Annotated in this window: 102 protein-coding genes and 1 riboswitch (1 of these 103 running past the window's edge); of the genes, 57 read left to right on the plus strand and 45 right to left on the minus strand. The window is 60.8% G+C overall.

Annotated features, from left to right (window positions below):
* Window positions 1–375: 375 nt before the first annotated feature.
* The gene (locus tag QQJ86_RS03350) at window positions 376–546 is read right to left on the minus strand and encodes a hypothetical protein (protein ID WP_284319496.1); all 171 of its coding nucleotides are present in this window, start codon (window positions 544–546) and stop codon (window positions 376–378) included.
* 101 nt (window positions 547–647) lie between these two features.
* Window positions 648–842 (minus strand): rubredoxin, encoded by a 195-nt coding sequence (locus tag QQJ86_RS03355; RefSeq protein WP_284319497.1) that lies wholly within the window; start codon window positions 840–842, stop codon window positions 648–650.
* 226 nt (window positions 843–1,068) lie between these two features.
* Here QQJ86_RS03355 and hemL point away from each other — a divergent pair, with 226 nt between their 5' ends.
* Together hemL and QQJ86_RS03365 are read left to right on the plus strand one after the other, a co-directional pair.
* Complete coding sequence (hemL, locus tag QQJ86_RS03360; protein WP_284319498.1) at window positions 1,069–2,352, plus strand: glutamate-1-semialdehyde 2,1-aminomutase; 1,284 nt, start codon at window positions 1,069–1,071, stop codon at window positions 2,350–2,352.
* Between the two features lie 5 nt (window positions 2,353–2,357).
* On the plus strand, window positions 2,358–3,224 hold the full coding sequence (locus QQJ86_RS03365; protein ID WP_284319499.1) for an ion transporter: 867 nt from the start codon (window positions 2,358–2,360) through the stop codon (window positions 3,222–3,224).
* 49 nt (window positions 3,225–3,273) lie between these two features.
* On the opposite strand, the gene QQJ86_RS03370 is transcribed toward QQJ86_RS03365, so the two are convergent.
* Together QQJ86_RS03370 and QQJ86_RS03375 are read right to left on the minus strand one after the other, a co-directional pair.
* On the minus strand, window positions 3,274–3,693 hold the full coding sequence (locus tag QQJ86_RS03370) for a VOC family protein (protein ID WP_284319500.1): 420 nt from the start codon (window positions 3,691–3,693) through the stop codon (window positions 3,274–3,276).
* Window positions 3,694–3,718: 25 nt separating this feature from the next.
* Window positions 3,719–4,936, minus strand: a complete 1,218-nt coding sequence (locus QQJ86_RS03375) for an acetylornithine transaminase (RefSeq protein ID WP_284319501.1) — start codon at window positions 4,934–4,936, stop codon at window positions 3,719–3,721.
* Between the two features lie 356 nt (window positions 4,937–5,292).
* Here QQJ86_RS03375 and QQJ86_RS03380 point away from each other — a divergent pair, with 356 nt between their 5' ends.
* The 6 genes from QQJ86_RS03380 (at window position 5,293) to QQJ86_RS03405 (ending at window position 10,606) form a co-directional block, all read left to right on the plus strand.
* On the plus strand, window positions 5,293–5,832 hold the full coding sequence (locus QQJ86_RS03380) for a hypothetical protein (RefSeq protein WP_284319502.1): 540 nt from the start codon (window positions 5,293–5,295) through the stop codon (window positions 5,830–5,832).
* 10 nt (window positions 5,833–5,842) lie between these two features.
* On the plus strand, window positions 5,843–6,502 hold the full coding sequence (locus tag QQJ86_RS03385) for a hypothetical protein (RefSeq protein ID WP_284319503.1): 660 nt from the start codon (window positions 5,843–5,845) through the stop codon (window positions 6,500–6,502).
* Between the two features lie 34 nt (window positions 6,503–6,536).
* Window positions 6,537–7,403 carry a hypothetical protein gene (locus tag QQJ86_RS03390; RefSeq protein WP_284319504.1) on the plus strand — a complete coding sequence of 289 codons (867 nt, stop codon included), beginning with the start codon at window positions 6,537–6,539 and terminating at the stop codon, window positions 7,401–7,403.
* 193 nt (window positions 7,404–7,596) lie between these two features.
* On the plus strand, window positions 7,597–8,253 hold the full coding sequence (locus QQJ86_RS03395; protein ID WP_284319684.1) for a C39 family peptidase: 657 nt from the start codon (window positions 7,597–7,599) through the stop codon (window positions 8,251–8,253).
* 10 nt (window positions 8,254–8,263) lie between these two features.
* Window positions 8,264–9,211 carry a hypothetical protein gene (locus tag QQJ86_RS03400; RefSeq protein WP_284319505.1) on the plus strand — a complete coding sequence of 316 codons (948 nt, stop codon included), beginning with the start codon at window positions 8,264–8,266 and terminating at the stop codon, window positions 9,209–9,211.
* A 48-nt stretch (window positions 9,212–9,259) separates the two neighbouring features.
* On the plus strand, window positions 9,260–10,606 hold the full coding sequence (locus QQJ86_RS03405) for a hypothetical protein (protein WP_284319506.1): 1,347 nt from the start codon (window positions 9,260–9,262) through the stop codon (window positions 10,604–10,606).
* Window positions 10,607–10,707: 101 nt separating this feature from the next.
* Here QQJ86_RS03405 and QQJ86_RS03410 read toward each other — a convergent pair whose 3' ends face one another.
* From QQJ86_RS03410 to QQJ86_RS03420, 3 genes are all read right to left on the minus strand, one after another.
* Entirely contained in the window at window positions 10,708–12,051 is a 1,344-nt protein-coding gene (locus QQJ86_RS03410; RefSeq protein WP_284319507.1) for a sigma-54 dependent transcriptional regulator, read from the minus strand.
* A gap of 258 nt (window positions 12,052–12,309) precedes the next feature.
* Window positions 12,310–13,128, minus strand: a complete 819-nt coding sequence (locus QQJ86_RS03415; protein WP_284319508.1) for an SDR family oxidoreductase — start codon at window positions 13,126–13,128, stop codon at window positions 12,310–12,312.
* Window positions 13,129–13,299: 171 nt separating this feature from the next.
* Window positions 13,300–13,902: an LON peptidase substrate-binding domain-containing protein gene (locus tag QQJ86_RS03420; protein ID WP_284319509.1), complete on the minus strand. Its 603-nt coding sequence runs from the start codon at window positions 13,900–13,902 to the stop codon at window positions 13,300–13,302.
* 77 nt (window positions 13,903–13,979) lie between these two features.
* Here QQJ86_RS03420 and QQJ86_RS03425 point away from each other — a divergent pair, with 77 nt between their 5' ends.
* Both QQJ86_RS03425 and QQJ86_RS03430 read left to right on the plus strand, forming a co-directional pair.
* The gene (locus QQJ86_RS03425) at window positions 13,980–14,915 is read left to right on the plus strand and encodes an ABC transporter ATP-binding protein (RefSeq protein WP_284319510.1); all 936 of its coding nucleotides are present in this window, start codon (window positions 13,980–13,982) and stop codon (window positions 14,913–14,915) included.
* Window positions 14,912–16,327 carry a hypothetical protein gene (locus QQJ86_RS03430; RefSeq protein ID WP_284319511.1) on the plus strand — a complete coding sequence of 472 codons (1,416 nt, stop codon included), beginning with the start codon at window positions 14,912–14,914 and terminating at the stop codon, window positions 16,325–16,327. The genes QQJ86_RS03425 and QQJ86_RS03430 overlap by 4 nt, the downstream gene beginning before the upstream one ends.
* Window positions 16,328–16,409: 82 nt before the next feature.
* Here QQJ86_RS03430 and mpl read toward each other — a convergent pair whose 3' ends face one another.
* Both mpl and QQJ86_RS03440 read right to left on the minus strand, forming a co-directional pair.
* Window positions 16,410–17,765, minus strand: coding sequence for a UDP-N-acetylmuramate:L-alanyl-gamma-D-glutamyl-meso-diaminopimelate ligase (gene mpl / locus QQJ86_RS03435; protein ID WP_284319512.1), 1,356 nt, complete (start codon window positions 17,763–17,765; stop codon window positions 16,410–16,412).
* Window positions 17,766–17,977: 212 nt separating this feature from the next.
* The gene (locus tag QQJ86_RS03440) at window positions 17,978–18,562 is read right to left on the minus strand and encodes an adenylate kinase (RefSeq protein WP_284319513.1); all 585 of its coding nucleotides are present in this window, start codon (window positions 18,560–18,562) and stop codon (window positions 17,978–17,980) included.
* Between the two features lie 195 nt (window positions 18,563–18,757).
* Here QQJ86_RS03440 and QQJ86_RS03445 point away from each other — a divergent pair, with 195 nt between their 5' ends.
* Both QQJ86_RS03445 and QQJ86_RS03450 read left to right on the plus strand, forming a co-directional pair.
* Window positions 18,758–20,029: a 6-phosphofructokinase gene (locus QQJ86_RS03445; RefSeq protein ID WP_284319514.1), complete on the plus strand. Its 1,272-nt coding sequence runs from the start codon at window positions 18,758–18,760 to the stop codon at window positions 20,027–20,029.
* Between the two features lie 244 nt (window positions 20,030–20,273).
* Window positions 20,274–22,301, plus strand: a complete 2,028-nt coding sequence (locus QQJ86_RS03450; protein WP_284319515.1) for a sodium-translocating pyrophosphatase — start codon at window positions 20,274–20,276, stop codon at window positions 22,299–22,301.
* 51 nt (window positions 22,302–22,352) lie between these two features.
* Here the strand turns inward: QQJ86_RS03450 and QQJ86_RS03455 are convergent, their stop codons facing one another.
* Window positions 22,353–23,522, minus strand: a complete 1,170-nt coding sequence (locus QQJ86_RS03455; RefSeq protein WP_284319516.1) for a hypothetical protein — start codon at window positions 23,520–23,522, stop codon at window positions 22,353–22,355.
* A 137-nt stretch (window positions 23,523–23,659) separates the two neighbouring features.
* Between QQJ86_RS03455 and pdxR (QQJ86_RS03460) the strand changes: the two genes are divergently transcribed.
* From pdxR (QQJ86_RS03460) to QQJ86_RS03470, 3 genes are all read left to right on the plus strand, one after another.
* Complete coding sequence (gene pdxR, locus QQJ86_RS03460; protein ID WP_284319517.1) at window positions 23,660–25,189, plus strand: MocR-like pyridoxine biosynthesis transcription factor PdxR; 1,530 nt, start codon at window positions 23,660–23,662, stop codon at window positions 25,187–25,189.
* 88 nt (window positions 25,190–25,277) lie between these two features.
* A complete protein-coding gene (locus QQJ86_RS03465) occupies window positions 25,278–27,404 on the plus strand; it encodes a prolyl oligopeptidase family serine peptidase (protein WP_423372879.1) in 2,127 nt (708 codons plus the stop codon).
* Between the two features lie 221 nt (window positions 27,405–27,625).
* Window positions 27,626–28,477, plus strand: coding sequence for a 2OG-Fe(II) oxygenase (locus QQJ86_RS03470; RefSeq protein ID WP_284319518.1), 852 nt, complete (start codon window positions 27,626–27,628; stop codon window positions 28,475–28,477).
* 54 nt (window positions 28,478–28,531) lie between these two features.
* Here QQJ86_RS03470 and QQJ86_RS03475 read toward each other — a convergent pair whose 3' ends face one another.
* Window positions 28,532–29,020, minus strand: a complete 489-nt coding sequence (locus tag QQJ86_RS03475) for a hypothetical protein (RefSeq protein WP_284319519.1) — start codon at window positions 29,018–29,020, stop codon at window positions 28,532–28,534.
* Window positions 29,021–29,413: 393 nt separating this feature from the next.
* Between QQJ86_RS03475 and pdxR (QQJ86_RS03480) the strand changes: the two genes are divergently transcribed.
* Together pdxR (QQJ86_RS03480) and ppa are read left to right on the plus strand one after the other, a co-directional pair.
* Complete coding sequence (pdxR, locus tag QQJ86_RS03480) at window positions 29,414–30,847, plus strand: MocR-like pyridoxine biosynthesis transcription factor PdxR (protein ID WP_284319520.1); 1,434 nt, start codon at window positions 29,414–29,416, stop codon at window positions 30,845–30,847.
* 235 nt (window positions 30,848–31,082) lie between these two features.
* On the plus strand, window positions 31,083–31,616 hold the full coding sequence (gene ppa / locus QQJ86_RS03485; RefSeq protein WP_284319521.1) for an inorganic diphosphatase: 534 nt from the start codon (window positions 31,083–31,085) through the stop codon (window positions 31,614–31,616).
* 57 nt (window positions 31,617–31,673) lie between these two features.
* Here the strand turns inward: ppa and QQJ86_RS03490 are convergent, their stop codons facing one another.
* Together QQJ86_RS03490 and QQJ86_RS03495 are read right to left on the minus strand one after the other, a co-directional pair.
* Entirely contained in the window at window positions 31,674–34,952 is a 3,279-nt protein-coding gene (locus QQJ86_RS03490; RefSeq protein WP_284319522.1) for a YadA-like family protein, read from the minus strand.
* Window positions 34,953–35,411: 459 nt separating this feature from the next.
* On the minus strand, window positions 35,412–36,341 hold the full coding sequence (locus QQJ86_RS03495) for a LysR family transcriptional regulator (protein WP_284319523.1): 930 nt from the start codon (window positions 36,339–36,341) through the stop codon (window positions 35,412–35,414).
* Between the two features lie 100 nt (window positions 36,342–36,441).
* On the opposite strand from QQJ86_RS03495, the gene QQJ86_RS03500 reads away from it, so the two are divergent.
* Genes QQJ86_RS03500 through QQJ86_RS03510 form a run of 3 tightly spaced genes read left to right on the plus strand, consistent with a single transcriptional unit; the run spans window position 36,442 to window position 39,777 of the window.
* Window positions 36,442–37,653 (plus strand): MFS transporter, encoded by a 1,212-nt coding sequence (locus QQJ86_RS03500; protein ID WP_284319524.1) that lies wholly within the window; start codon window positions 36,442–36,444, stop codon window positions 37,651–37,653.
* A gap of 44 nt (window positions 37,654–37,697) precedes the next feature.
* Window positions 37,698–38,738: an aldo/keto reductase gene (locus QQJ86_RS03505; RefSeq protein WP_284319525.1), complete on the plus strand. Its 1,041-nt coding sequence runs from the start codon at window positions 37,698–37,700 to the stop codon at window positions 38,736–38,738.
* A 22-nt stretch (window positions 38,739–38,760) separates the two neighbouring features.
* Window positions 38,761–39,777, plus strand: a complete 1,017-nt coding sequence (locus tag QQJ86_RS03510; protein ID WP_284319526.1) for a zinc-binding alcohol dehydrogenase family protein — start codon at window positions 38,761–38,763, stop codon at window positions 39,775–39,777.
* 13 nt (window positions 39,778–39,790) lie between these two features.
* On the opposite strand, the gene QQJ86_RS03515 is transcribed toward QQJ86_RS03510, so the two are convergent.
* Window positions 39,791–40,180, minus strand: a complete 390-nt coding sequence (locus QQJ86_RS03515; protein ID WP_284319527.1) for a DUF3224 domain-containing protein — start codon at window positions 40,178–40,180, stop codon at window positions 39,791–39,793.
* Window positions 40,181–40,273: 93 nt separating this feature from the next.
* On the opposite strand from QQJ86_RS03515, the gene QQJ86_RS03520 reads away from it, so the two are divergent.
* The 3 genes from QQJ86_RS03520 (at window position 40,274) to QQJ86_RS03530 (ending at window position 41,927) form a co-directional block, all read left to right on the plus strand.
* Window positions 40,274–41,095 (plus strand): helix-turn-helix domain-containing protein, encoded by an 822-nt coding sequence (locus QQJ86_RS03520; protein ID WP_284319528.1) that lies wholly within the window; start codon window positions 40,274–40,276, stop codon window positions 41,093–41,095.
* A gap of 5 nt (window positions 41,096–41,100) precedes the next feature.
* Window positions 41,101–41,628 carry an SRPBCC family protein gene (locus QQJ86_RS03525; protein ID WP_284319529.1) on the plus strand — a complete coding sequence of 176 codons (528 nt, stop codon included), beginning with the start codon at window positions 41,101–41,103 and terminating at the stop codon, window positions 41,626–41,628.
* Between the two features lie 80 nt (window positions 41,629–41,708).
* Window positions 41,709–41,927, plus strand: coding sequence for a hypothetical protein (locus tag QQJ86_RS03530; protein ID WP_284319530.1), 219 nt, complete (start codon window positions 41,709–41,711; stop codon window positions 41,925–41,927).
* Between the two features lie 81 nt (window positions 41,928–42,008).
* On the opposite strand, the gene thiC is transcribed toward QQJ86_RS03530, so the two are convergent.
* The gene (gene thiC, locus QQJ86_RS03535) at window positions 42,009–43,886 is read right to left on the minus strand and encodes a phosphomethylpyrimidine synthase ThiC (RefSeq protein ID WP_284319531.1); all 1,878 of its coding nucleotides are present in this window, start codon (window positions 43,884–43,886) and stop codon (window positions 42,009–42,011) included.
* Between the two features lie 133 nt (window positions 43,887–44,019).
* Window positions 44,020–44,114, minus strand: a riboswitch (TPP riboswitch).
* 55 nt (window positions 44,115–44,169) lie between these two features.
* A complete protein-coding gene (locus QQJ86_RS03540; protein ID WP_284319532.1) occupies window positions 44,170–44,826 on the minus strand; it encodes a TetR/AcrR family transcriptional regulator in 657 nt (218 codons plus the stop codon).
* Between the two features lie 106 nt (window positions 44,827–44,932).
* Between QQJ86_RS03540 and QQJ86_RS03545 the strand changes: the two genes are divergently transcribed.
* The 3 genes from QQJ86_RS03545 (at window position 44,933) to QQJ86_RS03555 (ending at window position 47,427) form a co-directional block, all read left to right on the plus strand.
* Window positions 44,933–45,241: a hypothetical protein gene (locus QQJ86_RS03545; RefSeq protein ID WP_284319533.1), complete on the plus strand. Its 309-nt coding sequence runs from the start codon at window positions 44,933–44,935 to the stop codon at window positions 45,239–45,241.
* A 162-nt stretch (window positions 45,242–45,403) separates the two neighbouring features.
* Entirely contained in the window at window positions 45,404–46,063 is a 660-nt protein-coding gene (locus tag QQJ86_RS03550) for a protein-L-isoaspartate O-methyltransferase family protein (RefSeq protein WP_284319534.1), read from the plus strand.
* A 29-nt stretch (window positions 46,064–46,092) separates the two neighbouring features.
* Complete coding sequence (locus tag QQJ86_RS03555; RefSeq protein ID WP_284319535.1) at window positions 46,093–47,427, plus strand: TolC family outer membrane protein; 1,335 nt, start codon at window positions 46,093–46,095, stop codon at window positions 47,425–47,427.
* 113 nt (window positions 47,428–47,540) lie between these two features.
* Here QQJ86_RS03555 and waaA read toward each other — a convergent pair whose 3' ends face one another.
* Window positions 47,541–48,782 (minus strand): lipid IV(A) 3-deoxy-D-manno-octulosonic acid transferase, encoded by a 1,242-nt coding sequence (waaA, locus tag QQJ86_RS03560; protein WP_284319686.1) that lies wholly within the window; start codon window positions 48,780–48,782, stop codon window positions 47,541–47,543.
* Between the two features lie 111 nt (window positions 48,783–48,893).
* On the opposite strand from waaA, the gene lpxL reads away from it, so the two are divergent.
* From lpxL to QQJ86_RS03575, 3 genes are all read left to right on the plus strand, one after another.
* Window positions 48,894–49,829: an LpxL/LpxP family Kdo(2)-lipid IV(A) lauroyl/palmitoleoyl acyltransferase gene (gene lpxL / locus QQJ86_RS03565; protein ID WP_284319536.1), complete on the plus strand. Its 936-nt coding sequence runs from the start codon at window positions 48,894–48,896 to the stop codon at window positions 49,827–49,829.
* A gap of 68 nt (window positions 49,830–49,897) precedes the next feature.
* Window positions 49,898–50,647, plus strand: a complete 750-nt coding sequence (locus QQJ86_RS03570; protein ID WP_284319537.1) for a polysaccharide deacetylase family protein — start codon at window positions 49,898–49,900, stop codon at window positions 50,645–50,647.
* Window positions 50,644–51,720: a glycosyltransferase family 4 protein gene (locus tag QQJ86_RS03575; protein WP_284319538.1), complete on the plus strand. Its 1,077-nt coding sequence runs from the start codon at window positions 50,644–50,646 to the stop codon at window positions 51,718–51,720. The genes QQJ86_RS03570 and QQJ86_RS03575 overlap by 4 nt, the downstream gene beginning before the upstream one ends.
* A 117-nt stretch (window positions 51,721–51,837) precedes the next feature.
* Here QQJ86_RS03575 and QQJ86_RS03580 read toward each other — a convergent pair whose 3' ends face one another.
* The 6 genes from QQJ86_RS03580 to QQJ86_RS03605 all read right to left on the minus strand — a co-directional run bounded on the left by QQJ86_RS03580 (window position 51,838) and on the right by QQJ86_RS03605 (window position 56,833).
* Complete coding sequence (locus QQJ86_RS03580; protein WP_284319539.1) at window positions 51,838–52,623, minus strand: glycosyltransferase family 2 protein; 786 nt, start codon at window positions 52,621–52,623, stop codon at window positions 51,838–51,840.
* Complete coding sequence (locus QQJ86_RS03585) at window positions 52,613–53,872, minus strand: O-antigen ligase family protein (protein WP_284319540.1); 1,260 nt, start codon at window positions 53,870–53,872, stop codon at window positions 52,613–52,615. The genes QQJ86_RS03580 and QQJ86_RS03585 overlap by 11 nt, the downstream gene beginning before the upstream one ends.
* Before the next feature lie 37 nt (window positions 53,873–53,909).
* Complete coding sequence (locus tag QQJ86_RS03590; RefSeq protein ID WP_284319541.1) at window positions 53,910–55,034, minus strand: glycosyltransferase; 1,125 nt, start codon at window positions 55,032–55,034, stop codon at window positions 53,910–53,912.
* A gap of 87 nt (window positions 55,035–55,121) precedes the next feature.
* The gene (locus QQJ86_RS03595; protein ID WP_284319542.1) at window positions 55,122–55,328 is read right to left on the minus strand and encodes a zinc-finger domain-containing protein; all 207 of its coding nucleotides are present in this window, start codon (window positions 55,326–55,328) and stop codon (window positions 55,122–55,124) included.
* A 216-nt stretch (window positions 55,329–55,544) separates the two neighbouring features.
* Window positions 55,545–56,132, minus strand: a complete 588-nt coding sequence (locus tag QQJ86_RS03600) for a YceI family protein (protein WP_284319543.1) — start codon at window positions 56,130–56,132, stop codon at window positions 55,545–55,547.
* A 107-nt stretch (window positions 56,133–56,239) separates the two neighbouring features.
* Entirely contained in the window at window positions 56,240–56,833 is a 594-nt protein-coding gene (locus tag QQJ86_RS03605) for a malonic semialdehyde reductase (protein WP_284319544.1), read from the minus strand.
* An 80-nt stretch (window positions 56,834–56,913) separates the two neighbouring features.
* On the opposite strand from QQJ86_RS03605, the gene QQJ86_RS03610 reads away from it, so the two are divergent.
* Window positions 56,914–57,921 carry a mitochondrial fission ELM1 family protein gene (locus QQJ86_RS03610; protein WP_284319545.1) on the plus strand — a complete coding sequence of 336 codons (1,008 nt, stop codon included), beginning with the start codon at window positions 56,914–56,916 and terminating at the stop codon, window positions 57,919–57,921.
* Window positions 57,922–58,036: 115 nt separating this feature from the next.
* Here QQJ86_RS03610 and glnE read toward each other — a convergent pair whose 3' ends face one another.
* Entirely contained in the window at window positions 58,037–60,889 is a 2,853-nt protein-coding gene (glnE, locus tag QQJ86_RS03615; RefSeq protein ID WP_284319546.1) for a bifunctional [glutamate--ammonia ligase]-adenylyl-L-tyrosine phosphorylase/[glutamate--ammonia-ligase] adenylyltransferase, read from the minus strand.
* Window positions 60,890–61,033: 144 nt separating this feature from the next.
* Between glnE and QQJ86_RS03620 the strand changes: the two genes are divergently transcribed.
* Window positions 61,034–61,324, plus strand: a complete 291-nt coding sequence (locus QQJ86_RS03620) for a peptidoglycan-binding domain-containing protein (protein ID WP_284319547.1) — start codon at window positions 61,034–61,036, stop codon at window positions 61,322–61,324.
* A 60-nt stretch (window positions 61,325–61,384) separates the two neighbouring features.
* Here QQJ86_RS03620 and QQJ86_RS03625 read toward each other — a convergent pair whose 3' ends face one another.
* From QQJ86_RS03625 to QQJ86_RS03645, 5 genes are all read right to left on the minus strand, one after another.
* Window positions 61,385–62,530, minus strand: a complete 1,146-nt coding sequence (locus QQJ86_RS03625; protein WP_284319548.1) for a sulfate/molybdate ABC transporter ATP-binding protein — start codon at window positions 62,528–62,530, stop codon at window positions 61,385–61,387.
* Between the two features lie 14 nt (window positions 62,531–62,544).
* On the minus strand, window positions 62,545–63,402 hold the full coding sequence (gene cysW / locus QQJ86_RS03630; RefSeq protein WP_284319549.1) for a sulfate ABC transporter permease subunit CysW: 858 nt from the start codon (window positions 63,400–63,402) through the stop codon (window positions 62,545–62,547).
* The gene (cysT, locus tag QQJ86_RS03635; RefSeq protein WP_284319550.1) at window positions 63,402–64,226 is read right to left on the minus strand and encodes a sulfate ABC transporter permease subunit CysT; all 825 of its coding nucleotides are present in this window, start codon (window positions 64,224–64,226) and stop codon (window positions 63,402–63,404) included. The genes cysW and cysT overlap by 1 nt, the downstream gene beginning before the upstream one ends.
* A gap of 5 nt (window positions 64,227–64,231) precedes the next feature.
* A complete protein-coding gene (locus QQJ86_RS03640) occupies window positions 64,232–65,233 on the minus strand; it encodes a sulfate ABC transporter substrate-binding protein (RefSeq protein WP_284319551.1) in 1,002 nt (333 codons plus the stop codon).
* Window positions 65,234–65,483: 250 nt separating this feature from the next.
* Window positions 65,484–66,686, minus strand: coding sequence for an OprO/OprP family phosphate-selective porin (locus QQJ86_RS03645; RefSeq protein ID WP_284319552.1), 1,203 nt, complete (start codon window positions 66,684–66,686; stop codon window positions 65,484–65,486).
* 223 nt (window positions 66,687–66,909) lie between these two features.
* On the opposite strand from QQJ86_RS03645, the gene QQJ86_RS03650 reads away from it, so the two are divergent.
* The 4 genes from QQJ86_RS03650 to QQJ86_RS03665 are packed head-to-tail and all read left to right on the plus strand — an operon-like array spanning window position 66,910 to window position 72,930.
* The gene (locus QQJ86_RS03650; RefSeq protein WP_284319553.1) at window positions 66,910–68,706 is read left to right on the plus strand and encodes an assimilatory sulfite reductase (NADPH) flavoprotein subunit; all 1,797 of its coding nucleotides are present in this window, start codon (window positions 66,910–66,912) and stop codon (window positions 68,704–68,706) included.
* Between the two features lie 8 nt (window positions 68,707–68,714).
* Window positions 68,715–70,412, plus strand: a complete 1,698-nt coding sequence (gene cysI, locus QQJ86_RS03655; RefSeq protein ID WP_284319554.1) for an assimilatory sulfite reductase (NADPH) hemoprotein subunit — start codon at window positions 68,715–68,717, stop codon at window positions 70,410–70,412.
* Window positions 70,409–71,131 carry a phosphoadenylyl-sulfate reductase gene (locus QQJ86_RS03660; RefSeq protein WP_284319555.1) on the plus strand — a complete coding sequence of 241 codons (723 nt, stop codon included), beginning with the start codon at window positions 70,409–70,411 and terminating at the stop codon, window positions 71,129–71,131. The genes cysI and QQJ86_RS03660 overlap by 4 nt, the downstream gene beginning before the upstream one ends.
* A 53-nt stretch (window positions 71,132–71,184) precedes the next feature.
* Window positions 71,185–72,930, plus strand: a complete 1,746-nt coding sequence (locus QQJ86_RS03665) for a bifunctional sulfate adenylyltransferase/adenylylsulfate kinase (protein WP_284319556.1) — start codon at window positions 71,185–71,187, stop codon at window positions 72,928–72,930.
* Window positions 72,931–73,000: 70 nt separating this feature from the next.
* Here QQJ86_RS03665 and QQJ86_RS03670 read toward each other — a convergent pair whose 3' ends face one another.
* From QQJ86_RS03670 to QQJ86_RS03680, 3 genes are all read right to left on the minus strand, one after another.
* Window positions 73,001–73,522: a DUF4019 domain-containing protein gene (locus QQJ86_RS03670; RefSeq protein ID WP_284319557.1), complete on the minus strand. Its 522-nt coding sequence runs from the start codon at window positions 73,520–73,522 to the stop codon at window positions 73,001–73,003.
* A gap of 173 nt (window positions 73,523–73,695) precedes the next feature.
* Window positions 73,696–74,205, minus strand: coding sequence for a DUF4019 domain-containing protein (locus tag QQJ86_RS03675; protein WP_284319558.1), 510 nt, complete (start codon window positions 74,203–74,205; stop codon window positions 73,696–73,698).
* 180 nt (window positions 74,206–74,385) lie between these two features.
* Window positions 74,386–75,393, minus strand: a complete 1,008-nt coding sequence (locus tag QQJ86_RS03680) for a LysR substrate-binding domain-containing protein (protein ID WP_284319559.1) — start codon at window positions 75,391–75,393, stop codon at window positions 74,386–74,388.
* A 303-nt stretch (window positions 75,394–75,696) separates the two neighbouring features.
* Here QQJ86_RS03680 and cysG point away from each other — a divergent pair, with 303 nt between their 5' ends.
* Complete coding sequence (gene cysG / locus QQJ86_RS03685; protein ID WP_284319560.1) at window positions 75,697–77,133, plus strand: siroheme synthase CysG; 1,437 nt, start codon at window positions 75,697–75,699, stop codon at window positions 77,131–77,133.
* 226 nt (window positions 77,134–77,359) lie between these two features.
* On the plus strand, window positions 77,360–79,264 hold the full coding sequence (locus QQJ86_RS03690; protein ID WP_284319561.1) for an LTA synthase family protein: 1,905 nt from the start codon (window positions 77,360–77,362) through the stop codon (window positions 79,262–79,264).
* 132 nt (window positions 79,265–79,396) lie between these two features.
* Here QQJ86_RS03690 and QQJ86_RS03695 read toward each other — a convergent pair whose 3' ends face one another.
* The 4 genes from QQJ86_RS03695 to QQJ86_RS03710 form a co-directional block, all read right to left on the minus strand.
* On the minus strand, window positions 79,397–80,140 hold the full coding sequence (locus QQJ86_RS03695) for an MHYT domain-containing protein (RefSeq protein WP_284319562.1): 744 nt from the start codon (window positions 80,138–80,140) through the stop codon (window positions 79,397–79,399).
* A gap of 260 nt (window positions 80,141–80,400) precedes the next feature.
* A complete protein-coding gene (locus QQJ86_RS03700; RefSeq protein ID WP_284319563.1) occupies window positions 80,401–81,180 on the minus strand; it encodes a hypothetical protein in 780 nt (259 codons plus the stop codon).
* A gap of 252 nt (window positions 81,181–81,432) precedes the next feature.
* Window positions 81,433–83,076 carry a chaperonin GroEL gene (gene groL, locus QQJ86_RS03705; RefSeq protein ID WP_284319564.1) on the minus strand — a complete coding sequence of 548 codons (1,644 nt, stop codon included), beginning with the start codon at window positions 83,074–83,076 and terminating at the stop codon, window positions 81,433–81,435.
* A gap of 112 nt (window positions 83,077–83,188) precedes the next feature.
* Complete coding sequence (locus QQJ86_RS03710) at window positions 83,189–83,482, minus strand: co-chaperone GroES (RefSeq protein WP_284319565.1); 294 nt, start codon at window positions 83,480–83,482, stop codon at window positions 83,189–83,191.
* A 290-nt stretch (window positions 83,483–83,772) separates the two neighbouring features.
* On the opposite strand from QQJ86_RS03710, the gene QQJ86_RS03715 reads away from it, so the two are divergent.
* Together QQJ86_RS03715 and cutA are read left to right on the plus strand one after the other, a co-directional pair.
* Complete coding sequence (locus QQJ86_RS03715) at window positions 83,773–84,432, plus strand: class II aldolase/adducin family protein (RefSeq protein ID WP_284319566.1); 660 nt, start codon at window positions 83,773–83,775, stop codon at window positions 84,430–84,432.
* A gap of 181 nt (window positions 84,433–84,613) precedes the next feature.
* Complete coding sequence (gene cutA, locus QQJ86_RS03720) at window positions 84,614–84,943, plus strand: divalent-cation tolerance protein CutA (RefSeq protein ID WP_284319567.1); 330 nt, start codon at window positions 84,614–84,616, stop codon at window positions 84,941–84,943.
* Here cutA and QQJ86_RS03725 read toward each other — a convergent pair.
* The 3 genes from QQJ86_RS03725 to pdxR (QQJ86_RS03735) all read right to left on the minus strand — a co-directional run bounded on the left by QQJ86_RS03725 (window position 84,907) and on the right by pdxR (QQJ86_RS03735) (window position 87,997).
* Window positions 84,907–85,335 (minus strand): cupin domain-containing protein, encoded by a 429-nt coding sequence (locus tag QQJ86_RS03725; protein WP_284319568.1) that lies wholly within the window; start codon window positions 85,333–85,335, stop codon window positions 84,907–84,909. The two genes, cutA and QQJ86_RS03725, sit on opposite strands and share 37 nt — an antisense overlap.
* A gap of 41 nt (window positions 85,336–85,376) precedes the next feature.
* Complete coding sequence (locus tag QQJ86_RS03730; protein WP_284319687.1) at window positions 85,377–86,366, minus strand: TlpA family protein disulfide reductase; 990 nt, start codon at window positions 86,364–86,366, stop codon at window positions 85,377–85,379.
* Between the two features lie 179 nt (window positions 86,367–86,545).
* Window positions 86,546–87,997 (minus strand): MocR-like pyridoxine biosynthesis transcription factor PdxR, encoded by a 1,452-nt coding sequence (gene pdxR, locus QQJ86_RS03735; RefSeq protein WP_284319569.1) that lies wholly within the window; start codon window positions 87,995–87,997, stop codon window positions 86,546–86,548.
* A 106-nt stretch (window positions 87,998–88,103) separates the two neighbouring features.
* Between pdxR (QQJ86_RS03735) and QQJ86_RS03740 the strand changes: the two genes are divergently transcribed.
* From QQJ86_RS03740 to purH, 11 genes are all read left to right on the plus strand, one after another.
* Window positions 88,104–88,802, plus strand: a complete 699-nt coding sequence (locus tag QQJ86_RS03740) for a glutathione binding-like protein (protein ID WP_284319570.1) — start codon at window positions 88,104–88,106, stop codon at window positions 88,800–88,802.
* Between the two features lie 92 nt (window positions 88,803–88,894).
* Complete coding sequence (locus QQJ86_RS03745) at window positions 88,895–89,806, plus strand: DMT family transporter (protein ID WP_284319571.1); 912 nt, start codon at window positions 88,895–88,897, stop codon at window positions 89,804–89,806.
* A 74-nt stretch (window positions 89,807–89,880) separates the two neighbouring features.
* Entirely contained in the window at window positions 89,881–92,049 is a 2,169-nt protein-coding gene (locus QQJ86_RS03750; protein ID WP_284319572.1) for a protein-disulfide reductase DsbD family protein, read from the plus strand.
* A gap of 13 nt (window positions 92,050–92,062) precedes the next feature.
* Window positions 92,063–92,605: a TlpA disulfide reductase family protein gene (locus QQJ86_RS03755; protein ID WP_284319573.1), complete on the plus strand. Its 543-nt coding sequence runs from the start codon at window positions 92,063–92,065 to the stop codon at window positions 92,603–92,605.
* A gap of 142 nt (window positions 92,606–92,747) precedes the next feature.
* The gene (gene aroQ / locus QQJ86_RS03760) at window positions 92,748–93,200 is read left to right on the plus strand and encodes a type II 3-dehydroquinate dehydratase (protein ID WP_284319574.1); all 453 of its coding nucleotides are present in this window, start codon (window positions 92,748–92,750) and stop codon (window positions 93,198–93,200) included.
* 84 nt (window positions 93,201–93,284) lie between these two features.
* On the plus strand, window positions 93,285–93,749 hold the full coding sequence (gene accB, locus QQJ86_RS03765) for an acetyl-CoA carboxylase biotin carboxyl carrier protein (protein ID WP_284319575.1): 465 nt from the start codon (window positions 93,285–93,287) through the stop codon (window positions 93,747–93,749).
* A gap of 15 nt (window positions 93,750–93,764) precedes the next feature.
* Window positions 93,765–95,138, plus strand: a complete 1,374-nt coding sequence (gene accC, locus QQJ86_RS03770) for an acetyl-CoA carboxylase biotin carboxylase subunit (RefSeq protein ID WP_284319576.1) — start codon at window positions 93,765–93,767, stop codon at window positions 95,136–95,138.
* Between the two features lie 222 nt (window positions 95,139–95,360).
* Window positions 95,361–96,263 (plus strand): 50S ribosomal protein L11 methyltransferase, encoded by a 903-nt coding sequence (gene prmA / locus QQJ86_RS03775; RefSeq protein ID WP_284319577.1) that lies wholly within the window; start codon window positions 95,361–95,363, stop codon window positions 96,261–96,263.
* A gap of 160 nt (window positions 96,264–96,423) precedes the next feature.
* The gene (locus QQJ86_RS03780) at window positions 96,424–97,212 is read left to right on the plus strand and encodes a zinc-ribbon and DUF3426 domain-containing protein (protein ID WP_284319578.1); all 789 of its coding nucleotides are present in this window, start codon (window positions 96,424–96,426) and stop codon (window positions 97,210–97,212) included.
* A gap of 512 nt (window positions 97,213–97,724) precedes the next feature.
* Window positions 97,725–98,012, plus strand: coding sequence for a helix-turn-helix domain-containing protein (locus QQJ86_RS03785; RefSeq protein ID WP_284319579.1), 288 nt, complete (start codon window positions 97,725–97,727; stop codon window positions 98,010–98,012).
* Between the two features lie 113 nt (window positions 98,013–98,125).
* Window positions 98,126–99,730, plus strand: a complete 1,605-nt coding sequence (gene purH, locus QQJ86_RS03790; RefSeq protein WP_284319580.1) for a bifunctional phosphoribosylaminoimidazolecarboxamide formyltransferase/IMP cyclohydrolase — start codon at window positions 98,126–98,128, stop codon at window positions 99,728–99,730.
* 90 nt (window positions 99,731–99,820) lie between these two features.
* Here purH and QQJ86_RS03795 read toward each other — a convergent pair whose 3' ends face one another.
* Window positions 99,821–100,831 carry a bile acid:sodium symporter family protein gene (locus tag QQJ86_RS03795; protein WP_284319581.1) on the minus strand — a complete coding sequence of 337 codons (1,011 nt, stop codon included), beginning with the start codon at window positions 100,829–100,831 and terminating at the stop codon, window positions 99,821–99,823.
* A 94-nt stretch (window positions 100,832–100,925) separates the two neighbouring features.
* Between QQJ86_RS03795 and QQJ86_RS03800 the strand changes: the two genes are divergently transcribed.
* Entirely contained in the window at window positions 100,926–101,846 is a 921-nt protein-coding gene (locus tag QQJ86_RS03800) for a LysR family transcriptional regulator (RefSeq protein ID WP_284319582.1), read from the plus strand.
* A 110-nt stretch (window positions 101,847–101,956) separates the two neighbouring features.
* Window positions 101,957–102,664, plus strand: coding sequence for a glutathione S-transferase (locus QQJ86_RS03805; protein WP_284319583.1), 708 nt, complete (start codon window positions 101,957–101,959; stop codon window positions 102,662–102,664).
* A gap of 16 nt (window positions 102,665–102,680) precedes the next feature.
* Here QQJ86_RS03805 and QQJ86_RS03810 read toward each other — a convergent pair whose 3' ends face one another.
* Complete coding sequence (locus QQJ86_RS03810) at window positions 102,681–103,112, minus strand: EamA family transporter (RefSeq protein WP_284319584.1); 432 nt, start codon at window positions 103,110–103,112, stop codon at window positions 102,681–102,683.
* A 295-nt stretch (window positions 103,113–103,407) separates the two neighbouring features.
* On the minus strand, window positions 103,408–103,953 hold the full coding sequence (locus tag QQJ86_RS03815) for a DUF2782 domain-containing protein (RefSeq protein ID WP_284319585.1): 546 nt from the start codon (window positions 103,951–103,953) through the stop codon (window positions 103,408–103,410).
* A 136-nt stretch (window positions 103,954–104,089) separates the two neighbouring features.
* Between QQJ86_RS03815 and polA the strand changes: the two genes are divergently transcribed.
* The 5 genes from polA (at window position 104,090) to QQJ86_RS03840 (ending at window position 110,562) form a co-directional block, all read left to right on the plus strand.
* The gene (gene polA, locus QQJ86_RS03820; RefSeq protein WP_284319586.1) at window positions 104,090–106,837 is read left to right on the plus strand and encodes a DNA polymerase I; all 2,748 of its coding nucleotides are present in this window, start codon (window positions 104,090–104,092) and stop codon (window positions 106,835–106,837) included.
* A 376-nt stretch (window positions 106,838–107,213) separates the two neighbouring features.
* Window positions 107,214–108,248, plus strand: a complete 1,035-nt coding sequence (locus QQJ86_RS03825; protein WP_284319688.1) for a LacI family DNA-binding transcriptional regulator — start codon at window positions 107,214–107,216, stop codon at window positions 108,246–108,248.
* A gap of 142 nt (window positions 108,249–108,390) precedes the next feature.
* Window positions 108,391–108,804, plus strand: a complete 414-nt coding sequence (locus QQJ86_RS03830; protein ID WP_284319587.1) for a VOC family protein — start codon at window positions 108,391–108,393, stop codon at window positions 108,802–108,804.
* An 11-nt stretch (window positions 108,805–108,815) separates the two neighbouring features.
* Window positions 108,816–109,232, plus strand: coding sequence for a YciI family protein (locus QQJ86_RS03835; protein WP_284319588.1), 417 nt, complete (start codon window positions 108,816–108,818; stop codon window positions 109,230–109,232).
* A 49-nt stretch (window positions 109,233–109,281) separates the two neighbouring features.
* Complete coding sequence (locus tag QQJ86_RS03840) at window positions 109,282–110,562, plus strand: RNA polymerase sigma factor (protein WP_284319589.1); 1,281 nt, start codon at window positions 109,282–109,284, stop codon at window positions 110,560–110,562.
* Between the two features lie 48 nt (window positions 110,563–110,610).
* Here QQJ86_RS03840 and QQJ86_RS03845 read toward each other — a convergent pair whose 3' ends face one another.
* The 3 genes from QQJ86_RS03845 to QQJ86_RS03855 all read right to left on the minus strand — a co-directional run.
* Window positions 110,611–112,101 (minus strand): MFS transporter, encoded by a 1,491-nt coding sequence (locus QQJ86_RS03845; protein WP_284319590.1) that lies wholly within the window; start codon window positions 112,099–112,101, stop codon window positions 110,611–110,613.
* The gene (locus QQJ86_RS03850) at window positions 112,098–114,278 is read right to left on the minus strand and encodes an alpha-L-rhamnosidase-related protein (RefSeq protein WP_284319591.1); all 2,181 of its coding nucleotides are present in this window, start codon (window positions 114,276–114,278) and stop codon (window positions 112,098–112,100) included. Before QQJ86_RS03850 ends, QQJ86_RS03845 begins: the two co-directional genes overlap by 4 nt.
* A 312-nt stretch (window positions 114,279–114,590) precedes the next feature.
* Window positions 114,591–115,343: the end of a GH39 family glycosyl hydrolase gene (locus tag QQJ86_RS03855; protein WP_284319592.1), read on the minus strand. The gene runs 807 nt beyond the window's last position; 753 of the gene's 1,560 nt are visible here — the last part of the coding sequence; the start codon falls outside the window, past its right edge — the gene reads right to left on this strand; the stop codon is at window positions 114,591–114,593.

The following is a 115,343-nucleotide window of genomic DNA, read 5'->3' on the forward strand; positions in this document are numbered from 1 at the left end:
CCGCAAGGCGCCCACACAAGTCACCTGCGCACACTGTCAAAGATCAATCACTTGCAACCTTCTCTTGAAGATCGCCCCGAAGCATTTCGTCCCGGGTGAGCCGCCCATTCTACATCTCTTCACACTTCCGTCAACACCTAATTTCGAAAACGTTGACTGGAGTTTTTCAGGGAACCTCCGGGAAGGGCTATCTCGTCGGAGGGGGTGAAATCATAGCGCCGGCTAACGATCCTGGGAAGGGGCACAAGCGCGCTCTGTGAAACTTTTTTGCAAACAACGGATGCCGACAGTAAAAACAGCCTATGGCGGCGCCGGTCGCTGCGGGCCGGCGCCGCCATATTAAGGTGATTTAGGCAATCAACGCCCGGATGAAGATCAGTTCGGCATCACCGGCGCACAGCCAGGCGCCTCATTACTAGAAGGATTCGGGCGGAGTTGCCCGCCTTCGTGCGCTGGCACAAGGCCAACGCGGTAGGGAATCAGTGCCTCGGGGCGCATCTTTTCCAGCGCGTCCCAGTCGTCTTCGAAGGGAATGAATTGCTGCATGGCCGTTCCTCGGGGAGGGGTTTCGCACGAGGAACATTCCAACAGGGGAAAAAGCCGGCGCGCTGGCGAAATCGGGCGATTTGCAGGCAGCGTGCGGCGAATCAGTCGATTTCGACCATTTCGAAGTCGCTCTTGGTCGCGCCGCAATCCGGACACGTCCAGGTATCGGGCACGTCTTCCCAGCGCGTACCGGGCTCCAGGCCCTCTTCCGGCAGCCCCGCAGCCTCGTCATAGATGAAGCCGCAGACCACGCACATCCATTTGCGCAGGGTGGTGTCGGTGGAAACTTGGTTCATAAGGACTCGCTGGATCGAAGTGAATAGCACATTCTCGCAACTCCTTTGTCGATGCGAAAGCGGCCACATCGGCCGTTGCGCCGATGTGATGACAGAAAGTCACAGTCGATCGTCATGGCTGGCAGATGCCGGCTATCGCCCGGACAATGGCGCATCCCCCTCAGGCAAGCCGCAACGATGTTGCCGCGAGCCCTCTCATCTTGAATCAAGCATCGAGCCATTGCCCATGACCAACCATGAATTATTCGAACGCGCATTGAAGCTGCTGCCTGGCGGCGTGAATTCTCCGGTGCGCGCCTTCAAGTCCGTCGGCGGCGAACCCTTTTTCACCGCACGGGCCGACGGGGCTTATCTGTGGGATGTGGAAGGCAAGCGCTATATCGACTACGTCGGCTCCTGGGGGCCGATGATCGTGGGGCACAACCACCCCAAAGTGCGTGAAGCAGTGGAGCACGCGGTACGCGACGGCTTGTCCTTCGGCACGCCCTGCCCTGCTGAAGTGGTGATGGCGGAAACCATCACGCGCCTAGTGCCATCGGTAGAAATGGTGCGCATGGTCAATTCCGGTACTGAAGCCACGATGTCGGCCATCCGTCTTGCGCGCGGCGCTACCGGCCGCAGCAAGATCGTGAAATTCGAAGGCTGCTATCACGGTCATGGCGACAGCTTCCTGGTGAAGGCTGGCTCCGGTGCACTGACCTTTGGTGTACCGACTTCGCCCGGCGTACCCGCGGCAAACGCCGATCTCACGCTCACCCTGCCCTACAACGATCTGGCAGCCGCGCAAACATTGTTTGCCAAACACGGTGACGAGATCGCTGGGCTGATCATCGAACCGGTCGCCGGCAACATGAATTGCATTCCGCCGCAGGAAGGCTATCTGCAGGCCTTGCGCGAACTATGCACGCAACACGGCGTACTGCTGATCTTCGACGAAGTCATGACTGGCTTCCGCGTCGCACTCGGCGGCGCGCAGGCACACTACGGTATAAAGCCCGATCTCAGCACCTTCGGCAAAATCATCGGCGGCGGCATGCCGGTGGGCGCCTACGGTGGACGCAGCGAACTGATGGAACAGATTGCACCGGCTGGCCCGATCTACCAAGCTGGCACCTTGAGCGGAAACCCGGTCGCCATGGCTGCAGGCCTGGCCATGCTGGAGTTGATCCAGGCACCCGGTTTCTACGAAACACTGGCTGCACGCACGCGTCTGCTTACCGATGGACTGCAGGCCGTGGCCGATGGTGAAGGCGTCCCTTTCAGCACGAACCGGGTGGGCGGCATGTTCGGTCTGTTCTTCACGCATGAAAGAGTAAGCAGCTACGCGCAGGCCACGGCAGCGGATACGGCCATGTTCAACCGCTTCTTCCGTGGCATGCTCGAACGCGGCGTATTCCTTGCACCCAGCGCTTTCGAAGCAGGCTTTCTCTCTTCCGCGCACACCGACGAAGACATCGCTGCAACACTGGATGCCGCACGCGCTGCGATGCGCGAGGCTCGAGCAGGCTGACCGTCATGCGCACGCGCTCGCCCTTCACCGATCAGTTCGGTCCCGCGCCGGGCAGCGCATGGCGGACGCGCTGGTTCCACATCATCTTCGGGCACGAAGATGCAGCGGGACGTCGCTTCGACGTACTGCTGATCATCGCCATCCTCGGCAGCATCACTGTGGCGGTGATGGATACCGTCGCATCGGCACACGCACGATACGGCGCGATCTTCTATGTATTCGAGTGGGCGTTCACGGTGGCTTTTACACTCGAATACATCATGCGCATCGTGGTGGTCGATCGCCCGTGGCGTTACGTGCGCAGCTTCTTCGGCATGGTCGACCTGCTTGCCGTGCTGCCCACGTGGATCAGCCTGATCGCGGTTGGCAGCCAATATCTGCTGGTGGTGCGTGCACTGCGTATTCTGCGCATCTTCCGCATTCTCAAGCTCACGCGTTACGTAGGCGAAGCAGATCTGCTGTGGCTCACACTGGTGCGCGCACGCCGCAAGGTACTGGTGTTCTTCTGCACCATTCTTACTCTGGTATTGATCTTTGGTGCATTGATGTACTTGATCGAAGGGCCAGAAGACGGCTTCACTTCGATCCCCACGTCGATGTATTGGGCCATCGTCACCATGACCACCGTCGGCTTCGGCGACATCACGCCGAAGACTGCGCTAGGCAAGATGGTTACATCACTGATCATCCTGATCGGTTACAGCATCATCGCCGTGCCCACCGGCATCTTTACCGCAGAGCTTGCCGCCAGCATGCGTGCAAGGCGCAAGTATCTGCCCTGCGCGCGGTGTGGTCAGGCAGAACACGAAAACGACGCCAGCTATTGCCGGGTGTGCGGGACCGAGCTACCCGCAAAAGAAGATCAGCACTGACGGCTCAATGCCGCCCTCCCCCGCATGCAGGGGAGGGGAAATTTCGCGATTACCAGCCACCCTCGTTCGGCATCGACGCCCACGGTTCGCGCGGCGGCAGATGACCATCCTGCAGCAGTTCGATGGAAATCAGATCCGGCGAGCGCACAAATGCCATGTGACCGTCACGCGGCGGGCGACTGATGGTGTAGCCCAACGATTGCAGATGCTCGCAAACGGCATAAATGTCCTTCACCTCGAAGGCCAGATGGCCGAAGTTGCGTGCGGAGCCATAGTCCTCTTCCGAGCCCCAGTTGTAGGTCAGCTCGACTTCCGCTTCGGGATTTTCCGGCGCGGCGAGATACACCAGCGTGTACTTGCCTTGCGGCACGTCCATGCGGCGCGTTTCTTTCAAACCAAGCCCTTCGCGGTAGAAACGAAGCGACGTATCGAGATCACGCACGCGAACCATGCTGTGCAGATATTTCATTGTGATGACTCCTGAGTGGTAGACGTCATGCCTTCCCAACGAACGCGCGCAACGCGGCGAGCAGGCGAACCAGACCTTCCGACAAATCATCGTCGGAGATGTTCAAAGGTGGTACGAAGCGCAACACATCCGGCCCCGCCTGTAGCACTAGCAGGCCATGTGTCGCCGCCACGTCAAGCACCTCGCCCGCCTTGCCTCGATAGCCCTCAGCGAGCACTGCGCCAAGCATCAATCCGCGCCCGCGCACTTCGGAAAACATGCCAAGCTCCGCGCCAATCGATCCAAGCGTTTCGCGCAAGGCGGCAGATTGACGATGCACATTGGCCAGCAGTTCTGGCGACGATAATTTGCGCAAAGCAACGCGCGCGACGGCTGCCGCCATGGGATTGCCACCAAAGGTAGTGCCATGCGCACCAAACTGCATGATCTGCGCGACTTTCGGACCGGCAAGCATCGCACCGATCGGGAAACCGCAACCCAGCGCCTTGGCGAGCGTCACGATGTCCGGTGTCACACCATCCTGCACGTGTGCGAACAATGTGCCAGTGCGGCCCATGCCGCATTGAATTTCATCCAATACCAACAGTGCCTCGTGCGCGTCGCACAACTCGCGCACGCGCTTGAGAAAATCGGGCGCTGCCGGCAATACGCCACCTTCGCCTTGCACGGGCTCCAGCATGACAGCAGCGACATCGCCGGCAGCGAAGGCAGCCTCCAACGCGGCGACGTCGTTGAAATCGAGATAACGGAAACCACCGGGCAACGGCTCGTAGCCTTCCTGGTATTTCGGCTGCGCGGTAGCCGTGACTGTGGCCAAAGTACGGCCATGGAACGAACCGCGGAACGTGATGATCACGCGCCGCTCCGGCGGCCTATCTTGCGCCGCCGCCCATTTGCGCACCAGCTTGATCGCCGCCTCATTCGCTTCCGCGCCGGAATTGCACAGGAATACACGCTCGGCGAAACCAGAGGCTTCCACCAGTTCTTGCGCCAAATGCAGCGGCGGCTCGGTATAGAACACGTTGCTGCTGTGCCAAAGCTTGTGCGCCTGCGCGGTCAACGCGGCAATCAGATCCGGATCCTGATGACCCAGCGCATTCACAGCAATGCCAGCGCCGAAATCGATGTAGTCGCGTTGCTCGGTATCCCACACGCGCGCGCCTTTGCCTCGATCGAGCACTAGCTCGCGCGGCTTGTAAACAGGTAACCAATAACGCTTGCCGAGATCGACGAGGGACGACACCGAAGACTCCTATGGTGAACATGCGTGACCCCACGCGTGGCCGCGGCCACGCCACGTGGAAGAAACGCAAAAAAAGGGGAACCCGCATCCTAGCCAGCAAGCGGCGCCCTGCCAACATACTCCGGCGTTGTTTACCGTGATGCGATGTGTATCAGAGGTGTTACACCTGCTGAAAAAGCGCTTGGCTACGCCATTCGCCGCAATACGGACCGCGAACGCGCTGTAACACTGCTGCACCGGCTAGCAAACCTCCAAACTACCGCCTCCGTTCGCCAAGCCTTCATTTTTCAAGGCTTTTTGCTGATGGCACGGGACTTGCCCTTAGTCCAGCGAAGGGGACATTGGAGGAGGAGCCCATGGACGCCATGCGTCAGCACCAGTTGAATCGTCATGCACACATCGTTGTTGCCATCACCGGCGGCTGGTTGATGGCGCTGATGCCCATGCTGGCCTCCGCCGATGGCGCTCGTGTCGCACAGAAAGCCAAACCGGGCGAAATAGTGGTGACTCGCAACGTGGCCACGCGCCCGGCTGATCGATCGCCCACCGCACCGGGCATGGCGCTGATGGTCAGCGCGTCACCCAATCCCCAACTCGTCAATGGACTCACCGGTGCTAGTGGCCCCGGCGAAATCAGCGATGCGGAAATCGCCAGCCTCAATGCTGGCCGCATCACCGCAAGCATGCCCGGACAAAACAGCATGCAGCACGCACTCAATACGGCGCTTGGCACGAACATCGGCGGCAACAGCGCCGGCGCTGCAAGCAGCAATGGGGTAAGCAATACCTTGAGCGCTCCCGCCGGCGGCGGCGCTGTGGTGGATGGCACACGCAACATCAGCGACCAGGTGAGCAATGCCCTCTCGCAGATTCCTGTATTGGGCGCGGGTCACTAAGGGGCGCGTCATGAAACGGATGTCTTATCACTTGATGTTGTGCGCAGTGGGTGTCTCGCTTGTTGCACCCCTATCAACGTCCACCTTCGCACAAACAGCGAGCGGCGACGCCTACGCCGCGATGCTCAGCTATCTGGATTCCAACACCATCAACGGACACGTCGCGCAAGGTGCGCAAGGCATCAGCGCGGTGAACACCGCCGCAGGCGATGCCAATCTGCAGGCAAACATGCACGCGTTCGCGCTGGGTAGCCATACGCAGGCTCTGCTCCTGGCGCGGCAACACACCTACAGCGATGCAGCAGTGGATGCATCGCTCCATGCCAGCGCCACCATCGGCGGTAATGCCTATGACAACGGGCGCGGCATTGCATCGATCAATCAGGCCAGCGGCAACGGCAACACCCAGCTCAACGGGGTTGTCGCGCAGCTGGCCAGCCAAGGCATACGCGAGGCGACGGACGGCACCCTGTCGGCCACTGTCTCTGCGTCGGCAGGGGGGCAACCATCGTCGAACTCACATGCACAGGCTGGCGGCACACGGAACGTGGCAGTCGATCCGTCGGCAATGGAAGGGTTCAACGGTGTGATGCAACTCAACCAGGTCGCGGGATCCGGCAACGCATCGGACAACGTGCTGTTGATGTCCGTACCGGCTTCCTCGCATTGATAACTCGCAACACCCGTCATTTAGAGAGGACATCATGAAAGCAAATCTGAGAAGGACTTTGATCGCACTGACCGTGTTGAGCGTGTTCGGCGTAGCACAGGCCTCCGCGCAAACCGTGTCGATCAGCAAGGATGTGTCGCTCGACTCGAGTATCGACGTCAGCGGCTATATTGACCTTGACGGCGCCATCAAGATCGACGCCGCGGCCCTCGCCTTGTCGAGCGCCGCGCAAGCATCGCTCACCAATATCGTGATCAACAATGGTCAAGTGGCTAACAGCTCCACCATCACCGATAACGTCGGTGCCGGCGCATCGGGCAACGTGGGCGTGAACCAGGCCTCCGGCGACTACAACGCGCAAGGCAACCAGGCCGCAGTGGCCTCCGCAGGATCCTCGGGCACTGCGGATGCTGGGTTCACCTTCAACTGCGAACACAGCGGTGGTTGCGGCGGCGGCGATCCTCAGTCGCAAGCCGGCAGCATGGCCGACGCCGAAACCTTCGCCGTGCAATCGGGCATGGGTAATCTCACGTACAACTACGGCACCACCAACAGCGCCACCATCAGCGGTAGTGCCTTCAGCAATGTGTCTGGCAACCTGGGCGTGAACCAAGCCTCCGGCGACAACAACGAGCAGCTCAACCAGCTCGCCGCCGCCAGTGCCCAGAACGTCAGCTACGCCGTGGCCACCTCGACGCTGGAGCAGGAATGGTCCGGCAATGGCGTCGACAACGAACCGGGCGCGCTGAACTGCGCTTATTACCTGCAGCCGACCACCAACACGACCACGCTGTCGGGCTCGGTGATTTCCAACGCCAGCGGCAACGTCGGCATCAACCAGGCTGCCGGTACCGGCAACATGCAGAGCAACAGCCTCGCCATGGGTGTCTCCAACCCGTAATGGCGTAGTGGAAGGAACGCGCCGTCGCAAGACGGCAATGAGGGCGGTAACCCGGCGACATGCCGCCGGGCACCATGTGGAAGCCCCCGGCCCGTCCCCTGCGGGTCGGGGGTCTTCCCTTCGCAAGGACATGGAGAGCTAAGAAGTGCGATCTCTATTTTTGACGCTGCTGATTTCGCTGGCGTTGACCACCATGTGCGCACGCGCGCATGCCGGTGACGTGAGCTTCGCCGGTGTGCTGCCCAATGGCGCGCAGTACAACGCGCACGTGGCCAGCATGCAGGAGCTGCGTTTTGCGAACATCGTTCGGCAGCACACCGATTACAGCTGCGGCGCCGCAGCGCTCGCGACGATTCTTCGCTACGGCTATCACCTGGACGTCGATGAGACAGTCATCATCGACGGTATGTTGGGGCTGTCTGATTCCGCCACGGTGAAGCAGCGTGGATTCTCCATGCTCGACATCAAGCACTACATAGAAGCGCTTGGTATGCGCGGCCGCGGCTACCGCGTCGACATCGCGCGCCTTCGCACACTGCGCGTACCTGCCATCGTATTGATGGATATACGCGGGTACCGGCATTTCGTGGTGCTCAAGCAGGTGCACGACGATCAGGTAGAGCTGGCCGACTCGATTCTCGGCAATCGCACCATGAAGCTCGACGATTTCATGAAGGCGTGGCCGTCGCATGTGTTGTTCGTGGTGATCGGCAGTGACTTTGATCGCCACACCGTGTTGCTGCAGCCTGTAAGCAAACCCAGCGCACGCAATCTGTTCGCCCGCCAAGGTGGCGCCATTACCGACGCGGAATTACTCGATTTCGGCTTCACGCACGCCGATCTGTTCTGAGGGCTTTGCCATGGATAAGCATTCACTCCTCCTCACCGCGCTGGCGCTGGCGATTGCCTGTCGTTGCGGCACCACGTTGGCCAGCGAGGCCGACGACCACCACGTAGGACCCGGTATTCATGAAGTGGCGGATCCGGAACTCGCCGACATGCGCGGCCGCTACGTCGTCGGCGACAACACGGTGTTGTGGTTCGGTGTGGAGATGATTTCCACATGGCAGACCAACAATGGACAGACATTGCGCGGCACGCTGACGCTGAGCATGGATTTCAGCAAGAACGCAAACCAGCCGCAGGTGACATTCGTACCGACTGTCACCATCACCACGATCGGCAGTGCCGCGCCAACATCCACGGCATCCAACGTGAGCCGCAGCGTGCAGAGCGGCGGGCTAGCCAACGTCGGTGGCCTCGTACAGAGTGTGCAGATTGCCGGCGATCACAATGCGGCTGGCAACGTCACCAGCCTGAGCATCCAAAACAACAGCGGCGCACGCGCCTCCAACACGCTGAGTCTGGCGCCATCCAATAGCGCCGGCGCCACGTCATCTTCCACCATCGCGGTTACGGGGCCGATGGTGAACGTCAGCGGCTCGACGACCAACCTCTCGCCTAGCAATCCGTCATCAAGCAATGTAAGCAACACGAACACGGTCGCCACGACAACCACAGGAACCAGCATCGCCGATGGCCGCGCCGCAAGCGCCGGCAACGCATCGGTCTCGTCCACGTATTCGAACGACAGTGCACAGGTCAACCTGTCCGTCGCCGACCAGGGTTCGGTGTCGCAATGGGTCAGTCAGGGAAGCCTTGGCCAGACCATCGCGTTGACTGCCGACAGCCAGATCGTGACCAACCAGATGATCGTGAGCATGGTGACGCAGTCCGTCAACGCAACCACCTCGCAGCTCGCGCACAACCTCGCGCAATCGCTCAATCTCAGTCATTCCAACCGCTGAGCGCGTCCTAGCCCAACGCTCTCACAACATGCAGGGGAGACTATCGCCATGCGCAAGACCATTCTCGCCACTGCGGTGGCATGCAGCCTTATTGGCTTTTTTGGAAGCCTCAGCGTGTTCGCGGAGGGAGCACCCACCGCTCCTGCTCCGCCCGCCACTGCACAAGATCAGGCGGACGTGCAGGAGCTCGTTCGCCAATTGCAGATGCTGAAGGTGAACTACGCGCAAGAGGTACGCAAGCTGCGCGCGTTGGATATGCAGGTGCAGGCACTTCAAGCGCGCCTGACCGGCAAGACCTCGACGAATCCAATCCCGGCGGAAGTCGCCAGCGCAGAAGCCACTTCAGGCGCTGCCAGCACCGCGAACGCCGGCTCGGTGGAAAGCTCGCAGGCAGCATCCACCACGCAAAGTGTGCAAGCCAGTACATCCGCCCAGACACGCAGCGTGCAGGACGTGCTTGAGCAGCAACAAAACGCCGTCTTCAATCGCAAATTCACGTTCGAAAACGACGTCACCTACAACCATTACGACCGCGCCGAACTTACGCTCAACGGCTTCCTGGCACTGAACTCAATCTTCCTCGGTAACATCGCACTGGATCGAGTGAACTCCAACTCACTGACGTACGACATGATCGGGCGTTACGCGATCACGCCACGATTGAGTGCCAATCTCGACATTCCTTATGTGGGGCGCAGTACCGACTACCAGCAAGGCGGCGCCGGCGGGTCAGCGGCTGCCATCGACGAGCACACGTCGACCGGCAAGGGATTGGGTGACGTGAATTTCTCCGTCAACTACAAAATCCTGACCGAAGCGCCTGGTCGGCCCGATACGGTGCTGACGCTGGGTGTTACCGCACCGACCGGTCGCGCACCTTACGGCATCAAGTGGGTAAACGTTGCGGCCAATTCGCAATACGAACAGTTCGCCGTGCCGACGCGGCAACCCACCGGCAACGGCTTATGGCAAGCCACACTCGGCTCGTCGTTCGTGAAGACGATGGATCCAGCCATCGTGTTCGGCAACGTCGGCTATATCCATTCCTTCGAGCGTAACTTCAAGGACATCGATACCGATCCGCAGATCAGCACGCCGGGCAGTGTGCGCCTGGCCGATGTGTTCTACTTCGGCGCGGGTTTGGCCTTCGCCTTCAACGAGCGCAGCAGCTTGAGCATGTCCTTCAGCGATCGCATCAATGGCAAGGACTCGCTGCGCGCAAGTGGTGGCCCGTGGACCAAGATCATAGGCAGTCAGGCGAATGCAGCGACATTGAACTTTGGCTTTACCTACGCACTCAATCCGCACACCACATTCGTGACCGTGCTCGGCATGGGTATGACGCCGGATGCGCCGAATTTCACCTTGACGTTCAAGGTGCCGTACATGTTCTGACGTTTGATCGCCGTGTGGGCTGGGGTGCAAACCCCAGCATCGTGATCCACGTGTGCATGACCATGCTGGGGTTTGCACCCCAGCCTACGAAGCCGTACACGTCAGTGCTGGTCTTCCAGCACCAACTGATGCTTCTTGCACAAGCGATAGATGGTCACCCGCGACACTTTCAAGCGCCGCGCACATTCGCTGATATTGAAACGCGTCTCGCGCAGACAGGCCATCACCGCATCACGTTCGGCCGAGGTGCGCGTCAAGCCGAGACTGGAATGTCCCGCACGCGGCGCCACCACATCCTCCAGATCCAGATCGGCGACGCTGATCTGTGCACCTTCCGCCACCACCGCCGCGCGCTGCACGCGATTAAGCAATTCGCGCACGTTGCCGGGCCATGAGAAATCGCGCAGCGCCTTGCGTGCCAGTGCGCTGAAGGTACGCGCGTGGCTGTCGTGCTGTTTGCGGAAACTGTCGAGGAAAATCTGTGCAAGTTGCAGCACGTCGTCGGCACGCTCGCGCAAGGCAGGCATGCGCAGGCGCAGGACGTTGAGGCGATAGTACAGATCTTCGCGGAAGCGGCCTTGCGCCACCGCTTTTTCAAGATCCACATGTGTGGCCGCCAGTACGCGCACATCGAGCTTGATCGACTGCGTGGAACCAACACGTTCCAGCGTACCTTCCTGTAATAGCCGCAGCAGGCTGATTTGCGCATCCGGTGGGAGATCGCCGACTTCGTCCAGGAAAACCGTTCCACCCGCTGCCGCTTCGAAATGACCGATGCGGCGCGCATTCGCGCCGGTGAATGAACCGCGCTCATGGCCGAACAATTCCGATTGCACGAGATTGGCGGGTAATGCGCCGCAGTTGATTGCAGCAAAGGGGTGATCCCGTCGCTGCGACAGCTTGTGCAGTGCACGCGCCGCAACTTCCTTGCCGGTACCTGTTTCGCCGGTGATCAGCACCGGCAGTTCCACGGGTGCATATTTGCGCAGGCTCGCCACCACCGCCATCATCGCCGGACTGTTGCCGGTAATGCCTGGCACATCGGCATGCGCGGCGACTGGCGGAGTGGCGTCACCTGCGAGCTTGCCGAGTGTTTCGACCAGCCGCTGCATGTCGACCGGTGCGGTGAAAAAGTCGATGCTGGCGCGAAGTACGCGCTCCACTTCCGGTGCCTGCACGGAGGTATCGGTGGACAGCAACGCTAACCATGGGATGCGCGGATGATCCGCCATGAGTATGGCCATGCTGCGCAAGGTTTCGATGTCGGCATGTCGCACATCCGCCATCGCGACCACTGTATCGCCTCGTCGGATACCTACCCCGCCTCCTGGTGCGCTCGCATCCGCTACACGCGTATGCCAACCTGCCTGTGCCAGCCGCGCTCTTTCAATGCTTGTCGGCTCCCCGAACCACACTAAACAGCGGATCCACGTATCGCTAACCATCGCAACGCCTCCCTCCAGGATGGCTGGCCCACGGTCCCCGCTACATCCCGTAGCAGGAGTTCGCCCCCGCGCCCGTGGCCGGCCGGCACCAAAAACTCGGCACCATTCACGGAATATACACCCGAATTTCCCGGGTAATCACTTTTTAACCAAGTAAAACCCTCCTGCTACCCCAGCAATTCGGAGCGGCGCAGATGCATAGCTTAAGCGCCGAATGACGGCGGCCTGATGACAACCTCAGGCATGCTCTTGAATAGGTCAGTTCAGGAACAGATCGGGTAGTAATGTCTCGCCGAGCTTATAAGCATAGGTGTCGAAATCGTGTATCCCCGCCTCACGCAAGACATCCTCGTCGATAGCAAAGCGCCCTGTGCATTGCCTCGACGGTTGTGTCAGCAGCGCGTGCGCTGCGTCCGCGACGATCTCGGGACGACGGCATTGTTCGGGTTTCACGCCATCGATCATGGCAATAGCTGCCGTGGCAATGACTGTACGTGGCCATAAAGCATTCACCGCGATGCCCAGCGGTGCCAATTCCGCACTCATGCCGAGCACGCACAAGCTCATGCCGTACTTGGCGATGGTGTAGGCCGTATGCGGCGCAAACCATTTCGGATCGAGATCTGGCGGGGGCGAGAGCATCAGCACATGCGGATTGCTCGCCTTTTTCAAATACGGCAAGCATGCTTGCGTCACCATGAAAGTACCGCGCGTGTTCACCTGATGCATGAGGTCAAAACGCTTCATCGGCGTGCCTTCGGTACCGGCAAGCCAGATTGCACTGGCGTTGTTGATCACGATATCGATGCCGCCGAAACGTTCCACCGCCTGGGCGACCGCCGCGTGCACCTCTTCTTCCTCGCGGATGTCGACTTTCAATGCAAGCGCCTTGCCACCCGCCGCTTCCACTTCGGCCGCTGCCGTATAAATAGTGCCGGGAAGCTTCGGATTCGGCACGCCGCTCTTTGCAGCGATAACAACGTTGGCCCCGTCGCGTGCAGCGCGCACTGCAATGGCAAGGCCAATGCCGCGCGATGCGCCGGTAATGAACAGCGTTTTTCCGGCAAGATTGCTCATATGGATGCTCCGATCAATTTTGCGTAGGTGTCACCGGCCCTGCCTGTCCGCAGGCCACAGGGGCGTTGGTGAAGGCAGACTGGCCGTCTGTCGAGCCGACGGACCGAAGGCATGCGGACAGACAGGGCCGGTGATGCCTGCGAAGAATTGATCGGAGCATCCATAAAGTCCTCAGGCTTTCTGAAAGCGCGGCAGGATATCGCGCAAAGTGGTTAGACGCAGCAATGGATCGGTCATCTCCAGCAGCTGCTGTTGTTCCTCGCGAGCCAACGGCAGCAATTCCGCCAGCCGAAAGCCCAGCCAACCGGCATCGTCATAAGAGGAACGCGGTGCATGCCGCCAGTGCGGTCCCATCGTTTCAATCAAACGCTCAAGGATGGTCTGCAGCAAGGCGAATTCCACCGGCACCGCTTGCGGCGTTTCGTCCGGCCACAGTTGCACGTCACCTCGCAGCAAGCCGTCCGAGCGTGCACGCGTGCGCAATACGCGAAAGCGGCTGCCACCTTCGGCGGCGATACCTAGCAATCCGTCCTCGCGATGACTGAAATCGACGATGTGTGCCAGCGTACCGATAGCAGCAGGTCGGGCCGGCACACCCACTTCCGCGCCATCCAGAATGAGGCAGACGCCGAACGCCGTGCCACTGCGCGTGCATTCGCGCACCAGGTCCAGGTATCGCGGTTCGAAGATGCGCAACTGCAACTGTCCGCCCGGATAGAGCACGGTGCCGAGGGGAAACAAAGGCACATCTAGGAAGGGTGATTGGGCCGCCATATCCGACATCTTATCTACTGGACGTTGCACATCGCACACGGCAGAGTGCATGAAGTCCTCGAAGGAAGCCTCTGCGGATGTCCGGCACCCAATTGGCCAGTCCCATGCCCCCTGTTTTGTCACCCGCACCGCACCCGGATGCGCCACCGGCCCTGCAGGTCCGTGGCCTGGATAAATCCTTCAAGAAACGCCAGGTGCTCAACGCGCTGGACTGGAGTGTGCCCAGTGGTCGCGTGGTCGGCTTGCTCGGTCGCAACGGCGCAGGCAAGACCACATTGCTGCGCTGCCTGCTCGGTCTCTCGCCGATCGATGGCGGCCATATCGATCTGTTCGGCGAGCCGATGCTGGAACCGGGCGGAGAACGCATGCATCGCATCGGTTTCGTGCCGCAGACCTTCGATCTGTTTCCGTGGATGAAGGTGCGCGCCTATCTCGATTTCACGGCGGCGTTCTATGCACGCTGGAATCCCGAACTGGTCGAACGACTGCTGACGAACTGGGAGCTGGACGTCAAGCAGAAGATCGGCGAACTGTCGCAAGGCCAGCGCCAGAAGCTGGCGATCGTGCGCGCCATCGCGCCCGATCCGGATCTGCTGGTGCTGGACGAACCCGTCGCCAGCCTCGACCCGCAAGCGCGCCGCGCTTTCATGGGCGAGCTGTTGGCGCTGATGCGCGCACCCGGCAAGACCGTGATTTTCTCCACGCACATCACCGCCGATCTCGAACGCGCCGATGCAGATATCTCGTTACTGCGCGAAGGTCGCATTCAATTCACGCGGCCGCTAGCCGAATTGCGCGCGCGTATGAAACGTGTAGTGCTCACCCGCACAGAAGGATGGACGCAGGCACCCACCGTTGCAGGTGCTCTGAAATCCCAGGTGCAAGGCGAGCAGGCTGTGTTGCTGGTCGAAGATCCCGTGGTGGAAAGCCTGCATTCGCTGGCTGCAAACGAACATGCTCATCTGCAGATCGAAACTCCTACGCTGGAAGATCTGTTCGTGGAGTTGGCATGAGCGTCGCCTGGCAACTTTGGCTGCAATTGTTCAGACGCACACCGTTGCTGGTAGTGCTGGCCAATCTATTGCGTGCTGGGGCACTGTATTTCGCAGTGCAATGGCTACGTGGCGACGACGAAGATGTGATGATGGCCGCCACGCTGTTCGGTGTGGCAACGTGGATGTGGCACACCGGCCAGGGCTACAACCTGCGCGGCGTTTGCGTGCCCGAAAGCTTTCTGATGCCGCGTTTTCGCCGCCGGCTATTGGAATATGGCGCCATCGACATCGCATCGTGGGTACTGCTGCCGCTGCTCGTCGCCGTCTTTGGCGGAGTACCGCATTTGCTGCTGGTCGCGTGCGGCCTCTTGGTCGTCGCCGCACTCGGAGTCACCATGGGCTGCAACCCGCGCAGCGGCATGCTGCTGTGGCCTATCTTCATCGTCCTGGGTTGGATGCCCTCGCTCGTCTCCACTTTTCTGAAAGAAGCGCTGCGTTCGCCATTCACGCCGTGGCTGCTGGTGGCGATCGCGGCCTTGCTGCTGCGATTTAGCGTTGCACCGCTGCTGCGCATCGAAGATCGCGAAACAGAAACCTCGCCGCTGGAAAGCACCAGCCTCGGCCGCACACAAGCACGCAACGCGCCGGGCGAGCCGCGGCGCATGGGTATGTTCGGCAGACGTATCGCCGCGCTGTATGACCGTTTATCTCAGCGTGCACTACAGCGCGCACTTGCCGCCTATGCGCGCCATCCCACGTTGCAGCGACGCATGCTCCTGGTACGCAGGCTGCTGCTGCCGCACGACAATCCCGAAGCGATTGCTTTGCGTATTGCCTTGGTCGCGGTGATCGTCTTCTTCTATTTCTTCGTATTGATGCATCGCCAGCATTTCCAGCCGGTGGCGGTCGGCGCGTACGCCATCATGCTCAGCATCTCGCGCTTTCCGCAGTTGAACGTCGGCATGGTACGCATGCGACCGAACATGGCGGATTTGTATCTCACGCTTGCGCCCGAAACACGCGCCGAATATCAGCAAATCATCTCGGACGCGTTGCTCGTGCTGGTGCCGATCAGCGTGCTGACCGCGTTGACGTATACCGCGTTCGGTGCCGTGCTGGTGCATGCGCCAGATCCGCTGCACATGCTGTTCGTGGCGGCGGTGGTATCGCTGGCGGCCAGCCTGGCGGCGCTCGCCGTGCACCTGATCGGCCCGGAAGGCGCGACCGGCCGCACCATCGTCAACCTGGTGGTGGTGTTCGGCACGATGGCTGTGTACTGGGGCGGTTATTGGCTGGTAGGCGCGGCCGGCTATGCGTTCGGCGGCGGATTGCTTGCGCTGGTTGCGCTGGGTTTTGGCGTGGGTGTGTGGTTTGCCGCGCAGCGTGAATATGTGTCGCGTGCGCCGCGGTTCGATGCACCCATTGCGTAACAAGGTTGGGTTAGCGCAGCGTAACCCAACAAAACCTCATCGAAGCGATCAGCATTGTTGGGTTAGGCTGCGCTAACCCAACCTATAGAGTGAGTGCTTCGACGAAACGGCGCGGTGCATTCTCGAAGCCGCCGTTGGACATGAATACCACGTGGTCGCCTGCACGCGTTTGAGCTTTCAGCGCAGCAAGCAGTTCGTCGACGGTTGGCGCCGTGCTGGCGCGACCGTGCAAGGCATCGGTCACGCGCCGGGCATCCCACGGCAACTCAGGGCGATGCAGGAACACCACCGCATCCGCATCACTCAGTGATGGTGCAAGCGCTTCGGCGTGGGCACCCAGACGCATGGAATTCGAGCGTGGTTCCAGCGCAACCAGAATGCGCGCTTGACCCACCTTCGCACGCAGGCCTGCCAGCGTGGTGGCAATGGCGGTGGGGTGATGGGCGAAATCGTCGTAGACGCGTACGCCATCCACTTCGCCTACCACCTCCATGCGGCGCTTTACGCTTTCGAACGTGGCGAAGGCCGGAAGCAAAGCGCGCGGATCGGCACCCGCTGCAGCCGCAGCCGCCAACGCAGCCAACGCATTCATCACGCTGTGATCGCCAAGCAACGACCACTTGACCTCGCCGATCACTTCACCCTTGTACTGCACGGCAAAGTGCGAGCCGTCCGCCGCGATCAGCGCAGCCTGCCAATCGCCTTTGCCAATGCCGAAGGTTTCCACCGGTGTCCAGCAACCCATCGCCAGCACCTCGGCCAGATACGCATCATGCGCGTTGACGATCAGCCGGCCATTGCCGGGCACGGTGCGCACCAGATGATGAAACTGGCGCTGGATTGCCGCGACGTCAGGAAAGATATCTGCGTGGTCGTATTCAAGATTGTTGAGGATGGCGATGCGCGGCCGGTAATGCACGAACTTGGAGCGCTTGTCGAAAAACGCGCTGTCATATTCGTCCGCTTCGATCACGAAATGCTTGCCCTGCCCCAGCCTCGCGGAAATACCGAAGTTACCGGGCACGCCGCCGATCAGGAAACCTGGTGCAAGCCCTGCACCATCGAGCAGATGCGCAAGCAGACTGGTGGTCGTGGTCTTGCCGTGCGTACCGGCTACGGCCAACACTTCGCGCTCAGCCAGCAAACGCTCACCCAGCCACTGCGGGCCGGAGACATAGCGCAGCCGCTGATCGAGCATGTATTCGACGGCTGGATTGCCACGCGTCATCGCATTGCCGACGACAACCAGGTCAGGTGCAGGCTGCAGATGTTCGACTTTGTAGCCTTGCATCAGCGCGATGCCGAGTGCTTCAAGCTGCGTGCTCATTGGCGGGTAGACGTTGGCATCGGAGCCTTCCACCGTTTCGCCAAGTTCGCGCGCCAAGGCGGCGACGCCGCCCATGAAGGTGCCGCAGATACCTAGGATGTGCAGACGCATGCGGTGTCCGTGTAGTTCAGGCTCCACCGAGGGAGCGCAGGAATCTCGGTGCTGTCGTAGCGACCGATTCTCGCCTGGACGTCATTCCCGCGAAAGCGGGAATCCATCTTCGCTTTTCGCATCAGAGCAACATGGATTCCCGCTTTCGCGGGAATGACGGCGAGGAGTAGGCAAGCATCATGGTGAGACGTGCGGCCTATTACCTCAAAGGATTAGCCGTTCGCCGCCGCCGTCTCGTTGGCAAGCGCACGCTTGACGCGTGCAGTGACTTCGTCTAGCTCGCCTACGCCATCCACCACCTGCAGCTTGCCGCGGCGCGCATAGAAATCGGCCACTGGCGCGGTCTGTTCGGCATAAACCTTCAAACGATCACGTACTACAACCGGATCGTCATCCTTGCGGTGCTCGGCGGCAAAACGGATTTCACAGCGCTTGATGATCACCTCACTCGCCACTTCCAGTTTCACCACGGCGTCCAGCGGCTGGCCGATCTTGGTGAGCAGGTGATCGAGTGCATCGGCCTGTGCGAGGTTGCGCGGATAACCATCCAGGATGAAGCCGGAGTTAGCGTCGGGTTCGGCCAGTCGCTCTTCCAGCATGCCGAGCAGGATGTCGTCGGACACCAGCTGGCCGGCATCCATCACGGCTTTGGCTTTCATGCCGAGCGGCGTCCCCGCTTTCACCGCGGCGCGCAGCATGTCGCCGGTGGAAATGTGCGGCACACCGAGATCGGCCTTCAGCCGGGCTGCCTGGGTACCCTTGCCCGAGCCGGGCGCGCCAAGGAGGACAAGTCGCATAGAACTCCACAGATCCTTACGTTCTGCCGCACACTGCGGCAGTTACCAAGGATTCCTTAGATGAATGCCGATCAAGGTAACGTCTGCGGGGGGTGCCGTCAAACGACGAACGCCTCGAATTCACGCCAACTGCTTGATAAATATGTGATCCGTGACTGAAGTCGATTTGTCACACAATTCTATGGAGAGCGCCCCATGAAGTCGAAAGCCCGTTCCGCTACTGGCCGCCTGCTATATGCCCAGTCCGGTGGCGTTACCGCCGTGATCAATGCCACTGCCGCAGGCGTGATCCAGACCGCCCGTGCGCATCGCGTTCCGGTGTATGCGGCACGCAACGGCATCTTGGGTGCGCTACGCGAAGAGCTGATCGACACCACTAAGGAATCCGCCGCGGCCATCGCCGCACTCAGGCATACGCCAGGAGGCGCTTTCGGGTCCTGTCGGTACAAATTGAAATCCCTGGACGCCAATCGCGCTGAGTACGAGCGGTTGATCGAAGTGTTTCGCGCGCATGACATTCGCTGGTTCCTCTACAACGGCGGCAATGATTCGGCCGACACGGCACTGAAGATTTCTCAGCTCGGCAAAGCGATGGATTACGACATCCGTTGCATAGGCGTACCCAAGACGGTGGACAACGATCTCGCCGTCACCGATTGCTGCCCAGGTTTCGGCTCGGTGGCGAAATACACCGCCGTGTCCACGCTGGAAGCGAGCCTGGATGTCGCCTCGATGGCCGACACCTCCACCAAGGTGTTCATCCTGGAAGTGATGGGCCGCCACGCGGGCTGGATCGCCGCCTCATCGGGTCTTGCCGGCGAAGGGCCGGATGCGCCGCCGCATATCATCCTGTTCCCCGAGCGCGTGTTCGACGAAGCCGCTTTCCTCGAGAAAGTGAAGGCCACGGTCGAGCGCGTGGGCTGGTGCACGGTGGTTGCATCGGAGGGCATCAAGAATGCCGAGGGCCAATTCCTGGCCGAAGCGGGTACCCGTGATGCGTTTGGTCACACTCAGCTCGGCGGCGTCGCGCCTGTGTTGGCCGCGCTGGTCAAGGAGAAGCTCGGCTACAAATATCACTGGGCCCTGCCCGATTACCTGCAGCGTTCGGCTCGCCATATGGCCTCCAAGACCGATGCTGATCAGGCTTACGCCGTCGGCAAGGCTGCGGTGGATTACGCACTGGCCGAGATGAACGCCGTGATGCCGGTGATCGTGCGTACCTCCGATGCACCGTATCGCTGGAAGCTGGAGCCTGCTTCGCTGGAGAAGATCGCCAATCACGAGAAGAAAATGCCGGCGAGTTTTCTTACGCGTGATGGTTTTGGCATCACACCCGCTGCACGGCGTTACCTGTCGCCGCTGATCCGCGGCGAAATGCCGCCCCCCTATGGGCGAGAGGGTTTGCCGAAGTATGTGCAAATGAAAAATATGGCGGTGGCGAAGAAGTTGGAGCCGTTTGCGCGCTAAGCCCCTCTCCCACCGGGAGAGGGGTTGGGGTGAGGGTGCGATCGGCGCGCGATGATAAAACTCGCACAAGACTTCATCATCACGCTTCGCCCGAACCCTCCCCCCGTCCCCTCTCCCGTTGGGAGAGGAGAGCAAAAGCAACAAAGGCTGCGGCAACGCACAACAATTCATCACACATGCTCTGCCTATACTCGCCCGGACCCGTTCCATCCTGGACGGCGACACAACTCGAGGGGAGTAACCGATGCTGCAGCAGTATGGCTTGTGGATCGCGTTGGCTTGCGCGGTCGTGGCGATTTTGTACGGGGCATTTTCGGTACGTTGGGTACTGGCGAAATCGCCGGGCAACGAACGTATGCAGGAGATTGCCTCGGCTATCCAGGAAGGCGCGCGCGCCTACCTCAACCGCCAGTACCGCACGATCGCGCTTGTGGGCGTGGTGCTGCTGGTAGTCATCGGTTTTGCCCTGGATTGGGGCACGGCGATTGGCTTTGCGATTGGTGCGGTGCTGTCCGGAGCCACCGGCTACATCGGCATGAACGTGTCGGTGCGCGCCAATGTACGCACTGCTGAAGCGGCACGCAACGGACTCGCTTCCGCGTTGAATGTGGCGTTCCGTGGCGGCGCGATCACCGGCATGCTGGTAGTGGGCCTGGCCCTGCTCGGCGTCGCCGGCTATTTCGCGGTACTCACGCATATGGGCTACGACAACGATCGCGCCTTGCACGCGATGGTAGGGTTGGCGTTCGGGTCGTCGCTGATTTCGATCTTCGCCCGTCTGGGCGGCGGCATCTTCACCAAGGGCGCGGACGTGGGTGCGGACCTGGTCGGCAAGGTGGAAGCCGGCATTCCGGAAGATGATCCGCGCAATCCCGCCGTTATCGCCGACAACGTAGGCGATAACGTGGGCGACTGCGCCGGCATGGCCGCTGACTTGTTCGAGACGTACGCGGTGACGCTGATCGCCAGCATGCTGCTCGGCGGTGTGCTTGGCGAGCAAGCAGGTGTGAACGCGGTGTTGTATCCACTGCTGCTCGGTGGTGCGTCGATCATCGCTTCGGTGATCGGCACCTTCTTCGTACGTGCACGCGCCGGCGCGAAGATCATGAGCGCGCTATATATGGGCGTGATGGTATCCGCGGTACTGGCAGCGATTGCATTCTGGCCCATCACCCAGTCACTGATGGCCGATGCCACGCTTGGCGTTACTCGCTTGTATGGCAGTGCGTTGATCGGCCTGGTGTTGACCGGCGTGATCGTGGTGATCACTGAGTATTACACCGCTACCGAATATGCGCCGGTGCGGCACGTGGCGAAGTCGTCCACCACGGGGCACGCCACTAACATCATCGCGGGCCTCGGCGTGTCGATGAAATCCACCACGCTGCCGGTACTGGCGGTGTGCGCGGCGATCTGGGGCGCTTACGCGTTGGCCGGTCTATACGGCATCGCCGTCGCGGCCACCGCGATGCTGTCGATGACCGGTATGGTGGTCGCACTCGATGCGTACGGCCCGATCACCGACAACGCCGGCGGCATCGCCGAAATGGCCGACCTGCCACCGGATGTACGCGGTGTCACTGATCCGCTCGATGCGGTCGGCAACACCACCAAGGCCGTCACCAAGGGTTATGCGATCGGCTCGGCCGGCCTGGCTGCGCTGGTGCTGTTCGCCGATTACACGCACCGCTTGTCGCTGGATCACGCAGGCACGATCTACACCTTCGATCTTTCCGACCACCGCGTGATCGTGGGCCTGCTGATCGGCGGCCTGATCCCGTACCTGTTCGGCGCGATGGCGATGGAAGCGGTGGGCCGCGCCGCCGGCGCCGTGGTGGAAGAAGTGCGCCGTCAGTTCCGCGAGATCGCTGGCATCATGGAAGGCACTACCAAGCCGGACTATTCGCGCGCGGTGGATATGCTGACCAAGTCGGCGATCCACGAAATGCTGATTCCCTCGCTACTGCCGGTGCTGGTGCCGATCATCGTCGGCTTCACGCTCGGTCCCGTCGCGCTTGGCGGCTTGCTGATCGGCACCATCGTCACCGGCCTGTTCGTGGCGATCTCGATGACCACCGGCGGCGGTGCGTGGGACAACGCGAAGAAGTACATCGAAGATGGCAACTTCGGCGGCAAAGGCTCGGATGCGCACAAGGCTGCAGTAACCGGTGACACCGTTGGCGATCCGTACAAGGACACAGCAGGCCCCGCGGTGAATCCGCTGATCAAGATCATCAACATCGTGGCGTTGCTGCTGATTCCCTTGCTGTAATCACTATTGCGAATGGCGCCCTCCCCTGTTTACAGGGGAGGGCTGCACATATCAGCGACCATCCGGCACAGCCAAGAACGCCGCACTCGCATTGGTTGCCGCATTCAACAATGTCTGCCCTGTGATCTCGCCCGCATCATTGATGTCATTCGCAAACACCAATCGATGGGTGTAACCGGGCGCAACCAACTTATTGAGATCGACAATGCTGCCATCCTGCCGCCACAGTACGGCGCGGCATATGCTGCCGCATGATTGACCAACGACCAAACCTTGGTCATTGATACCCAACGCCTGGCTGGTGCTGTCGCCAGACAACGTACCCAGATCACGCATGCCCGTGGCAGCCGTCCAGATAAAGGCGTGCTCGTGAAGCCCTGCCGGGCTCGAACCACCTGGCACATTCGCAAAACCCACCACGACGCCGAACTCGTTGATGGCCATCGGCGTATTCCACGCCGCTACGCCAAGATTGCCCAGATCCGTAGCGTGATGGTTTTGCCACAGCACCGCATGGATGGCCGAATAACGCCCGACCGCCTGATCACACAGCCCGGAAATGCCGACGATCTGGCCGCGATCATTGACGGCTGTCGCTGCACCTGAAGTATCGTTGCCGATCAGCGGCAGGGCCTGGATGTCATCGTCGTCCGGCCCCCATACCACCGGCTTGAACTGCAACACCTGTTTGGACGCTGGATCGCAGGTCGGGTCGTGCACAGTGTTTTCCGCCCAACCGACGATCTGGCCGAGATTGTTCGCACCAGCTGCAAAACCATTGTTGCCGCCCAGCGTAGGCAAAGCATGCATATGTCCCCACCGCCACACGAAGCCGCGGCAGACGTGGCCCGTAGCGGTGGGAAAGAAAGCCAAGTAGCAGCTCCAATTTTCGCCAAGCGGATCGAGCTGCGCCGTTTCCGCGATGCCAACCAGCACGCCATAGTCATTTTTCACCGGCCAGGTAATGGCGCTGTTGGGGCCACCCAATGTGCCGAGATCGAACGCCGCGCCATTGAGCCAGAGCGCCGCGTGCATGCTTTGATCGCCTGGCAGATTGGCGTACCCGCTCACCAGGCCTGGTTGGTTGATGCTGATGCCTGCGCTGGATGTGCCACCCAACGAACCTAGATTGCGAACTTGATACCTACCGGCCGCCGCTGCTGGCGTTGACACTGCCATCACACACAAAGCCGCCACCAACACGCTCGTAGTCCGACGCATGGGATGCTCCTTTCTTCACGTTTTAGAGGCTGGAATCAGCCGTGGGGACGAACGGCCCAAGCGTGGCTCACCCGGCGACCGGCCAAAAGCGCCACTTTTGCGATGCCGGCTAGTCCGGTCCGCGCTATAGTCGGGCCATGCGTCGCTGGGCTCTCACCATTGCGCTCGATCCGCAACGCGAACTGCCGATTTTTCTGCAGCTCGCGCACGCGATTGCCGGCGATATTCGCCGCGGCCGACTGAAACCCGGCGAGCCGCTGCCTAGCACACGCGAACTGGCCGAGCAGCTTCACCTGAATCGCAATACCGTCGTCGCCGGTTACGAAGAACTCGCTGCGGAAGGATTGGTGCAGACGCGCATGGGTGGCGGCACCTTCGTAACACCGTCATTGCCATCGCAGGCCCGCGTCGAGCCGTCGGCGCAAGACGCACCGACCTTCCCGCTCGCCGAAACTATCCATGCTGTACCCGCGGTCAAAGTGCCGCCGCCCGGCACCTTGATGATCGCGCACAGCTTGCCGGACACGCGGCTATTCCCAGCCGAAGCATTCGCGCGTGCATTTCGTCGCGCCATCGTGCAACGCGGCCGATCGTTGATCGGTTATGCGGAGCCCTGCGGTCATCCGCGCTTGCGTGAAGAGCTTGCAAAGATGCTGCGCAGTACGCGCGCCCTGCCCGCCACCGCCGACTGTTTGATGGTGACGCGCAGCCTCGAACAAGGCATCGATCTCGTTGCGCGCATGCTGCTCAAGCCTGGTGATGTGGTTGCGGTGGAAAGCTTCGGCTACCCACCTGCTTGGAGCGTGCTTCGCCTGGCTGGCGCGCAATTGATGCCGCTGCCGGTTGATGATGACGGCTTGGATGTTGACGCGCTTGAGGAAGCATTGAAACATCAGCGCATCCGCGCTGTGTTTCTCACACCGCATCATCAATTCCCAACCACGTGTGTGATGTCATCCGCGCGTCGCGAACGGCTTGCGGCGCTGGCTTCGTCGCATCACTTCGCCATCATCGAAGACGACTACGATCACGAACTCCACTACGCCGGCAAGCCGATCCTACCTATCGCCGCGGGGCCGGATCGCGCCAACGTCATCTACATCGGCTCGCTTTCCAACTTGCTTGCGCCAGGCATCAGCACCGGCTTCATTCACGCATCGCCGGCAATGTTCGGTCATCTTGCAGGCTTGCGCGCAGCCAGTGATCCACGCACTGACGTGGCGATGGAATGTGCTGTCGCTGAGCTGTTCGAAGATGACGAACTATTGCGTCACATGCGCCGCATGCGGCGTACCTACGCAACACGCCGTGACGCTCTGGCGGAAGCATTGCGGTGCCATCTCGGTGGCGCCCTGCACTTTCGCATTCCCGATGGCGGCATGGGCTTATGGGCGCGCGTGGACGATGCCATCGATGTGGATCGCTGGAGCGCAGAAGGCGAACGCGAAGGCGTGCAATTCTTCGGCGCGAAACGCTACGACTTCCACCAGCGCGAACAGCCGTATCTGCGTCTGGGCTTCAGCTATCTCGACGAAGCCGAATTGGATGAAGCCGTGCAGCGCATGGCGCGGGCACTCGCACGAATGCACATCCATCAACGAACCAAGCCATCCCGAAGGGCATCAGTAGCCACGATCGGACACGGCCACGCGCCGGCGCACACCTGACTTTCACCACTGGTGTTTTCCATACGAACGTGCATGCTGAAGACCCTGCGCGGGGACCCGCCTTGCGCCTCTACCACGGAGCGGAAGCATGAGCTTGAAGGCACCGATACAGCTGGCTCTGGCACTGGCCGTCATAATGGGCGGCATGACCCAAGCCCATGACACCTTGACCCCCAGCGCAACTGCAAACGCCGACGATCCCTACCTCTGGCTGGAAGACATCCACGGCGCGCGTCCGATGGACTGGGTGAATGCCCAGAACACCATCACCGAAAAGCAGTACGCCAGCAGTCCCGAATTTACGCACACACGCGACCGCATTCTGGAAGTGCTCGATTCCGACGCACGCATTCCGTACGTGGAGCGTCGCGGCGACTATCTCTTCAACTTCTGGCAAGACAAGGCGCATCCGCGCGGCCTCTGGCGTCGTACCACGCTGGAGGAATACCGCAAGTCGGAGCCCAAGTGGGAAGTACTGCTGGATATCGATGCGCTCAACAAGGCCGAGGGCAAGCGCTGGGTATTCAAGGGTAGCGACTGCCTGAAACCCGATTACAAGCGTTGCCTGCTGAACCTCTCGCCCGACGGCGGCGATGCGGTGGAAGTTCGCGAATTCGATATCCCAAGCAAATCGTTCGTGAAGGACGGCTTTGTGTTGCCGGCGGCCAAGACGCAAGTCGGCTGGATCGATGAGAACCGCATCTACGTCGGTACGGATTTCGGTCCGGGCTCGATGACCACCTCAAGCTACCCACGCATTGCCAAAGTGTGGGCACGCGGCACGCCGCTCAGCGCTGCCACCACCGTGTACGAAGGCAAGATGACCGATCTTGCGGTGAGTGCGTCCCATGACCGCACGCCAGGTTTCGAGCGCGATTTCGTCAACGTCGCCCACGATTTTTTCCACAGCGATATGTATCAGCTCAAGGACGGCAAGCTGATTCACCTCGACGTGCCTGAAGATGCAGCTAACGTGGACGCGCATCGCGAATGGTTGCTGGTGCAACTGCGCAGCGCATGGACGGTGGGTGGCGTCACGTATCCGTCGGGCGCATTGATCGCCATGAAATACGACGACTTCATCGCCGGCAAGCGCAACTTCACCACCTTGTTTGCGCCGAATGAGCACACGGCGTTGTCCAGCTACGCGTGGACAAGGCACCACCTCATCCTCGACGTTATGGAAGATGTGAAGAGCCGTCTCGATGTGCTGACACCCAAGGACAATGGCAGCTGGGCACGCGAGGATATGCCTGGCGCACCGAAGTTCAGCACCGTATCGGTGATCGATACCGATCCGGATCACAGCGACGAATACTGGCTGAGCGTGACCGGCTTCCTTTCACCTTCGTCACTGGATCGTGGCGTGCTGGGCGAAGGCAAGGCAGAACTGATCAAGCACAGCCCTGCGTTCTTCGATGCATCCAAGTTCGAAGTGAGCCAGCACTTCGTCGCATCCAAGGACGGCACGCAGGTGCCGTACTTCGAAATCGCACCGAAGAACATCAAGCTCGATGGCAGCAACCGCACCCTGCTGTATGGCTATGGCGGTTTTGAAATATCGCTGCAGCCGTTCTACAGCGGCAGCATCGGCCGTGCCTGGCTGGAGCGCGGAGGTGTGTACGTCATCGCCAATATCCGCGGGGGTGGCGAATACGGTCCGCGCTGGCATCAGGCTGCGCTGCAGGCGAATCGTCCACGTGCCTACGAAGATTTCTCGGCGGTAGCAAGCGATCTGATCAAGCGCGGCGTAACGTCGCCCAAGCACCTGGGCGCCGAGGGTGGCAGCAACGGCGGCCTGCTGATGGGCAATATGCTCACGCTGTATCCGCAATTGTTCGGTGCGATCGCCTGCGAAGTGCCACTGCTGGACATGAAGCGTTACGTGCATCTTTCTGCCGGCACGTCATGGATCGCTGAGTATGGCAATCCGGACGACCCCAAGCAGTGGGACTTCATCAAAACGTTCTCGCCTTATCAGAACGTAAAATCCGATACGACCTATCCCGCCGTGTTGTTCTACACAGCAACCAGCGACGATCGCGTCGGCCCGGTGCAAGCGCGCAAGATGGCCGCGAAGATGCAAGGCATGGGCTACAAGGACGTTTGGTTCTACGAGAACACGGAAGGCGGTCATGGCGCCGGTGCCGACAACAAGCAGTCGGCGCATATGCATGCGTTGGCGTATGAGTTTTTGTGGGATAGGTTGAAGTAAGGCGCACCGCTCAACGCTCTCTCCTCTCAGGGGAGAGCGTTGCCATAAAAGTCCCATTCTTGCTTTATGGCCGTCGTTCCCGCGAAAGCGGGAATCCATTTTCGCTCTCACATCAGGGCTAGATGGATTCCCGCTTTCGCGGGAATGACGGCGGTGAGGGGAGCCAGCAGTGCCGCAAGAATGCCTCTCTCCGCGTTCTCATAACGGCTAAAATCGCCCGCATGAAATCGCAACTCCCCATACGTCCTGAACTCCGCGACTGGATTCTCACCACTACACGTGCTGGCCACAGCGTCGACACCGTGCTGAAGATGATGCAGGAAACCGGCTACGACCCACGACAGAGTCGCAGTATCGTCGCCACCGTCCTGAACATGCCAATCTCGGCGCTGGATGCACATTCTCAGTCACCGAAGAGCCAGGGGCGCCGCACACAGCATCCTGAAGCACCGCAGATGGTGATCGACGGGCGCACCATCCACGTCGGATTGAGCATGGAATCTCCCACGCTGCGGGTACTCAACGACTTTCTTTCAGCCGAGGAATGTGCGGCGCTGATCGAACAAGCCACACCACGACTGCAACGCGCCAAAACCGTCGATAGCTCTGGCAAGCAGCAAATCGATGCACGCCGCACCAGCGAGGGCATGTTTTTCACGGTCGGTGAAACGCCGTTGATCAAGCGCATCGAACAGCGCATCGCCACGATGCTCAGCATTCCTGTCGATCACGGCGAAGGCCTGCAGGTGCTGCACTACCTGCCAGATCAACAATACGAACCGCACTACGACTGGTTTAATCCAGAGCAACCCGGCTTCGCCGCCATCACTGCCAAGGGCGGCCAACGCATCGCGAGCCTGGTGATGTATCTCAACACGCCGGAGGCCGGCGGCGGAACGGCATTTCCGGAAGTTGGCGTTACGGTGACGGCGCTGTTGGGTTCAGCCGTCTATTTCGCTTACGACACTGGTGATACGGCGTCGCTGCATGCCGGCTTGCCGGTGCAGAAGGGCGAAAAGTGGATTGCCACGAAGTGGCTACGCGAGCGGCCGTTTCAAAAAGCTTCGCGCTGAATCCGTAGGTTGGGGTGCAAACCCCAACATCGCCATATTCGTGAGCACGCCACCCTACAAAGCCCGTCTCGCGCTCAAGGCAATAGCCAGCCCAATAATCACGTGCACCACGATGCTGCTGATGATCCAACTCATCACCACCGGTGCTTTTGGCACAGCAGACAACGGCACCACGATCAAATTCATCACGATGAAGAGCAGCGCACCGTAAAGCGCACCATACAGCCATGGCCGTTGCGTGAGCACTACGAGCCTGCCGGCAGCCACGTAATACACACCGACCATCGCCGCCATCATGGCGTAATGAAGCAACACGCCCAGCGCCGCCGTGCTGCCGCCGCCCACGAACGCGTGCTTGCCCAGCAAGCCCGAGGCAATGTTCTGCGCGATGCGTGCGGGCGGCACGCCAAACTTTGAATACCAATAGGTGCAGGCGAACAGCAAGTCCGCCGTGGCCAGCATCAACATAACTACTGCTGCGGAAATCACAACACCTTGGCCACGCAAATCCTGAGGCGCGCCGGAATCAACAGGTACGGACATGGTTTTCACTCGGTCAAGAAAAGTCCCGCGGAGCAGTCGTGGAAGAGGGAGACTGCCCCGCGGGTGTGGGAAACGAGGGAGACGTCGTCGCCGCTGGGTTCGTCTGCCTGGGGAGGTGCCGACGATAAAGTTTTGTTAGCGAGCCCTGCGACGAGTTGAGACTAGGCAGGTCGGCACATTCCCTCCATAGCCAATTACCCGTATTTTCTTAGAGCCACTTCAGTATCTCAGCGCGGTTCGCTTAGCCCCTGAATGATCGCCAGGTGATTGTGCGCGTCTTGACCAGACTGGGTGTCTGGTCAAGACGCGCGCGGGCGCACCGCGATCACTCAGGGGCTAAGCGGACTGCGGGGAGATATTGAGGGGCTCTTGACGCCATTGGGAGGGCACGGCGTGTATCTACAACTCGACGGGCGTGGGCCGCTCTACGACCAGCTAACGCGAGCGTTGAAAGCATCCATTCTTGATGGCCGCATCGCTGCCGGTACGCAGTTGCCGCCTACGCGCGAACTGGCACAGGAACTGGAGATTTCACGCACCACGGTGCTGGCCGCCTATGAGCAGTTGCGCGCCGAAGGCTTCATCGATGGCCGCGTGGGATCGGGCAGTTTCGTCAGCCAGCTGCAAACCAGGCCGATGCCACATCATGGCAGCACCGCCATTGACGCACCCTCCCGCTATGCGGAACGGGCTCGCGAGGTGCGCAATTGGGATATCCCGCGCTTGCATCGCGGCCTGCGCTACAACCTGGAATATGGCTATCCGATGATCAATCCCACGCTCAACAATGCGTGGGGTCGGGAACTCGCTCGCGCGGCAGCCTATACACAGCTCAACGCCATCGAAGTGGCTGGGCTGGGTGTATTGCGCAAACAGACTTGCGATTACCTTGCGCGCCGTCGTGGCATACAAGCACAACCGGACGACGTGCTGATCGTCAGCGGTACGCAACAGGCGATCAACCTGACCGCTCGCGTGCTGGTGAATGAAGGCGATAGCGTGGTGTTGGAGGAACCGCATTATTTTCTGGCGCATCAGGCACTGGTCGCGCACGGTGCCGAACTGGTCGCAGTGCGCACGGACGACCATGGATTGGTCTGTGACGAACTTCCGGCGCAAGCGCCGCGCATGATTTACGTAACGCCTTCGCATCATTTCCCCTCCGGCGCCGTGCTCTCCATGCAGCGCCGGCTCGATCTTTTGCATTACGCCGAACAGCATCAATGCTGGATCCTGGAAGATGACTACGACGGCGAATTCCGCTACGACGCACATCCGCTTGCGGCGTTGCGCTCACTCGACGAACAGGATCGCGTGATCTACGTGGGCACCTTCTCCAAGGTGATGTTCGGAGGCTTGCGCCTGGCTTACATGGTGATACCCGCCGCACTGCGCGCGGATTTTCTCAATGCGAAATACCTCGGCGACATGGCCTGCCCGGTGATTGAGCAGGCCGCCTTGGCTCGGTTCATGGAAGACGGCGGCTTTGAGCGTCATCTACGCATGTCGCGCAAAGAGCTGAAGGCGCGCCGCGAAGCACTGGTTGCAGGGCTGAAGGAGCACGCGCACGACCGCATCGAGATCACCGATACGCCAGCCGGCATGCATCTGGTGGTGTGGCTACGTGGCTACGACGTGCCACGCCGCGAAGCGCTGGTCGACTACGCCCACGAGCGTGGCCTGGGTCTTCATCCAATGAGCCCGCTGTATTTGCACGCACCGGAGCGCCAGGGACTGCTGCTGGGTTACTGCGGTCACTCGGTAAACGAGATACGGGAGGCCATGCGGCTGTTCGGGCAGTGTCTGGATCATATGGAATGCCCATAAATACGCGCGCCCACCGCTTGCCTTGATCTCCCCCTCCCCTGCCCGGGCAGGGGAGGGCCGGGGTGGGGTTGCTTGGGCTTGCCACGTGATGGAATCCACCGCGAGATTGCTTCATCTCCCTCACTACACGTAGGAGAGGGGCATTCGGCTCCCGGGCTCGCTGGTGCACCGCGACAAGCTTTGCCTTATGCTGAGCGGCTTTCCCCGCTTTGGCTAAAGAAGTAAGGAGTGCCCCATGGGCCTGGATATGGTTAGCGCTGGCCGCGACGTGCCGAATGAGATCAACGTCGTCATCGAGATTCCCAAGGATGCGGAACCGGTTAAATACGAGGTGGACAAGGAAAGCGGCGCGATTTTCGTGGATCGCATTCTCTCCACCCCGATGCGCTACCCCTGCAACTACGGCTACGTGCCCGGCACCCTGGGCGGTGACGGCGACCCGCTGGATGCGCTGGTGATCCTGCCGCTGCCGCTGGTACCGGGCTCGGTGATCCGCTGCCATCCGGTCGGCATGCTGAAGATGACCGACGAAGCCGGCAGCGACGAAAAGCTGGTGGTGATTCCCTCGCCGAAGATCTTTCCTGGCTACGCACACATCAATGACATCAAAGGCGTGTCGAGCCACTGGCTGGAGCGCATCGGCCACTTCTTCGAGCACTACAAGGATCTGGAGAAGGGCAAGTGGGTGAAGGTGGAAGGCTGGGTCGGCGCTGATGAAGCCAAGGCCGAGATTCTTGCTGGCGTGCAACGCAGTAAGGGCAAGGCGTAATCCCGGAAAGAAGAGCGCGACGCCATTTCGCGACGCGCTCTTTTTCAGGCTTCTCGTTTAGTCCCCGAGTATGACGCCTACACCAACGCGGAAGATCGGCGAATCACCTTTCGCCGCCGACACGCCCGCATTGATGTTTACACGGCCGTTCTTGCTCCAACGCGAAATCGCTATGCCCACCGCGCTTTCGCTACGGTAGGTTGCGGCACCCGCGCTCAACGCCACCTTGCCCGGCACATACGGCATGTTGTTGACCAGCGCCGCTGACGAGGCGATACCACGATTAGCCTGCCGCTGGTTGCGATTGATCAACTGCTGCAGATCGTCGATCTTCTGTCCGGTCCAGTCCTGCAGGTTTTGCAACTGTCCGACATTGACGGCATCCGTCGCCTGCGAGCCGGCCGCGACATTGGTGATCTGACGTTCTGCCCCCTCTGTGCCCACCGAAACGGTATTGGCACGATCAGCAACTGAACCAGCACCCAGCGCCACCGCATTGGTGGCCGAGGATGACACCGTGGCTCCCTGGCCGATCGCCGTGCCCGATGCCGCGCTCACGCTGCTGTTGGCGCCGATGGCAGCGGCATTGCTTGCGCCGGCTTCCACTGTACTGTTTGCGCCCACCGCTACGCTGTTGTCCGCCCCGACCATGGCATTACCACCGATCGCAGTGTCGTTGGCGCCAGCGGCGTACGAATCGTTGCCGACTGCCAGACCATTGGTACCAAGAGCCTTCGCATTTTGACCGACAGCTGAGGCGTTATCGCCCGTTGCGGCCGAGTTGTAACCCAGTGCGACGCCGGGCGAGTTGCCTGCATTGGCCTTGTCGTTGTTTCCACTGCCGCCAGTGCCATCCAGGTAAGGTGGCGTGCGATCTTCATTCTCGAGAACGGTAACCCGCGTATCCAGACCATTGATCTGGAACTGCAAGTTACTTTGCAGATCGGTGAGCTGGCCGACGTTGACCGCATCGTAAGTGCTCACTCCGTTGGCGACGTTATGAATCGCAACAGGTACCGACGCACCCATGCCGCCCAACGTGATCGAGCTGTGGCTGGGGTCATCGTATTTCACGGCCAGTGCATCGATTTCACCGACATCGCCGGCAAGATCCTTTAGCTGGCTAAGATTCACGGCATCATCGTCTTGCGTGCCAGCTGCCACACCGCGAATCTGACGGTCACCGTCGGTACCGTTGATCGTCACCAGCGCGCCGCCACTGCCAGCCGCCACCGTCACGGGTGCACTGGCGTCGGCCTGTTGCACCAAACCGGCATGACCGATCAGCAGATCGTTGATGTTGCCAGTATTGCTAGCCACCTGTTGGTTGGTAGCAAACAACTGGCTGCCGTTGATCGCGTCGTGGCTGGTGACCGACAGTTCGCCATCGGCAATATTGCGCAGCGCTACGGGCGCCGTTGCGCCGGCACCGCCCAGCGTTACCGAGGTCTTGCTGCCATCGTCATATTTGACTGCAGAAGTGTCGATGATGCCGACTTGGTCCGAGAGGTCGTTGAGCTGGCCGACATTGACGGCGTCGTCATCCGCCGTGCCCGCCGCCACGCCCTTGAGTTGTCGGTTGCCGCTTACGCCAGCGATGTTCACCGAAGCACCGCCGCTCTGGGCAGCTACCGTCACCGCTGCGTTAGTGTCGGCTTGTTGCACTAGGCCGGCATGACCGATCAACAGATCGTTGATGTCGCCTTCATTGATCGTGACGCGACCATCAAGCTGGGTGATGTTCTGTGCATTGGTCGCTACGTTCTGGTTAGTGGCGAACAACTGGCTACCATTGATCGCGTCGTGACTGATGGCCGACAGTCCGCCGTCGGCAATGTTGCGCAACGCTACGGGCGACGTTGCGCCGACGCCGCCCAGCGTTACCGAGATCTTGCTTCCATCGTCATATTTGACTGCGGAAATGTCGATGATGCCGACTTGGTCCGAGAGGTCGTTGAGCTGGCCGACATTGACGGCGTCGTCATCCGCCGTACCCGCCGCCACGCCCTTGAGTTGTCGGTTGCCGCTTACGCCAGCGATGTTCACAACAGTGCCACCGTTGCTGGCCGCCACCGTGATCGGCGCCGTTGCATTGGCTTGCTGCACCAAGCCCGCCGCTCCAACCAAAAGGTTGTTGATGTTGGTGGTGTTGCCCGCGATATTGGCCGTGTTCGTGGTCACTTGCTGGTTCGTCGTATTCAACTGCGAACCATTCACCGCATCGGTGCTGGTATTCGAAAGTGCGCCATTGGCTACGCCGGTGATTTGTCGGTTGCCGACAGCACCGGCCACGTTCACCAAGGTTCCGCCATTGCCTGCAGCTACTGTAATCGGTGCGGTGGCATTAGCTTGCTGCACCAGGCCCGCTGTTCCAACCAACAGGTTGTTGATATTGGCGGTGTTGCCTGCGATGTTGGTCGTGTTCGTACCCACTTGCTGGTTCGTGACATTCAACCCTGTATCCAGCGCAGTGAGCGCAGCACCAACATTAGTTTGCGTGCCACCTTGTACATTGTAGGTTGGACCAGTGACAGCACCCGTCGTCGAGTTGATCGACGCACCGCCGCCCAGGGCACTCACCACTGGCGAGAACTGGCTGACATTGACTGCGTCATTGGCTTGCGTACCGGCACCCACGTTGACGATCTGGCGAGTGAATGCCGAACCGCTGACATCGCTACCCACTGACACCGTGCTGTTGCGGTCGGCTACGGAGCCTTGCCCAAGCGCCACCGCATTTTGAACACTCGCTGCGACAGATGCATTTGCTCCTAAGGCGACCGCGTCTTCCCCGGCAGCGTTGGCTAGAAAGCCCAATCCGGTTGCATAAGCTCCGCTTGCTGAAGTCTGATCGCCCACGGCCAATGCTGCGATAGCTGTTGCGTTTGATAGATAACCAATTGCCGTTGCGACGGTGCCATTCGCGTTGGCCGCACTGCCAATGGCCAGGGAGCCAAGTCCAGTTGCACTCGCATTCGCAGAAGCGACTCCTTGATTCACCTTCACATAGGCATCGTCGAGCGCGGCCAGCGTACCAATGCCACCGTTAGCGCTACCAAGCACACCCATCCCACGGGATGTTTTAATAGTGCCAGCATTGGCTACACATATACCGTCGATACTCACCGTGCCCCATTGCTGCTCCGGCGTGATGCATGAGGCAGTGGTATCGGCAGCGTACGCTGCGCCAAGTGGGATAAATGAGGTGAGCGCGATAGCCACAGCACAGGTCAGTGCGTTGCGGCCGTCTTTCTTTTTGCAGCCCCTGGTCAATTCTGACGTCACTGCCCATTTGCCAACACCAGCGTCCCAGACCACCCGATAAATCTTATTCACCTGATCATCTCCTTGAAATGAAACTACTCCGCCGGAACAAATTGCCTCTAAATTGCCTCTAAAAGTGGAGTCCTTTGGACGTAACGTCCCGACCCACTGCAAACGCCTAAGTGGGCATGCATTCTTGTCGAATGCCTCAACGAGCACAGACGCATCTGCCTGCTGCTTTTGTTCCGGCAATGCAAGCGAAAAACATAGAGGGTGATTCAACCAATGAACATCGGTCGAAGCTGATACGTCAGCAGTCCTTGAACGCTGCGTTTTTCGGATAAATCTGTATTTCGTTTATCGTGCATGGCACGACGGTTACGCAGGAGAACGCAACTAAGAACTCAAAGTGGCTGCGACATCTGATGTAACGATGTTATGTCTTTACTGACTTGGCCACTCATTTCGGCAAAGACGCCATGGCAGTGCATTGCTTCGTGATCTTTCGAACGATCGACTGGCAGACGGCTTCTACGCTTCCGTCATGTCCCCTCCACGCTCCCACGGTGGTTGAGTACCAAACTGCTCCGCCAGAAAATCCACGAATGCCCGTACCCGCAACGGCACCAGCCGGCGCTGCGGCATCACCGCATAAATGCCGGTATCGGCGATCGCATACTCCGGCAAAACCACTTTCAAGCGCCCGGCACGCAAATCCTCGCAAACGTGCCAGGTGGAGTGCTGCGCAATACCCAGCCCGGCCAGCGCCGCATCGCGTAGCAGTTCGCCGAGCGTGGATTCCAGGCGTCCATTTACGCGTGCCGTGTGTACTGCGCCTTGCGCATCGTGCAGACGCCAGATGTCCTGGCGACCGTTGCTGCCCACCAGCATCAGACATTCATGTCGGGCAAGATCAACCGGTGTTTTCGGCATGCCAAAACGGCGCAGGTAATCTGGCGAGGCGCATAACACGCGCCGGTTGAGCGCCAGCTTGCGCGCCACCAGTCGCGAGTCGTGCAAGGCACCGATGCGAATGGCCAGATCGAAACCGGCGCTAATCAGATCCTGCAACTCATCAGTAAGCTGCACGCTCAGGCGCACGCGCGGATAGCGAGCCATGAAGGCCGGCAGCAGCGGAGAGACGTATTGACGTCCAAACGACGCGGATGCAGTCACGCGCAAGGTACCGACTACGTCGGCCGCGCCCTGGCGCAAACCTGAAGTCAGCGCCTCCAGATCTTCCACCAAAGTGCGCCCCTGCTCAGCCAGGGCCAGGCCCTCCGGTGTGGGATGCAGGCGGCGAGTCGTTCGGTGCAGCAGTCGCACGCCCAGATGTTGCTCCAGGCGCTTCAAGCGTTGGCTGGCGACAGCCACGGAAAGATCGAGGCTGCGCGCCGCGCCGCTGATCGAGCCTTGGTCCAGTACACGCAGGAACAGGATGAGGTCGCCGACACGGTCCATTTTCAATACTTTATTGAAAGTGATTCGCCATCTTGGCGGTTTTTGCAGAGGATGCAAGCGCCTACGCTGGGGCTTATCGATTTCTAACGGAGCCCTTCGCATGGCCGCCTCCCCTTCCCGTTCCATGCCGGTAGCGCTGTACGCGCTGGCCGCCGGGGCCTTCGGCATCGGCACGACCGAGTTCGTGATCATGGGTTTGTTGATCCAGGTGGCGGCGGACCTGAAAGTCACCATCGCCACCGCTGGCCTGTTGATCTCCGGCTACGCGCTAGGCGTGTTCGTGGGTGCGCCCGTGCTGACCGTCGCCACCAGTCGCATGCCACGCAAGGCTGTGCTCATTGGGCTGATGGCGATCTTCACCCTCGGCAATCTGTGCTGTGCGATGGCATCGAATTACGCAGTACTGCTACTAGCCCGCGTGATCACGTCGCTGGCACATGGCACTTTCTTCGGAGTGGGTTCGGTCGTAGCAACCAGCTTGGTGTCGACGGATCGCCGCGCATCGGCCATCTCGATCATGTTCACCGGTCTTACCATTGCCACCCTGCTCGGCGTGCCGGCTGGTGCGTGGCTTGGCCTGCACTTCGGCTGGCGCTCAACGTTCTGGGCCGTGGCCGCGATCGGCGTGATAGCGATGCTGATCATCGCCACCTTGGTGCCCAATCATCACGAGCATGGCAAAAGCATCGCCGTGCGTGACGAATTACGTGCCATCGGCAATCCTTCCGTGCTGCTCGGCTTGCTGATGACGGTGCTTGGCTTTGCCGGCGTGTTCACCGTGTTCACTTACATCCAGCCGATCCTGACGGAAGTAACCGGCTTTGCGCAGACCGCGGTGTCGCCCATTTTGCTGGTATTCGGCGTCGGATTGATTGCCGGCAACCTGCTCGGCGGCAAGCTGGCTGATCGCCATTTGACGAGCACGCTACTGCTGACACTGGTCGCGTTGATCGTGGTGCTCGGCGTTATGACCTTTGCGCTGCATAGCAAAGTGCTGGCGGTGTTGTTTGTTGGTCTGCTTGGCATCGCCGCATTTGCAACCGTACCACCGCTGCAACTATGGGTGCTGCATAAAGCTGATGACGCGAAAAGTCTCGCTTCGAGCTTGAACATCGGCGCATTCAATCTCGGCAACGCACTCGGTGCGTGGCTCGGCGGCGTAGTGGTAGCGCGCGGCCCCGGACTTGGTGCGCTCACCTGGGTCGCCGCGTTGGTCACCTTGTCGGGTCTGCTCGTCGCGCTGTGGGCAAGGCAACGCGAAGCCATGCTTCCCCAACTGCCTGCTGTCGCTTGTTCGAGCAGCGGCTCGTAATCACGGCACGCATCCCTCTCTCTTTTTCACAGAAAGGAACGATCGTGGATTATCGATTTCTCGGTGCATCCGGTTTCAAAGTACCCGTACTCGGCTTCGGCGCGGGAACGTTCGGCGGGAAAGGACCGCTGTTCAGCGCCTGGGGCAACACCGATGCGGCACAAGCACGTCGCCTGCTCGACATCTGCCTGGAAGCCGGTGTGAATCTGTTCGACACCGCGGACGTCTATTCGGATGGCGCATCGGAAAGCATTCTCGGCGAAGCGCTGAAAGGCCGCCGGGATCAAGCGATCATCTCCACCAAACTCACGCTGCGTGCAGGCGAAGGCCCGAACGAGGTGGGTGCATCGCGCCATCATCTAGTCACTGGTGTCGAGCGCGCGCTCAAGCGTCTCAATACCGATTACATCGATCTCTTGCAGCTGCATCACTTCGACGCCATGACGCCGGTGGAAAGCGTGATGCGCACCCTCGACGACTTGGTGCGTGACGGCAAGGTGCGCTATCTCGGTGCGTCGAATTTCTCCGGCTGGCAGCTGATGAAATCGCAGGCCGTCGCCGATCGCTACGGCTACACCCGCTTCGTTGCCAACCAGACGTACTATTCGCTGATCGGCCGCGATTACGAGTGGGAACTGATGCCGCTAGGTCTGGACCAGGGCGTTGGCGCAGTGGTGTGGAGCCCGCTTGGCTGGGGCCGCCTCACCGGCAAGATTCGTCGCGGCCAGCCGCTGCCGGAAGGAAGCCGCCTGCACGAAACAGCCGGTTTCGCGCCACCGGTGGACGAAGAGCGGCTCTATCGCGTAATCGATGTACTGGATGACATCGCCGTGGAAACCGGCAAGACAGTGCCGCAGATCGCGCTGAATTGGCTGCTGCAGCGCCCCACTGTTTCCAGCATCCTGTTTGGTGCGCGCAACGAAGAACAACTGCGGCAAAACCTGGGCGCAATCGGCTGGACGCTAACGCATGAGCAGATCACGCGACTGGATACTGCCAGTGCCGTCACACCGCCTTATCCCTATTACCCGTGTTGGAATGGGCAATTTACCGAGCGCAATCCGCCGGCCATTCAGATCGCATGACTTGCCAATGAGAAACCACACGATGAAAGCTGTCGCCCTCACCCGTTATCTGCCCATCGACGATCCGCAATCGCTGATCGATGTGGAACTATCCAAGCCGGACATCGGCACAAACGACCTGCTTGTGCGCGTGGAAGCCGTGTCCGTCAATCCGGTCGATACCAAAGTCCGTTCGCCTAAGCCGCACGTGGAAACGCAACCGCGCGTACTCGGATACGACGCTGCGGGTACGGTAGAAGCGGTCGGCGCTGACGTGATCGGCTTCAAACCCGGTGATGAGGTTTATTACGCGGGCGACATCACTCGACCAGGCAGCAATGCGCAGTATCAGGCTGTGGACGCACGACTGGTTGCGCATCGTCCGCGCCGCTTGGACGCCGCCGCAGCCGCAGCTTTGCCGTTGGTCACCATCACCGCGTGGGAACTGCTGTTCCAGCGCATGCCTTACTCATGCGAACACGGCGGTGAGGGCAAGACACTGCTGGTGATCGCCGGCGCAGGTGGTGTGGGCTCGATCGCGATCCAGCTCGCACGTCGCGCGGGTTTCACCGTGATCGCCACCGCATCACGTCCGGAAACACAGGCATGGTGCCGCGCAATGGGGGCGCAGCATGTGATCGATCATCGTCAACCGCTCACGGAGCAGCTGAAGGCGCTAGGCTTCAACGAAGTCGATGCCGCCATCAACCTGGCCGATACGGCACGTTACTGGACCGACCTTGGCGAATTACTCGCACCGCAAGGGCACGTCGGCCTGATCGTGGAACCGACGATGCCGTTGAACATGGGTGATCCTTACAAAGCCAAATGCATCGGCATTCATTGGGAAATGATGTTCGCGCGGCCGCGCTTCAAAACAGCCGACATGGCTGAGCAAGGACGCATCCTGGCACGCGTGGCGGCGTTGATGGATGAAGGCGAACTGCGCGGCATCCATCGCGAAACGCTGAGCCCGATCAATGCAGAGAATTTGCGCGAAGCGCATCGACGGTTGGAGTCGGGCAGCACGATCGGCAAGCTGGTGCTGTCCGGCTGGTAACTCATCACCCCGCTCAGGGAAGTGTGTAATCGAAGATGTAGTAGTGGCTACCATCTTCGATCTTGATCTGCATCGATCCACTCAAGCCAGTCAAAGCATCCGTTCCTGAATCCGGCACCACCGTCACCGACAACTGCGGCGAGCCACGATCCATCACGCCGCAGTGCTGCAGGACGAAGCTGCCACGCTTGCCGTGCAGCGTGCCGGTCACGCGCTCAATGGCCACGTAGCCGGCTGATCCCTGCACCTGGCCCATCGCCGACAACATTTCGCCAAGGCTGGTGGCTTCCAGGTCACCATGGAATTGCTTTTCGATTGTCATCCGCCCCAAACTGGCTTGCTCGATGCCGGGCGCCGGCGGTTGTGGTGCGAGTTTCACCTCGAAAGACCCGTTTGCTTGCATGACATGTCCCGATTCGCTTTCCTGTTGCGACATTAGTACAACGGCAGCCATGACGATTGGAAAAACGCGACATCCCGTCCAGGTGGAAAAGCCATGACCATCGATTTGGGCAAGCCTCGCGGCATCTTGCACCCGCAGCTGGCACACGGCGAATTTCAGCATGACCGCCGCGCGCCATCGCCTGTTCTTGCGGAAGTCGTGGAGCATTACTGGCACGTAGCATGGGATTTGCGCGGACTTCCGGCTCAGCAACAGGAAACGCTGCCCCACCCAAACGTGCATTTCGTGGTCGAACCGGCGTTGACTGGCATTTATGGCGTACACACCGGCCGCTTCACTCGATTGCTTGAAGGGAAAAGCCAGGTATTTGGCATCAAGTTCAAACCCGGCGGCTTCTTTCCGTTTTACGGTGCACCGGTTTCGGAGCTGCAGAATCGCTCACTCGATCCACGCCGCATCTTTGGCGACGATGCGGCACGCTTCGAATCAGAGGTATGCGCCAGCGCGGATATCGATGCGATGGTGCTGGCCGCGGAGCAATTGCTGTTGGCGCATGTTCCTGCCGTGGACGCGAACGTCACGCACGTCAGCGAGCTTGTCGCTGGTATTGCTGCGGACCGCAGCCTGACCTCGGTCGATGCATTGAGCCAGCAATGCCAACTCACCAAGCGTGCGTTGCAAAGGTTGTTCAACCGGTACGTCGGCGTCAGCCCAAAATGGGTGATCAACCGCTACCGGATGCATGAAGCCATTGCGCAACTGCAAGCAGGCGGACCCGTCATATGGGCTGATCTGGCGCTGGCACTCGGCTATTTCGATCAAGCTCATTTCATCCGTGATTTTCGGAAACTGGTGGGGCGCTCGCCCACTGAATACGCACGTGCGGAAAGCCATTCTGACCCATCATGCAGGTGATCCTCATGACCGACTACGGCGTTGTCACCGAACCCACTTCAATCCGCTTCGAACGCCTGCTGCCAGGCCCCATCACACGTATTTGGAGCTACCTCACCGATTCGGAAAAACGCGGGCAATGGTTTTCCTCCGGGCCGATCGAACCGAAGGTCGGCGGAAAAGCCGAGCATGTGTTCAACAACGGCAAACTGTCGAAACACGACGACCCGCCGCCCGAGAAATACGCGGATCACGCTGGCGAAGTGCGTTCGGAAGGGCGTGTGCTCACCTATGATCCGCCATACGCCCTGGCGTATACCTTCGGCGGCGACATGGAGGTGCGTTTTGAACTCACCTCACAGGGTGACAAAGTGCTGCTGGTGCTCACGCACACACGGCTCACTTCTTACGACATGCTGACCAGGATCGCCGGCGGCTGGCATACGCATCTGGACATACTGGCCGATCGTCTCAGCGGGCGTGAACCGCCGGCATTCTGGAAAACGCATGCACGAATGGAGGCGGAATATCAGGCCAGGATTCCACGAGCTTAAGCTTTTAAACCCGTTTTTTTATGGGATTTATACGGCAGACCGCAAATGCCATATCGCAACTTTATGCACGGAGCCAGAGAATGCCGGACATGAAGATTCCAACGTCACGCACAGCGCCCATGACGCGAATGAAACGGGGCTTTGGCCAGATCGTTCTGGCCTTGCTTTTCCTGTTCTCGGTTTTCCAGTTAACGCATCTGCCGGTGATGGCGAACCACGGACTGACGGATATGTGGCGGGCGCTGGCGGTGGGATCGCTGTTCTTGTTCTTCTGCGTGCCAGGCTCGAATCGCCAGTGAGACGATCCTGAAGCTTCCCCGGACTTGATCCCGGGGAAACGCCACGGCAAGACTTCCCCATCTACGGGGGAAATCCAGGCATCAAGCCTTGTGATAAACCTCCGCGCCTTGCGCGCGGAATTCTGCTGCCTTCTCGGCCATGCCGTCTTCCAGCGCGGCTGATTCATCCATGCCATGCTCTGCGGCGTAGTCGCGCACGTCCTGGGTGATCTTCATCGAGCAGAACTTCGGGCCGCACATGGAGCAGAAGTGGGCGGACTTGTGCGCGTCCTTGGGCAAGGTCTCATCGTGGAACTCCTTTGCCTTTTCCGGATCGAGACCGAGATTGAACTGATCGTCCCAGCGGAATTCGAAGCGCGCCTTGCTGAGTGCGTTGTCGCGTACCTGTGCGCCGGGATGACCCTTGGCCAGGTCCGCCGCATGCGCGGCGATCTTGTAGGCGATGATGCCGTCGCGTACGTCCTGCTTGTTCGGCAGACCAAGATGTTCTTTCGGCGTGACGTAGCAGAGCATAGCCGTACCGAACCAGCCGATCATCGCGGCGCCGATGGCGCTGGTGATGTGGTCGTAGCCGGGCGCGATGTCGGTAGTGAGTGGGCCCAGCGTATAGAACGGCGCCTCGTGGCACTTTTCCAGTTGGCGCTCCATGTTTTCCTTGATCAACTGCATCGGCACGTGGCCGGGACCTTCGATCATTACCTGCACGTCGTGCTTCCACGCGATCTGTGTGAGTTCGCCCAGCGTGTCGAGTTCACCGAACTGCGCAGCGTCGTTCGCATCCGCCACGCATCCAGGACGCAGACCATCGCCCAGGCTGAAGGACACGTCGTAGGCCTTCATGATTTCGCAGATTTCCTCGAAGTGCGTGTAGAGGAAATTCTCTTTGTGATGTGCGAGACACCACTTGGCCATGATCGAACCACCGCGCGAGACAATGCCAGTGACACGCTTGGCGGTAAGCGGCACGAAGCGCAGCAGCACGCCGGCGTGGATGGTGAAGTAGTCCACGCCTTGCTCGGCCTGTTCGATCAGCGTGTCGCGGAACAGCTCCCAGGTGAGGTCTTCGGCGATGCCGCCAACCTTTTCCAACGCCTGGTAGATCGGCACGGTTCCGATCGGCACCGGCGAGTTGCGGATGATCCATTCACGCGTTTCGTGGATGTTCTTGCCGGTAGAAAGATCCATCACGGTGTCGCCACCCCAACGGATCGACCACACCAGTTTTTCCACTTCTTCGGCGATGCCGGAACTCACGGCGGAGTTGCCGATGTTGGCGTTGATCTTGGTGAGGAAATTGCGACCGATGATCATCGGCTCGCTTTCCGGGTGGTTGATGTTGGCGGGGATGATCGCCCGGCCACGCGCCACTTCGTCACGCACGAATTCAGGTGTGATCAGCTTGGCCAACGAGGCGCCGAAGGATTCACCCGCATGCTGGTTGCGCAGCGCGCTGTTCTGCAGCGCTTCGATGCGCTGATTTTCGCGGATGGCGATGTATTCCATCTCGGGCGTGACGATGCCACGCCGCGCGTAGTGCATCTGCGTGACATTGGCGCCGGGCTTGGCACGCAACGGAGTGCGCGTATGGCCGAAACGCACGGTATCGAGCTTCGCATCGGCAGCACGCTCGCGGCCGAAGGCAGACGTGAGCCCGGACAGTTGCTCGACATCGCCGCGTTCCACGATCCATGGTGCGCGCAAGGCAGGCAGACCGGCTGCCAGATCAACGCTGTAATCCGGATCGGTATACGGACCAGACGTGTCGTAAACGGTGATAGCCGGATTGGTTTCTCCGCCAAACAACGTGGGCGTCTGCGCCTGCGTAATTTCCCGCATCGGCACTTTCAGATCAGCGCGGCTGCCCTGCACATGGATCTTGCGCGAGCCCGGAATGGGCCGTGTAACGGCTTCGGAGAGTTCTTGCGCGGCGCGCACGAGATCGGAGGGCAAGGCATTCATCGGCATTCGTCCAGTACTGAAGCGATGTCCCAACAGGACGCGCTTTGTTGAAAAGTCCGCACATGGATGTGCGGGGTTTTGCGAACGGATTCGCATATCAACGACTGAAGCGATGGCGCCAACGCACGGCGTTGGTCCGTGCGGCGAAGCTCCCTACACCGGTGCTAACCGGATCAGGTTCGAAGGGACTCTCTCAGCCGACTGCGGTCGGCACCCCCGCTTCCTAACAACAACCCCGCTATTTGACCATGAAGCGGGGTGATAAACGAGTGCAGATGCCGATTCAGTGCTGCGACGGCGCGTAAGCGCGCAGGAACATCGTGACGCTGGCGCGGGCGTTTTCCTCGATTTCTTTGGCATAGGCCTGCGCGCAATCCACGCAACCGAACATATGTCGCATCATCATGTCGCCCTTGATCAGCGAGATGAACTGGATGGCCGCACGAGGCACATCAGCAATATCGAGCATGCCCGCATCAGTCGCTTGCTGCAGCAGACGCTCCAGCAGGGCCTTTGAACGCATCGGGCCTTCTTCCCACATCAGCTTGCCGTAGCGGGGGTTGCCCTGACGGCAGTCGCTGAGGATGGCGCGGAATGTGCCCACGGTTTCCGGATTGCAATCCAGATGCGCGTGGGTCTGGGCGATGCGATGGAGGATGTCGCCGATATCGGCACTGGGATCGAACTGGTAGGTCTCTTCGGGCAACAGGTCCTGGATGCGTGCGCGGATGACCTCGCGGAACAGGTTGTCCTTATCGCCAAAGTGACTATAGACCGTGAGCTTGGATACGCCCGCCTCCGCGGCGATGGCATCCATGCTGGTACCGGCAAAGGCGTTGCGTATGAACAGAGCCTTGGCAGCGTCGAGGATGGCCGCGCGCTTTTCCATGTCCTTAGGGCGGCCTGGCCCATGCGGCTTGGTCAGCGGGATCGAGTTCATGGATGCACCTTCACAAATCAAAAAACCCAATTTATTATACGGGTCGGTTTACTTATTTTCTGAATGATACCGAATATTTCGGCCAATGTGCGCAACTACCCCAGAAATGGCGCTCAGCCCTCCCTACCGCAAGGCCCAACGCCTGCTGTCGGAATGGCTGGAAGCGGGCCGGACAGCGCGCAGACAGGTGTTTGCGATCCGGACCGTCATTCCGACTCTGGATGCCAATGACAAGCATCGTCTATGCCGCTGGCTGGCCTGGTGGTGCGTGGCGGCCGGAGAAAGGGGTGAATGGTTGCTTGGGCGCATCAAACGACTGGATGCAGCACTGGGCATAAGCACCGAAATGGCGCTCGCGCACTTGCCTGTTGGGGTAGGTCTGAGCACCGTTCGCGATCATCGGAAAAGCGCGTAAATGTCCGCGGACACAGGACATTGCATGACTTACGTCAGGTCATCGCGATGACTTCCGGCACTTCGTGCAAAGCATGTCGCACCGCAACCTTACCATTGTCGAAACAGGGTCTAAACGCTTATCCTTTTTGACCTTTTTTCGATCCACACAGGCTTGTTTTCCATGGCGATGAACTTCGATCAGGCGCGTCAAAACATGGTTGAGAACCAGGTGCGCCCCTGGGAGGTGCTGGATGGTCGCGTACTTGACGTGCTGCGTCACGTTCGCCGCGAGGATTTCGTCCCGTCCGCTCATCGCCAACTGGCCTTTGCTGATCTGAACCTGCCGCTCGGGCACGGCGAAATGATGATGAAGCCGGTGCTGGAAGGCCGCGTGCTGCAGGCACTGGAGCTGAAACCCGAAGACAGCGTGCTGGAAATCGGCACCGGCTCGGGCTTTCTCACCGCCTGCCTGGCCAATCTCGCCGCGCAGGTCACCAGCGTGGACGTCCATGAGGACTTCACCGCGACCGCAGGCGAGCGCCTCAAGGCTGCCGGCATTGCCAACGTACAGCTCGTGACGGGTGAGGCCGTGAACAGCTGGCAGCCGCAGGGCACGTTTGATGCTGTGGTTGTCACTGGCGCCGTCTACCGTATCCCCGATCGTTTCCTCGGCTGGCTCAAACCCGGCGGCCGGTTGCTCGCCATCCGTGGAGAGTCGCCGGTGCAGCAGGTAGTGGTGTTCACGCACGAAGGCAACGGCCGTTACCGCGAGGAAAGCTTGTTCGAGACGGATCTTCCCTATCTCGCGCACGCCGAACCTCCTCGCCGTTTCGTTTTTTGACCCCGATTTTCGAACCTACGAGGCAAACCATGCGCTTGAAGCTTCTGACCCTTGCCCTGTCCCTGGCCGCAGTCTCCCTGCCCAGCTATGGCGAGGATTTGCTGGATGCATACCGTCAGGCGCGTGCAAACGATCCTGTGCTGGCACAGGCTGACGCTACTCGTCTTGCCGTCCACGAAGGTGTTCCGCAGGCGCGCGCGCTGTTGCTGCCGCAGATCAATGGCGGCATGAGTCTGCAGCAGACAAGCAGTACCGGCTACAACGCCGACCTCCACCGCGACCCAGGTCATGAGCGTACGCGCTCAATCTCGGCCAGCGTGGACCAGACCATCCTCAACCTGTCCGACATTGCGAACCTGCAAGCTGCGCATTCGACCTCAGATTCACAGGAAAAAACCTATGAGGCCGCTGCGCAGGAATTATTCGTGCGCGTGGCCAGCGCCTACTTCACGGTGCTGAATGACGAAGAGCAGGTCGCCGTTGCGAAAGCAAACGAAGAAGCCTTTCGCGTTACCTACGACCAGGCAGAACAGCAATACAAGGTTGGCATTGCCGCCATCACCAACCTCTATCAGTCCAAGTCGTTATACGAAGCCGCCAAGGCGAACACCGTCACTATTGAGAACACGCTGGCCAACGATCGCCAGGCGCTGAGCGTTATCACCGGCAAGCCGGTAGGTGATCTGAAGAAGCTGCGTCCTGACTTGCCGATGGATCCACCAGCGCCGGCCGATCCGCAGAACTGGGTGGACAGCGCCATGAAGAACAACCCCACCCTGGCCGCCGCACAACTCTCCGTGGATGCCGCGGAGCATTCCATCAACGCGGCGCGTGCCGGTCATTTGCCCACCATCAGTGCCAGCCTTACCCGCGCCAAGAGCACTGCGTGGCTGGAAAACGGCAGCGCCAACCAGATCGGCGCAACCGGCAACGGCCGCTGGGGCAACACCATCGGCTTGACGCTGTCGGTGCCAATTTTCTCTGGTGGCCTCACACAGTCGAAGGTGCGCCAGTCGATCGATCAGCGCGACGAAGCGCAGGATTCGCTGGAACTGACCCGTCGCCAGGTCACGCAGAACACGCTGAACTACTACAACTCGGTGATCGCTGGCATCAGCGAAGTGGAATCCGGTAAGGCAGCCGTGGAATCCGCACAGAAAGCCGTGGACGCCACCAAGGCCGGCTTCCAGGTGGGTACGCAGATCATCCTGGACGTGCTGACCTCCATTCAGACGCTGACCTCCGCACAAAGCACCTACTCCACCGCGCGCCATCAGCTAGTGCTCAATCGCCTGCTGCTGAAGCAATCGTCCGGCACCATCGGCTACGATGATATGGAGTACGTCAACTCACTGTTGCAGTGATCGATGGTATCGATAGCAAAGAAGGCCAGGATTTCCTGGCCTTTTTTATGGCTCGAAGATTGGCAACGCATCCAATGCACTACCAACCCACCCGAAGAAAAAATCTGCGTGCGTTACTCCTGCAACATCCGATCAATCAACCGCATCACCCGCTCCACAGCGCCGCGTTCGCTATCGAACACCACACGTGCCTGACATCCCATCTGCTTGCAGCTCGCTTCGTCCTGCAGCAGATCGAGCACTTCGGCACCCAACGCTTCGCTTTCCAGCACACGCTTCGCGCCGCCGCCGCGAATGAGCGTCAAGGTGATTTCCTCGAAATTGAAGGTATGCGGCCCTACCAGCACAGGCCGAGATAGCGCCGCCGGCTCAAGCACATTGTGGCCACCGATCGGCACCAGGCTGCCGCCCACGAAGGCCACATCGGACGCTGCAAAGAACTGCATCAGCTCGCCCATCGTGTCGATCAGAAAAACCTGATGCGACTCACCCGGCACACGATCGGCGCTGCGCACGGCCATGGTGAAGCCCAGGCTGCGGACCGAATGTTCGACCAATCGAAAGCGCTCGGGATGGCGTGGCGCGATCAGCAACAAGGCATCCGGGAGCCGCTTGAGCACTTCCAGGTGCGCTTCCAGCACCGCCAGCTCCTCGCCTTCATGCGTACTGGCGGCAATCCATACCGGCCGCAAGCGACCCCACTGTTGACGGAACGCCTCGCCAGCTTCCTGCGCACCTTCCGGTATGGGCATATCGAATTTCAGGTTGCCGCTGACGGTGACCAGTGCCGGATCGGCACCCAGCAACCGATAGCGCGCCGCGTCGGTGCGCGACTGCGCCGAAATATGCCGCACGCCACGCAACGCCGAGCGCAATAGTGCGCGCATCGGCGCATAACCACGCAGCGAGCGTCCGGACAGGCGTGCATTGACGATCATCAGCGGAATACCGCGCCGGTAACAGCCGAAATACAAGTTCGGCCATATTTCTGTCTCCACGATCAGCGCCAGGCGAGGCCGTACCTGTTTCAAGAAACGATGCACGGAAAATGGCAAGTCGTATGGCAGATACACATGAAACACGCTGTCGCCAAACAACTGTTGCACGCGCGCCGAACCGGTCGGCGTGACGGTGGTAACCACCAGCGGCGCATTCGGATAGTCATCGCGCAGCGCCTTGATCAGCGGCTCCGCCGCGTTCACCTCGCCCACCGATACCGCGTGCACCCAGATGCTGCCGCGCAGATCCGGTGCCTTGAAGATCCCGAAACGCTCCGGCCAGCGCTGGTGATAGTTGCCGTAACGCATCCCACGCGTCAGCAACCGCAGTACAAGCACCGGCGTGGCGAGGTACATCAGGAGGGTATAGAGATAGCGCAACGTCGATTCCTGTCCGGAACGCGGAAGTATACGGGGCACAACGCCCCCCTCCCCAAAGAGGAGGGAACCGACGCGTGTGCCGCTACAATGACCCGAATGCCCGGAACACCTTATCCCCCTTTCACCCGCTCCCTGCTCGCACCACGCCTCTGGCCCGCCTGGGTCGGCGTGGGTGTGATGAAGCTCGTCGCCATGTTGCCGTTCCCGGTGTTGATGGGCATTGGGCGTGCGCTGGGCTGGATGATCGAGCGCTTTCCCTCGCCCCGGCGCAAGGTGGCGGCCACCAATGTCGCGTTGTGCTTTCCGGAGCTGGATGCAAAGGCGCAGGCGGCGCTGGTAGATGCCCATCTGCGCGACATCGGCTTGATGCTGATCGAATTCGCCCTGGGCTGGATGGGCTCGGATCGCGCCATCCGAAAAATACCGGTCACCATCGAAGGACTGGAACATCTCGAAGCCGCGCACGCCGACGGGCGTGGTGTGCTCCTGGTCGGCGGACATTTCTCGCATCTGGAACTGTGCGCGCGATTGGTTTCGCAGCGCATCCGCATTGCCGGCATGTACCGGCGCATGGACAACGCCGCGTTCGAATGGACTGTGCTACGCGCACGCCTGGGCTACGCGCGCGCCATGTTCGACAAGGACGACATCCGCGGCACAGTGAAATACCTGCGTAGCGGCGGCACGTTGTGGTACGCGCCCGACCAGGACATGCGCAGCAAGGACAACGCCTTCGTGCCGTTCTTCGGCGTAATTGCCGCCACCATCACTGGCACCCACCATCTCGCGCGCCTGTCCCGTTCCGTTGTCGTGCCGTTCTTCCACCGCCGACTGCCGGGTAGCCAGGGCTATGTCTTGCGCCTGGGCGCGCCGCTGGAAAACATGCCCAGCGCAGATGCAGAGGCCGATACCGCACGCGTCAATCACTGCATCGAAGACATGGTGCGAGAAGCGCCAGAGCAGTATCTGTGGGTGCACAAGCGCTTCAAGACACGTCCCGAAGGCGCCCCCCCGATCTACTGACAGGCCTGCGCCAACCTACGGGGGCCGTCCAATGCGACAATGGCGCGAGCCTATGCTTCACCGAGCCCATGTCCGCCTATCCCATCTTCATGTACCACAACGTTGCCCAGGCACCGCGCGACCTTAAGCGCTGGCGCAGCCTGTACGTGAGTCCGGGCGCGTTCGCGCGGCAGATGTGGTTGCTCAAGCGACTCGGCTACACCGGCCTTTCGATGTCCGACGCGATGCCGTATCTGCGTGGCGACAAACAAGGCCGCATCGCGGTGATCACGCTGGACGACGGTTACGTCGACAATCTCGAATCCGCGTTGCCGGCACTGCAGCGCTATGGCTTTACTGCCACGTGCTACGTAGTGAGCGGCAGCATCGGCCGCTACAACAACTGGGATGCAGAAAAACTCGGCATCCAAAAGCCCTTGATGACACCGGCACAATTGCGCACGTGGCACGAGGGCGGCATGGAGATCGGTGCACACACGCGCAGCCATCCGCATCTCACCCAGTGCAGCGATGCGCAGCTGCACCACGAGATCGCCGGCAGCAAGGCCGATCTGGAAGATGTGCTTGGCGCACCCATCACGCAATTTTGCTATCCCTATGGCGACATGGACGATCGCGTGGCCGAGGTCACGCGCGCATCGGGTTATGACGCCGCCACCACAACTCAACGCGGACGCGCAACCACCGGCATGAACCTGTGGCGCCTGCCGCGCGTACAAGTTGCGCGCCATCATGTGCTGCCGCAATTTGCCATGCGCGCATTCACCCAATACGAAGACAAGCGCGGCCAAAACGGGCACTCGAGCGACTACGCATGAAATTTCTTTTCGTCGGCACCAATCCGGAAAACACCGGAGCGGCCACGCACTTCGTGGCGCTCGCGCAGGCGATGGTGGAAGCAGGTCATCAGGTCAGTGCCGTGGTGTACCCGAACGGCTTGATCGCCAACGCGCTGGCCAAATCCGGCGTGAAGCTCTATCTCGCGAAATTCCGCAACGTGTTCGACTTGCGCGGCTATTTCGCCACGTTCAAGGCCGCACGCGATCTGCAACCGGACTGGCTGGTGGGCAACTTCGGCAAGGAATACTGGCCGCTGATCCTGATGAGCCGCTTGCTGAGCGTGCCCGTAGCACTGTTCCGTCATCGCACACCGCCGATGGGAAAGGTGTCGGGTTATTTGGTTCCGCGTCTTGCACAACGGTTCTTCGCTGTTTCCGCCCACGCACGGCAGGCGTATCTTGGACGCGGCGTGCCACCGCAGCTGGTGCGCGTGCTGTACAACCCGGTGAACATGGAGTGGTGCAAGCCTGACGCGCAGCGTCGCAGCGAAATCCTGCACCAACTTGGCATTCCACAGGACGCGATCGTGCTCGGCTACTTTGGCCGCATCCATCACAGCAAGGGCATTTTTAGTTTGCTGGAAGCACTCGATGGCGCGATGGGACAGGAGTCGCGCCTGCATTGCTTATGGCTCGGCCACGGCCCAGACACGCAACAACTCGGTGAGCGCATCGAAGCCGGTACCTTTGCGCACCGTCACCACATGCTCGGCTGGATCGACGACGTGCACCCGTACTACAGCGCGATCTCGATGCTGGCTTTTCCCTCCATCGCGACAGAGACCTTCGGCCGCGTGTCGGTGGAAGCGCAGGCAGCCTGCGCGCCGGTGCTGGGCAGCAATATCGGCGGCGTACCCGAAACACTCTCTCCCAACGTTACGGGCCTGCTGTTGCCACCCGGCAATGCGGGGGCGTGGCGCAACGCCATCCTCAAACTATGCGAGCCGGAAGTGCGTGAACCGATGGGCGTTGCGGCGCGCGATTTTATTGATCGGCATTTCAGCACGCGCGTGATTGCGGATGAGTTTGTGCGTATTTTGAGTGATGGCTAGCACGCCCTGCTCCCTCTCCCCTCCGGGGAGAGGGTTGGGGTGAGGGGTCAACCCCACGACTAACTTGTATTCGAAGCACGCGCTGACGTGAGATGGCGGCAAGGGTGCCCCCTCACCTCAATCCTCTCCCCGATGGGGAGAGGAAGCAGAGCGTCTAGCTCTGCGTGCTTCGTGCAACTTCGCGTACTTGAGAAATACATAAAACGCACCGAGCATGCTCGCGATAAACCCCGCCCACCCACTCAAGAAATACCGCTTCAACACAAACTGCCGCAGAAAGAACAACGGCGGATAGATCACCATGCGCACGCCGGTAAAGCGCTGCCCACGTCGCAATTTGTGCGCCACCATCCCGCTGCTGTAGCGATTGATCTTCTCCACACGCGTAGCGATATCGCCGTCGCCATTGTTGACGAAGTCGGCGCCCCATAGCGTCTTTACCGGGCCACGCACTTCTACTGCGGAATGCACTTCGACATCGTTCATGCCGCCATGCTTGCGGTTGAACAGGCGAAGATGGCCGTTGCGATGGCTCAAGCGATGCTGCACGGTCCAGAACATGCGCTCGCGGCGCGGCAACCGAAAACCGGCATGCCGGGGATCGTCCAGCGCGCGTTCGATGATGGCACGCGTGCCGGGCGAAAGGATTTCATCCGCGTCCAGATTCAGGACCCAATCGTTGCGCGCCAACTCATACGCGCGCTGCTTCTGCGGGCCGTAGTCGTCGAACGGATGCACTTCCACCCGCGCGCCATGCATGCGTGCAATCGCCACGGTGCTATCGGTGGAGCCGGAATCAAGCACGACAATTTCATCGGCCCAATCCACCTCGCGCAGGCAGGCATCCAGCGTGTCGGCGTTGTTATAGGTGATCAGCACCACCGAAAGCGGCTCACGCACCATCGTGCTCTACCCTCGTAACTGCAAACAGCACTGCACACCATAGCCCCAGCAGCCAGGCGAACAACAGCCCCCACCATGCGGAATAGAAGGCCAAATGCGAATTGAACGGAAACAGCATCGCAGCCAATGACACCGTGACCGGAAAGGCCACCGCACGACCGATGTCGCCAGCATGTCGCCACGTGCGGAAAGCGATCGCGACACCGATCAGCCATAACAGCGCACCCACAACACCCGTTTCGGTCAGGACTTCCATCATCAGCTGATGTGCATGGCAAGCGCCCATGCCATCACCGCAATTCTCCGCCACCATAAAGTGATCGTTCGCGGGTGCGTAGTGCGGATATGCGTAGCGGAATCCACGCACGCCTACGCCCAGGAATGGATGCGCTTCGATCATGCGCAAACCGGTGTGCCAGATATCGATACGTCCGGTCGTCGCTTCGTTGATGGATTGCTCGCTGCCGCTCAAGACCATCAGGGTGCGCTGCATTCGCGTCTCGAAACGCGTGGACGTCTTCCAGGCAATACCACCCGCGATCGCCAGCACTACCGCAGCTGCCGCGCAGACGGCAGCAAAGCGCGCGAACGAGCCGGCTTCGCGCCATAGGAATACCAACGTCACTAATCCAAATGCGATCCATGCAGAACGCGATCCGCTCAGCATCACCGGCCCGAGCAACAGCACGAAACCGACGATCAGCCCACGCAAGCCCCAGCGCTTCCGCGCCGACCACAGCGCGAATGGCGACAACACCGCCAGTGTGGGCCCCAGCTTGGGATCATCCGCACCGAATATGCCTGAAATGCGTTCCGGTTCGGCATGCCCGCGCAAACTCCAGCCGGTAAGCATCTGCATCCATGCATCCAGCACCCAGAAGGCAATCACCACGGCAACGGCGAAATAGAACCCGTGTACGCGCTGTTCACCACGCAACACATGGCAGGCATAAAGCCCCAGAGGTAGATAACGCAGCAAAGCCAGCACTGTTCCCCAGCTTTTACCGGGAGCCACGGCCACAAACGAAGACAGCAAAGCGGCACCGATATAGCACGCCAGCAACGCCAACAGCAGGCGCGCGGAAGGCTGTTTCAATTCCGCCGCAATACCACGTCGCCACGCGATCGCCAGGCTGATCAGGCACAGCAAGGTACCTAGTTCGGCGCTGCGCCCGAACGGCAGCAACGCGGCCACCAGCCACAATGGCAGCAAAGGCGAACGTAGAAGGCTTTTCAGGGAGAAGTGCATGCCGGATCCGAAACGACCATCCGGGCATTGTAAGAGCCTAGGCCGCCACTTCCTCGTACAACGCCAGCGAGGCGTGCTGCATATCGATCAGGCGATAACGCTGCAGGGGCGAAATGGGCGGTGCCACGCGCAACAGTTCTGCTGCGCGTTCAACCAAACGCTCGCGGTCGCCGGGGGGCACACGGCCAGCCGGATAGAGTTCGGCCAGCAGCTCGCCCACACCACCGTGGGCATAGCCGAGCACCGGGCGGCACAACGCCAGCGCTTCCACCACGGTGCGCCCGAAAGCTTCGGGCTTGTTCGATAGCTGCAGTATCAGGGAGGACATGGCGTAGATGTCGCGCACGTCTTCACGCGGCGCCGTCATGACCACTTGGTTGGTCACGCCGCGGCCCTTGATCAATTCCTTCAGCTCTTGCGCATAGGCTTCGCGACCTTGCTCGATCACGCCGAGCAGCAGCAAGCGTGTATCGATACCGCGCTGCTTGAGTTCGGCCACCAGCTCGATGGCGTCGTGATGGCCTTTCAGGCGCGTGCCGCGACCAGGCAAGGTCAGCAGGGGCGCGCCAGCGAGGTTGGGAAATTCGTTGAAGAACGCTCGCTGCCAGCTTTCGTCCGGGCGGTGCCCGTACGGGAACTTGTCCGGATCGATGCCGCGCGGAACGATACGAATACGGGTGATATCCAGCTTGCGGTAATGGCTGATGAGGTAATCACGCACCGTCTGCGAAACGACCACGATGCGCTCGCCGCGCAGCATGATGGCGCTGTAGCGGCCCGGCGAATTGAGGCCGTGCACGGTGGTAATGAAATGGGGGCGGCGCGACATGCCCTTGAGTGCCCACCAACCCAGCCAGGCTGGTAGTCGCGAGCGCACGTGGAGGATGTCCGGTTTCAGTTCGCGCAGGAGGCGTCGCAACCGTCCCAGCCGACCCAGGGTAAGCAAGGACTTGCGGCCGATGTCCAGCGTGATGTGCTCGCTGCCCTCGGCTTCGAGCTGCCCGACCAGCCGGCCGCCGGCGGAGATGACGATCGAACGATGTCCGGCCTGCACCAACGCCTGCCCCACTTCCAGCACAGAGCGCTCCGCGCCACCCGATTGCAGCGCGGGGATAAGCTGCACAACGGTCAGCGTTCTGGCCGGTGTGGCGGCGACGGACATGATTCCCTCATTCGCGACTCTCATCCATAAAACCCAAGCACCAATCGTGCCGTATGGCGCGGTTTATGCACTGGGTAAGGGCTGTGTTCAGTCGCGCAGGACGTAATGCGCGCCGCAGTAAGGACATACGGATTCACCGCCGTCGTCCACGATGGGCAAATAGACCTTCGGATGGGAGTTCCACAGCGCCATGCCGGGCATCGGACACGACAACGGCAGGTCCGAACGCGTCACTTCATAACGATTTTCGGCATTCGCCAGGATAGGCGTGACGGCGGCAGAGGAACCCGACATGGGATGTTGCTCCGGGGTAAGACGTTGGGACCGGCAATGTTAGCAGGCCCAAGTTCGCTCGATATAGCGATCTTCTCCCTCACGCCTGCTTTCGCCCCTCCCCCTGCCTGCAGGAGGAGGTTGGAAGGGGTGAACACTTACGGGAAAGTTTGAGGCAAGTACTCACCCCACCCCAACCCTCCCCTGCAAGCAGGGGAGGCAGAAAAAAGCTGCGATTTACTGCCCAGCCTTCGGCACCGAGCCTTCGGTGGTGATGTTGATCTGGATCTCGTCGCTCACCTTCGGCACATACGCGCCCAGGCCGAAATCCGAACGCTTGATCGTGCCGGTGGCGTTGAAGCCGATCGCTTGCTGGCCGGTCATCGGGTGCGGGCCGACATTGTTGAGGGTGGCATTGAGCACCACCTGCTTGGTCACGCCGTGCACGGTGAGGTCGCCCGTCACCTTGTAGTGCTTGTTGCCAGCCGGCTGCACGCTGGTGCTCTTGAAGGTGACGGTCGGGAATTTGTCGGCATCAAAGAAATCCGGCTCCTTCAGGTGCTTGTCGAGCGCCGGCACGTGCGTATCAAGGTTGCTCAGCGGCAGGGTCACTTCCACCGAAGCCTTGGACGGATCCTTTTCGTCGAATACCAGCGTGCCATCGCCGAGGCCGATGTCAGCGGTGGGATGGGAGAAACCGAAGTGGCTCCAGCTGAACAGCACCATGGTGTGGCCCGGATCGAGCTTGTAGGTCACCGGGGCTGCCTGGGCCGAGAACGCCGCGCCGAGCAAACCGGCCAGCAACACGTAGCGAAGGTTACGCATGAAAAAATCTCCTGCCTTCATCGAGTGGATAGGTAAAAATCACTTTCGTTTGGAACAACAGGATCGTCTTCGGAGCATAGTCCCAAGGCCGAACCTTCAGAAAAGGCTTATTCGACGCGACATACCTCATCGAACGAGAAGCGCGGGCTGCGTGGGAACAGATCACGACTGGCGTCGCCGTAGCCGATGTTGATCAAAAAGTTCGACTTGATCGTGGTACCGGCAAAGAACGCCTGATCCACGCCAGCATTGTTGAAGCCGGACATCGGCCCGCAATCCAGGCCCAATGCGCGCGCCGCGATGATCACGTAAGCGCCTTGCAGCGTCGCGTTGCGGAACGCCGTGGTGTCGATATGCGGCTGATTGCCAACGAACCAGCTGCGCGCATCGGCGTGCGGGAACAGCTTCGGCAGGTATTCGTAGAAAGCGTGATCAGTCGCCACGATCGCCGTGACTGGCGCCGCCATGGTCTTGGCGCGATTGCCTTCGGAGAGAAACGGCTCGAGCTTTTGCTTGGCCACGGCGGATTTTACGAACACCAGGCGCATGGGCGAGGAATTGGCGCTGGTCGGGCCGAACTTCGCCAGTTCGTACAGCGCATGCAATTGCTCGTCGGTCACTTCCTTCGGCAGGAAGGCGTTGTAAGTACGGGCGGTACGGAACAGCTGGTCCAGCGCTACGTCGGCAAGCTTCTCGCTCATGGGTATCCTCTGCATGACGAAACAAACGTAGAGTGTAAGCGCAAGCCGGACCGACCAGCGGCGAACGAGGCGAACGTACTGTGCACGATCCGGCGACAATCGACCCTTCCGGGCATGAACCTGCGCACAGCTTGCGTGGCGAATGCTGGGCCATCACCGACGCATCCGCCGGCAACCAGCGCCAAGCGCTGGCACTGGCCGAACGCATGGGTATGCCGGTGCGGCATCTGGTGTTGTCACTGCGTGCGCCATGGTCATGGCTGTCGCCTCGGATGACTTTAGGTGGCCGGCTTGCCCTGCCCGCTTCGCAGCGCAACGCTTTTGCACCGCCATGGCCCAGCATCGCCATCGGTTGCGGACGCAGCGCAGCCGTGCTGACCCGCATGCTGCGCACTTTGACGGACGGCTATTGCCATACCGTGCAGATCCTCGATCCCCGCATTGACCCCGAACACTGGACCACCGTCATCGCTCCCCGCCATGACGGTCTCATCGGCGCCAACGTGTTGAACCCGCTGGGATCGTTGAACCCGATCGATGATGCATGGCTGGCCGATGGCCGTGAGGCGAGTCCCGCCTTGGGCGACCTGCCGCGCCCACGCGTGGGCGTACTGCTTGGCGGTCCGCGCACAGGCATCCGCATGGATGCGGATTACGCACAACATCTCGCCCAACACTTGATCGCACGCCAGCGCCGCGAAGGCGGCAGCCTGTTGGTGCTGACTTCACGCCGCACGCCCGATGCGGTGAAGGACGTCATGCGCAAAACCATGCACGGTATTCCTGGCTTGCTCTGGACGGGTCCCGACGACGGCAACAATCCTTATCCTGCCGTACTTGGTTGGGCCGATCGCCTGGTAGTAACGCCCGATTCGGTGAACATGCTCAGTGAAGCGTGCGCGGTGGGATGCGCTGTGCATACGTTTGTGCTTGGAGAGTTGCCGGCGAAACTCGCGCGATTTCATAGCAGCTTGCGCGAGGCTGGCTTGTTGCACGATATCGATGACAACGCACCAGCGAAGCAAACGCCGTTGCGCGAGACCGAAGCCATCGCCGAAACATTACGCAAGCGCCTGCTTGCCGCCTAGAGAACTATATGGCTGCGCGGAACGCCCGCTCCCCTGCTTGCAGGGGAAGGTGCTTGTTCAAGGACTTGCTTTGTCTTTGCACAAAATTGGGTAGATACGCACACCTGCGACACCATCAGAAATCGAATCCCAACGCGTGCGTCACCACCATGACCTCGCTGCACAGCTCCTCCAACTCCTCATCGCGCGGCGCGATGCGTGAGCGCAAGTCCAATGTGCAGAACAAAGCACGTCGCAACAATTCGGCATGCGCGCGCGTAAGGCAATTCGCCTGCGCGGTATCGAGCAAGCCTGCGTTACGGCAAAGCTCGATCAAACCCGAATTCGCCGTGGTCGACAGCAGATCCGACGATTGTGCCGCATGTGCCAGCACCAATCCCTGCAATGCGAATTCGATATCAAGCAAGCCACCATGGGCTTGCTTGATATCGATCTGCTCAGCATCGGAGCGGTCGCGTTCCGCGCGCCAACGCCGCCGCATGTTGCCGACTTCCGTGATCACTGCGGCACGATCGCGTGGCACGGCGAGCGTGCGCCGCCGCACCTCGATGAGTTCGGCGTTCAATGCAGCATCACCCGCGACCGGCCACGCACGCAGCAGCGCCTGATGCTCCCAGGTCCAGGCGCGGCTCTCCTGATACGCGACGAAGGCTTCCAGGCTGCCGACCAGCAAACCCTTGGAGCCATCCGGCCGCAAGCGCGTATCCACCTCATACAAGCGACCCGCGCGCGTGAGCACGGTCAGCCAATTCATCACGCGCTGCGTCAGGCGCTGATACCAGCGTGAACCTTCCAGCGGACGCGGACCATCGCTCATCGCTTGCGCGCGCTGGCCGTCGAACACGAACACCAGATCGAGGTCGGAGGCGAACCCCAGTTCTGCGCCACCCAAGCTGCCGTAACCGAGGATCGAAAACCCCGAACCTTCGCCCGGCAATCGTCCATGCACGGCAATCACTTCGCGCTCGGCCAGCGCGGCGATGGCATTGACCACCGATTCCGCCAGCGCCGCTAATCGGCGCGCCGTCGCCACCGCATCCACACGCCCGTCGTTGAACGCCAGCCCCAGGCGAAACGCGATGCTCGATTTGAACTCGTTGATACGCTCCAGCTCCGCTTCTGCCTCCCGTTCTTCCAAAGTCGTGAGCACATGCGCGATCTCCGCGCTGATATCCGCACGCTTGAGCGGCAGCTGATCGATACGCGGATCGAGCACGTCGTCGAGCAACAAAGGTTGGGCGATCACGCGCTCAGCCAGAAACGCGCTGTCGGCAAATAACTGCGCCAGACGCTTGCGCGCCGAAGGCTGCTCTTCCAGTAGCGCAAGATAGGAAGGACGGCGCGCCACCGTCTGCACCAGCCTGCACAAACGCAGCAGGCACGGCACCGGTGCGGCAGTATCGCGCGCGACCGCCAGCAATTGCGGCATCAGATGATCAAGTTGCTCGCGCGCACGCGCTGACATGGTGCGCAACTGCGAAGCCTGCGGCAACTTCAGCAAAACGTCTGCCGCTTCCGCACCAGGCGAAAAACCGGAAGCCTCCAGCAAAGAAGCATCGAGCGATTCGTCGCACGCGCGCTTCCACAAGACAGCATCCGCTGCCGGCACGCTGGCCTTGGCGCCACCTTCAGGCATCAGCATGGCTTCGAACTCGTTGGCGACGATGTCGCGATGCTTCGCCAGTTCCTCGGCCAGCGGCTCCCAGGCTGGATAATCCAGCGCGAGCGCCAACCGCTCACGTGTGAGCTCGTCCTCCGGCAAATCGTGTGTCTGCGCATCGCGCATCATCTGCACGCGGTTTTCCAGCCGGCGCAGGAACACATAGGCTTGGCGTAAAGCACGCGCACGGGAAGCTGGAATATGCCCACGCGCCTCGCACGCGGTAAGTGCCGGCAGCAGGCCGCGCACACGCAGACTGGGCTCGCGACCACCGCGGATCAGTTGCACCAGCTGCACGACGAATTCGATCTCGCGGATGCCACCAGGACCGAGCTTCAGGTTGTCGGCCAGATCCTTGCGCGCCACTTCCGCGTCGATCAGTGCCTTCATTTCGCGCAGTCCCGCGAACGCGGTGTAGTCGAGATATTTGCGATAGACGAACGGCCGGAGCATTTCCTGCAATTGCTTGCCCGCGCTGCGATCACCCGCCACCGTGCGCGCCTTGATCCACGCATAGCGTTCCCAGTCGCGCCCTTCACGCTGGTAGTACTGCTCCATCGCGCTGAACGGCAAAGCCAGCCGTCCGGCATTGCCGAACGGACGCAAGCGCAAATCCACGCGTGCGCAGATGCCATCCGTGGTTGGCTCGTGCAGCAGGCGAACCAGCTGGCGTCCCATGCGCACGAAGTATTCGCTGTTGTCCAGCACGCGCGCACCGTCGCTCTCGCCGCCCTGCGGATAAGCCAGCACCAAATCGATGTCGGAAGAAAAATTCAGCTCGCTGCCGCCAAGCTTGCCAAAACCGATCACTATCAAGCGTTGCAGCACGCCATCCACATCGCGCGCATGGCCATAGCGCAAGGCCAAGTTGCGCTCTGACCATTCGAGCGCGGCGCCAAGCAAGGCTTCGTAGAGCACGCTGGTGGCGGAAAGCGTTTCGGGCAGATCGTCCAGGCCGTTGACGTCGCGAAACACCAGCCGCAAGGCCTCGGCATGGCGGAAGCGACGCAGCGCCGCCATGCAAGCCGCTTCATCGGTATCAAGCTTCAAGGCGTCGATGCGCGCCGAAGCATCGGCACTGGCACGCAATCGTTCCAGACCCTGCGGCGCGAGCAACTGCGGCTGGCTGCGCCACGCTTCGAAGGCGAAGTCGCTGGCCAACAAGGTGCGGCGTATGCGCTCGGCCACGCCGGCATCGTCGTGCAGAGGCACGCCCGCAGCACGGCAACGCGCGACCAATTGCGCGTAACGATCGTCGATCAGGGCCCGCAGCGCGGACGATTCAGTGGGAGGAGGAATGACAGCCATGCGGCCATTATGAGCCCTACACGTTGCATGACAGAACCGTCTTGCGCGCCCTGAGCTTTCATCCTTGACCGCCATCACCCGACAGCGGCCCGCCGGATGCCTGCTGCAGCCTTATCGCGACGCGCTAACAAGGAGGATCGACAGATGACGGCGACGCCACACGACGAGGCATCAACGGCCGCCACCACTCTTCAATACGACGCACAAGGCGAGGCCGTATTGGAACTGCAGCAACAACTGCGCGAACTCGACTACCGGGACATGGCTGGGCTGATAAGGGCCGATGGCCATTTCGGCGACCGCACTCGGCGCGCCGTGGAGGCCTTCCAATACGACTATGGCCTTACCGTGGATGGCATTGCGGGACCGAAGACATGGCGTGCGCTACGGCACGCACTTCGGCATTCCTCGCAAGCCCGATCTTCGAGTGAGTAGGCTTGGATGTTTTGCAGGCTGGGGTTCGCACCCCAACCTATGACTGCCATCCTGGCTTGCTTAAGCTTCAACCCGCCGCCAGGGTCCTACCGCGACAGGAAAACTCGCGTGAGGCGGATGCAGGGTTGCGCGCGCCAGCACACGGCCCTCCCGATCACTGGCAAAGACCGACAACGCCTGAAAATGGACGCCGATAACATCGTCGGCCGGACCATGATGCCGTGCCCAATCGCGCTCGCTCCATTCCGCTTCGATCGGCTCGTCCATGCTCTCCACGAGCAAACTCGCACGCACGGTGCCGGCCACGTGCCGCAGATTGAGCAGCTTCGCCTTCAGACCATCGCCCGGCAACGAGGTGAGCACGATGTCTTCGGGACGCACGTGCACGGTGACTTCGTGCGCATCATTCCCTGCAAAATTTTCGATGCGCCACACGTGGCCGAACAGATGCAATTGCTGCCCCTTTACCTCACCAGGCAACGATTGGCCGCGCGCAATGAAGCGTGACGCAAATGGCGTAGCAGGCTGGCGATAGATCTGCTCCGGCGTGCCGATCTGTTCAATGCGACCGCGATTCATCAGCACCACACGATCGGCCATTTCCAATGCCTCATCTTGATCGTGCGTGACGAACAAGCTGGTGATGCCGAACGAACGATGGAACTCGCGCAGCCAGCCGCGCAGATTTACGCGCACCTGCGCATCAAGTGCACCAAACGGTTCATCCAGTAGCAGCAGACGCGGCTCGATCGCCAGCGCGCGCGCCAAAGCAACACGCTGGCGCTGGCCGCCGGAAAGCTGCGCAGGATAGCGGTGTGCGAAACCTTCTAGCTCTACCTTGCGCAGCAGATTCTCGACGCTTGCCTTGATAGCCGAGGTCTTGGGCCGCAAACGCCATGGACGAACGCGCAAGCCGAAAGCCACGTTTTGCGCCACCGTCATGTGCGGAAACAGCGCGTAGTGCTGGAACACCAGACCCACACCGCGGCGCCGGGCGTCCAGTGCGAGCAGATCCTGGCCATCGCGCAGCACGCTGCCGGCATCCGGTTGATCGAGTCCGGCAAGAATGCGCAGCAGGCTCGTTTTTCCCGAGCCCGACGGACCGAGCACGGCAACAAATTCGCCGTCACCGATAGTCAGGCTGACGTCGTCGAGGGCGATGAACCCATCGAACTGGCGACGCAGGCGGGAAATCTCGATAGCCATCCGGTCAAAGATCCTCAAGTGTTGGCATTCAACTCGCCGCCGTGCCGCCACTCCACGAAACGCTTGATACCAAGCGTGAGGACAGTAAGCAGGGCAAGCAGTGAAGCCACTGCAAAAGCGGCGGAAAAATTTTCTTGGTACAGCTGATCCACCTGCAGCGGCAGCGTATTGGTGATGCCGCGCAGGTGGCCCGAAACCACATAGACCGCACCAAACTCGCCCATGGCTCGCGCATTGCATAACAGGACGCCATACAACAGCGCCCAGCGCACGCGCGGCAGGGTGACGCGGAAGAAGATCTGCCATCCGCCGGCGCCCAGCGTCAGCGCTGCTTCTTCCTGTTCCGAACCCTGCGCCTGCATCAACGGAATCAGCTCGCGCGCCACGAATGGCAGCGTCACCAGCACCGTTGCCAACACCAAACCAGGCAAGGCAAAGATCACCTGCACGTTATGTGCTTCCAGCCACGAACCCAGCCAGCCGTCTTTTCCGTAGACCAGGATCAGCATCATGCCGGCGACCACCGGCGAGATCGAAAACGGCAGATCGATCAGTGCTGCAAGCAACGACTTGCCACGAAACTCGAAGTGCGTCATCGACCAGGCAGCGGCCAGGCCGAAGACCATGTTCAAGGGCACGGCAATGGCGGCAACGGTCAAGGTCAGGCGTACGGCGGCGAGCGTATCCGGCTGGCGGATTGCATCCAGATAGAACGCCACACCCTGCCGGAACGCTTCGGCGAAAATCGCCAGCAACGGCAACACCAGCAACCAACCCAGTACAGCGAGCGCGGCGAGCACCAGCACAACGCGCGCCACTCGCATGGACCATGTAGGCCGGCCCATCGACACCACGGCAGCGACGGCGGCCATCAGCGCACCACCGCCCAACGACGAGTCCAGCGATTTAGCCAGGCCATCGCGACAAGCAACAACAACGAGGCACCCAGCATCACTGCTCCCAGCGCAGCCGCGCCGCGATAGTCGTACTGCGAATCGATTTTCTGCACGATCAGATAAGGCGCGATCTCCGTGCGGAACAAGCGGTTGCCAGCGATGAAGATCACCGAGCCGTATTCGCCGATCGCGCGCGCCAGCGCCAGCGCGTATCCGGTCAGCAGCGTCGGCAGCAGCAACGGCAACACCACACGGAAGAAACGTTGCACAGACGAAGCGCCAAGCGTATAGGCTGCTTCCTCCAGATCGCTTTCCATGCTTTCAAGCACTGGTTGCAGCGTGCGCACGACGAACGGCAGACCAACGAACACCATCGCCAGCAGCACACCCAGCCGCGTGTAGGCCACTTGGATGCCGAGCGGTGCCAGGCGGCTACCTATCCAGCCATTCGGCGCATACAACGCCGTCAACGAAATGCCGGCGACAGCCGTGGGTAACGCAAACGGCAGATCGACCAGCGCATCGCACACGCGACGGAACGCAAAGCGATAACGCACCAGCACCCACGCCACCAACAAGCCGAGCAGTGCATCGATGGTGGCTGCAAGCAGTGCAGCACCAAAACTCAGTTTCAACGCTGCCAAAACGCGGCGCGTACCTATTTGCGCCCACCATCCCGCCGGCCCGAGTTCGCATGCCGTCCACAACAACGCCGCGAGTGGAAGCAACACGCAACTGCCAAGCACCACGAGCGTGTAGCCGGTGCTCAGGCGAAACCCTGGTAGTACGTGGCGGGCCATTGCGGTCAGTGCGCCCCCTCGGTGATCTGGTCGAACACTCCACCATCAGCGAAATAGGTGGCCTGTACCTGACGCCAATCGCCAAACTGTTCAGCGATGGTGAAGGTTTTCACCGCGGGAAACTGTGTCGCGTACTTCTCGGCCACCGATGCCAGGCGCGGACGGAAGAAATGCTTGGCGGCAATCTCCTGCCCTTCCGGGCTATATAAGTACTGCAGAAACGCTTGTGCGATCTTCTGGGTGCCACGCTTGGCCGCCACCGCATCAACGACAGCTACGGGCGGCTCCGCCAGGATCGTTGTGGAAGGCACGACGATTTCATACTTGTCTTTGCCGAATTCCTTCTGCGTCATCAACGCTTCGCTTTCCCATGCAATCAGCACGTCGCCGATGCCGCGCTGGACAAACGTGTTGGTTGCGCCGCGTGACCCGGTATCAAGCACGGGCACATTCCTATAGAGCTTGGTGACGTAGGCACGTGCTGTGTCTGCGTTGCCATCCGGCTGGCGAAGCGCCCAGCCCCACGCAGCAAGGAAATTCCAGCGCGCGCCGCCCGACGTCTTCGGATTGGGCGTGATCACCCGCACGTCGGGGCGAATCAGGTCGGACCAATCGTGAATCTGCTTTGGATTGCCCTTGCGTACCACGAACACCACGGTAGACGTGTAGGGCGAACTGTTGTCCGGCAAGCGTGCCTGCCAGTCCTTCGCCAACAATCCCTTGTCGGCGAGCACGTCGATGTCATACGCCAAGGCCAGGGTCACCACGTCCGCCTGCAAGCCATCAAGCACCGCGCGAGCCTGCTTGCCGGAACCGCCATTGGACGTTGTGACGGCAATACTCTGCCCTGTCTGTTTCGCCCAGTACGCCTTGAAGGCCGTGTCGGTGTCCTGAAAATATTCACGGGTAGGGTCGTAGGAGACGTTCAGCAGCTTCGTATCGTCCACTGACGAGCAGCCGGTGCACAGCGATAGCAGAACGGCCAGCAGGAACAGTAGGCGTCTCATACGTGAAAATCTCCTCGGGGCAGCATCGCCCACTGTGCACTATAGGTTCGGACGGCTGGACGTCCGAAAGCGCGGATCGTCCTAACCATATGCTTGCTACTACTCCCTCTCCCCTCCGGGGAGAGGGTCGGAGTGAGGGGTCGGGGCTTGCCGTGAATCTCAATCGAAGCAGTGCTTCGCATGGTGCACTTCGCGAGATTGGCCCCTCACCCTAGCCCTCTCCCCGGAGGGGAGAGGGGACTATTTCTCGCTATATGAAAATCTCCGCACGCAGCTCGAAAATATGCGGATCGATCACCAGCCCCTTCCTGTTGCTGAAAGCACGGATGTAGTTGGCTTGCAGGCGCAAATGCGTACCCAGGTACCAGTTCGCACCCGCGGTCCAGTCGTGTTCCTTACCGCCCTGCACGCGTCCGTCGTTGAGATCGAGGTCGCTGTAACGCATCGCCAATTCCACCGCTCCCCATGGGTGCGCAGGAATCACGTTACTGACATTGCCGTCGTGATATTGACGTGATTCGCCGGTAAGCACCCAGCTGCCGAACACGTAATAACCAGAGAGGTCGTAGTTCGGCCGCGGCACGTCAAACGTGGTCTGTGCTTGCAGGTATTCACCCTGCACCGACCACGGGCCGTCGATCCACAACCCTTCCAGACCAAGACGATTGATGTGCTTCACCGCCGTCAACGTGCCCGAACTGATCAGGCTAACGGTGGTAAGCCCCGCTTCTGGCGGCGCCTTGAAGCTGGTCGTAGCCGGTTGCTGTACGCCTAGCGCGTTCACCAAACCATAGGGACGTTCCTGTGAAGCCGCCACGCCCAGGTGCAGCACATTCGTTGCCTCGTGAATTGGCACCCAGGCAGCGCGGGCTGCAAGGGTATGCCCTCGGTTCTTACCCGTCAGGTTCTGGCCGTAATAACCGAGGCTCGCCAACCAATGCTGGCGCTGGATGGCCCAATCCACACCGACACGGCGGTTTTCGTACACAGCCTGTGAAGGTAGCGCCAGTTCAATAAAGGTGGTCTGCGTTGATGTGGTGACGCCTTCGAAGCTTACGGGCGTCTTGCTTTGCCCGAAGCGAACGGCACCCAGGTCCTCGCCAAACACCGCTTTCGACTGCAGCCGGGCAAAGACGTCCTGCCACTGCCTGGATTGGAAGTCGTAGTACACCGTGGCGTCATAAACGCCAGGCTTTTTGACGTAGAAGCCCAGGTATTTGCGGCGATTGGTATGCGCGTCCGTGAACTTGCCGTCGTCGTGCGAAAAATCATTGAGGTCGTACTGGTAGCGCAACACCAGGCCGATATCGGTGCCGTCGCTCAGTTGCGCGTGCGTCGGCCAATTGTAAAGCCAGTCAGGGTCGCCAGCCTTGGCGGCGGGTATGGACGCGGCCAGCGAAAACGCCGTGACCAACGTCAACACGGCATGAAAAGGCTTAGATCGTCGAGGCATGCGAGGCTCCGGCGCCGCGCGGCGGCGCCTTGGACAAGTGGATGAAGACCCATGGCGCGCTGGAGGGGGTAGCGCACCCGGTTCCATGCTGCCTGTGCGGTTTTGCTCAGTGGAAAGGAGGGAATGGCATGCGGATATGCCACCGCATCATTTCTGGGCAAAAAAACAAAGTCCTAACATTCTTTAACTGATTTGGACGTCTAAACGTCCAGGACCTCAAACAATGACCGCCGCCACACTATCGCCGTTCCCCGAAGACAAGCAACCGCTGGTTGCGCGTCTGATCGACGGGTTGGAAGCACCGGCGTTGCTGTGGCTTTCCGGCTACCTCGCAGGCGTTGCAGGCCAACGTCAGCTTCCCGGCAAAAGCACAGCGGCCGAGGCTTCACACGCCGTCGACGCCCAAGCTCGCCTGACCATTCTCTATGGCAGCCAGACCGGTAATGCCAAGCGCCTGGCTGAAGATCTCGGGCGTCGCGCCTCCGCCGCTGGACTGGCCGTACGCGTAGTGCGCACAGATGCTTATGCCACGCGCGAGCTGAAGCAGGAGCGCCTGCTTTACATCGTCGTCAGCACGCAAGGCGATGGCGAGCCACCGGACGATTCGCGTGCCTTCTTCGAATTCATCACTAGCGCACGCGCGCCGAAACTGGAAGCCTTACGTTACGGCGTGCTGGGTCTGGGCGATTCCAGCTATCCGAACTTTTGCGCAATCGGCCGCCAACTCGATGAGCGCTTTGCGACGCTGGGCGCGCAACGCCTGTTCTCTTCCGGCGAAGCAGACGTCGATCTGGAAACCGTGGCGCAGCCCTGGCTGGAACAAGCACTTCAGCAAGCGCGCGAGCAGCTGAAAACCTCCGCACCGCTGGCCAAGGTCACCACCTTGCGTACGGCGCGCAGCACGCCGGCGTGGCATCGCGAACAGCCGTTCCTGGCGCCATTGCTGCTCAACCAGCGCATTACCGGCCGCGGCAGCGATCGCGACGTACGCCATCTTGAACTTTCGCTGGAAGGTTCCGGCCTGCGCTATGCGCCGGGTGACGCACTAGGCGTGTGGCCGACGCAGTCACCTGCCCTCGTCGATGCTGTGCTGACGGCCTTGCGACTTGACGGGGATACCGCTGTCCGCGTGGGCGAGGAAGAACACGCGCTGCGCACATGGCTGACCGAGCATCGCGAGCTGACTCAGCTCACGCGCCCCTTCTTCGCCGCTCACGCAGAACGCAATGGGGATGCTCATCTGCGAGAGCTGTTGTTGCCGACATCGCGTGATGCGTTGGCTGCACTGTTTTCGCAATGGCAGGTCCTGGATCTGCTCCATCGCTATCCCGCAGATTGGACGGCGGAAACACTGGTCGCCGCGCTGCGTCCACTCGCACCACGCCTGTATTCCATCGCCTCGAGCCAGTCCGTGGTGAGCGATGAAGTGCATCTCACCGTCAGCCACGTCGACTATGCGTTCGACGGAGAAGCACGTTGGGGCACGGCCAGCCGCTATCTGGCACAGTACGGGGAAGGCGAAAACGTACCGGTCTTTATCGAGGCCAACGAACGTTTCCATCTGCCTGGCGACGATCGCGACATCATCATGATCGGCGCAGGTACCGGCGTCGCACCGTATCGCGCATTCGTGCAGGAGCGCGCCGAACGCGGTGCCAGCGGGCGCAACTGGCTGGTGTTCGGCAATCCGCATTTCTACTCGGACTTCTTGTACCAAGTGGAATGGCAGCAGGCGCTCAAGCGCGGACAGCTGCATCGCCTCGATCTCGCATTCTCACGTGACCAAGCTCAAAAGCTTTATGTCCAGCATCGTCTGATCGAGCAAGGTCGTCGCTTGTACGAGTGGCTGGAGAACGGCGCGCACGTGTATGTCTGCGGCGATGCCAATCGGATGGCCAAGGATGTGCATAAGGCGTTGGCTTCGATTGTTGCCGAACACGGCGCGCGTTCAAGCGAAGACGCCGAAGCATGGTTGAACCAGTTGATCCAACAGGGCCGTTACGCCCGCGACGTGTATTGAGGTCCGCGATGAGCGAAGTCGCCCTTTCCGAACTCGAGCGCATCAAGGCGAAGAGCCGCTTCTTGCGTGGCACCTTGGTCGAAAGCCTTGCCGATCCTGTCACGGGTGCAATCAGCGAAGACGACAACAAACTGCTGAAGTTTCACGGCAGCTACCAGCAGGATGATCGCGACCTGCGCGAAGAACGCCGCAAGCAGAAGTTGGAGCCCGCGTATCAGTTCATGGTGCGTGCGAGGCTGGCCGGCGGCGTGCTGAGCCCCGCGCAATGGCTGTCGTTCGATCACATCGCGCGCACCTGGGCCAATCACACGCTGCGCATCACCACGCGGCAGACATTTCAGTTGCACGGCATTCTGAAGCGCGACCTGAAGCGTTCAATCGCTGCGATGAACAAAGCGCTGGTCAGCACCATCGCTGCCTGCGGCGACGTCAACCGCAACGTGGTCGCCAGCGCGAATCCTGTCGCTTCGCCAGCGCATCGCTTGGCCTATCACTGGGCGGAACGCCTGTCGGAACACCTGAAGCCAAAGACGCGCGCTTATCATGAGATTTGGCTCGACGAGAAGCTGGTCGCAGGCGGCGAGGAAGAGAGCGAGCCGCTGTATGGTTCCACCTATCTGCCGCGTAAATTCAAGATCGGCATCGCCGTGCCGCCCACCAATGACGTGGACGTGTTCGCGCAGGATCTCGGCCTGATCGCCATCATCGAACACGGCGAACTGCTTGGCTTCAACGTAGCCATCGGCGGTGGCATGGGCGCGACTCATGGCGATCCCAGCACGTATCCGCGGCTCGGCAGCGTGATCGGTTTTGTGGAGCCCGAACAACTGCTCCGCACTGCCGAAGGCGTCATCGAAGTGCAGCGCGATCACGGCGATCGCCGGGAGCGCAAACACGCGCGGCTGAAGTACACCATTGATCGCATGGGCTTAGCCGCTTTCAAGGCGGAGCTGGAACGCCGCATCGGCTTCACGTTGCAGGCTTCGCGGCCGTATCGGTTCGATCACAACGGTGACCGTTACGGCTGGACCGAGGGCGACGACGGCCGCTGGCATCTCACCTTGCAGATTGAATCGGGCCGTCTCGCCGATCTTCCTGGGCAGCCGCATCTGAGTGGTCTGCGTGCGATTGCGGAAGTGCACCAGGGCGATTTCCGTATGACCTGCAACCAGAACCTGATCATCGCCAACGTGCCGGTCTCGCAACGCGAACGCGTCGACGCGCTGGTTGCCGAGTACAAGCTCGATGGCTATCGCCAGCTGAGCGGCATTCGTCGACACGCGGTGGCCTGCGTCGCCTTGCCGACCTGCGGCTTGGCCATGGCTGAAAGCGAGCGTTACCTGCCGCAGCTGCTGCCGAAGCTGGAAGCGTTGCTCGAACGCCACGGATTGCGCGACGAGCCGATTGTGCTGCGCCTGTCTGGATGCCCGAACGGTTGCTCGCGCCCCTACCTCGGCGAGATCGCGCTGATCGGCCGTGCAATTGGTCGCTACGACCTGCGCGTAGGCGCCGACTTCGCCGGGCAACGCCTCAATCGCATATTGCGCGAAAACATCGACGAGGCCGGCATTCTCGCCGAGCTGGATGGACTGTTTGCACGCTACGCCGTCGAACGCCATGAACACGAACGTTTCGGTGACTTTCTCGTACGCAGCGGCGTGTTGCCGGCCGCGCGCCACGCCATTGATGCCGAGGTTTTCGCATGAGCCTGCCCACGCCGGAACAGGCAGCGGTCGATGCACGCGCACGCGACAAGCTCGAAGCACGACTGCTCCCGCTCAGCGCAGAGGAGCGCATCGACTGGGCGTTGCAGCATCTTCCCGGCCGACAGGTGCTTTCCTCCAGCTTCGGCGCGCAGTCGGCCGTATCGCTGCACCTTTTGACTCAGCGTGTACCGGATATTCCGGTGATCGTGGTCGATACCGGCTACCTGTTTCCCGAGACCTATCGCTTCATCGACGAACTCACCGAGCGCCTTTCACTCAACCTGCACGTGATCCGCCCCAGCCTTTCGCCGGCTTGGCTGCAGGCACGTTATGGCGAACTGTGGAATCAGGGACGCGAAGGACTCGATCACTACAACAAACTTGCGAAAGTGGAACCGATGCAACGCGCATTGGTCGATCTTGGAGCGGGCACCTGGTTCGCAGGCTTGCGCCGTCAGCAGTCGGTGAGTCGCGCGGCGGCGCCGGTGCTCGAACATCGGCATGGACGCTGGAAGGTGCATCCGATCGTCGATTGGACCGATCGCGATGTCGGTTTGTATCTGCGCCGTTACGACTTGCCCTATCACCCGCTGTGGGATCAGGGCTATGTCTCGATCGGCGATACGCATACCACGCGCCGCTGGGAACCCGGCATGCGCGAGGAGGACACCCGCTTTTTCGGCATTAAACGTGAATGCGGATTGCATTTGGATGTGTAAGTAACACCGGCAACTCACAAAAAATTAGATCAGCCCCGATTCGAGGAAACACCATGAAAGCTCTCGCCGCCGAGATTGTCTTGGCCGAACATGATGCGCTGGTTGCGCCGCACGGCGGCGTGCTGCGCGAGTTGTACCTTCCCACCGCCGAAGCCGAAGCACTGAAGCGACATAGTGCCTCGCTGCCACAGTGGACGCTCAATCAACGCCAGCTGTGCGATCTGGAACTGTTGCTCAACGGCGGCTTCTCTCCACTGCAAGGTTTTCTCGGACGCGCCGATTACGATCGCGTCGTCAACGACATGCGTCTGGCGAACGGCACTTTGTGGCCGATCCCGATCGCGCTCGATGTGGATGAAGCCTTTGCCGCGCGCCTTCTTGAAAACGCGCAAATCAGCCTGAATGACGTGCAGGGCACACCGCTCGCGGTACTGACGGTGGAAGACGTGTACTTCCCCGACCGTATCGCCGAAGCGCAAAAGGTGTTCGGCACCACCGATCGCACGCATCCGGGCGTGGCCGAATTGCTGGATCGCACGGGCTCGGTCTATCTGGGCGGACGGGTGCAAGGTATCCAGCCGCCCGCGCACTACGACTTCAGCGCGCTGCGTCGCAGCCCGCGCGAGCAGCGCGACTGGTTCCATCAACATGGCTGGCATCGCATCGTCGCGTTCCAGACACGCAACCCGATGCATCGCGCACATCGCGAGCTGACGCTGCGCGCAGCGGAGCAGGTCGGCGCGAAACTGCTGATCCAGCCTTCCGTGGGACGTACGAAGCCGGGCGACGTCGATCACTACACACGCGTGCGTTGCTATCGTGCGCTGCTCGAACATTATCCGCACGATCACGCCACGCTCTCGCTGCTGCCGCTGGCGATGCGCATGGGCGGCCCGCGCGAGGCGCTGTGGCACGCGATCATTCGCAAGAATTACGGCGCCAGCCATTTCATTGTCGGCCGCGATCATGCCGGCCCCGGCAAGGATGCCAATGGCAAGCCGTTCTACGATCCTTATGCCGCGCAGGAGCTGTTGGCCAAGCACGAGGACGAGCTTGGTATCGAAATCGTGCCGTTCCCAGCCATGGTGTATGTCGCCAATCGCGACGTTTACGTGCCGCAGACGGAAGTGCAACCCGGCGATGAAGTCCGCGACATCTCTGGCACCGAGTTGCGGCGCCGCCTGCAACAGGGCGAGGCGATCCCGGAATGGTTCACCTTTCCGGAGGTGGTGAAGATTCTGCGCGAGCGTCATCCGGCGAATGCACCCCAGGGATTCGCATTGTTTTTCACCGGCCTTTCCGGCTCAGGCAAATCGACGCTGGCGCAGGCAGTGCTGGCCCGTCTCCTGGAAACCAGCAGCAGGTCCGTGACCGTGCTGGATGGCGACGAAGTGCGCCGCCATCTTTCCAAAGGGCTGGGGTTTTCGCGCGAAGACCGCGACGCGAACATCACGCGCATCGGCTTTGTCGCCAGCGAAGCGGTGCGTCATAGCGGCATCGTGATCTGCGCGCCAATCGCGCCCTACGCCGGTGCGCGTACCGAAGCGCGACAGCTGGTGGAAACGCATGGACGATTCATCGAAGTTCACGTTTCCACGCCACTGGAAGTGTGCGAAGCGCGCGATCGCAAGGGTCTCTATGCAGCAGCGCGCGCCGGGAAGATCAAAGGTTTTACCGGCATCGACGATCCTTACGAAGTACCTGCAACACCGGAACTGCGCATCGACACCAGCCAAGTGACGGTGAACGAAGCTGCAGGCAAGGTGTTCGATTGGCTGAGTAACCAAGCCTTGGTGTGATCCACGAGAACGTAACCGATAAAAAAGCCGCTTCCTTCACAAGAGGAAGCGGCTTTCGCGGTGACTTAAATTATTTGCCTGCCGCAGGTTGTGCAGGCGCAACGGCAGGTTTGGTGGCATTGGCGTTATTGACTGCCGCACCTCCCGGATTCGCTTCACGCACTACATAGCCGATCGGTTCCCAACCGGATGAGCCCTTGGCCATCGACACGGTTTCCAGCGTCATCGCTTTCGCAAACTTGGTGGCGTACATCACGTTGAGATACTGGCCGGCGGGCAGGCCCTGCGGATTGTCGATCTTGCTCACCGCAACCCAGCTGCGCTCCTGCTCGTTACCTGCCTTGTCGCGCAGGCCGCTGATGTATTTGCCCCAATTCTCCTGCGTAACACTCTTCTGCAGCACGAAACTACTCGCCTTCCACATCGCATCCGGCTGATTGGCATCGGCTTGGGCGATCCACTTGCCCGCGGTGGCTACGGCCTTGTCCAAGTCCATGCTCTGCGCCATTGCCGCGCTCGCAGCGACCAACAGCAACGTTGCCAGCGCACCACCGATCATCCGCTTGGCCGTCGCCGAGGTTTTACGTGCCATAAGCATTCTCCTGATTGAAACCGTGAGGGGACTCGCTGGTGACGCTGCCACAGCGAACTCGCGGATCATATTAGGCTGGGACGCTAGTCGTAGGCTGGGGTGCAAACCCCAACATCGCGATTCCGTGAGGCATGGCCATGCTGGGGTTTGCACCCCAACCTACAGGAACCCACTTATTTACTGGCGGCAGGCTGCGCTACGCCGCTTGCCGGAGCCTTCGCCGGCTGCTGGGGACGCACGATATAGCCCACCGGCTGCCAGCTCGATCCGCTCTTGGTCAGCGAAACGGTTTCGAACGTGGCGGCGTTGGCGAACTTGGTGTTGTAGACCACGTTGAGATACTCGCCCGGCGGCATGCCCTTTGGGTTATCGACCTTGTTGACCGCCAGCCATGCGCGGCTCTGTTCAGCGCCTGCTTCTTTGCGAACCTGAGCGATGTATTTCGTCCAATCGGCCTGGCTTACCGATTTCTGCATGGTGTCGCTGCTGGCCTTCCACATGGCGTCGGCCTGACCGGCGTCGGCTTGTGTGGCCCACTTGGCTGCGGTGGCGACGGCTTTTTCCAAGCCCGAAGGAGCCTGTTGTGCAAGCGCTGCGCTGGCGCCAAGCAGTGCGGCGGACAGGGCGCAGCCTTGCAGTGCGCGCTTGGTGAAAGATGAGCGGTTACGGGCGGTGTGCGTCATGGATTTCCTCCGTGAAGAATGAGGTAGTGACCCTGGGGTCCCACGTGAATGCTTGCGCCGCGTAAACGGCACGCATTCATCCTGTCACGGCCCACGCACCAGCCGCGCTCAGATTTACCTCAAATGATTGTCCGGCAGCGGCTCAGCACGCTCCCGGACACGAGGGAATAAACCAGCCCGTTACGCTGCGCGTGATGTCGTGCGCCGCACGCCGCGCTGCTGCAGTTCGCTCCATAACGGCGGCGCGGGCCAATTCGGCTCGGCATGCCCGGCGACCACGCGGCGCAGTTCCGCCTCATCGATCTGCGGGGCCACCAGTCGCGCGAGCTGCGCCACATAGCTGCGCAGTACATGGTCTCGACGCAGCACCATCCAACTGGTGCACACCGGCAGCAGACCGTCGATGTCCAGCGCAACCAGTTCGCGTGCATCCGCCGGAGTGATGGCCATTTCGGCCAGGATGCCGACGCCCAGGCCGGCGAGCACGTAGGTCTTGATCAGATCCGCATCGGCGGAGGTGCAAGCAATGCGCGGAGTGAGCGATGCGGCAGTGAAGGCACGCCGCAGCGACGATTCAGACTGCAGGGAGGACTCGTAACTCACCAGCGGATACTCGGCCAGGTCCTGGATACGCAGCGGACGCCCCAGCTTGGCCAGCGGATGGCCCTGCGGCACTACCGCGCGGCGATACCAGCGAAATAGCGGTACCGCGATGCCGCCTTCGGGCGCCTGCCCGCTGGTGCTGACAATCACCAGGTCGACTTCGCCGCTCTCGAACAGGCTGATGATGCGGCCCTCGCCCTGCGGACGGATGTGCACACCAAGCTCCGGGTAGTGCTGCTTGAGGCGGGCGATCGCCTCCGGCAGCACGAACCGCGCCTGCGTATGTGTGGTGGCTACGGACAGCTCGCCCTGGGCTTCTTCACGCAGATTGGCGGCCAGCGCACGGATGTTGCGCGCCTCGTGCAGGATGGTGCGTGCCCGCTCAAGCACCTGCGAGCCGGCGGGTGTGATCGCGTCCAGACTCTTGCCGCGGCGGGTAAACACCTGAAAACCCAGCTCACCTTCGAGCTGCTTGAGCTGCTTGCTGATGCCGGACTGGGTGGCGTGGACGTTGTCGGCGGCGAGAGTGATGTTGAGACCGGCGTCGGCGATGGCGACGATGTAGCGCAGTTGCGTGAGGGTCATGAGATCGGCTCCGGGATGAAATGCATGCAGGGTTGTGCTCGGCGCATGGCAAAGCACATACAGCTCACAAACCACCCTGGACAGCGTTTCATCACGATCCCCACCTACAAATACCGGCCCTGTTACCGGTCGTCTCCGGACCTTAACACAGCGTTATTTGGACGTCTATACATCTATAACTCCATTCTGCGTGATGGCGAAGCCTATGCCGTACCGGCATATCTTCCGTCCCAGCGACCATTTCCATCAGGGCGCCTTGGGGCATTAGCGTGGCCGTCCAGCCTGTTTTTGCGGACCCGATCCATGCTCTATCCATTGTTCGCCGACTTGAACGACCGCCACGTGTTGGTGGTGGGTGGAGGCGACATAGCGGCCAGAAAAACGACCATGCTTCTAAAGGCCGGCGCCAGGGTTACCGTGGGCGCGCCGATGCTGGTGCCTGAGCTCCGCGAATGGGTGCGACAAGGACGCATTGCATACAAAGCAGGTACTTATCAAACCGACTGGCTGGAAGGCGTTTGGCTGGTGATTGCAGCCACGCGTTCGCGTCCGCTCAACGCGCGCATTGCCGCCGACGGACAAGCCAGGCAGCGGCTGGTCAACGTCGTGGACGATCCCGCCCTGTCGAGTTTCCAGGTGCCAGCATTGATCGATCGCTCCCCGCTCCTGGTTGCGATCTCCAGCGGCGGCGCAGCGCCGATGCTGGCACGTCGCCTGCGCGAGCGGATCGAAGGCTTGCTGGATCCTGCGTTCGGCTCGCTGGTGCAACTTGCGCAGCGCTATCGCGCACGTATTCGCGCCCGTTATGCGGATCTCACCGCGCGCCGACGTTTCTACGATTGGCTGCACGATGGTCCTGTGCATGCACAGCTGCGTGCAGACCGACCCGCACATGCGGAACACCAATTGATGACCGCGCTAGCCGAAGGCGCAGCGCCGACAACAATTGGCTCTGTTGCGCTGGTTGGCGCCGGCCCCGGCGATCCAGGCTTGCTTACTTTGCGTGCCTTGCGCGCATTGAACGAAGCCGATGTAATTCTGCACGATGCACTTATTAGCGAGCCGATTCTTGATCTTGCGCGTCGCGATGCCGTGCGCATCGCCGTTGGCAAACGGGGCGGCAGCACGCACACGCCCCAAGCGTCGATTCATGCACTGATGCTCGAACACGCTCAGGCAGGATGTCGCGTGGTTCGCTTGAAAGGTGGCGATCCGTTTGTGTTCGGACGCGGCGGCGAAGAACTGGAGTTTCTGCGCGAGCACGGCATTGCCTATGAAATCGTACCAGGCATAACCGCTGCACTCGCCTGCGCGGCATACAGCGGCGTGCCGTTGACGCATCGCGAGCATGCGCAGTCCGTGCGTTTGGTGACTGCTCATTGCCAGCAATCGTTCAACACGCTCGATTGGTCGGAACTGGCGCGCGAGCGGCAAACCCTCGCGGTCTACATGGGCGTGGGTCAACTCGATGAGCTAACCCGCCAGTTCATCGCGCATGGACGCGCTGCAAGCACCCCATTCGCGCTTATCGAAAACGGTACGCTGCCGCAGCAACGGACACTCACCGGCAAACTCGGCGAGTTGCCGACTCTCGCAACGCGCCATGCGATTCAAGCGCCCGCCTTGCTCATCCTGGGTGAGGTGGCGGCACAGGCCAATGTCTCGCATTGGTTTGGCGAGTTACTCGGTGATCCGCTCTTGCAGCCTGCCTTTGCGCCCGCGCTGGCCGATGCGGCGTAGCCGGTGCTACCCCTCGGTTCAGTAACACGCATATCTTGCCCAAGCCGTTGTTGACACGCGGGATGGGCCACCATGGCACGATGGCGGCCCATTTCTTTCGCTAAATTCCTGTAAATCCATCATAAACCGGCATGAATCCGCCCGATCCCCTGCCCGAGGGGTGACAACCGATTCATGTCAATCACGTTACAGTCCGTATCCTCCAGGATGACAGGTCACGGATTGCATGGCTTTCGTTTCCTCCACGCTGTTGTCAAAACGCACCGTCGCCACGCGCATCGTTCTGGTGCTGGCGATGATGGCGGCGTTCGTTCTGCTGACCGGCTTTCTGGACGGCAACGATGGGGTGGCCGCATCCCAGCTGTTCGCGCAGCCCGCATTCCCGCTGGCCAACGCCATGCCTGGCCTGATGCTGGCGCTGCTGCTGTTGGTGATGACCCGGCGTACGTTGCTCTCTTTCGGCCTGGCGTTTTTGGCTCAGGCGGTGATGTACGGCGTCAATGCGCTGAAGGTGGCCAATCTCGGCATACCGTTGCTGCCGGCGGACTTCCGCATGGTGGAGCAATTGCGCAAGGGTGGCCTCCACGTGTTGGGCAGCTATCTGCCGCACAGCCCCTGGCCTTATCTGGCCTTGCTTGGCGGCATCGCGGTGGTTGCGGCGATGTGGCGGCTTGAGCCACCGCTGTTCGCGTCACACACGAGTGGCAAACGCGTCACTACCGGCGCGCTGCTTGGCGCCATGTTAGCCACCCTGCTGCTGGGCATGCCAGGGTGGGGCAATTTCTACAACGGCAAGAAGCTGTGGATGGAACCCTGGTCGGCATCGGCGACCACCAGCCACTCCGGCCTGGTCAGCTCGCTGGTGATGTTCCATCTGCAAGACCGGCGCACCAAACAAAAAGTCGATCCCGGCGCGGTCAACAACCTGCTGCAAACTACCGGCGACGCGGTGCGTGCACGCATGCAGACGCCGGTCGATCCAGGCACGGCATTGCCCGATATCGTGGTGATCCAGAGCGAATCGTTCTTCAACCCGCGCATCATGCGCGGTTATGAAAATGTGCAGCTCACACCCAACCTCGACCGTCTCGCGGCGCAGGGCATGAGCGGTCCGCTGCACGTACCCACCTTCGGCGGCGGCACTATCCGCACCGAGTTCGAAATGCTCACCGGGTTGTCGCTGCGCTACTTCGGCAACATGCAGTTTCCGTATCTGCAATTGAACGACAAGGTCGTGCCGAGCATGGTGCGCACGCTGCGCGCCCACGGCTATGAAACGGTGGCGATCCACGGCAACGACCCCACGTTCTGGAACCGCAATACCGCCTTCAAGACACTGGGCTTCGATCGCTTCGTCTCGCAATCGAGCTTCCCTGCGAGCGCGCCCATGGACGGCAAATACATGGCCGACAGCGCGATGACCGACGAAATCATGGCGCAATTGAAAGAAGCCGGCGCGCCGCAGTTTCTGTTCGCGATCAGTCTCGAAGGGCATGGCCCTTACGACACCGTACCGAACGATCGCGCTGCACGCGACGCGATTCCAGTGCCGGCCGTTGTCGACAGCAAGGACAAGCTGGAGCTGCAGAACTATCTCTATCACATGCGCCACGCGGACCAGGAACTCGGCCGTTTGGCCGATCTGCTCGCCAAGCGCAGCCGTCCGACTCTGCTGTTGTTCTACGGTGACCATCTACCGGGCCTGGTCGGCGCGTATCACGCCACGGGCTTTGTGGATGGCCAGAACATGCTGTCGCAAGCAGGCACATGGCTGCTGATCGATCCGCGTAATCCGGGCGAGCCACAGCGGACCGACATGGCCTCATGGATGCTGCCGGGGCTGTTGCTCGAGCGTGCAGGCATCCACGACGACGCGTACTTCGCGCTTACGCAGGTGCTGGCACCATCGCTCGCTCAACTCACGCGCGCACCAGGCGCAACACCGATATCGCTCGACGCGCAGCAGGAGCTGTTCGATAAGGACATGGCCAGCGTTACCGTACTGCGCATGAAGGGCAAGCTCGACAAACTGCTACCAGCAAGCTTGTTACCGCCCAGCACCGTGGTGGCCAAGCAGGACAGCGAAGAAGAAGGCACTCGCGCGGCGGCGGCTATGGGCATGCATCGCTAATCTGCATTTCCAGATCCATCGTGATAGCAAACCTGTGGATCCCCGTCCGTATCTGGCGATGTTGTAATGGTGAGAATCGGAAGCGCGGTTTTGTAGTCACGCTTCCGATTCCCGATAGACGATTCCTCGCTTTCAGATACTGATCGCCGCACGTCGCTGCTGACGCTTGTAGTGAATGATCAATGCACCAATCAGCAGCACCAAAGTGACGACAAAGATGGTGGCGCCTAGGTTATCGCCGCGCATGCCGCCCGCCACACCGGCTGGAGCCTGTCCGCCGTTTTCATCGATGTTGAACGCAGCCATGCCGGTGTAATGCATGCCGCATACGGCGAGCCCCATCACCAGTGCGCTGCCGATCATCTGCAACGGACCGCGCAGATTGAACGCCAACCACAACGCGACGACTGATGCGACGATGGCGATAAGCATCGATGTCGCCACCAGATTCATGTCGTAGCTCGTGTATGCGCCCATTATCACGGCCGCCATACCCAGATAGTGCATGCTGGTCACACCCAGCCCCATGCAGATGCCGGCTGCGGCGAGTTTGGCCCAACTAAAGGCGCCACTGCTGGCAATGGACAGGCCCAGCGAACATGCAGCAAACGCGATGACAGCCGATAGCGCAGTCAGCAGCGGGTCGTAGCTCACCGGCATGCCCATGTCGCACGCAAGCATGGCGATGAAATGCATCGCCCAGATCGCCCCCACACCCATTGCTGCGCCCGCCGCAAGCACGGCGGCTATGCGCTGCTGCGATGTTCTGGCAAGAGGAATGAGCACGGCCAGTTGCAAGGCCGTGAACGATCCAAGCACGGATATCACGTACGACAGCAAGACCAACAACAGGTTGTAATGCTGATGAGCAGACATGGCTTGCACCCTCCGATCGCAATAGCTTTAGTCGATGCGAAACGCACGATCAGCCCCATCGCACGTCGCTTTTTTTTGGCGCACGGTCACGGACTCACCGGGAGTGCGGTCGGCCGGACACGTACTGCACCGTACTTCCTGTCTTGCTGGACTACTTCATCGGCAACATGCCGGACATCGGCCGGGTAAAACCTGCGACATCCGGTGGTTTGTGAGCCGCTCCATGGCTCTCACTGATACGCGCGCCCTCCACGCCCGCATCAATGGGATACTTCGAGAATGCAGTCACCCGCGCCGCTGCTATGGCTGCGGCAATGCACATTGCGCACGAAGACAGTCTGCGGCGCGGCGGAAGCGCCCAACATGCCTTCGAGGAAACCGCTGAAGAACTTGCAACCGGAATGGCCGCCGGGCGGGCACAGCGGGCAGTTCTGGATGTGGACGTGGCGCTCGCGCACGTCGACAGTCACCAGTGCACGAAGAGCCGGCGACGCGATACGCTTGATCGAATCGATCAAGCCGAGCTTGCCGCCCATTTCGTAATCGCGCTTGTATACCCAGATACCCGTACGCCGGCCGGCAAGCAGCAGCGAAGCTTCCCGTGCTTCAGCAGCGACTTCGTGCTCCAAGGCCAACAGCCAGGGGAAAATCTTCGGGTAATCACGCGCCAGTTGCGGCAGCACGGTTTCCACTTTGCTCACGTCGGGGCCGACAGCTGCAAGCGATGGTGGCGAGCCGTTCGTTGCACCATTCGGCGCGCGTGGCACAGGTAATGGTGCAACGCCCACCGGCGCGGCAGCACCCGGCGCCAGCAATGTTGCTTCGAAACTCAGTACGCGATTGTGTGTGGCCAGCAGCTCTTCCAGGCCAAGCTGCCGCTCCACTTCGCCGCGCACCACCATGACCAGCCACGCGCCCTGGCTGTCCTGGTACACGCGTTGGCGCAGCAAAGTAAAACCGCTGGCGACCACGACACGGCCAAGTTCCACAAGCAATCCTTCCCGGCGATCGGAAAGGATCTGGATCTCCAGCTCGATCATCGATGAAGCTCTCCCTGTTTCGTCGATGCTGGCAAACGAAGTGTGAAAATTACGAACCTTTGGTCCGCGTGAAGTGTGATAGTCCTCGCAAAAGTCGGCGCGCATTTTGAAATCGATAACCACTTTCGGCATTGCGTGTGCTTGGCGCGCAATGCCTTTTAGTTTTTGGATCGCGCGCACAACGCAACACATAAAAGAAAAGCCCCGCTTGCGCGGGGCTTTTCAGTAATGCACGTAACGGAGGAAGGACGATTAGAAGTCCATGCCACCCATGCCGCCCATGCCACCGCCCGGAGCGCCATGGCTGTGCTCTTCCTTCTTCGGCAGCTCGGCCACCATCGCTTCGGTGGTGATGAGCAGGCCAGCCACGGAGGAGCCGTACTGCAGCGCCGAACGCGTGACCTTGGTCGGATCCAGGATGCCGAACTCGATCATGTCGCCGAATTCGCCAGTGGCGGCGTTGTAGCCGTAGTTACCCTTGCCTTCCTTGACCTGGTTGACGATCACGGACGGCTCGGCGCCGGCGTTGGCCACGATTTCGCGCAGCGGAGCTTCCAGCGCACGGCGAGTGATGGCGATGCCGTGGTTCTGGTCTTCGTTGTCGCCCTTCAGGTTTTCGATGGCCTTCAGCGTGCGGATCAGCGCCACGCCACCACCGGGCACCACGCCTTCTTCAACAGCTGCGCGCGTAGCGTGCAGGGCGTCTTCAACGCGGGCCTTCTTTTCCTTCATTTCGACTTCGGTCGCAGCACCGACCTTGATCACTGCCACACCGCCGGCCAGCTTGGCCACGCGTTCCTGCAGCTTCTCGCGGTCGTAGTCGGACGAGGTCTCTTCGATCTGCGCCTTGATCTGGCCGATGCGCGACTGGATCTTCGCGGCTTCGCCGGCACCGTCGATGATGGTGGTGTTTTCCTTGGTCACCACGACCTTCTTCGCGCGGCCCAGGTCCTGGATCGTGGCCTTGTCGAGCTGCAGGCCGACTTCTTCGGAGATGACCTGGCCGTTGGTGAGGATGGCCATGTCTTCCAGCATCGCCTTGCGACGATCGCCGAAGCCCGGCGCCTTCACGGCGGCAACCTTTACGATGCCGCGGATGGTGTTGACCACGAGCGTGGCCAGCGCTTCGCCTTCCACTTCCTCGGCGACGATCAGCAGCGGCTTGCCAGCCTTTGCCACGCCTTCGAGGATCGGCAGCATTTCGCGCACGTTCGAGATCTTCTTGTCGTGCAGCAGGATGAAGGGATCGTCCAGCTCGACCTGCTGGCTCTGCTGGTTGTTGATGAAGTACGGCGAGAGGTAGCCGCGGTCGAACTGCATGCCTTCGACGACGTCGAGTTCGTTCTCGAGACCCGAACCTTCCTCAACCGTGATCACGCCTTCCTTGCCGACCTTCTTCATGGCGGTGGCGATGATGTCGCCGACGGCAACGTCGGAGTTGGCGGAGATGGTGCCGACCTGGGCGATGGCCTTGTCGTCAGCGGTGGGCTTGGAGAGCTTCTTCAGCTCTTCCACCGCAGCGACCACGGCCTTGTCGATGCCACGCTTCAGATCCATCGGGTTCATGCCAGCGGCCACGGCCTTCAGGCCTTCGCGCACGAACGCCTGGGCCAGCACGGTGGCGGTGGTGGTGCCGTCACCGGCAATGTCGGAGGTCTTGGAAGCGGCTTCCTTGACGATCTGGGCGCCCATGTTCTCGTAGGCGTCGGCCAGCTCGATTTCCTTGGCAACGGACACGCCGTCCTTGGTGACGGTGGGGGCGCCGAAGCTCTTCTGGAGCACGACGTTGCGGCCCTTCGGACCGAGGGTGACTTTCACTGCGTTGGCGAGGGTGTTCACGCCCTTGAGGATGCGTGCGCGGGAGTCTTCGCCGAAACGGACTTCTTTAGCGGCCATAAATTTTTTGCCTCAAAAAATTTAAATTAAATACGGAAAATCTTGCGAGAAACTGCGGAAGGAGCCGAAGGCGACGGGGTGCGGTCTTGGTTTTCGCACACGTCGCGTCGAATCAACCTTCGATCACTGCCACGATGTCGTCTTCCTTCAGGAAGACCAGCTCTTCGCCGTCGATCTTGATTTCCTGGCCGGAGTACTTGCCGAACAGCACGGTTTCGCCGGTCTTGACCGACATCGGGCGAACCTTGCCGTCTTCCAGGATGCGGCCTTCGCCAGCGGCGATTACCTTGCCGCGGGTCTGCTTTTCGGTGGCGCTATCGGGGATGACGATGCCGCCGGCGGAGACACGCTCCTCCTCCAGGCGCTTGACGATGACGCGATCGTGCAGCGGACGCAGTTTGCTCATGAGTTGAACTCCAGCTATGGCTTGAGGATGAAAAAATTCGAGAACCCCGGGCCGGCCTTGGTGGCCTTGTTAGCACTCGAGGTACGTGAGTGCCAATTCTAGTCACCAAAAAAACCCCTGCAATAGGGGCCGGATAGGTCGTGCCTGGGTTAATGGGGGATTCGGGAGGGCTTTCAAGGGCTGCCAACGAAACGACGCAGTTTGGAAATTGAGGGATCCCGAAGGATCGACAGCGGCCGCAAAAATGCCGAGGATGCCCCGTTTCCACCTCAGCAAACGAGCACCACGCAGTGACCAGGGACCAGACATTACGCGAGCAAGTCGTCGCCTACGGCTTGAAGCTGACGCCCTCGGGCCTGAGCCAGGGCACCTCCGGCAACCTGAGCGTGCGCCACGACGAGGGTTTTCTGATCACCCCCAGCGGCACGCCTTACGAGGAAATCACGCCCAATGGCGTGGTGCAGGTGGCGATGGATGGCAGCCATGCACAGGGGGTGCGCCCTTCCAGCGAATGGCGCTTCCATCGTGATATCTACGCCGCACGCCCCGACATTCACGCGATCGTTCACGCCCATCCGCCCCACAGCACAGCCTTATCGATGTGCCGCATCGAAATCCCGGCAGCCCATTACATGATCGCGGTGAGCGGCGGCGATTCGATCCGCTGTGCCGACTACTACACCTATGGCAGCCAGGAACTCTCCGACGCGGTGATGCGCGCGATGGAAGGGCGCCTGGCCTGCCTGATGGCGAACCACGGCATGATTGCCACCGGCCCCACTCTGGAACAGGCAATGTGGCGGGCGGTGGAAGTGGAAACCCTGGCCAGGCAATACGCCCTGGCGTTGCAAATCGGCAAGCCGGTGTTGCTGACTGATACCGAGGTTGCGCAAGCGCTGGAAAAATTCGGCAACTACGGCCTGATGTCCCGCAACAAATCGTCCGCATGAGCAGACCCACCATGACCAATGCTTCGAACTTAAGGGTATTTTGGCAGGCGGGGATCCAACATTCGTCATCCCATTGGCGAAAGCTGGGATCCAGTGACTTTTCGACATAAAGACACTGGATTCCAGCTTTCGCTGGAATGACGGCAAATTGGGGTTTCCTTAAGTTCGGAGCACTGTTGCCATGACCGCCACCGATCCCGTGCTGCTCTGCTATTGCACCTGTCCGAACGCCGAGAGCGCGCGGCATCTGGCCGAAGCGCTGGTCGGTGAACGGCTGGCCGCCTGTGTGAATCACATTCCCGGTATCCAATCCACCTATCGCTGGAAAAGTGAAGTCACCACGGATACCGAAGAGCTGCTGTTGATCAAAACCACCGCTGCACGCTTTGAAGCCTTAAAGGAACGCGTGCTGGCGCTGCATCCTTACGAGTTGCCTGAGTTGATCGCAGTACCGGTGGAACGCGGCCATGTGCCTTATCTGGATTGGGTGCGTGCAGCTGGCGGCGATTGATTGCCCACGCGATCCCAAACCGTCAGCGTTGCGTCGGGAGTCGCGACGAAAACCACCAACATGGTCGCTGGCTCCGTAGTGCTCGCGTTGCCGCTGACGACGTGATGCGCTCCCATCGGCTCAAACCAGCTATCACCTGGGCCGTACGTGCGCACAACATCGCTGCCCACCTGACTGCGTACATGGCCGCTCAGCATGTAGACGAATGCGTCACCACCGTGCCGGTGCGGGCCTGAGGATTGCCCGGGCCCATATGTCACGGTGATCGCTTTCAGCTCTCGGTCACGGACAGCCGTCAAAGGCGACGACAGCAATGCGTGCTCTTCGGCCGCCAGGCTAGTGCCAGTCACATCGAGTGCCATGCATAGAGCAATAGCTGTTATGTAGCGCATGGATCTTTCTCCTTCGGCACGACGTGCGCGATATGCGGAATTCAAATCGCCGACAGCGCTTTCAATTCATCGCCCAACTGCGCATCAACACCTTCGATACGCTGCACTAGCTTTCCCTGCGCATCGAACACCAGCAAGGTAGGTACATGCATCACGCGGAAGCGACGGAACAGTGCGCCTGAGTCGTCCAATGCCAAGGGCATCGTCAAATGATGTTCCTGTTGATACGCACGCAGATCGTCTTTGCCCGCCCACAAACCGGACGCCACACCAAGCCAACGCACATGGTCGTCACGCGACAGCGCCGTAACCTGCTCGCGTACTGCGCGGCAACTTGCAGCGACGGCCGGGCGACTTTGTGCAAGATAGGTCTCGCACCACGGCGACATGAATACCAGCACGGTGGGATGGTTGTTCGCGGCATCCAATTGAAACGTGATGCCCGAGAGCGTAGGGACCGCCAAATTCGGCAGTTGCTTATCCGCAACTTCTGAGTCATTCACCGCTGCAGCAGCAACCGTATTGGGCGATGCTGATTTGCGCGCAGCCAATAGTGCCGCATCCAGCTTCGCATTCGCTTCATGACCGATATACAGAATGCGACCATCGCGACCGATCACCACATGCTGCGGCGTCACGCGCAAGTGAAATGCCTCGCCGACGCTGCCGTCGTCGAATACGATCGGCATCTTCAAACCCATCTCGCTGCGGTAGCGGCGCACATCTTCCACCGTGTCATCGAAACCGACATCGACGGCGATCACCGCCATATCCGATCCTGCCTGTTCGTAGACATGCTTGAGATGCGGCATTTGCTCACGACACGGCACGCACCAGGTGGCCCAGAATTTCAGGTACACCGCTTTCTTGCCGTAGTAGCTGGCCAGATCAATGGTTTGACCGTCGATCGTTTTGAGCACCAGCCTGGGCGCTGGCGTACCGATCAAGCCGTGCGCCGCGGCTTGCGCATGCTGCTCGCCTGTTTCAGCCTGGACCAACGCGCTGACCAACATCAACAACAGAAGAACCATGATACGCACGATCATCTCCTTGTATGAGGTGCGTGCATGCTCGCAATTTGCTCAGCGGGTCTTACAGAGCCACTTTGCGGCAATTCAGGTGGACCACTGGTTTTGTTTTTGTAGGTTGGGGTGCAAACCCCAACATCGTGATACGACATATATGGTGATGTTGGGGCTTGCACCCCAACCTACGAAACCAACCTCATCAACTTGGCTATGCCTTCATCAATGCGTGCCACGTCGATCATGCCGAGGCCGAAGGCGAGGCCGTTCGCGACAGGATTGTCCTTCGTATATCCGTCCAACGACTCCAGATTGATTGCATTTGTTGCCGCGCGTGCAAGCAACCCCGAACTATCGACCGACGCATCCAGCGTCGCGGCGAGATGCAAACCCGCATCGGAAGCATACGCCTGCAGCCTGCCCTTCCCGTATCGCTGCAATGCATCCAGCAACACATTGCGACGCTCCGCATACACCTTGCGCATATGCCGCACGTGGCGCACAAGATGCCCTTCGGCAATGAATGCAGCCAACGTGTCCTGCGCCAGGATGTCGCCATGCCAATCGGCCTGATGCTTGGCATTGACGAACGCGGTGCGCAGCCATGGCGGCACGACCGCGTAACCGAGCCGCAAGGTGGGAAACAGACATTTGGAGAACGTGCCGACGTAGCACACGGTGTCGTCGCGATCCAGCGTCTGCAACGCATCCAGCGGCCGACTGCTGTAGCGGAACTCGCTGTCGTAGTCGTCTTCGATCACCAAGGCGCTGCGTGTGCGCGCAAATTCCAGCAACTCGACACGACGGCGCGGCGACATCACCACGCCGAGCGGAAACTGATGCGAAGGCGTCACGTAGATCACGTTGGTGTCATGCGGAAGCTGTTCGACGATCAGCCCTTCCTCATCGACCGGCACGCCGAGCACACGTGCACCGGCGGCGAGAAACACGGCACGCAACGGTGGATAACCAGGATCTTCCACTGCCACTACCGTGCGCCCCGGTGTGACAAGCACGCGCGCCAGCAGATCGAATGCCTGCTGCGCGCCGCTGGTCACGACCACGTCCTCCGCTTCGCACGACACGGCTCGTGCAAACGATATGTGTTGCGCGATCGCCTGGCGCAACGGCAAACGCCCTGCCGCCACATCGTAAAGCGGCGCGGCTTTGGACAGATTGCGCAACGCTCGTGCAGAAAGTCGCCGCCAGATGTCGTAGGGGAAGGATCGGCTGTCGGGAATGCCTAAGCGGAAGTCATAAGCAAAGCCGCTCGCATGCATCGGCGCAGGTAGGCTGGCAAAGTTTCGCCAATACGGGGCCAGCCTGTCGTCGATTGTCGATGCGTTAGCGCGTGCATCACGCCGGTCGCTACGGCGCATGACGAGATCGGCAACGAAATTGCCGGCGCCGCGCCGCGCTTCGATGTAACCCTCACCAAGCAGCAGGTCGTACGCCGCCACCACGGTGTTACGCGACACTTCCAGCGCTTCGGCCAGTTCCCGCGTCGCCGGCAAACGCAGTCCGGGTTTCAAACGACCGTCGAGAATGGCAGCACGCAATTGGCCATGCAGTGCAGCCATGCGCTGACGCGAGCCGCGGTCCGGCAATTCGAGCGGAAACTCAAAGGGATGCTCCACACCGTAGCCCCGACCAAACTGGACCCGTAGATTTGCCCTGATGTGGTCCTTTTGCAAGACCACCTAATTACCTAGGATGGCCTCAACCTCCACGGAGCAGCCCGTCATGATCGATCTCTATTTCGCCGCTACCCCGAACGGCCTGAAAGCCAAGCTGTTCCTGGAGGAAGCGCAGCTGCCCTATCGCATTGTCTCGGTCAGCCTCAGCAAGGGCGAGCAGCTTAAGCCCGAGTTCCTGGCCATTTCGCCGAACAACAAGATCCCGGCGATCATCGACCACGCGCCGGCCGGCGGCAGTGAGCCAGTGAAGCTGTTCGAATCCGGCGCGATCCTGCTTTATCTGGCCGAAAAGATCGGGCGCTTCATTCCGCAAGACGTGCACGGCCGCGCCGAGGTGTTGCAGTGGCTGTTCTGGCAGATGGCCGGCCTGGGGCCGATGGCCGGGCAAATCGGGCACTTCAACGTGTATGCGCCGGAAAAAGTGCCTTACGCCATCGACCGCTACACGCGCGAAACCAGCCGGCTCTACGGCGTGCTCGATCGTCGGCTGGCCGATCGCCCATTTATCGCCGGCGAATTTTCGATTGCCGATATCGCCTGTTACCCGTGGATCGTTCCGCACGAAGCACATGGACAGAACCTCGCCGAGTTTCCCCATCTCAAGCGCTGGTTCGAAAACATGGCAGTGCGGCCCGCGACGCTGCGCACGTATGAAGGTGTCGAGAACGTGTATGCGCCCAAGCAGGCGATTTCGGAAGAAGAGCGCAAGATTTTGTTCAACCAGGGTGCGAAGGTTCGCGCCTAGGCATACCGCGTCGCTTTTACCGAAGTCTGCTGACAGGCCCTGTCACCGTACAGGCTTAGGTTTAACTGCCCCTCTCTATGAGCAGCTCTGCCATGAAGAAATCCGACCTCGCCGCATTGCTGTTACTTGGAGCCCTGTGGGGCGCCTCGTTCCTGTTCATGCGTATGGGTGCAGCGCAGTTCGGCAGCATGGCGCTGGCCGGCATGCGCGCAAGCGGTGCGGCGATCTGCTCGATACCGCTGTTGCTGTCGCGCGAACGCCTGGCCGAATTGCGCGCGAATTGGCGTTCGATCGCGTTGATTGGACTAAGCAATTCAGCGCTGCCGTTCGTGCTGTTTTCGTACGCGGCGCAAAGCTTGCCGGCCGGTTTGTCAGCCATCTTCGACGCGATTGCGCCGTTGTTGGTGGCTTTGTCCGGCTGGCTATGGCTGGGCGAGCGGTTGAACGCAACGCAAGCGAGCGGCCTGTTGATCGGCATGACGGGCGTGGTGTGGCTGATCGGCGGGAGCATGGGTTTCGGTCACGGAGGAGCCGCAGTCGGCTGGGCCATGGCGGCCTGCGTGGGCGCCAATATCTGCTACACCTTCGGCGCGCATTACAGCCATCGGCGCGTGCAGAGCGTCTCGCCGCTCACGATAGCGATCGGCAGCCAGGTGGCCGCCGCGGTGATGTTGCTGCCCTTCACGGTATGGCTGTGGCCAGCCAAATCGCCCACGCTGCAAGCGTGGGTCGCCATGTTCGGCCTGGCCGCTGCCTGCACCTCGCTCGCCTATGTGCTGTTCTACCGGTTGCTGGCGCGCATCGGCTCGACCCGCTCGATGGCGGTGCTGTATTTGATTCCGGTGTTCGGCGTGGTCTGGGGCGCGATGTTCCTGCACGAGTCGATCACCTTGGCGATGGTCGGCGGCAGCGTCGTGATCCTGCTCGGCGTAGCACTCACCACCGGCATGTTGAAACTTCGTCCCGTGGCACCCGCGCCGCTGGATGCGGTCGAAAAGGCCTAGATTCCAGTTCACCCTGCGAGCTGGTCCATAATCCCTCTTCGCGCCTGGCGCGATCCCCACTGCATGGAGTTGGAATGCGCTCGCTTCGTTACGGCCGCGTCGCCGCTTATCTGCTTACTCTGCTCACGCTCGTGTTCGGAATGCAGGCCTTCGCCCAGGATGCCGAAGACAACCTGCTACCGGTCACCGAGGCGTACAAACTCACTGCCGATGCGAGCACGCCCGGCGTGGTGAAACTGCATTGGGCCATCGCTCAGGACTACTACCTCTATCGTGGCCGCATGGCGTTCAAAGGCGGCGACGGCGTAACGCTGGGCGAAGCGCAGCTGCCCAATGGCGAGAAGCATGACGATCCGTATCTCGGCCCCGTGGAGACATATCACCACAGCGTCGATGCGACCATTCCTTACACCGTGGCGCCTGGCACCACCACGCTGTCGTTGAGCGTGCGTTACCAGGGTTGCCACGAGACCGATCCGAAGATCTGCTACCCGCCGCATACCGAGCATCTGAATCTGCCTTTGCCGGCGGTGACTGCAACTGCAACTGCAAACAAGCTCGAAGCTGCATTTGGCGGACAAACGCAAGCTTTACCGGGTGCCAACAATGCGCCGCTGCCGGCAGAACAAGCTTTCCGCTTCGACGCCATCGCACAGGATGCACATCATCTACTGCTGCGCTGGACCATCGCCAAGGGTTATTACCTGTATCGCGACCAGACGAAGCTTGAAGTAAAGGATGCGCCGAAACTTTCGCTATCCCCGACTTGGCCTGCTGGCGTGCAACACCAGGATCCGCACTTCGGCAACACCTCCGTCTATTTCGACGAGCTGACTTTGCCGGTCGCCATCAACGGCGATACCAAGGGCACGACGTCGCTCGCTGTCGTAGCGAGTTTCCAGGGTTGCCAGGATGGAGGCTTGTGCTATCCGCTGATGACGCGCGAAGCGCATATCGATCTGACCGGCAACGGCGGCACGACGATTGAAGCCGCTGCGAATCCCGCACCGGAAATGCCGCCGGCCGATGTGCAGAAGAACCACTCGCTCAACGTGAGCTTCTTGTACGCACTGCTGCTCGCCCTGGGGGGCGGCCTGGTGCTGAACCTGATGCCGTGCGTGTTGCCGGTACTGTCGATCAAGGCGATCAGTCTGATTGAAAGCGGCGAAAACCCGGCACGTCGACGCGTGCATGCGCTGATGTATACGGCCGGTGTGCTGGTGAGCTTCGTGGTGTTGGGAGCGGTGATCATCGCGCTGAAAACCGCGTGGGGCGCGCACCTGCAGAATCCGGTAGTCGTCGCCGTGCTGGCGCTGATCATGCTGAGCGTGGCGCTGTCGATGTCTGGCGTGGTGCAGTTCGGCGCGTCGCTGGGCAATACCGGCAACACGCTGGCGAGCCGCTCCGGGCCGGCGGGTGATTTCTTCACCGGGGTGCTGGCGGTAGTGGTGGCGAGCCCTTGCACCGCGCCGTTCATGGGTAGCGCATTGGCGTACGCACTGGTCGCACCGATTGCCAGCGCCATCTGCGTGTTCCTCGCCTTGGGCGTTGGCCTTGCGCTGCCGTTCCTGGCCGTGGGTTTCGTCCCAGCATTGTCCCGCTGGCTGCCGCGTCCCGGCCGCTGGATGGAAACGTTGAAGGAAGTCCTTGCGTTCCCGATGTATCTCACCGCCGTGTGGCTGGCGTGGGTGCTTGCGAATCAGCGTGGCGCGGATGCCATCGGTCTGCTGCTGGTCGCCGCCGTGCTGCTGGCGATGACGCTGTGGTGGTTTGAGCGCAGCCGCAACCGCGGTGTGCTGAGCCGCGTGCTGGTCGCCTTGCTCGCGCTGTTCACGCTCACGCCGCTGTATTACCTCGCCACGCTGCCGCCTGCCGCTCAAGCGGCCGGCACGGCGGACGGCATCGTCGCCTATTCGCCGGAAAAACTCGCCCAATTGCGCAAAGCCGGCACCCCGGTGTTCGTGGATATGACCGCTGACTGGTGCGTGACCTGCAAGGCGAACGAACACGCGGTACTCAGCGGCGACGACTTCAAGGCACTGCTCAAGCGCACCGGCGCCGTTTATATGAAAGGCGACTGGACCAACGAAGATCCGGCCATCTCGGCTTTCCTGCAGGAATACCACTCGCCCGGCGTGCCGCTGTACGTGGTGTTCTCCAAAGATGGCAGCGCCGGACGCAAGCTGCCCACCGTGCTGACGTATTCACTGGTCGAGCAGGCCCTGAACGAGGCGGCGAAATGACGGGTTCGAAGGCATGCTGAGCCGCACCAACCTGTTCATTCTGGCGCTTGCCCTGCTTGCCGCCATAGCCGGCGGCTGGCTGCAGCACGAAAGCCGGCTGGCGCACGTGCCAGCCGGAGTTCATGTCGCGAACGTCGGCGATCTACGCCCGGATGTAGCCTTGCTGGATCTGGATGGCCGGGAACGCCGGCTGTCCGGTTATCAGGGCAAGCGCCTGCTGCTGAATTTTTGGGCCAGCTGGTGCGTTCCCTGCGCCGCCGAGATGCCGACCTTGGACAAAGCTCAGCACAACTTCGCCGATCAGGGTGCGATCGTGCTCGGTATCGCCATGGATGAACCCGATCGTGTGCGTGCTTTCCTGGCGCAGCATCCGGTGCAATACCCGATTCTGATCGGCCAACTCGCCTCGCCCAGCACTACGCTGCGCTTCGGCGACGTGGACGAGGTGCTGCCCTACAGCGTGTTGCTGGATGAAAACGGCCGAATTCTGGCTGTGCATCGGGGCGCGCTCAGCGCCGATCAACTCAGCCGCTGGCTCTCGCAAAGGGGGCCCTGACGCGGTTTGCGGTGCCATACGTGCCCGCACGTTTAACATCTTCTTTCTCCGGCAAACATCGTCGATCTACGCCGAACTGGACAATATTCTTGTCACCCCCCACACTCTCGCCGATTCTGGACACGGGGAATGGCTGGAGCCTATGGCGAAGCTGCTGGTCCTGCACGGACCCAACCTCAACCTGCTCGGCGTACGCGAACCCGATATCTACGGCCGGGAAACGCTCGCCGACATCAACAACCAGCTCGCCCAGCACGCCCATGCGGCAGGCCATGAGCTGGCCTGGTACCAGTCCAACGCCGAGCACGAGCTGATCGGCCGCATCCACCAGGCGCGCGACGAACAAGTCGACTACATCCTGATCAACCCCGGCGCCTTCACTCACACCAGCGTGGCCTTGCGCGATGCGCTGGCTGCGGTGGGCATCCCCTTCATCGAGCTGCACATGAGCAACGTGCACGCCCGCGAGCCGTTCCGCCGCCACTCCTATCTGTCCGATCTGGCCGTAGGCGTGATCTGCGGTTTCGGTAGCGCCAGCTATCACCTGGCGCTGGAGGCGGCCCTGGCCAAACTTGAACAAAAAGCCGCCGGCTAGCCGGATCTATCGCTCTCTTTCACTCCATACCGTTCACAACAGTGCCGCGAAGCTGCGGCCCCAGACCCTGAGAAGGCAAGCCCCATGGATCTGCGCAAGATCAAAAAACTGATCGATCTGCTCGAGGAATCCAACCTCGCCGAACTGGAAATCAAGGAAGGCGAGGAAGTCGTGCGCCTGTCGCGCGTGCCCAAAGGCGCCATCACCGTCGCCGCACCACCCGCCATGCACGTCCCCGCCCCGGCCGTGGCTGCGCCCGTGGCCGCTGCGCCCGCTCCAGCCGAAGGTGGCGAGGCGGGCAGCAATCTGCCGGCCGGCCACGTGGTGAAGGCACCGATGGTCGGCACCTTCTATGCCTCGGCCAGTCCCGGCGCAGCCGCGTTCGTGAAAGTCGGCCAGCAAGTAAAAGCCGGCGAAACGCTGGGCATCATCGAAGCCATGAAGATGTTCAACCAGATCGAGGCCGACGTCGGCGGCACCGTGCAGGCCATCCTGGTCGACAACGGTCAGCCTGTGGAATTCGATCAGCCTATGTTCGTGATCGCCTAAAACGGCCTGACGACTATGCAAAAGCTCGAAAAGGTCGTTATCGCCAATCGTGGCGAAATCGCGTTGCGCATTCTGCGTGCGTGCCACAGCCTCGGCATCAGGACCGTGGCCGTGCATTCCACTGCGGATCGCAATCTCAAGCACGTAGGTCTTGCGGATGAGGCAATCTGCATCGGCCCTGCACCGTCCACCGACAGCTATCTCAACATTCCGCGCATCATTGCGGCGGCGGAAATCACTGACGCCAACGCGATTCATCCCGGCTACGGCTTTCTTGCCGAGCGCGCGGATTTCGCCGAGCAAGTGGAACAATCCGGCTTCATCTTCATCGGCCCGACAGCCGATGTGATTCGCATGATGGGCGACAAGGTGGAAGCAATCCGTGCAATGAAGTCCGCTGGCGTGCCATGCGTGCCCGGTTCCGGTGGCCCGCTCGGCGACAACGTCGAAGAAAACATGCGCATTGCGCGTGAGATCGGCTACCCCGTGATCATCAAGGCCGCCGGCGGCGGCGGCGGTCGTGGCATGCGCGTGGTGCGTACTGAAGCGCACCTGGGCAACGCCATCACCATGACCAAGCAGGAAGCCAAGGCGGCGTTCGGCAACGATCAGGTGTACATGGAGAAGTTCCTGGAGAATCCGCGCCACGTGGAAATCCAGGTGCTCGCCGATGGCCAGGGCAATGCGATCCACCTGGGCGAACGCGACTGCTCGATGCAGCGCCGCCACCAGAAAGTCGTCGAAGAAGCACCGGCGCCGGGCATCACGCCGGAACTGCGCGCGCAGATTGGCAAGGTGTGCGTGGATGCCTGCTTGCGCATCGGCTATCGCGGCGCCGGCACGTTCGAATTCCTGTTCGAGAACGGCCACTTCTACTTCATCGAGATGAACACGCGTATCCAGGTGGAACATCCGGTGACGGAACTGATCACCGGCGTGGATCTGGTGCGCGAGCAATTGCTGATCGCGGCGGGCGAAAAGCTGTCGCTGAAGCAGGAAAACATCAAGATCCAGGGTCACGCGATCGAGTGCCGCATCAACGCGGAAGATCCCGATACCTTCATGCCTTCGCCTGGCACGGTGAAGCGCTTCGAAGCACCGGGCGGCCCCGGCGTGCGCGTGGATACGCATCTGTACGACGGCTACAAGATTCCGCCGAACTACGATTCGATGATCGGCAAGCTGATCGTGCACGGCCCCGATCGCGAAACCGCCATCGCACGCATGCGTTTGGCGCTGGCGGAAACGGTAATTGAAGGCGTGAAGTGCAATGTTCCGCTGCAGCAGCGCATCATGTCCGACGTCGGCTTCCAGCAGGGTGGGCAGAACATCCACTACCTGGAGAAGCGTATGGCGGAAAGCAAGGAGCATCCGCATAGCGGGCATTGAGTTATTGCTGACTTTTCGGCCGTCATTCCCGCGAAAGCGGGAATCCATTTTCGAGTACGCATAGGCAACACTCGATACATGCATTGAAAAATGGATCCCCGCTTTCGCGGGGATGACGGCGAGTCAACGTGCGATCCTCGTCGCAAGATTCACCTTCCCACCCTACCCTCTCCCCACATCGTAGAGGGACAATCCCTGCATCACCCGCCTCACGGAACGCCGATGCCCTGGCTGGAACTCTCTTTGATCGTCCGCGCCGAACACCAGCCCCGCGTGGAAGAGGCGCTGGACGATCTGGGCGCGCTGTCGGTCACGCTGCGCGACGCCAACGCCGAAACGCCCGATGAGCAGGCGATTTTCGAACCTGGCGTGGGCGAACTGCCGTTGTGGCCTACGATCACCTTGAATGCGCTGTTCGATGCGGATGCCGATCGCCGTGGCTTGAGCGAAGCCTTGGGCGAACTGCTGCCATGGCTGGAACCCGATCAACTGAGTTTTCGCGACGTCGAGGACGAAGATTGGGAACGCGCATGGATGGATCAGTATCAGCCGATGCAGTTCGGGCGGAGGCTGTGGATTTATCCGTGGAACATCTCGCCACCCGACGACGACGATGCGGTGATCGTGCAGCTCGACCCCGGCCTTGCTTTTGGCAGCGGCACGCATCCCACCACCGCGCTGTGCCTGGAATGGTTGGACAGCCTGGATCTCACCGGCAAACGCGTGATCGACTATGGCTGCGGCTCGGGCATCCTTGCGATCGCGGCGCTCAAGCTGGGCGCAACAGCAGCCGTTGGCGTGGACAACGATCCGCAAGCGCTTACGGCCTCTGCGGACAATGCCGAACGCAACAACGTGGGCGACCGACAGGCGCTGTTCCTGCCCGAGGATTTCGCGGGCGAACCCGCGGACGTTTTTGTTGCAAACATTCTCGCCGGCCCGCTGGGCGAACTGGCACCCGAATTCGCCCGATTGGCCAAGCCAGGCGCACCGTTCGCGATCTCTGGCATCCTGCAGGGCCAGCACGAAGAGTTGCTGACACGCTATGCGGAGTGGTTCGATGCATTGCGTGTAGATGTGCGTGAGGATTGGGTGAGGATCAGTGGCCATCGTCGCAACACTTGACTCCCTCCGCCCTCCGGGGAGAGGGCTGGGGTGAGGGGACAATCTTGCATGAGACGTGATTCAAAGTACGCTTCGATAAAAATGACGCAAGACCCGACCCCTCACCTCAATCCTCTCCCCGAAAGGGAGAGGAGGCGAACGCAAAGAGCCACTCTCAAGCATGTATACGCAGTGCCCTGAATGCCTATCTGTGTTTTCAGTGGATGCGCGCACGCTTGCGCAAGCGCATGGCTTTGTCATGTGCGGACATTGCGGCGCAAGCTTTGATTGCATTGCGACGCTGGCGGATCAGTTGCCGCCGGAGCCTTTCAACGAACTGCCTTCGCACGAACCCGGCGTGGAACCACCGCGCCTGGAAGCTGCGGTTTACCGTCCCAAACCCAAACCAGAGCCTGCTGAAAGCGAAGCCACGCAGCTGCGTGATGATTTTGCCGATCTCATCGTTACACCGCGTTTCGCGCGCGATGCACACGCCAATCGGCCGCACCGTTGGCCATGGGTGCTCGCATGCCTGTTATTGCTGTTTGGTCTGCTGGCACAGCTTGGATGGGCACTGCGCGACACCTTGATTGCAGATTCCACCGTCGGCCCAATGCTGCAGAGTGCGTGCAATGTCATGCAATGCCGATTGCCGCCGGTACGCGACGTCAGCAAACTGCGTTTGCTGGCACGCGACGTGCAAACACATCCCACTGTTCCCGGCGCATTGTTGATCAGCGCCACAGTACGCAACGATGCAACGTTCACCCAACCGTGGCCGGTAGTGGACATACGCTTATCCGACGGCAATGGCAAGACGATCGCCATGCGCCGTCTCAATCCTTATGAATACCTCGACGATGTGGAAGCAATGCGTCGCGGCCTTGCACCGGGCGCTAGCACAGCCTTGGTCTTTGAGGTAGAGGATCCAGGCCATCAGGCCGTCGCCTTTGACATGGAATTTGAGTAACAGGGATGCTCTGATCGATTCCACGTACCCGGCATGACGTCCAGAAGGCCCGCAGGGTGTGTTGCGCGGCGCAGGGAAGACTGGCCGTCTTGCCAAGCTGCGCGGCACAGCGTGCGGGCCTTCTGGACGTCACCCCGTCTTTGAAATTCAAACTGTTGGGGCCGCACTGTATGCGCGCAGCGCTTCGCCCCAGCGTCTCGACAGACAGCCAGTCTGCCTTCGCCGCTGCGACAAACCGCTGCGCGCATACAGTGCGGTGACGGGTACGTGGAATCGATCAGAGCATCCCTAGCTTAGTGCCTGTTCGGCATGGCGTTATGCGTTTTCATACGTTTTCATGGTGCAAGGCTCTTAATTTTGTCGCCGGTCACGAGTACACTCGATCCCTCGCGCTGAAGGGATGCTCCGGTTCAAGGCATGCCGTGGCGCAACTGCCGATCCGCCGCGCAAGCGGTAACTGCCAAAACATGGCGATGGCCTATGCAGCCGTTGCGTGGAGCACGTGAGGGATAATGTCCTTGAACGCCGTCAGACTGCCTGCCAACGAGGCCGTACGCGAGTCCTCGTCGCAAAGTGCACTGAGTGAATGCGTGAGCCGTACCGTACGCCGCTATCTCGCGGACATCGGCGACACGTCGTGCGATGAAGGGTTGCACGCACTGGTGATTCGCGAAGTCGAAGGGCCTCTGCTGCGTGAAGTATTGGCATTCCATGATGGCAACCAGAGCCGTGCGGCAGCGGTACTGGGCATCAATCGCGCTACGTTGCGCAAGAAGCTGGCGGCGCACGGCCTGCTCTGATTCGCCAGCCGAGGCTGGCCGCAAAAATCATTTCGTTTAGCCGTCCAAATCGCCTCAGCGAGGCATGCTGCATCGCGCTATAATGCACAGCTTTCACGCTCCTGGAAGCTGTCATGTCCGCACCTGCCGTCACTCCCATCCGCCGTGCCCTGATCAGTGTCTCCGACAAGACCGGACTGATCGAACTGGGCCGCCGCCTGGCGGCGGCAAAGGTGGAACTGCTCTCCACCGGCGGCAGCGCCAAGGCATTGCGTGATGCTGGCATACCGGTGAAGGATGTCAGCGAGCTGACCAGCTTTCCCGAGATCATGGACGGCCGGGTGAAAACCCTGCATCCCAAGGTACATGGCGGCCTGCTTGGCCGGCGCGGCACGGACGATGCAGTGATGGCCGAGCTGGGCATTGCGCCCATTGATCTGCTGGTGCTGAACCTATATCCGTTCGAGGCAACCGTCGCCAAGCCGGACTGCACGCTGGAGCAAGCCATCGAGAACATCGATATCGGCGGTCCGGCCATGCTGCGTTCCGCTGCAAAAAACTGGAACGACGTCGGTGTACTCACCTCGCCCGATCAGTACGAAGAAGCACTGGCGGAAATCGAACAGCATGGCGGCCTGAGCCGCGCCACACGTTTCAAGCTCTCGGTTGCTGCGTTTAATCGGGTTTCCAACTACGACGGCGCAATCAGCGATTACTTGTCAGGTGTGCAGCTCAACGATGCACACGATGCCATCGCCGGGCACGATGCCTTTCCCGGCCAGCTCAACAGCCGCTTCGTGAAGCAGATGGATCTGCGTTACGGCGAGAATCCGCATCAGCAGGCTGCGTTCTATCGCGAACTCAATCCCGCACCAGGCACACTGGCAACGTTCCGGCAGTTGCAAGGCAAGGAACTTTCCTTCAACAACATCGCCGACGCCGATGCCGCGTGGGAATGCGTACGCAGCTTCACCAAGCCAGCTTGCGTGATCGTGAAGCATGCCAATCCGTGCGGCGTGGCGGTGAGCCTTGATGGCATCGGCGGCGCCTACGATCTGGCTTTCCAAACCGATCCCACTTCCGCATTTGGCGGCATCATCGCCTTCAACCGCGAAGTGGACGCCGCTACCGCGCAGACGATGGTAGAGCGCCAATTCATCGAAGTCGTGCTGGCGCCGGCTTATTCCACCGACGCGCTGAAGGCCTTCGCCAAGAAGGGCAATGTGCGCGTACTCGAAATTCCCGTACCTGCCGAAGCTAGCAGCAGCGCAGCAGCGTACGATCTGCGCCGTGTTGGCTCAGGCCTGCTGATGCAGACCGCAGATCGCGGCATGATCACCGCCGCGGAGCTGAAGATCGTCACGCGCCGCGCGCCTACGCAGGAAGAAATCGACGATCTGATCTTTGCCTGGAAAGTGGCCAAGTACGTCAAGAGCAACGCCATCGTCTACGCGCGCAACCGCCAGACCATCGGCATCGGCGCTGGCCAGATGAGCCGTGTGTATAGCGCGCGCATCGCTGGCATCAAAGCGGCAGACGAAAAGCTGGAAGTGCGCGGCTCGGTGATGGCATCCGATGCATTCTTCCCGTTCCGCGATGGTATCGACGCAGCAGCAGCTGCAGGCATTCGTGCCGTCATCCAGCCCGGCGGCTCAATGCGTGATGCAGAAGTGATTGCCGCAGCGGACGAACACGATATGGCCATGGTCTTCACCGGCATGCGCCACTTCCGCCATTGATCTAGGCCGATCGTAGGTTGGGTTAGCGCAGCGTAACCCAACATATTCGGAGCAGAACTGTTGGGTTACGCTGCGCTAACCCAACCTACGTTAATCGGCGGCAAGCTCTTCCGTTCGGGTAGCACTGCGCTTATCGACATCCATGCGCTGCGCATATCGCCGCGCCAACACCGCGCACGTCATCAATTGCATCTGATGAAAAAGCATGATCGGCAACACAATCATGCCTAGCGCATGTGCAGGAAACAGCACATTCGCCATCGGCACGCCACTTGCCAGGCTCTTCTTTGAACCGCAGAACACAACGGTGATCTCGTCCGCGCGCTTGAATCCCAGCGCGCGCGAACCGTAGCGTGTGATCAGCAAGGCAGCTGCAAGCAGCACGGCGTTGACGATCAGCAAACCGCCCAGCACCGGCAGCGGCAACTGCTTCCACAGACCCTGCAACACCGCCGCACTGAAGGCGGTATACACCACCAACAGAATCGAACCTTGGTCGGTCAGCCCGATCAGCGGACGGTGGCGCTGTATCCAATCACCAATCCAGCGCTGTGTGATCTGCCCGGCTACAAACGGCACGAACAGCTGCAGCACGATATCGCCCACTGCATGCCAGGACATTCCGCCCTGCCCATGCGCTTCCAGCACCAGTCCCGTCAGCAACGGTGTCACGACGATACCGAGCAAGCTGGACGCTGACGCTGCGCACACCGCTGCGGGCACATTTCCGCGCGCAATCGACGTGAACGCAATCGATGACTGCACCGTCGATGGCAAGGTGCATAGAAACAGGATGCCCACATACAGCGCCGGCGTAACCAGCGGCAGCAGCAATGGCTTCAACAACACGCCCAACACCGGAAACAGCGCGAACGTGCTGGCCAGAACCACCACATGCAGGCGCCAGTGCGTGATGCCCGCTACCACGGCTTCGCGCGAGAGCTTGGCGCCGTGCATGAAGAACAGCAGCGCGATCGCCAGATTGGTCAGCCACTCGAATACGGTTGCCGCCTCGCCACGGCATGGCAATACGCTGGCCGTGATAACGGTAGCGATAAGACAGAGCGTGAAATTATCAGGCAGGAAGCGACGCAGGGACATGGCTTCAGATACGCGCGAAGAACGGGGAGTGCGGGCTATTTCACCGCTTGACTATTGATAAATCAAATAACTTTATTGTATTCATTGATTCACTATGAGCATTAATATCAGCCTCCGGCAATTGCGGGTGTTCCTGGCCGTAGCGCAGCAGCGCCATTTCCGGCGCGCGGCAGAGCATCTGCATCTCAGCCAACCCGCAGTGAGCCGGCACGTTGCCGACCTGGAAACCGAACTGGGCGTGCGCCTGTTCGATCGCAGCACCCGCGAAGTGATTCCCACCGAATCGGGCCGTTATCTGGAAAGCGCGATCGAGCGTGTGCTGGACGAACTCGAAGGCGTGCTGGATCACGTGCACTCCGAAGGCGAACGACGACGCGGCAAAATACGCATCGCTTCGGTACCGACACTATCGGCCAGCCTGATGCCCGCCTGTATTGCCGATTGCGCACACGAATATCCCGAACTCACCATCCAACTGCACGATCAAGCACAAACGCTCGTGCTCGACAGCGTGCGCGGCGGCGAGGTGGATTTCGGCATTGCCATCGAACCAACCGAAGTGGGTGATTTCGACAGCGAGACCATCATGCGCGATCCGTTCTGCCTCGCATGCCGGCCGGATCATCCGCTCGCACAGCACAAGACCGTTGCATGGAAGAAGCTGCAGGGCCAACCGCTGGTGCTATTGGATTACTCCTCCGGCAGCCGGCGACTCATCGATCAGGCCATGCAGAAACACGGCGTGGAAGCGAACGTCGTGCAGCAGACCGGACATACGCATACGGCGTTCCGCATGGTGGAAGCAGGTCTTGGCGTGACGGTGACGCCCATGCTTTCTTCACCACCTTCGACGCTCGCCGTACGTCCGCTGACGCCCACGGAACAACGCGCCGTGACGTTGATCCGTCGCCGCCAACGTTCGCTCTCGCCACTGGCGTCATTAGTATGGGAACGGTTGCGCGAATTGGCAGCCAAGGGCGCGCTTTCGCCACCTCGGCCACGTAAATCGGGGTAGGCCCCAACGCGATGCAGATGGCGATATGGAAAGCCTGCGCTCACTCCGGCCTACACGAAAAATTCAACTTGCGCAGCGGATGTTGAAACGACCCTGTTGGAGGACAAGCCATGCGCTACGAACTCTATTATTGGACTGGCATCCAGGGTCGCGGCGAATACGTGCGCCTGGCTCTCGAAGATGCAGGCGCCGACTACATTGACGTAGCACGCGAACGCGGCGACAACGTCCTTATGCCGTTCCTGCGCGGCAAACGCGAAGGCGCATGGCCATTCGCACCGCCCTTCCTCAAGGCTGGCCGCATGGTGATTGCGCAAACAGCCGCCATCCTCGCTTATCTCGGTCCGCGGCTTGGGTTGGTGCCGGGTGGTCTATCCGCCGAAATCTACGCACAGCAACTGCAACAGACCATTTCTGATTTCATAGTGGAAATCCACGATACGCATCACCCCATTGCCGCTAGCCAATACTACGAAGAGCAGCGCACCCCTGCGCGCAAACGTGCGCAAGTGTTCCGTGACGAACGGCTGCCGAAATTCCTGGATTATTTCGAGCAAGTGCTTGAACGCGGCAATGGGCGGCAGGCGCTTTCTCGCCATTCGTACATTGATCTGTCGCTATTCCAGCTCGTCGCCGGACTCGATTACGCGTTTCCCAACGCCATGCGTCGCACGCAAAAGCGCATTCCGCGCTTGCGCGCACTAGCCAAGCGCATCGCGGAACGACCGAATATTGCCGCATACCTAGCCTCGCCACGACGCATTCCTTTCAACGAAGAAGGCATCTTTCGCCATTACCCCGAACTGGATGCGCGCTGAGTCTGCGAGGCAAGATTCAAAACAGCGCGATCACCAGCGAGCCAGCGACGATCAGCACACCGCCGATCAGCACTGGCCAGCTTGGCTTTTCACCGAGCACCAGCAAGCCAAACACGATCGCCATCGCCACGCTGAGTTTGTCGATCGGCGCGACTTTGCTCACCGGCCCCAATTGCAGTGCGCGGTAATAACACAGCCACGAAAGACCGGTGGCGATACCCGAAAGCACCAGGAATACCCAGCTATGCCACGGCAGCCCGGAGGGCTTCGCCCATTCCGAACGCAAACTGAGAATGCCCGCGGTCACGACAAGGATCACTACGGTGCGAATGAACGTGGCGAGATTGGAATTGATACCCGCCACGCCAAGCTTGCCGAACAGCGCGGTCAGCGCGGCGAAGAACGCCGAGCCGATGGCGAACAGCAGCCAGCTTTCGCGCAGGTTCATGCGTGGGGGCGCTCTGATCTATTCCACGCACCCGGCATGACGTTCAGAAGGCCCGCAGGGTGTGTTGCGTGACGTAGGGCAGACTGGCCGTCTGTGCAAGCCGCGCGACGCGGCCTGCGGGCCTTCTGAACGTCACCCCAAACCTTAAATTCAAGATGTTGGGGCCGCACTGTATGCGCGTCTCGCTGCGCCTCGGCGTCTCGACAGACAGCCAGCCTGCCTTCACCACCGGAGCGCAGCGAGACGCGCATACAGTGCGGTGACGGGTACGTGGAATAGATCAGAGCACCCCGTGTCACTGCCCGTTGTCTTCTGTCGATGAAGCGGATGCTGGCTTGCTGTTGCCCCACTGCATGATCTTGTATTCAACCGGTTTCACCCGCGTACGGCTGATCGGATCGAACATGTAGCCGTTCTCGTCCACGTTGTATGTCTGTGTCGGCCCATGCTTGGGCGTCACCACGACCATGTAGACGCGGCCGTTCTGGCGATATTCCTGGATGGTGTTCTCACCTTCCTGACGCACGGACACATCCGGTGGCTGCTGGCCGTTGGCATCGTGAGCGTGAGAAGCTGGCGCTGGTGTACCCGCCACCCGTGGCACCGGAATCGGCTTGCCTGGCATATGACTCGGCTCCAATTCGGCCGGGCTGGAAACAGGCTTGCTGCTGGTGCTCGCCGAGGCCGGCTCCCTGGCGGGATTCACACCCGGATCGTTCATGCCTGGCGGTGGTGGTGCCGGCGCGAAGTGCGGCGTGGCCGACGAAGAGGACGAAGTCTGCGCGAAAGCCGACGGAGCGGCCAGAAGCGAAAGGGCGAGCAAACAGGCTGCGTGTTTCATGACAGGGGACCTCGTCGGGGGCTTAAAGCATAACAGTGGGCGCTTCGCCCGGCAGTGAATGGCCAGGTGCCATCAAGACCTTGTGTCCCCACATATGTTCCCTGCTCTCCTCACGTCGTTCCCGTAGAATCCCGGCATGCCAAAACTCACGCTCATCGACGGCTCGTCGTACCTCTACCGTGCCTTCCACGCGCTGCCGCCGCTCAGCAACGCGCAGGGTGAACCCACGGGTGCACTGTTCGGCGTGGTCAACATGCTGCGCACGACATTGAAGGAGAAGCCCGATTACGTGGCGTTCGTCTCGGATGCCCCCGGCCCCACCTTCCGCAACGTGCTGTACGAGAAGTACAAGGCGAATCGCCCGCCGATGCCGGACGATCTGCGCGCGCAGATCGAGCCGATGCTGAAGATCGTCGGCGCACTGGGCTTTCCGATTCTGCGCGTCACAGGCGTGGAAGCCGACGATGTCATCGGCACGCTCGCCACGCAGGCGCACGAACATGGCATCGATGTTCTGATTTCCACGGGCGACAAGGATCTCGCGCAGCTGGTGCGCCCCGGCATCACGCTGATCAACACGATGACCAACACCAGCATGGACAGCGCCGGCGTGGTGGATAAATTCGGTGTACCTCCTGAGCAGATTGTCGACTTCCTCAGCCTTACCGGCGACACCGTCGACAATGTTCCCGGCGTCACCAAATGCGGCCCCAAGACCGCAGCGAAATGGCTTGCCGAATACGGCTCGCTCGATGGCGTGATGGCCAACGCCGACAAAGTCGGCGGCAAGATCGGCGAGTACCTGCGTGAAGCACTGCCCGCCCTGCCCCTCTCGCGCCAACTGGTGACGATCAAGACTGACGTACCGCTGGACTTCACCGTGCCGCAGCTTGCCCTGCGCGAACGCGACGTCGACGCGCTGCGCGAGTTGTACACGCGCTATGAATTCAAAGCTGCGCTTAAAGAACTGGACAGTGCAACGGCAGAAGCCGTCACGACATCATCGCCCCCGGCCACAGAAGCCATCGCCAAACCTGCGCACGCAACGCCTTCCGAACCTTCGGTAGAACTCGCCGCGCAGGGCCACTACGAACTCGTCACCACACAGACGCAATTCGATGCATGGCTCGCACGTGTGCACGAGGCACCGCTGATCGCCTTCGACACCGAAACCACCAGCCTCGATTCGATGCAGGCGGACGTGGTGGGCATCAGTCTCTCCGTACAACCCGGTTATGCGTGCTATATCCCGCTTAGCCACGACTATCCCGGCGCTCCGGCGCAATTGCCGCGCGACAAGGTACTCGCTGCGCTGAAGCCCATTTTCGAAGATCCAAAGCGTCCGAAAGTGGGACAGCACGCCAAGTACGACATGAACATCCTGTCGCACTACGGCATCGTCGTGCAGGGGCTGGCGCACGACACCATGCTCGAATCCTACGTGTGGAACGCCACCGCCACACGGCACGACATGGATTCGCTGGCGAAGAAATACCTCGGCTACGACACAGTGAAATACGAGGAGGTTGCCGGCAAAGGCGCCAAGCAGATTTCCTTCTCGCAGGTCGATCTGGATACCGCTTGCCGCTACGCCGCCGAAGATGCCGATGTCACTCTGCGCTTGCATCACGCACTGTGGCCGTTGCTGGAAGGCGAGCCGAAGCTGCGCAAGGTCTACGAAGACATCGAAATACCGCTGGTACCCGTGCTGGCCGGCATGGAACAGCACGGCGTGCTGATCGACGTCAACGAATTGCGCAAGCAAAGCCAGCAGCTCGGCAAACGCATGCACGAGTTGCAGCAGGACGCGTGGAAATCGGCCGGACGCGAATTCAACCTCGATTCGCCCAAGCAATTGCAAGCGATCCTGTTCGATGAGCTTGGCCTGCCGGCAAAACTGAAAACACCCACCGGCCAACCTTCCACCAACGAAGAAGCGCTTGAAGCGATCGCCGAGGAGCATGCGCTGCCGCGCCTGATCCTCGATTACCGCGGTTTGGCCAAGCTGCGCTCCACTTACACGGAAAAGCTCGCGGAGATCGTCAATCCGCGCACGGGCCGTGTGCACACCAGCTACCACCAGGGCGCGGTGGCGACAGGGCGCATTTCGTCCACCGATCCGAACCTGCAAAACATTCCCGTGCGCACCGAGGAAGGCCGGCGCATCCGCCAGGCGTTCATCGCACCGGAAGGCTGGCGGGTGATGGCGGCGGACTATTCGCAGATCGAACTGCGCATCATGGCGCACCTGTCCGGCGACGAAGGCCTGCTGCGCGCGTTCCACGAAGGCGGCGACATCCATCGCGCCACGGCTGCGGAAGTGTTTGGTCTGGAGCCTGATGCCGTCACCAACAACCAACGCCGCGCTGCCAAGGCGATCAACTTCGGGCTGATGTATGGCATGAGCGCGTTCGGCCTGGCGCGCCAGCTCGGCGTCGACCGTGGTGAGGCCAGCGACTATATGGCGCGCTATTTTTCGCGCTATCCCGGCGTGCACGCCTTTATGGACGCCACGCGCGAACGCGCGCATCGCGATGGCTATGTCGAAACCCTGTTCGGCCGGCGCCTCTATCTGGAAAATCTAAGTTCACGCAATCAGGCGTTGCGCGCCGGTGCCGAACGCGCCGCCGTCAACGCGCCGATGCAAGGCACCGCTGCTGACATCATCAAGCGCGCCATGATTGCCGTGGCCGCCTGGTTGAAGGGGCGCGACGACGCGCACATGCTGATGCAAGTGCATGACGAACTGGTGTTCGAAGTCCGCGCGGATGCCGTCGACACGGTCCGCGATGCGATCCGCCAACGCATGTCAGGCGCGGCGGAATTGCGCGTTCCGCTGGTGGTGGATGTGGGCGTGGGCAAGAACTGGGATGAGGCGCATTGATCCCACTTTCCACTTCCCCTCCCCAGCGGGAGAGGAAGTGTCGCACGCATGAATCCCCGCTAACCAAATCCGATTTTCTGCACCGCTTCGTGCAACTTTTCCGGTCTCGCGGTGTTCTAACGCTTTGGATGCACGCAACGGCATCCCCCGGCGCCCACCTCCCTGGGTCGCCAACCGGAGTCGGACCTCTCCCCTGGGTCTCCGATTCCCCGGCCCCGCGGACTTCCCCCTAAAGTTCGCGGGGCCTTTTCTTATCTGATTTCGGCTTTTTCTTGCCCTGCGTCAGGACATGCGCCGATTCAACCGTTAGGATGCCGTTACGGGACGGCCGCCGCCCGCCGGTTGCCCGAAGCAAAAGAGTTGCGCAGCAGTGCAGATCAAAGGGAAACCCACTTCCTTCGACATTGCCCATCTGACCGGGGTCTCGCAATCCACGGTTTCGCGGGCCTTGCGCGGCAGTCCGTTGGTTAGCGAGGAGACGCGGCAACGTATCAAGGCTGCTGCCGACCAGCTCAACTACAAGGTGGACAAGAACGCCTCGAACCTGCGCTCGCAGCACTCGGGCACCTTGGCGTTGCTGCTGTTCGAAGATCCCACCGCTGACGACTCGCACATCAATCCGTTCTTCCTGTCGATGCTGGGTTCGATCACCCGAGCCTGCGCCTTGCGCGGCTATGATTTGTTGATCTCGTTCCAGCAGTTGTCCGACGACTGGCACGCGGACTACGCCGACACCAAAAAAGCCGACGGCATCATCCTGCTGGGTTATGGCGACTACCTGGCCTATCGCGACAAACTGCAGAAGCTGGTCGCTCAGGGCACACGCTCCGTGCGCTGGGGTGCGGTGCTGCCAGATCAACCGGACGTGTCCATCGGTTGCGACAACTTACAGGGCGGACAGGCGGTGGCAGCCCATCTGCTGGAACAGGGTTGCCGGCGTATCGCCTTCCTCGGCGATGCCTCCAGCCACTATCCCGAGTTCTTCGACCGCTACCGTGGTTATGTGGCCGCGCTGCAGGCAGCCGGCATCCAGGCTGACGCCGACCTGCAGGTGGATGCCGACGAAAGCACCGAGCAGGCCGGCTACGATGCGCTGGAAGCGCTGCTTCAGCGCAAAGTTCCGTTCGATGCCGTATTCGCCGCAAGCGACCTGATCGCGATCGGCGCCATGCGCGCCTTGGCCGACCGCAACATCACGGTACCCGAACAGATGGCGGTGGCCGGCTTCGACGATATTCCGATGGCCCGCTTCCTTAATCCGCCGCTGACCACCGTCCTGCAGGACACCAAGCTGGCCGGCGAGACCCTGGTCGACAACCTGTTGCGGCTGATCCGCCGCGAGCCGGTGGAGACGCGTCTGCTGCCGGTGAAGCTGGTGGTACGGCGCTCCAGCCAGTTCGGCACCCGCTAAACACCCCACCCCCGTCGCCCCGGCGAAAGCCGGACGCATCCATGTGCCGCCTCCGTATGCCAGGCGACGACATCATGTCGATTTCGCTCCTCCTGCTTCGTCTTCATTTCGAAAGACCCACTCAAGCCACGGAGGAAGCCCCATGTACATCCAGCCCTATCTGTTCTTCAACGGCCGCTGCGAAGAAGCCATCAACTACTACGAGAAACACCTCGGCGCCAAGGTCAACGCCAAGATGCGCTACAAGGAAGCGCCGCCGAGCGATGGCCCCGGCGCAAATGCCGACGGCGAGCACATCATGTACAGCAGCATCACCATCGGCGATACGGAGCTGCTGGCTTCCGACGACTGCTTGAACAAGGAGACGAAGTTCCAGGGTTTCTCACTGTCGCTCACAGTGAAGACCAACGCTGAAGCTGACCACGCATTCGCCGCGCTGGCCGATGGCGGCCACGTAAACATGCCGTTGAGCCAGACATTCTTCTCGCCCTACTTCGGCATGGTGGTCGACCGCTTCGGCATCAACTGGATGGTGATCATCCCGCCTCAGCAATAAGGAGTACCGCCATGCGTTTCATGATGTTGATGTTCCCCGCCGACCAATGCAATGCGGCGCCCGATGCGCTGCCAAGCGCCGAAGCAGTCGAGCAGATGATGCGATTCAATAAATCGCTGCAGGAAGCCGGTGTGCTGCTTGCGCTGGACGGCCTTCACCCGCCCTCGGCCGGTGCGCGCGTGAGTATCGTCGATGGCAAGGTGCGAGTCGTCGACGGTCCCTTCGCTGAAGCCAAAGAAGTAGTGGGCGGTTACTGGATCATCGACGTAGGCTCTCGTGATGAAGCCATCGCCTGGGCATCGCGCTGCCCCATCGGGGCCGGTAATACGATCGAGGTCCGTCAGGTGTTCGAAATGACGGAATTTCCGCCTGAGTTACGCAAGGCTGCCGAAGGCTTCGACGATCCACGTCGACCGGCTGCCAGTTGAGACGTTATGAACTTGCGCCGCGCCGAAGCAAGTGCTGTGATCGGTGGCCATGACGGCCACCGACATCCATCGCACGATCGACGCAGTATGGCGTATCGAATCGGCCCGGCTCATTGCCGGCCTCGCGCGCATGGTGCGCGACGTGGGGCTGGCGGAGGAACTGGCGCAGGATGCGCTGGTCACCGCGCTCGAACGCTGGCCGGAAAGCGGCGTGCCGGACAACCCCGGTGCGTGGTTGATGACCACGGCCAAGCACCGCGCCATCGACCTGCTGCGCCGGAAAAAGCTGATCGAGCGCAAGCATGAATCCCTCGCCTACGAATCCGAAAGCGACGCTGTCGACAGCAAGTCGGAGCTGGAAACCATGCTCGACGACGATATCGGCGACGACCTGCTCAGGCTGATCTTCACCGCCTGCCACCCGGTGCTCTCTGCCGAGGCACGCGCGGCGCTCACCTTGCGCTTGCTCGGTGGCTTGACCACCGACGAAATCGCACGCGCATTCCTGGTGCCCGAACCCACCATCTCGCAACGCATCGTGCGCGCCAAGCGCACGCTGGCCGAAAAGCAGATTCCTTTCGAAGTGCCGCGCGGCGAGGAGCGCGACGAACGACTCGCTTCCGTGCTCGAAGTGATCTACCTGATCTTCAACGAAGGCTACGCCGCCACCTCGGGCGACGACTGGATTCGTCCGGAGCTGTGCAACGAAGCGATGCGTGTCGGCCGCGTGCTGGCCGGACTCGCGCCGCAGGAACCGGAAGTGTTTGGCCTGCTGGCCTTGATGGAAATCCAGGCATCGCGCTTGCGCGCGCGCACCACCGCTGCCGGTGAACCGATTCTGTTGCCTGACCAGGATCGCAGCCTGTGGGACCCGCTGCTCATCCGTCGCGGACTTACTGCTTTGGAGCGCGCCGAAAAACTTGGCGGCGCGCGTACGCCTTACGCACTGCAGGCAGCCATTGCGGCCTGTCATGCGCGCGCACGTACTGCGGACGCGACTGACTGGAACCGCATCGCCGCGCTCTATGCCGAACTGACGCAGGTGCTGCCATCGCCGGTAGTTGAGCTCAATCGTGCCGTGGCGGTTTCGATGGCGTCGGGGCCTGCAGCGGGCCTCGCCTTGATCGATGCGCTGTCGGATGAACCACTGCTACGCAACTATCACTTGCTGCCCAGCGTGCGCGGTGATCTGCTCAGCCGGCTGCAGCGTCATGCGGAAGCGAGGGATGAATTCGAGCGCGCGGCATCCATGGCGCGCAATGTGCGTGAACGGCATTTCTTGCAGCGGCGTGCAGCAGCGTGCGCCGATGCCATGCGCTCGCCAGATTGATCATTCTTGCTTCGCCGGAATGACGATTAGGCAAACTCAAACTTCTCGTCACGCCGATGGCGATAAAGAGCCTGACAACACCGGCTCCTTCACCCGCAACACACTCAACCCCGCCACCAGCAAACTCGCTCCACCCATCGCCAACGCATAAATCGGTTGCCCGTGAAAAAACACGCGCAACAACATGCCCAGCACGCTAGCCGCAAGCAACTGCGGAATCACCACGAAGAAATTGAAGATGCCCATGTACACGCCCATCTTCTCTGCCGGCAGGTTGTCCGATAGCAGCGCATAAGGCAGGGAAAGAATCGACGCCCACGCAAAACCCACGCCCACCATCGGCAGCAGCAGCCAGTTCGGATCGCGAATCAGCAAAAACAAGATCAATCCCGTACCACCCAGCCACAGATTGATCAGATGGCTCACGCGCAGTCCCCAACGGCGCACCATCAGTGGAATCACTAGCGCAGCTACTGCTGCGAATCCGTTGTAAGCGGCGAACAGCACACCCACCCAGTTGGCGCCATTGTTGTACGCCTCCGAATGCGGGTCGCTGCTACCGAAGTGCACCTGCGCCACGCCTGCGGTGGTGTAGATCCACATCGCGAACATCGCGAACCATGAGAAGAATTGCACCAGCGCCAAACGACGCATCTCGCGTGGCATGGTGTGCACGTCGGTCATCACTTGCGTGAGCACACCGCCACCGTGCGCCACGTTCAACCACAGTTGCGCCAGCCCGAATGCGACTAGGCCGCCGGCCAACAGATACAGCTCGTGTTCCAAACGGCAGGCATACACCAGCCATATGCCCAGCACACCCACCGCCAGCCAGATCAAGCCGAGATTGCGCGCACTGGATCGATTGACTTCCGCCGGCTCGGCTTTCACCGCATCATCGAACACGCGAAGTTGATCGGGTGGATATTCCCGCGTGGACAACACCGTCCACAACACCGAACCCAACAGCACGGCACCACCTATGTAGAACGCATCACGCACCGTAGCGGGAATGCCACCAGGGCCGGCCACGTTGCTTACACCTAGATGTGCCAGCAGATAAGGCAACAGCGAAGCCACCACCGCACCCAAGCCGATAAAGAAGCTCTGCATCGCGTAGCCCAGCGGCCGTTGTCCGGTCGGCAACTGATCGCCCACAAAAGCACGGAAAGGCTCCATCGACACGTTGATCGACGCATCCATCACCCACAGCAGCATCGCGGCCATCCACAGCACTCCCGAATTGGGCATCCACAGCAAACCCAATGTTGCGAGCACAGCGCCGGCAAGAAAGTAAGGACGACGACGCCCCAGTCGCCCCCAGGTGCGATCGGAGGCATAACCGATCAACGGCTGCACGATCAGCCCGGTGAGCGGCGCGGCGATCCACAGCATCGGAATATCCGCCACGCTCGCACCCAGCGTCTGGAAGATGCGGCTGACGTTGGCGTTCTGCAACGCAAAGGCAAACTGGATGCCGAGGAAACCAAAGCACATGTTCCAGATCTGCCAGAACGACAGGTTCGGTTTGCGATTCATGGCGCACCTGCGGCTGGCATGATGATGAGATCGCCAATGCGTGCATCATTGAGCGGCCCTTCGCTACCGCCCTTGCCGCCCGTGTAATGCGCGAAATGGCTAAGGTCGCTCATGTTGAAGCCTTGTTCCAGCTCGAAGCGGCACACAGCGCCAGCGTTCGCGGTGATCACACCATACGTGGATGATTGCTCGCCCATGCTATGCGGCATCACGATCGGCACGCGCTGCGGCGTGGTGTCACCGCAATGGGCCACCAGCATCTTTACCGCTGCAGTGACGCCGGTGTTGATGGGGCCATGATTATTTTCATAGCGCAGCGTGATGCGATAGCGGCCGGAAACGGGTGCAGTCCACGACCGCGGCCAACCGTCACCGATGGCTACGGGCTCTCCGCCACAAACCGTTGGACTGTGCAGCGATTCGATGCCGTGCTCGTCCACGCGCGTTACGCTCACACAGGGCGGCTGCGCACCTTGCGCGATGTACGTGCTGCCATCGATGCGGCCGACACGTTGTCCATCGGCATACAGCACTACTTTGCCGTCAGCCTCTACACGCCAGCCTCTATTGTCTTTCTCGATCGAAGGCGCATCGGGCGCTGCGGGTGCATACAGTGGCGCCTCGGTACGCAAAGGAATGACCGACACATCGATCACCTTCAACGTCACTACCGTTTCCGTTCCATGCTGCTTGGTGGTATCGGCTACCAGCAGATCGCCCTGCAATGCGTGCGGACGGCGCAGGGTGATGGTGCGGTCAGGCATCGTGAGACTGATGCTGTCGCGCTCGCCGAACAGCATGGGTACCAGGGAAACCGGCAACTTGGGTTCGATCCATCCATCGGGCGCGAGACCGAAAACACCTTCGCTCACCATGTCCAGATACGCCGCTACCGACCATAACTGGCGCGGCGAATCGACCACTGGGCCGCTGAGCTTGCCTTCGTCGACATGTGTGGACTGCGTGGCAAGCTCATAGTTCTCCATGTTGGAGCCAGCGATCGCAGCGCCGCGCATGATCGAACGCAGCTCGTGCGCAATGCGTGCTGGATCATTCACGACACGCGCGGCACGCAAGGCATACGCGCTGACGAATGGCCAGATCGCACGATTGTGATAGACCGGCTGATCAGCACGCTCAGGCCAGATCACCGGACTCCCGGCGGGCCACGTCGGATAGTTCGCCAACGCGATGTGCGCGGCCTCGCCTTCGGCGACACCGCTGGTAATCGCCAATGCGGTACCAAGCAGATCGTAGGTGTCGTAAGGCGTACCGTCACCATCGATGTAACTCATGTACATGCCGCGATCCTTGCGCCAGAAATGCGCATTGATTGCGGCTTTCAAGGCGGCGGCTTGTTCCTCATAGCGCTTCACCTTGGCGCTATCGCCGTGCGCTTTCGCCAAACGCGAAGCAAGCTGCAGCGACTGATAGTGCAGCACGTTGGTGGACAATGCGAACGATTGCGCGATGAATACAACATTGTCGGCCGTCCACGCCGGATAGGTTTGCTCACGCCAGTCGAGGAAAGATGTTTCGCCGCGATACAACCCCATGTCCGCATCGAAGGCGTACTGCCGATCCTGCGTCAAGGTGTCGTTCAAGGCGCGATACACATTATCGGCAAAAGCCTTGTCATCGAGCAGATGCTGCGCGCCGAGGAACCACGCCACGCGGTCGGTGCTGATCGGCCAACTGCCGCCCGAACCGGTGTCCTGCATCACATACAGGCCTTGTTGCCGTGCAGGATCGCGCACGTCCGACAGCTTAAAATTCAAGCCGTTGCGCGCGCGCTGCGGATCGAATTTCCACAAGCCAAGATCGATCGAATAGGACAGGTCGCGCGTCCACACGTACGGCCACTTCACACCCGTCACGAAGCAGGTGCACGGTATCGGCTGGCCATGATCGAACGCAGGATCGTTGATCGCCGTAACCGAATCCTGGGCCAGTTCGTCTTGCGCCATGGCGAACAGGCCGTCGAACATCGGGCTTGCGGTTTCCGCGCGCATGCGCTGCACCGCGATATCGCGCTTACCGAACGGGCCGGTCAGGGTGAAGTGTCCGTCACTTGTGGTGCTCATATGTGCCTGCGCGCCACGCCAGGCAATGTCGTCACGCCATGTATCCCCTTGGACGCCCGCAGCCAGGGCCGCCATCATTGCAACGCTCAGCATGCACGCTCCGCGAATGGGTGATTCAACTGATTCTCCCTCTGGTTATGTCATGACGCGAAGCGATGGACATGCTGCGACTGCAGCACGAGTAGGGTTCTGCAGGGGTGATCACGCATGGTAGGCAACCCAGCGGCTTGTGGCGGGGTTGTGCATACGTATTCATATGATGTGCTTTCTTCACCACAGCATTCTCCTCCCCCTGCTTGCAGGGGGAGGTCGGGAAGGGGTGAACACTTGCGGGAATGTCTCATGCAAGCGCTCACCCCAACCCAACCCTCCCCTGCAAGCAGGGGAGGGAGCTACATCTCGTACTCAATGTAGTTCAAGGACAACTAACCCCTGCGGCGGAATATCAACGCGCAAGCGACCGTGTTCGAGCGTTAGCGATTCCGGTTCAGCCGCCTTGCCTGCCGCGCGCAACTGCGCGATTTGCTCGCGACTGGGGAAATCTGGACGCCCCATGGCGTCGAAGGTTGCGAGGGCATTGCCGTGATTTTCATCCACACGCCACATAGTCGCCTTGGCATCCGCGCCCAGATGCGACACATCGATATCAAAGTGTTTCATCGAACCTTGCGGCTCGCCCTTGGTGTACGTATCGGTGTCACCCACTGGCGGCGCATAGTTCCACAGCGCCAGCACTACCGTGCCATCATCACGACGCGTAGCCAGCGCGCTATCGGAAGACACGGGCAGGCGCGTGTTACCCAAGCGATGCAGCATCGCAAATGCGTTGTACGCGGGCTTCGGGATGCGATCGGCCGCAACTAAGCCGAAGCCGCCGTAGAACGGATTGCGCACCACGCCCTGCTCCTCGAACACATCGGAGAAGCTCCAGTAGCTCATGATCTCCACCTTGCCGGCGCATTCGCGGATCGTGTTCGCCATCCACGGGCCCATGTAAACCGTGTCGGTAACGTTCGGCAGATTGGCGTACGAAGCGTTGTACTCGCTGAAGATCAGCGGCATCTTCGGAAACGGCGATGCGGCGATCTCGCGATGCACCTTGTCGACCGAACGACATACCATGTCGGCACGCGGAATGTTTTCCTCCGTCTTGAACAC

Source organism: Dyella acidisoli, assembly GCF_030160295.1.
Lineage (GTDB): Bacteria > Pseudomonadota > Gammaproteobacteria > Xanthomonadales > Rhodanobacteraceae > Dyella_B > Dyella_B acidisoli.

Excerpts from the sequence above, each read along its gene's own strand:
- QQJ86_RS03370 (WP_284319500.1), bottom strand. The coding sequence starts at position 3,693 with ATGAAATATCTGCACAGCATGGTTCGCGTGCGTGATCTCGATACGTCG.
- QQJ86_RS03840 (WP_284319589.1), top strand. The coding sequence starts at position 109,282 with ATGACGGCCACCGACATCCATCGCACGATCGACGCAGTATGGCGTATC.
- QQJ86_RS03545 (WP_284319533.1), top strand. The coding sequence starts at position 44,933 with ATGGCGCTCAGCCCTCCCTACCGCAAGGCCCAACGCCTGCTGTCGGAA.
- QQJ86_RS03430 (WP_284319511.1), top strand. The coding sequence starts at position 14,912 with ATGAGCGTCGCCTGGCAACTTTGGCTGCAATTGTTCAGACGCACACCG.
- QQJ86_RS03380 (WP_284319502.1), top strand. The coding sequence starts at position 5,293 with ATGGACGCCATGCGTCAGCACCAGTTGAATCGTCATGCACACATCGTT.
- QQJ86_RS03845 (WP_284319590.1), bottom strand. The coding sequence starts at position 112,101 with ATGAATCGCAAACCGAACCTGTCGTTCTGGCAGATCTGGAACATGTGC.
- QQJ86_RS03365 (WP_284319499.1), top strand. The coding sequence starts at position 2,358 with ATGCGCACGCGCTCGCCCTTCACCGATCAGTTCGGTCCCGCGCCGGGC.
- QQJ86_RS03465 (WP_423372879.1), top strand. The coding sequence starts at position 25,278 with ATGAGCTTGAAGGCACCGATACAGCTGGCTCTGGCACTGGCCGTCATA.
- QQJ86_RS03450 (WP_284319515.1), top strand. The coding sequence starts at position 20,274 with ATGCTGCAGCAGTATGGCTTGTGGATCGCGTTGGCTTGCGCGGTCGTG.
- QQJ86_RS03660 (WP_284319555.1), top strand. The coding sequence starts at position 70,409 with ATGAGCCTGCCCACGCCGGAACAGGCAGCGGTCGATGCACGCGCACGC.
- QQJ86_RS03780 (WP_284319578.1), top strand. The coding sequence starts at position 96,424 with ATGTATACGCAGTGCCCTGAATGCCTATCTGTGTTTTCAGTGGATGCG.
- accB (WP_284319575.1), top strand. The coding sequence starts at position 93,285 with ATGGATCTGCGCAAGATCAAAAAACTGATCGATCTGCTCGAGGAATCC.
- QQJ86_RS03590 (WP_284319541.1), bottom strand. The coding sequence starts at position 55,034 with ATGTCCGTCGCCGCCACACCGGCCAGAACGCTGACCGTTGTGCAGCTT.
- QQJ86_RS03645 (WP_284319552.1), bottom strand. The coding sequence starts at position 66,686 with ATGCCTCGACGATCTAAGCCTTTTCATGCCGTGTTGACGTTGGTCACG.
- QQJ86_RS03725 (WP_284319568.1), bottom strand. The coding sequence starts at position 85,335 with ATGCGCTACATAACAGCTATTGCTCTATGCATGGCACTCGATGTGACT.
- QQJ86_RS03640 (WP_284319551.1), bottom strand. The coding sequence starts at position 65,233 with ATGAGACGCCTACTGTTCCTGCTGGCCGTTCTGCTATCGCTGTGCACC.
- QQJ86_RS03405 (WP_284319506.1), top strand. The coding sequence starts at position 9,260 with ATGCGCAAGACCATTCTCGCCACTGCGGTGGCATGCAGCCTTATTGGC.
- waaA (WP_284319686.1), bottom strand. The coding sequence starts at position 48,782 with ATGTACCTCGCCACGCCGGTGCTTGTACTGCGGTTGCTGACGCGTGGG.
- QQJ86_RS03625 (WP_284319548.1), bottom strand. The coding sequence starts at position 62,530 with ATGGCTATCGAGATTTCCCGCCTGCGTCGCCAGTTCGATGGGTTCATC.
- QQJ86_RS03495 (WP_284319523.1), bottom strand. The coding sequence starts at position 36,341 with ATGGACCGTGTCGGCGACCTCATCCTGTTCCTGCGTGTACTGGACCAA.
- QQJ86_RS03580 (WP_284319539.1), bottom strand. The coding sequence starts at position 52,623 with ATGGTGCGTGAGCCGCTTTCGGTGGTGCTGATCACCTATAACAACGCC.
- QQJ86_RS03510 (WP_284319526.1), top strand. The coding sequence starts at position 38,761 with ATGAAAGCTGTCGCCCTCACCCGTTATCTGCCCATCGACGATCCGCAA.
- QQJ86_RS03540 (WP_284319532.1), bottom strand. The coding sequence starts at position 44,826 with ATGAACTCGATCCCGCTGACCAAGCCGCATGGGCCAGGCCGCCCTAAG.
- QQJ86_RS03650 (WP_284319553.1), top strand. The coding sequence starts at position 66,910 with ATGACCGCCGCCACACTATCGCCGTTCCCCGAAGACAAGCAACCGCTG.
- QQJ86_RS03670 (WP_284319557.1), bottom strand. The coding sequence starts at position 73,522 with ATGGCACGTAAAACCTCGGCGACGGCCAAGCGGATGATCGGTGGTGCG.
- cutA (WP_284319567.1), top strand. The coding sequence starts at position 84,614 with ATGACCGCCACCGATCCCGTGCTGCTCTGCTATTGCACCTGTCCGAAC.
- QQJ86_RS03695 (WP_284319562.1), bottom strand. The coding sequence starts at position 80,140 with ATGTCTGCTCATCAGCATTACAACCTGTTGTTGGTCTTGCTGTCGTAC.
- thiC (WP_284319531.1), bottom strand. The coding sequence starts at position 43,886 with ATGAATGCCTTGCCCTCCGATCTCGTGCGCGCCGCGCAAGAACTCTCC.
- lpxL (WP_284319536.1), top strand. The coding sequence starts at position 48,894 with ATGACCCGAATGCCCGGAACACCTTATCCCCCTTTCACCCGCTCCCTG.
- QQJ86_RS03470 (WP_284319518.1), top strand. The coding sequence starts at position 27,626 with ATGAAATCGCAACTCCCCATACGTCCTGAACTCCGCGACTGGATTCTC.
- QQJ86_RS03675 (WP_284319558.1), bottom strand. The coding sequence starts at position 74,205 with ATGACGCACACCGCCCGTAACCGCTCATCTTTCACCAAGCGCGCACTG.
- polA (WP_284319586.1), top strand. The coding sequence starts at position 104,090 with ATGCCAAAACTCACGCTCATCGACGGCTCGTCGTACCTCTACCGTGCC.
- ppa (WP_284319521.1), top strand. The coding sequence starts at position 31,083 with ATGGGCCTGGATATGGTTAGCGCTGGCCGCGACGTGCCGAATGAGATC.
- QQJ86_RS03400 (WP_284319505.1), top strand. The coding sequence starts at position 8,264 with ATGGATAAGCATTCACTCCTCCTCACCGCGCTGGCGCTGGCGATTGCC.
- glnE (WP_284319546.1), bottom strand. The coding sequence starts at position 60,889 with ATGGCTGTCATTCCTCCTCCCACTGAATCGTCCGCGCTGCGGGCCCTG.
- QQJ86_RS03515 (WP_284319527.1), bottom strand. The coding sequence starts at position 40,180 with ATGCAAGCAAACGGGTCTTTCGAGGTGAAACTCGCACCACAACCGCCG.
- QQJ86_RS03530 (WP_284319530.1), top strand. The coding sequence starts at position 41,709 with ATGCCGGACATGAAGATTCCAACGTCACGCACAGCGCCCATGACGCGA.
- groL (WP_284319564.1), bottom strand. The coding sequence starts at position 83,076 with ATGGCCGCTAAAGAAGTCCGTTTCGGCGAAGACTCCCGCGCACGCATC.
- QQJ86_RS03690 (WP_284319561.1), top strand. The coding sequence starts at position 77,360 with ATGGCTTTCGTTTCCTCCACGCTGTTGTCAAAACGCACCGTCGCCACG.
- QQJ86_RS03445 (WP_284319514.1), top strand. The coding sequence starts at position 18,758 with ATGAAGTCGAAAGCCCGTTCCGCTACTGGCCGCCTGCTATATGCCCAG.
- prmA (WP_284319577.1), top strand. The coding sequence starts at position 95,361 with ATGCCCTGGCTGGAACTCTCTTTGATCGTCCGCGCCGAACACCAGCCC.
- QQJ86_RS03585 (WP_284319540.1), bottom strand. The coding sequence starts at position 53,872 with ATGCACTTCTCCCTGAAAAGCCTTCTACGTTCGCCTTTGCTGCCATTG.
- QQJ86_RS03520 (WP_284319528.1), top strand. The coding sequence starts at position 40,274 with ATGACCATCGATTTGGGCAAGCCTCGCGGCATCTTGCACCCGCAGCTG.
- QQJ86_RS03680 (WP_284319559.1), bottom strand. The coding sequence starts at position 75,393 with ATGACCCTCACGCAACTGCGCTACATCGTCGCCATCGCCGACGCCGGT.
- QQJ86_RS03440 (WP_284319513.1), bottom strand. The coding sequence starts at position 18,562 with ATGCGACTTGTCCTCCTTGGCGCGCCCGGCTCGGGCAAGGGTACCCAG.
- QQJ86_RS03500 (WP_284319524.1), top strand. The coding sequence starts at position 36,442 with ATGGCCGCCTCCCCTTCCCGTTCCATGCCGGTAGCGCTGTACGCGCTG.
- QQJ86_RS03800 (WP_284319582.1), top strand. The coding sequence starts at position 100,926 with ATGAGCATTAATATCAGCCTCCGGCAATTGCGGGTGTTCCTGGCCGTA.
- accC (WP_284319576.1), top strand. The coding sequence starts at position 93,765 with ATGCAAAAGCTCGAAAAGGTCGTTATCGCCAATCGTGGCGAAATCGCG.
- cysW (WP_284319549.1), bottom strand. The coding sequence starts at position 63,402 with ATGGCCGCCGTCGCTGCCGTGGTGTCGATGGGCCGGCCTACATGGTCC.
- QQJ86_RS03795 (WP_284319581.1), bottom strand. The coding sequence starts at position 100,831 with ATGTCCCTGCGTCGCTTCCTGCCTGATAATTTCACGCTCTGTCTTATC.
- pdxR (WP_284319517.1), top strand. The coding sequence starts at position 23,660 with ATGCGTCGCTGGGCTCTCACCATTGCGCTCGATCCGCAACGCGAACTG.
- QQJ86_RS03600 (WP_284319543.1), bottom strand. The coding sequence starts at position 56,132 with ATGCGTAACCTTCGCTACGTGTTGCTGGCCGGTTTGCTCGGCGCGGCG.
- QQJ86_RS03835 (WP_284319588.1), top strand. The coding sequence starts at position 108,816 with ATGCGTTTCATGATGTTGATGTTCCCCGCCGACCAATGCAATGCGGCG.
- QQJ86_RS03425 (WP_284319510.1), top strand. The coding sequence starts at position 13,980 with ATGTCCGGCACCCAATTGGCCAGTCCCATGCCCCCTGTTTTGTCACCC.
- QQJ86_RS03525 (WP_284319529.1), top strand. The coding sequence starts at position 41,101 with ATGACCGACTACGGCGTTGTCACCGAACCCACTTCAATCCGCTTCGAA.
- QQJ86_RS03605 (WP_284319544.1), bottom strand. The coding sequence starts at position 56,833 with ATGAGCGAGAAGCTTGCCGACGTAGCGCTGGACCAGCTGTTCCGTACC.
- QQJ86_RS03745 (WP_284319571.1), top strand. The coding sequence starts at position 88,895 with ATGAAGAAATCCGACCTCGCCGCATTGCTGTTACTTGGAGCCCTGTGG.
- QQJ86_RS03830 (WP_284319587.1), top strand. The coding sequence starts at position 108,391 with ATGTACATCCAGCCCTATCTGTTCTTCAACGGCCGCTGCGAAGAAGCC.
- QQJ86_RS03710 (WP_284319565.1), bottom strand. The coding sequence starts at position 83,482 with ATGAGCAAACTGCGTCCGCTGCACGATCGCGTCATCGTCAAGCGCCTG.
- QQJ86_RS03550 (WP_284319534.1), top strand. The coding sequence starts at position 45,404 with ATGGCGATGAACTTCGATCAGGCGCGTCAAAACATGGTTGAGAACCAG.
- QQJ86_RS03395 (WP_284319684.1), top strand. The coding sequence starts at position 7,597 with ATGTGCGCACGCGCGCATGCCGGTGACGTGAGCTTCGCCGGTGTGCTG.
- QQJ86_RS03410 (WP_284319507.1), bottom strand. The coding sequence starts at position 12,051 with ATGGTTAGCGATACGTGGATCCGCTGTTTAGTGTGGTTCGGGGAGCCG.
- QQJ86_RS03730 (WP_284319687.1), bottom strand. The coding sequence starts at position 86,366 with ATGGTTCTTCTGTTGTTGATGTTGGTCAGCGCGTTGGTCCAGGCTGAA.
- QQJ86_RS03355 (WP_284319497.1), bottom strand. The coding sequence starts at position 842 with ATGAACCAAGTTTCCACCGACACCACCCTGCGCAAATGGATGTGCGTG.
- QQJ86_RS03850 (WP_284319591.1), bottom strand. The coding sequence starts at position 114,278 with ATGCTGAGCGTTGCAATGATGGCGGCCCTGGCTGCGGGCGTCCAAGGG.
- QQJ86_RS03815 (WP_284319585.1), bottom strand. The coding sequence starts at position 103,953 with ATGAAACACGCAGCCTGTTTGCTCGCCCTTTCGCTTCTGGCCGCTCCG.
- QQJ86_RS03810 (WP_284319584.1), bottom strand. The coding sequence starts at position 103,112 with ATGAACCTGCGCGAAAGCTGGCTGCTGTTCGCCATCGGCTCGGCGTTC.
- QQJ86_RS03475 (WP_284319519.1), bottom strand. The coding sequence starts at position 29,020 with ATGTCCGTACCTGTTGATTCCGGCGCGCCTCAGGATTTGCGTGGCCAA.
- QQJ86_RS03740 (WP_284319570.1), top strand. The coding sequence starts at position 88,104 with ATGATCGATCTCTATTTCGCCGCTACCCCGAACGGCCTGAAAGCCAAG.
- QQJ86_RS03750 (WP_284319572.1), top strand. The coding sequence starts at position 89,881 with ATGCGCTCGCTTCGTTACGGCCGCGTCGCCGCTTATCTGCTTACTCTG.
- purH (WP_284319580.1), top strand. The coding sequence starts at position 98,126 with ATGTCCGCACCTGCCGTCACTCCCATCCGCCGTGCCCTGATCAGTGTC.
- mpl (WP_284319512.1), bottom strand. The coding sequence starts at position 17,765 with ATGCGTCTGCACATCCTAGGTATCTGCGGCACCTTCATGGGCGGCGTC.
- QQJ86_RS03420 (WP_284319509.1), bottom strand. The coding sequence starts at position 13,902 with ATGGCGGCCCAATCACCCTTCCTAGATGTGCCTTTGTTTCCCCTCGGC.
- cysT (WP_284319550.1), bottom strand. The coding sequence starts at position 64,226 with ATGGCCCGCCACGTACTACCAGGGTTTCGCCTGAGCACCGGCTACACG.
- QQJ86_RS03700 (WP_284319563.1), bottom strand. The coding sequence starts at position 81,180 with ATGATCGAGCTGGAGATCCAGATCCTTTCCGATCGCCGGGAAGGATTG.
- QQJ86_RS03575 (WP_284319538.1), top strand. The coding sequence starts at position 50,644 with ATGAAATTTCTTTTCGTCGGCACCAATCCGGAAAACACCGGAGCGGCC.
- QQJ86_RS03455 (WP_284319516.1), bottom strand. The coding sequence starts at position 23,522 with ATGCGTCGGACTACGAGCGTGTTGGTGGCGGCTTTGTGTGTGATGGCA.
- QQJ86_RS03570 (WP_284319537.1), top strand. The coding sequence starts at position 49,898 with ATGTCCGCCTATCCCATCTTCATGTACCACAACGTTGCCCAGGCACCG.
- cysG (WP_284319560.1), top strand. The coding sequence starts at position 75,697 with ATGCTCTATCCATTGTTCGCCGACTTGAACGACCGCCACGTGTTGGTG.
- QQJ86_RS03665 (WP_284319556.1), top strand. The coding sequence starts at position 71,185 with ATGAAAGCTCTCGCCGCCGAGATTGTCTTGGCCGAACATGATGCGCTG.
- hemL (WP_284319498.1), top strand. The coding sequence starts at position 1,069 with ATGACCAACCATGAATTATTCGAACGCGCATTGAAGCTGCTGCCTGGC.
- QQJ86_RS03415 (WP_284319508.1), bottom strand. The coding sequence starts at position 13,128 with ATGAGCAATCTTGCCGGAAAAACGCTGTTCATTACCGGCGCATCGCGC.
- QQJ86_RS03805 (WP_284319583.1), top strand. The coding sequence starts at position 101,957 with ATGCGCTACGAACTCTATTATTGGACTGGCATCCAGGGTCGCGGCGAA.
- QQJ86_RS03350 (WP_284319496.1), bottom strand. The coding sequence starts at position 546 with ATGCAGCAATTCATTCCCTTCGAAGACGACTGGGACGCGCTGGAAAAG.
- QQJ86_RS03620 (WP_284319547.1), top strand. The coding sequence starts at position 61,034 with ATGACGGCGACGCCACACGACGAGGCATCAACGGCCGCCACCACTCTT.
- aroQ (WP_284319574.1), top strand. The coding sequence starts at position 92,748 with ATGGCGAAGCTGCTGGTCCTGCACGGACCCAACCTCAACCTGCTCGGC.
- QQJ86_RS03755 (WP_284319573.1), top strand. The coding sequence starts at position 92,063 with ATGCTGAGCCGCACCAACCTGTTCATTCTGGCGCTTGCCCTGCTTGCC.
- QQJ86_RS03385 (WP_284319503.1), top strand. The coding sequence starts at position 5,843 with ATGAAACGGATGTCTTATCACTTGATGTTGTGCGCAGTGGGTGTCTCG.
- QQJ86_RS03785 (WP_284319579.1), top strand. The coding sequence starts at position 97,725 with ATGTCCTTGAACGCCGTCAGACTGCCTGCCAACGAGGCCGTACGCGAG.
- QQJ86_RS03390 (WP_284319504.1), top strand. The coding sequence starts at position 6,537 with ATGAAAGCAAATCTGAGAAGGACTTTGATCGCACTGACCGTGTTGAGC.
- cysI (WP_284319554.1), top strand. The coding sequence starts at position 68,715 with ATGAGCGAAGTCGCCCTTTCCGAACTCGAGCGCATCAAGGCGAAGAGC.
- QQJ86_RS03595 (WP_284319542.1), bottom strand. The coding sequence starts at position 55,328 with ATGTCGGGTTCCTCTGCCGCCGTCACGCCTATCCTGGCGAATGCCGAA.
- QQJ86_RS03555 (WP_284319535.1), top strand. The coding sequence starts at position 46,093 with ATGCGCTTGAAGCTTCTGACCCTTGCCCTGTCCCTGGCCGCAGTCTCC.